The organism is Pedobacter sp. CAN_A7 (genome assembly GCF_015752175.1).
Lineage (GTDB): Bacteria > Bacteroidota > Bacteroidia > Sphingobacteriales > Sphingobacteriaceae > Pedobacter.
Genome location: NZ_JADOUW010000001.1, coordinates 1,153,432 through 1,268,774 on the forward strand (window position 1 = coordinate 1,153,432; position 115,343 = coordinate 1,268,774).

Sequence of the window (115,343 nt, forward strand, 5' to 3'; positions counted from 1 at the left end):
GCCATAACTTCGGTAAAATTCCGGCAAACAAACCTGCATCAGTAGAGTTTACGTTTACAAATATAGGTGATACACCTTTAATATTATCAAAAGTTGAAACTACCTGTGGCTGTACTGTTCCAGAATACACACAAACACCAATTAAAAAAGGCGAATCTGGGATCATCAAAGTAACCTACAGTGCTGCAGGTGCTCCGCTTCCATTTAGTAAAAGCATCACTGTTACCTCTAACGCCAAAACACCAACCAAAGTTTTGTATATTAAGGGAGAAACAGTCAAATAATAACATAACCTGTTTATTAAAGATATTTAATCAAAACCTCGTTATTAAACGGGGTTTTTTTATTTTTGCGCCATGCCAAACATATCCGAAAAAGGACTGCAGATGCCTGCATCGCCCATTAGAAAACTAACGCCATTTGCTGACCAGGCTAAAAAAGACGGTAAAAAAGTTTATCATCTGAACATCGGTCAGCCAGATATCGCTACACCAGAAGGCATGCTTAATGCCATCAAAAATATAGATTTTGACGTTTGGGCTTATACACCCTCTGAAGGCACCTTAAGCTACAGAACAAAACTGACTGAATATTACAACAAATTAGGTTATAACATTACTCCGGAAGATATTCTTGTTACGGTTGGTGGATCTGAAGCCATAACCATTGCAATGCAGACTTGCGTAAACGAAGGTGATGAGATCATTATTCCTGAACCATTTTACGCCAACTATAACGGTTTTGCCTGCATGAGTAATATAGTGGTTAAACCTATCCTTTCTTATATTGAGAATGGTTTTGCCCTACCTCCTATTGCTGAGTTTGAAAAGTTGATTACAGCTAAAACAAAGGCGATCATTATCTGCAATCCCAATAATCCAACTGGTTATTTATATTCCAGAGAAGAACTAGAGGCTTTAAAAACCTTATGTGTTAAACATGACCTATTCTTGTTTTCTGACGAAGCATACCGCGAGTTTTGCTACGATGGTAAGGAATTTATCTCCCCTATGCACTTAGCAGGATTGGATGAAAACGTTGTCGTATTAGATACCGTTTCGAAAAGATATAGTGCTTGTGGTGCAAGATTAGGCTGCCTGATTACCAAAAATAAGGAAGTGATTAAATCTGGATTAAAATTCGCACAGGCGAGATTAAGTCCTGGTATGGTGGAACAAATTGCAGGTACTGCAGCTGTTGACACGCCAGATAGTTACTTCGAAGAAGTGAACCGTGAATATACATTAAGAAGGGATACCTTGGTTAGTCGCTTAAACGCTATTGATGGTGTGTTTTGCCCAAACCCAGGTGGCGCATTCTATGTAGTGGCGCAGTTTCCAATTGACGATGCAGATTACTTCTGTCAGTGGATGTTGGAGAGTTTTGAGCACGATGGGCAAACTGTGATGATGGCACCTGCTACAGGTTTTTACTCCACACCTGGATCAGGTAAAAAAGAAGTAAGGATGGCTTACGTATTAAATATTGATGATCTAAATGCAGCGATGGATTGCCTTGAAGTAGCATTAAAAGTGTATCCAGGTAAAACATTGGCATAATTTTAGTACTTTTGTATTGCTGACGCTTACCGCGTTTCAAAACCTTTAATGGTTAAAGAAACATGGAGTAGTTAACCCGGGGGTAGTCAGCCGTATTTGGGGCCGTATGGATTTGACAGGGTGGAGCTAAGTATGTAAGCATGCAGTGCGTTGTACGGCGAGCACTTTAAAGAGAACGTTCACACTATAATTGGCGAAAATAACTACGCCTTAGCTGCCTAATTTAGAATTAGCTAGCTTTTGTTCCTCTGACTGCTGCGTTGTTAGGTCAGAATCCGGAGCATCGAAATAACGACGCTGGCAACTGCAGGGTGTGATGCAGATGCGAGATAAAGCACCTAAGGAGAAAGATAAGGTCGGTTTCCAGCCCGTCTGATCCCGACAATTGATTGGAAAATAAGCATGTAGAAGGCATAATTTATCACACAACTGGACAAGGGTTCGAAACCCTTCGGCTCCACAGAATGAAACAAAAGGAGGCAATCACGTCAAGTGATGCCTCCTTTTTGTTTTAAGGCTGTTTTAAAACAAACTGATAAATCTCTGCATGTGACATTGTGTTTATCACTTATAAATAAGCGTGTGACATATGAGTAAATTATCTGTACTTTAGATAATAGTAGACTGCCAATTGTTAGCCTCCTTATAGTTACAAACGACAAACAACCCAAACCATCACTACCTATGAAAATTTTAATTAGCATTATTTTAACAGCAATAAGTACGAGTCTCTACGCCCAAATAACAATGTTTGGAAAGGAATTCAAAAAAGGCGAGGTTGTAAAAAATGAACAGAAGGACAAATTTCAAGGAAAATATGTCTGGAAGAAGGGGACTGACAATTTTACGCTTATTTTGAAAAAGGATACAATGAAAAAGGATTCAGATAATCCATTCGAGCTATTAATTGGTACTTACGACTATACTAAGCAGGGAAAAGTTGTCTATTTGAACACCAACAATCCAATAAAACACGGTAACCTTGCAGGAGGGCTTGAAGTACTCGATGAAAGGTTAACCATTTATTTTAAAGATGGAACAACAGGTGCGAACGCTAAGGGTTATTTGGCTTTCAATAATGATGGTAAATTAATCTGGAAAATAGCACAACACGATGATCCAGGTATAAGATTTATAGGCCATAGAAAAGATCTTTCTGTGCCAACGGAAATGATTTTAGAAAAGATCCCTAATTAATCTGGGATAAATGGCTCAGACCTATTAACTTTTAATAAGGTGTATATAAATGGCTAAAAGATATGAACGTAAACGAGTTAAGAATAGGAAACTATGTATTTCCAAACCATGAAACTGATAGTGACAATCCCAGTCCTAGCCAAGTAACAGCAATTCTGCTAAATAATAGAGTAGCTTATAAAGCAAATGATAATGTCGTTCAAAATATAGAATGCAGTCATGATGAAATTAAACCTATCCCCATCACTTCAGACTGGCTAGTTAACAAATTAGGTTTTAAAGACAATGGAGGTGGCTACTTTCAGCACACTGATTTTAACTTCTTCTTATTTTATGTGGAAGAAGACGATTATTACGATTGTTATAAACAAGTATCAGCAAATGATGATACAGGTGATTTTAAGGGCTTACAACATATTCATAAATTACAAAATCTGTTTTTTGAACTATTTGACGAAGAACTAATCGAAAATGACTAACAGTCATCGTATTTCATTAGTGTCTTTTCATTTATCCTTTCTACACTTTATCAGGTAAAAAGGGTAATTCTCTATCACATCTGTTACCTCCAATAAACCTAAATCTCGAATTGTTCTTCTACAAAGTCTTTGTCATAGAAGAAAATTTTAACCCCACCAAACATTTCAAATCTGTCTTTGCTTACGTACGTTCCTTGTCCAGAAAGTACTCAAAAAAATTTCATCCTAAATGACTATCAGAAAGGAAAAAATTAAAATATTTCTTGCGCAAGTAAATACTTGCACTTACCTTTATAGTTACTTACCTGCGAATCATGAAGGCCAGAAGAGACGTATATCAAGCAATTGCCGATCCCACTCGAAGAGAAATCATTAACCTCATCGTTACTCAACCCTACAATGTTAACGCTATTGCAGAGAAATTTGACATGACCCGACAGGCGGTATCCCTGCATGTGAAAATCCTGGAAGACTGCGGATTAATTGTCATTAAACAAAGCGGAAGGGAACGATTTTGTGAATTACAGGCAGAACAACTTGACGAAGTAGCCACCTGGATTTCACAATCCAAAACGCTCTGGCTAAACAGATTTGAAAAAATAAATCAGTATTTAAACGAAGTAAAACCAAAAGCGATGGAAAATAACAAGAAAGACCTTTTGATCACCCATTTGTTTGATGCGCCAATTGAGCTCGTGTTCAACGCCTGGACAGATCCTGAACAATTAAAACACTGGTATGCACCAGACGGATGCAGCATAGAATTTAAAGCGATTGAAGTCAAAGTAGGCGGAGAATTCCACTCTTGTATTCATGACCCGGTACATGGCGACTGCTGGATAAAAGGTACCTACCAGGAAGTGACTAAAAACGAGAAACTAGTGTTCTCCATGGAACTTTCCAATGAACAGGGAATTGCTGTAAGCGCCAATGATGCCGGAAAGTCGGAAGACTGGCCCGAGGCGCTTATCACCACAGTGACCTTCAGCCCTGTTGGCGATCAAACCAAAATCACCTTACACCAAACGGTAGCAGAAACCGAAGCACGAAAAACAGGTGCTTACCAAAGCTGGTTCAGCATGTTCGACCGCCTTAGCACAATCTTAGTCAGTCAAACACCATAACGTTTCGAAGCCTAAAAAAGCAGCAAGCCTAAAAAGATTCAGGCTTGCTGCCTCCTACCCTTTAACTGTTATGATAAACCTTCGCAAAGTCCCGCGCAAAATCTTTGAACTTCACCTTACCCAATACCGGTTTATGATGGTAAAAATCTTCGAATAACAAGCCGCCTCGCTGACTGGCTTGCATTTCCATTAATCCTTTAGCGATCTTAGCATTCACGCCTGCCGCTAACATGCCTTCCAATAAAACTTCATCTGGAATAACCTGCCATTGCAAATCAGGTATTCCAATCGCCTCTCCCAGCATTTTAGCCATTTCATTGGGCGATACCTCATCACTTGCCAGGTAGCGCACTGTTATACCTTCAAAAGGCTTCTCCATTTCCTCAGCAATCGCCTGTGCTATATCTAGTGGCGAAACCCAAGGTTCTTTTTCATCACCTCCATAATTTGAAACGATGACTCCCTTGGTTTTTATCTGCTGCATAGACCTGAGCATATTGGTGTAAAAACCCACCGGCCGCATGAATTTAATGGAAATATTGCTGGGTAGCTGGTTTAAAATCTGCTCTACATCATGATGAACAGATAAAGTACCGTATCCTAATTTACTATGCGCTCCCACACTGCTTAAATGTATAACACGTTTCAAACCCGTTTGCTCTACAGCCTGTTTATAATTATATCCAATTTGGCGCATACCCGCTTCGAAGTCTACACTTTGATCAAGTAAACTTCCTATACCTTCCCATGTTTCCATCAGATAAACTACATCCGCAGTTTTAAAAACCTCCGTTAAAAAGGCTACATCCTGCATGGTGCCAATCGCTGCCTTTGCACCTAAAGCTTCAATGTCCTTTTGCCGTTCGTCCTTGCTAGTAATCACCGTAACGGCATGCCCTTTTTGAACCAGCTCTTGAGTGAGTGGCTTCCCGATGTTCCCTAAAGAACCTGTAAGTATAATATTCATATCACTGCTTTTTGTTGACCCAAAGATGGACAACGCGTTAAAGGCAGGTGTAGCCAAACCGCTTGTTCTTGTAGCTGAAATAAGGGTCGACTATTCAAGGTATGGCTACACTATATTTTATTTAAAGACATTAAACATCAGTGGAATGATGCTCTGAATTTCAAAGGGGTTAAGTTAGTTTTCAACTTAAAGAGTTTACTAAATGATTGCGAATGTTCGAATCCTAATTCATAGGCAATTTCACTAACAGAAAGCTCAGTGGTCGATAATTTTTCCTTTGCTTTTTCGATGAGCTTCTGGTGTATATGCTGCTGTGCATTTTGTCCGGTTAGCGATCGCAGCATATCGCTTAAATAACTTGGCGAAACCGACAAATGTTCTGCCAACGATTGGACGGTAGGCACCCCTTTCAGCAACGATTTCCTATCGTAGAAATAGTTATTTAAATATCCTTCCATGTTTTGCAGCAGGTCGTTATTTACGGCTTTTCGTGTAATAAACTGCCTTTTGTAAAATCGGTTACTGTAATTAAGCAACAACTCTAATTGCGAAATCATCACGTCATTACTGAAGTCGTCAATCCTGCTTTTCAGCTCCTCGTCAATGATTTTAAAGAGAGAAAAGATCGTTTCTTTTTCCGGTTCAGACAAATGCAAGGCTTCGTTAGCGGCATACGAGAAAAATCCATATTGATTAATCTTTGTTGCCAGGGGATACGACAGCAAAAAATCCGGGTGGATCAATACGATATATCCTGCACTCACCTGATCACCGGGCGTCTCAAATATTTGGTTTGGTGCAGAAAATATTAAACCGCCTTCACCAAAATCGTAAAAATGTTGCCCGTATTTCGCTTTCCCACAAACATCCTGCTTGTAGGCAACTTTGTAAAAGTCTAATATAAAGGAGCTGCCTATCTCTTCCCGCAGGACCTTAACTTCTTTTACATCGATAAAACTAACCAGCGGATGAAAAGGCTTGGGTAAACCAAATACGCGATGAAAGTCAGATAATGATTCGAATTTTCGAGGTGTATGCGCTCCCTTTTTCATTTGATGATTTTATTACAAGTGAGACAATACCTTACCATAGCGGTGCAGTGCCTTCGATTTTTTTAGGTGTCAGTATCCGCATCCGGTAACAATTCATGGCCGTTTCGCCCAATTGTGCAATCAGGTGGTAATTTGCAATTGCCCCTACCGCAGCGCCAATAACCGGAATCAATTGCGCCAGCTTGGCCAGGTCAATATAATCACGATACTCCTGCTGAAACGTACGCCAGTCAAACTCATCGGCACTTTCAGGTAACATTAAACTGTAACTTTCCCAATTGCGTAGCAGTTCATAGATTTCGTTGCGTCGTTGCTGACTGGAATAAGTCAGCTGGAAAATATACAGGATATACAACCTTTCCTTATAGTTTTTCACATCGAAACCATATAAAGCGGCAATGTTAAAAAGCAATTTCATTTTTATACCGATAAGAATCGGAAGTTCCGCCAAACCAAGCAAAATACCACCGGTACCTATGATAGCCCCTTCCACAGAGGCAGTTTTCTGGTAGAAGGTTACCTGTTGTTTGATGTAACTTTCCCTTAACAACAGCGAAGACTCCTCGGCCAGTCGCTCTGTGGTCGTGTATTTCGCACCAAAAAGCACAGCCTTCACCATTTTCTCAATGGTTACCGTAATGGCATGGTGTACCTTTTCGGGTATCACATTATTGATCCGGTTCTGTATGCCCTTCGCAAGCCTGTTGGTCAGCGATGGTTTCTTTTGCATCTTCAGCTGCCAGAATTGTAGCAACAAAAAAGCTTCTTTTTCGTATTCGGTCATGCCTTAAAAATTACTTTTATGTGAGCCAAAATAGCTGATTATCATTACACAACAAAAATGCCACCTTCCCTTTTCAAAAGAAACAAAGGTTACCATCCTTGTTCTAAAATTCTTCTGTTTTTAACATGCGAAACACTTGGTAAAAGCCAGGTAACAGGCTGGCAGCGGCATGATAACAGCCTTACAACAATCCTTAAAAGGAATCCTTCTAAACTGTTATCTAGATCTCTTCTTACCAGGCTTTGTTCTATTTTTGCCTAAAATTAAACACATGTCAAAAACGAAATTAACAATAAATAACAATGGTTCGGTAAGAATCGAAGGCGATTTCGAAATCGTAGATAAAAACGGTAACAATTACGGATTACAAGGTCGTGAAGTGCTTTCCATCTGCCGTTGCGGTCTTTCTAAAAACAAACCTTTTTGCGATGGTGCCCACAATGGTCATTTTGAGCATGAGGCTATTGCATTTGACCTTCCTCCAAAAAAAGTATAATCTTTAATTACGGTAGGTAATCCTGCCTTAAACAAAATCAACCTTTAGGCCCGTTATAAACCTGTGTCACCTCTTGTTGTCACAGGTTTTTTTGTGTGATTGATTTAGGTGCGTGGTTAGGCATGACTGGATTTTAAGCCGGACAAAGACTAGAAGTTAAAGTGACACAAGCTGACTGGTGTATCACCATCATTTTGGTGTCGCGTCCCCCTTGCCAGGGGGTTGCTACGTCTGTAGCCGAATGGAGGGCGACGCAAGGGCGAAGAGAGGGCGACGCAACCCCCTAGAGACACCTTCACAACGATGAGTTCATGATTGGCTGCAGGTAGCGTAGTCTTTTGGCTTTCCAATAAACGAGTTTTGATCATAATTCCCGCACAAACTTTACACCCTGCCACATTTCCTCTATTTTAATCACCGCCTGGCGTAACATTTCGATACAGATCTTATCAAAATCGCAACAACCAAACCTTATGATTCTGAAACACTATTTCGCCACTTTCATCGCTGTATTAGCACTGCCCATATTAAGCATTGCTCAACAAACTCAAAGCCAACAACAACCTAGCAATAGCATCGATGTATTCGTCAATCGATTAATGCAACAGCGACAAATCCCCGGTTTGCAGCTCACCGTGGTACGCGATGGTAAAATCATTAAAAACGCAAATTACGGCTCCGCAAACCTGGAGTATTCCATAAAAACCAAACCCGAAACCATATTCTCCATCAACTCCATCACCAAAGCTTTTGTGGGTGTAGCCATCATGCAGTTAGCGGAAGATGGTAAATTGAAGGTGACCGACCCGCTGTCGCTTCACCTGGATAGCTTACCTGCCGACTGGCAAAAAGTAACTTTAGCGCAGGTACTTAGCCATACTTCCGGTTTACCCGATATTCTCGATGCAGATGAACAGGTAATGGGACATGGTGTTGAACAAGTAGCACTGGATCAGGTGAAAAAGATGCCCATGGAATTCAAAACTGGGGATCGTTTTGGTTACAACCAAACGGGCTATGTCTTATTGGGGAAGATTATTACCAAATTAAGTGGCGTGCTTTTTACTAAATATATAGAAGATCGCCAATTTAAAGTAGCCGAAATGAAATTAACGCGGTTTGGTGATTCCTATGATGTGATACCAAATTATGCTGGTGCATATACCATGACCAGACAGGTTGGCCACAGTTTCGTACGAAACAGCAGCCCTGGCGTGGCTTACATGCAGTTCCCGGAGTTTTTCCGCACAGCGGCAGGTATACAATCTACCGCTACAGATATGGCTAACTGGATCATTGCCTTAACGTCAGGCAAATTGCTTAAACATCAAAACAGCCTCAGCACTTTGTGGACGCCAGCACAGTTAAATAATGGAAAAATTGGAGGCTTCAACCAGCTGACTAACGGTTATGCTTTGGGCTGGCCAACAGTAACCAGGGATGAACACCCGGCGGTTGCACCTGTTGGTGGTGGCAGATCGGCTTTTTTCATCTATCCTAAAGATAACCTTTCTATCGTTGTGCTCAGCAATTTAATGGGCGCCAATCCCGATAGATTCATTGACGAAATTGCAGGTTATTACATTCCCGATATGCGGGAGTCCAATGGCTTTGGGTTACCGCCTGTGGTAAAGAAATTAAGAGCCGGACTGTTAAAAGCGGGTTTCAATAATACATCACAGGTTATAGCAAACCTAAAAAAGGCAGACCCTACTATCGAATTTCATGAAAATGACCTCAATAATTGGGGCTACCAATTGTTAAAGCAGGAAAAAAATAAGGAGGCGTTAGCTATTTTTACACTGAATACAACCCTACATCCGCAAAGCGCAAATGCATACGACAGCCTGGGCGAAATGCAGGAGATCATGGGCAATAATAAAGAGGCAGTAATCAACTACAAAAAATCGTTAAGCTTAAACCCTGAAAATAAAAATGCTGGAGAAAGATTGAGCGCCTTATCGGCAAATTAAATCTTTTATCGCTAAAAGCCAATTACAACATGCGCAAGTCACAAATAACTGTAAATCATTTATTTAGTAGTATTATGTTGTATATTGCCAGTAATGACTAATACAACTCAACAACCCCAATCAGAGATTATCACCAAAAAACAGCAATTTGAAGAACAATTAGCGATCATCAATTTGAAATACAATAGATGGTTTGGTGAAAGAACACACCCTTTTACTGGTGAAACAGACACCATTAACAACTACTTCCGTTTCTTTGACAACACATCAGGCATTCCACAACTTCACCTTAAAGATGGTTTACCATTAGAAATAGGTAAAGATTGCAGGTTAGCTTTCGATGCAATTTTTAAAGTAGTTTAAAACCTTTTTACTGGATTAGCTGCCGCTATCATACCTATTTCAACACATTATCCTATAAAGCATCGGCTTCAGGAAAACTAAATAGTGTTTTTAAGCAACAGCAATCCAATTTTACCTCGGGAAATTATCCCTCAGCACTTATTCAAGGAACAACAGGGTAAAGGTAGCCACAGGCTAACCATATGGTTATAGACCACATATAACCAGTTTTTACCTCTGGGCATTATGCCCCCCCATACTGGTCATTTCAATTTATTAGGTTATCTCATCGAAAATAGGCATCAGTTTGACATTCCCGTATATTTTTAGTATCCTGTTCCTTTTAGCTTAGCTAACCTTTAAATACTATACACATTAATGAACAGAGCACACACTGTAAATAGCATTAGTCGTTTTACTTATGAACAATTAATAAAATGGGGCGTTTCTGAAGAACTAGCAGAGTATGTTAACCTGTTAGCCCTACTTTTTGTTGTCATTATACTCGTTTACGTAGTGCACTACGTAGTTCGCCGGGTATTACGCATTGCATTAATCAACATTTTTAAGCGTACTAAAATTGCCTTTTTTGGTAACCTACTGGAAAACCGTTTCGCACATTTCCTGGCCCTCTCCGCCCCACTGGTCATTGTAAGGGCTGCTATACCTATTGTACTGGCCGATTTCCCATATGTAATCGGGAATTTCAATAAACTGGCCGACATCTACATGATCCTTATCATTATCTGGATTATTGTTGCGGTAGTCAAAGCATGTGCTAACACCCTTCGTGAAAGTCCGGTTTTTAAAAGCAAACCAATCGACAGCTATATCCAGGTGGTTCGGATCATCTTATTTATCATTGGATTGGTCATGGTATTTTCTATCCTTACCGGTAAATCGCCTATCACCTTCTTTACCGCCATGGGTGCCATTTCGGCCATCCTTTTATTAATGTTTAAAGATACCATTATGGGCTTTGTGGCCAGCATTCAGGTTACAGCGAACGATATGGTGCGTATTGGCGATTGGATTACCATGACTAAATACGGAGCCGACGGCGATGTGATCGAAATCAACTTAACTACCGTTAAGGTACAAAACTTCGACAAAACCATTACCACCATACCTACCTATGCACTAATTTCAGATTCTTTTCAAAACTGGCGTGGTATGCAGCAATTTGGCGGAAGACGTATTAAAAGAGCCATCTATATTAAACAATCGCATATCAAATTCTTAACACCAGAAGAACTAGAGATATATAGAAAAATACAGTCTATACAAAGTTATATCGACCACCGCCAAAAAGATATTGATAAAAATAACGATCGCATGGGCGCTGATAAAAGCTTATTAATTAACGGACGCAACTTAACCAATGCAGGTTTATACAGAAAATACATTGATAGTTACCTGGCTAACCATACGGGTACCAATAAAAAAATGACCATGATGGTGAGGCAATTGGCACCAACCGTTAATGGTTTGCCACTAGAGATTTATGCTTTTGCCAACACCACTAAATGGGTGGAGTACGAGCACATTATGGCCGATATTTTTGATCACCTGCTTGCTTCGGCGCGCTATTTTGACCTTGATATATTTGAACTGGAAGGCTCTGGCGATGTTAAACCTTTACGCTTTACTGAACCAATAAACCACCAGTCATTAGGCTAAGGGCAACCACTGTCATTTGATTTGATCACATGATGACATTTAAACACCTAAAAGTCTATATATTTACATCCATTATTTAGCTGAATCATATGTACAAAAATATAGGGCTGTTTTTAGCCGCCGCACTGTTTACTTTAACCGCAAATGCACAATCGTCATTGCAAACCGGAAGTTGGAATGCCAACTTACACCGTGAAGATGGAAAGAAAATTGTTTTTAACCTGGCCATCGAAAAAGAAAATGGAAAAACCAGGTTATACGTGGTCAATGAGCCTGAAAAAATGCTGGTTGATGATGTGCGCCAGGTAAAGGATTCGTTGTTTATTAACATGCCTCTATTTGAATCATCTTTCAAATTAAAAATTATTTCTAAAGATAGTCTTGCAGGTACCTGGATTAAAAAAGGCAGTCTGAAAACGAATGAAATGCCTTTTACGGCATCATCACGCGTTCCCTATCGCTTTGCCCCTGTAAAAGGCGATGCACAAACACAGGTGGAAGGAAAATGGAAAGTAGATTTTCAAAGGGAAGGTAAAACGAGTCCGGCTATTGGCAACTTTAAACAAACAGGCAATAAGGTTAGTGGCTCCATATTAACCCCTTCTGGCGATTATCGTTTCTTATCTGGTATTGTGACTGGCGATCAGTTGTGGATATCCACGTTTGATGGTGTATATGCCATGGTATTTAATGCAACAGTAAGCAAGGATAGCCTGACCAACGGAAAATTATATAGCGGCAATTCGGCTGTACAAAGCTGGTCGGCTAAAAAAGATGAAAATGCTACGCTACAGGCCAACACCAGTTTAAGACTTAAAGACGGTGAAGATGGCACCCTTAATTTTAGTTTTAAGGACCTTAACGGCAATCAAGTATCCATACTCGATGAAAAGTATAAAAATAAAGTGGTGATTATACAGATTTTAGGCTCATGGTGCCCTAATTGTATTGACGAAACTGCTTACCTGACTGAATATTATGATAAAAACAAAGATCGTGGTGTAGAGGTCATTGGTTTGGCATATGAATATACTACAGACCCCGAACGTACCAATTACAGCTTAGGGAAGTTAGTGAAAAGATTTAAGGTGAAGTACCCGATACTGGTAGCGCCGGTTGCTTTATCTGACCCAAAAAAAACAGAAAAAACTTTACCACAACTTACGGAGATATCAGTGTTCCCAAGCACCATTATTCTGGATAAATCTGGTAAAGTAAGTTCCATTACCAGTGATTTTTATGGCCCTGGTACTGGAGAATATTATACTAAATACACCAATGAGTTTGAGCAAAAGATAAATAAACTACTGGAAGCCAAATAAATAACCATTAATTACAACACCATAAAAAACTTTCCAGCAACATTGTTGTTCCTAAGTAACAAAACTGGAAATATGAATAAGCCAATCACAAATGAAATATTTAACGCCATTAAGAATTTAAACCTTAATGGCGATGAGGCCCCGAACATTGATTCAGGCGAACGTGGCATCTCCCTGCTTGCCGGAACTTATTTGTTATTGAAGGGTCTGGGTAACATTCCAAAACACCCAGTCATGGGTCTATTAGGAACGGCAGCTGCTGGGATGTTATTATATCGCGGAGCAACGGGTGTTTGCCCGGTCTACAAAAAATTAGGGAAAGATACAACTGATCCCGAAGCGATCAATATTACAGAAACCATTGTGGTAAATGCACCTCGAACGGCCGTTTACGATTTTTGGAGAGACCTAAGTAACCTGCCTAAATTTATGGGTCATTTGAAATCTGTACAAACCATTAGTGATAATGAGTCACACTGGGCAGCCAATACCCCTGGCAACATCATCAGCCTAAGTTGGAATGCCGAAATTACGCGTGAAGAAGAAGGAAGTTATATTGGCTGGCAATCTTTACCTGGGTCGATGATTGACAATGCCGGAAAAGTAGAATTTAAAGATACTTTAAACGGTACTGGAACAGAAATTCTGGTGGAGATAAATTATTTTCCACCTGCGGGTAGTGTTGGGCGCGGATTAGCCTCTTTATTTAATGGTGTTTTTGAAGACATGATTCAGGAAGATATCCAGAATTTTAAGACCTATGCTGAACAAGCAGACTTTAAAAAATTCGCTGGATTAGCACTTTAATCAAACTTACTTAGTTAACAAAAACGCGGCTTGCATATATGCAGGCCGCGTTTTTTTTGAGCTAACAGAAGGAAATACCTCTTGAAATCACAACAGGAAATGAACCATCAAGCCAAATGTAAGAAGCTTTAAAAAGCTTGCCCGGACTTATTTTGTCGAAAAAACTTAATAATTATTTATTTATCGCTTTTTAATAAAAAATAAATAAATTTTATATATTAGACTCATGATATGTTAACTAAACAAAACTTGTTATGAAGAACTACGATAAGATTACTGAGTTAAAAGAACTTTATTCAACCGCCTACCACATCAATATTGGGATGCTGGAGTGTTTAAGTTTCATTAAGCACCTTAATGAGGTATATTCTAATGCATACTTGCATTTCAAATTAACCAATGATCATATATTTTCAGATGAAGTACAGTTATACGTTGAAGAAATTAATGAAACTGATAATGGAATCGATAACCTGATTGGCACACTTCAGGCAAACATTACACAAGCAAATGAAATGGAAAACTACCTTTTCAGTAAAAGAGGGGCGTTTGTAAATTAGGTGCGGCGTAAGAAAATCTTTATCTTGCTGCATAAACAAACACTTTTATGACTAGAAAGCCAGGTAAAAAGACCATTACCTTTATAGGCCTTATGCTTACGATAATTGTTATGGGCGCCTTTATCCCACAGAACGAACAACGGTACAAAAACCTAAAAGTACTGCCTAAAAATACGAGCAAGGAAGAACTAGATTTGGTGATGGATGGTTTTAAAACCGCCCTGGGGGTGAAATGTAATCACTGCCATGCCCCACAAAGCGACAATCCTAAACGCCTTGATTTTGTGAGTGATGCTAAACCAGAAAAAGAGATGGCGAGGAAAATGATGCGCATGACTGCTAAAATAAACAAGAAATATTTTCACGACAATAAGCTGCAAAATGGCAAGGCCCTACTTGCCGTAAGTTGCAATACTTGCCATAATGGAAACGAAAGGCCGAAATTGTGATACAAATCATTTTTTAGCTAAGCCCCTCAGTGTAATTTTGAATATTATTCTTAATCGGTGGATGTCGATACTCATAAAAAGGGGCGTTCCTGGAAGTTCAGCCCCTTTTTTAGTACATATTATCGACTTGAATTTTAAAGATCAGTCATTTTGCTTACCTTCATCCCAAAATTTACGACATGAATACAATCTGCGCATTAATGACTGACACTGAAATTGGAGTAGTATTAGGGGTAATGAGTTTAATTATTGCCATCGTTGCCATCTACCGCACCGCTGTAGCAAACAGAAAACAAGAAGATCACCACTAATTCAAATTAAATTTATCTGTTGGGAGTTTGACCACATTAGAGGCAAACACAATAGCTACAATTAAAATTCCTATAATGATAGCCAGGGCAATCTGAAGGCTGGAGTACAATTTTGAACCAGAGACTGCAAATTCAGAGTTTTTGATCAACTCCTGTCCTACCACAGTCTGAATATTGGTGAGCTCCGTTAATTTACGGATACTTGCCGTAAATGACGTTTTACCCTGGCTTTCAAAAAGTTCTCTTCCTGCAACTATAGAATGGCGGTCGCTATTCAGCAAGACCTTGCTTTCTATTTCTTTAGTTTCCCGTAATTGAGCTTTTAACTCATCCAGTTGTGTCCTTTCTAACTTGATCAGAAAAGTCTGTTCGTATTTAGCCACCAATGAATCGATGTTATCATTATGCGCCAACAATTGCTTTTTAAGGTAGCTATGATCAACCAATACGGAGTCATTATTATATAACGCTTCTTCCAGCAGGTAACGCTTAGAATATACACTTTGCGAAATATGAAATAAATCTGTTGCTGGAATCAGTCGGTCGTTATACATAGACACAAAGGCATTATTCATCTCCTTAATACTTCTGTCTTCCAGTACACGAATCAGAATAGTACAGGCCATAATACAAAAAAGCATTACCGCAATGGTCATTTTGTTTTTAATAGAATAGCCAAATTTCATAAGTCCTCCTCAGGTGTGGTAAATAAGTTCTGGGCAAAATTTACTAAAAATAATTCTCTTTTCGCACGGGTAACGCCAGTATATAACCAACGGAGGAAATCCATGTCTACCATTTCGTCAGTTAAATACCCCTGATCTACAAAAACAGCATCCCATTGGCCACCCTGGGCTTTATGGCAAGTTACTGCATAAGCGAACTTTATTTGCAGTGCATTGTAAAAAGGATCTTGTTTAATGGCCAGCAAACGTTCCTTTTTATTGGTGATGTGGGCATAATCTTCTGATAAACCTTCGTAAAGCTTTTTACTTTGTTCATAAGAAAGATTAGGTGTTTCTGCCTGCAGCGTGTCCAGCATCACTTTACAGGTAATGGAGCCCGCTTCCGGATAATCAAGGAACTCCATCTGCACTTCACTAAAACGGAAACCGTAACGTTCTTCTTCATTTCGTACCCGGATAATTTTGGCCATATCGCCATTGGCAATAAATGAAGTGGCCTCACTATCTGGCAACCAGAAATAGTTATTTCTGACCACCATAATCTGATCGCCTCCAGTTAATTCTTCTTCACGGTACAATAAACGCGCACGAATCTGCTGGTTATACACATTTGCTGATTTATTGGATCGGCATACCACCAGGCAATTTTCTATACCAAATTTACTATAGGCATATTCCAGTCCCTCCACCAATTTCAGGCCAGTCATCCTGAAAATATCCCGGTAGCCTTTAGTGATAAACTGTGGCAAGGTAACGTCCTCCGCATTAATCAACTGCCGCAGCATGGTGGCATTTGCCAGTATACCTGATTTTTGCTCTTGTCTAACCACTTCCCGCAGCTCTACTTCAGTTACTTTCAAATGGAAGTTATCGATCAGGTATTTTTTATTTAACGCAGGACTATCTAAACTCCCTACCGGAGGTAATTGTGCCGTATCTCCAACAAATAGCACAGCACAGTTTTTCTGGTTGTACACAAACTCCATCAGGTCTTTTAAAAATGACGAGCCATTTTGTGTATTCCATTCATCGGCAATCATAGAAGCCTCATCAATAATAAATAAGGTATTTTCGGCCAGGTTAGGTGCCAGCTGGAAAGACATGTCCATGGATACCGCTACGCGCTTACGATAAATCTTTTTATGAATGGTTAAGGCACCACGGCCCGAATAACTGCTCATTACTTTTGCCGCCCTACCCGTTGGGGCCAGCAATAAAGAGCGTAATTTAAATGCTGGCAATGCTTTAACCAGGGCAGCCACAGATGTGGTTTTTCCAGTTCCGGCATAACCTCTTAAAATAAAGCACTTTCCATCAAGTTCATCCTGCAAAAAATTCGCCATTTCCCCGCAAAACACCAGCTGTTCGGCTGTTGGTGTAAAAGGATAGGTTTGGGCGATCATCCTAGCTTTATCCATTTTACAAATATGCAATGGTGTGGTTATAGAAAAAAGAATTAATTTTGTTAAGATGAATACGAAGAACAGTTTGCTCCTCCTTGATCCTGAATTTGATCCGCAGACGGCACCGCAATGTAATTTATTATTGAAAATTACCAAAGACAGCTTCTCCTATGCAATTATAAATCAGGACGATAAAGCACTTAAAGCTGTTTTCGACGAGCAGGAATGCCATAATACTTTACAAACCTTAAAACGTTTGCTGAAAAATGATCCTTACCTCAGTTACCCGTTTGCAGACGTAAAAATTGCCGTAAACACCGATAATTGTGTAACGGTACCCAACAAATTGTTCTCTTCTGATTCCATAAACAGCTACACAAACTTTTTCTCTAACAGCGATTCCAGCAAATTACACATCAAGCCGAATTATCATTTCGACTTTACGTCGGTATTTAATTTGCAGCAAAATATGGAAAATGAACTCGACACTCATTTTGAAACAGCTAAAAAAGTGGACCACCAGGCACCTCTATTAAGCCTGGCTGCACGCATACAAAACGGATTGTTATTCGATTTCACTGCTTTGTCATTTAGCCTGTTGCAGGTAACGGAGGGTAAACTTTGTTTTAAAAACACCTTCGAAATTATCAATGCCGAAGAATTTAACTACTACTTGCTGCTGTTATTACAACAAATGGAACCGGCGATAAAAGATATGCCTGTTTACCTGATGGGTATTGTGAACAGTGATGATGAGAAACACCTGATTATTCAAAAATACTTTAAAGACATCCAGTTTACTCTGCCTCAAAACGACAAATTAGATTATACCATACTGGAAGATATGCCAGCCTATTATTACAGTAATTTATTAGCGATAGACCTATGCGTATAATTGGAGGAACTTTAAAAGGTATTCGACTGAATGCACCTGAAAGCTTGCCGGTACGACCTACTACAGACATGGCTAAGGAAGCTTTGTTCAACATCCTGTACAATGCTTATGATTTTGACAATTGTTCGGTACTGGACCTCTTTTGTGGCACAGGTAACATTAGCATTGAGTTCGCTTCGCGCGGTTTGAGTAACATAACGGCGGTCGACAAACACTCCGGCTGTATCTACTGGGTCAAATCGGTAATCAAAAATTACGACCTGCAAGGTATTGAACTTCACAAAGCTGATGTGTTTAAATTTTTAGAAACCCATAAAAAGTCTTACCAGATTATCTTTGCCGATCCACCTTATGATTTACCTACCATTCCTTTGATTTCAGAATTGGTGTTAAAAAACAACCTGTTAGCGGATAACGGTGTACTCATAGTAGAACATCCAACCAATTTACGATTAGAGGGGCAACCGGGTTACACACAAACGCGTAAATACGGCAACTCGTCCTTCACCTTCTTTGAAAAACCAAGTCAGCCATAACATGAAAATTGCATTATTCCCAGGTTCGTTTGACCCGATAACCATAGCCCACGTAGATATTGTTAAACGTGCATTGCCCCTGTTCGATAAAATTGTAGTGGGCATAGGCCTGAATAGTTCGAAGCAGAGTTTTCTGGCGGGTGCAAAACGTGAAGAAATTGTACGTGCTGTTTTTGCTGACATCCCAAAAATTGAGGTGAGACTTTACGAGGGGTTGACCATTGATTTTGCCAAAGAAATACATGCTCAGCACATTGTGAGAGGCATTAGGTCGGTTGCAGATTTTGAATACGAAAGGGCCATCGCTCAAATTAATCAAACGATGATGCCTGAAATGGAATCTATATTTATTTTGAGCAAGCCAGAATACTCGGCCATCAGTTCTACCATTGTGCGTGATATTTTACGCAACAAGGGCGACATTAGTAAATTTCTGCCTCAAGAAGCCTTAGCCTTTTTATAGGCTAAAGCAACATTATATTTACCTGCCAACAAACAGTTTTGCTGGTTAAAACGAGCAGTACTACTTACAGCAGTTTCCCTGCTTTTAGCACATCCGTAATCAATTGGTAGGTATTTGTTAACAATGGTTCCAGCGAATCTTTACCATACCAGTCGGCCTTGGTAATGCCTTCTTCCTTTTGAGGTACCAGCTTAGGTTGCCCTTTAACCGTCATGCTGTACCAATTGGTCTTCTTTAGCATTACTTTCCCACTCAGTTCATAAATGTGGTAGGTTTTACACAACTTTTCATCGTTGGTTAAAATTTTCACCCCACACTCCTCTTCCACTTCCCGCAAGGCGGCCTGTTTCATTTTCTCGCCTTTTTCGACCTTACCTTTGGGTAAATCCCACTTTTTATTTCTAAAAATAAACAAGTAGTTGCCCTTTTCGCTTTGCACCAATCCACCGGCAGCCTTAATTAATACACATTGTGCCTTTATCAATTTGAAGGTTGCTTTTGGATCTTCACATCGCAACAAATAGTGCATGCTGCCACCCTTTTCTAAATTCTTATAAAAAGTTGAAAAATCAAAAGACTGTACATCAATCAATTGCAAACCCAAATCTTCATCTGGAAAACTATCTGCAATAAACAAGGAACTATCATTAATATATATTCTGTAATTTCTGTATTTTTGGACCATGTATATTAAAAGTGAAATTGAATTAAAGGTAGCTGAATTTCTTTTACAAATTAAAGCAATAAAATTACAACCTACGAATCCTTTTACCTGGGCTTCTGGTTGGAAATCTCCAATATATTGCGATAATAGAATCACGCTCTCACATCCTTCAGTTAGAACATACATTAGACAGAAGCTTACGCAATTGGTTCAGGAAGAATTTGGCTCCGTAGATTTAATTGCTGGCGTGGCAACTGCAGGTATACCGCAAGGTGTTCTTGTTGCCCAGGAGCTTGGTTTGCCTTTCGCTTATGTACGTGCTAAAGCAAAAGAACATGGCACCGGTAGTTTGATTGAAGGTGAAATTGTAGAAGGACAACGTGTAGTAGTGGTAGAAGATTTAATTTCTACCGGTAAAAGCAGCATTCAGGCTATTGAAGCTTTAAGAGGTGCAGGACTTTCTGTTGCTGGTTTAGTATCCATCTTCACCTATGGTTTCGATCTGGCAGATGAGAACTTTAAACAAGCAAAATGCCGTCATTCCAGTTTATCTAATTACACCACCCTGATTGAATATGCTGCAGAGCATAGCTTTATCGGTGAAAACGATGTGGAGCTTCTAGCAAAATGGCGTAAAGACCCTGCCAACTGGGGGAAAGAACTTGAACAACTAAACTAACCATAATGACTGTTATTGAAAGCACCACAGAGATCAATCTCCCTGTAGAAAAAGTATACACCTTTCTTGCCGATTTAAATAATCACCAGCAATTGATGCCGGAGAATATTTATAACTGGTCTTCCACAGAAGATACGGCTAGTTTCACCATCCAGAATATGGCTAAATTAGCTATCGCCATTACCAGCCGCATCCCAAATGAAGAGTTGATTGCTACGCCAACGGAAAAAGCACCATTTGATTTGGAATTAAAATGGACAGTTGCCGATAATGGACAAGGTGGAACCACTGCCAAAAACATTATCTCTGCCGATTTAAATATGATGATGAAAATGATTGCTGCAGGCCCACTGCAAAAATTAGCTGACCATCAGACCAGCAAACTAAAAGAAGTTTTAGCATAAAAAATAGTAAAAGCCGGACCGATAATATATTGATCCGGCTTATTACATTCATCCGCTAAGCAATTCCCAGCTTAGCTCCAAACTCTCTTCACCATCTTTCTTATTTAAAGTACAATCATACTGATTAAGTAGCTAAAAGAACTTAAGCCCCATTCTTTATTTTAGAAGAACAGATAACCTGTAAAAAATTCAGATAAAATTAAACCCAGCGGCCATAATGTCGTATAGGTTAAATGTTTACAGACAATTTTTCCGCTCTTTGGAACAATTTCGGCATGGCATTTCTTTTGTGCAGCCCTTAACATGAACTTCAACAACTTTACAATCAAAGCCCAGGAAGCAGTCCAACAGGCTTCCGAAATAGCCCAAGGCAACCAGCAACAGGCTATTGAGACCGCACACCTGCTTAAAGGTTTGCTACATGTTGATGAAAACGTGGTATCGTATGTACTAAAAAAACTAAATGTTAATTTGAACCTGCTTAATCAGCACCTGGATGAGAAAATTTCCAGGTTCCCAAAGGTGAGCGGCAGTAACGTATACTTATCAACAGCCACCAATTTGGCTTTGCAAAAAGCTCAATCTTACCTGAAAGAATTCAAGGATGAATTTGTGTCGGTCGAACACTTGTTATTGGGGGTTTTAGCCGCAAATGACGATACATCCAAGATGTTGAAAGACCAGGGGGTTAACGAAAAAGACATGAAAAAGGCGGTAATTGCCTTGCGTGGCGATAACCGGGTAACGGATCAAAATGCGGAGACTACTTACAATGCCTTGAATAAATATGCACGAAATTTAAACGAATACGCTGAATCTGGTAAGCTTGATCCGGTTATTGGTCGTGATGAGGAGATTAGGCGGGTCATTCAGATCCTTTCGCGAAGAACAAAAAATAACCCTATTTTAATTGGTGAGCCTGGTGTGGGTAAAACCGCCATTGCCGAAGGTATTGCCTTTAGGATCATTAAAGGTGATGTACCAGAAAACTTAAAGTCTAAAACCGTTTATTCACTTGATATGGGATCGCTGATTGCTGGTGCCAAATATAAAGGTGAGTTTGAAGAACGTTTAAAAGCCGTGGTAAAAGAGGTAACACAAAGTGATGGAGACATCATTTTATTCATCGATGAGATTCATACTTTAGTAGGTGCCGGTGGTGGTGAAGGTGCTATGGATGCCGCGAATATATTGAAGCCAGCCTTAGCGCGCGGTGAATTAAGAGCCATTGGCGCAACGACCTTAGATGAATACCAGAAATACCTGGAAAAAGATAAAGCGTTGGAACGTCGTTTCCAGAAAGTGATGGTAGATGAACCTGATACACAGGATGCTATTTCTATCCTTAGGGGTTTAAAAGAACGGTATGAAACGCACCATAAAGTGCGTATTAAAGACGAAGCCATTATTGCCGCTGTAGAGATGTCTCAGCGTTATATTTCTGATCGTTTTCTTCCCGATAAGGCCATCGACTTAATGGATGAATCAGCTTCGAAACTGCGCATGGAAATGGATAGCGTACCTGAGCATGTAGACGAGCTGAACCGACGTATTATGCAGCTGGAAATTGAGCGAGAGGCCATTAAGCGGGAGAATGACGAGAAAAAAGTGCAAAGCCTTGGCGAAGAGATTGCGAACCTGGCGGCTGAACGTGATGAGCTGAAAGCCAAATGGCAAAGTGAGAAAGATGTGGTTGACGGAATAAACAATTACCTTGAACAGATTGAAAATTATAAACAGGAAGCCGAACAAGCGGAACGTGCAGGTGATTATGGCAAAGTAGCGGAGATCCGGTACGGAAAAATAAAAGAGGCACAAGACCATGTTGACAAGCTGAAAACAGAACTGGAGAGTCAGCAAATAGAAGGTCGTATGCTCAAAGAAGAGGTAACAGCCGACGACATTGCAGGCGTTGTAGCCCGCTGGACAGGAATTCCGGTCACAAAACTGGTGTCCAGCGAACGTGAGAAACTGTTGAACCTTGAAGATGAGCTGCACAAACGTGTGGCTGGTCAGGAAGAAGCCATTGAAGCGATATCTGACGCCATCCGCCGTTCCCGTGCAGGCTTACAGGATAAACGTAAACCTATTGGCTCTTTTATCTTCCTGGGAACTACAGGAGTAGGTAAAACTGAATTGGCGAAAGCCTTAGCGGAGTTTTTGTTTAACGACGAGAACGCACTAACCCGTATAGACATGAGTGAATACCAGGAACGCCATGCGGTATCGCGCTTAATTGGTGCCCCTCCGGGATATGTGGGATATGATGAAGGCGGACAGCTGACGGAAGCGGTGAGACGTAAACCTTATTCAGTCATCCTGCTGGATGAAATTGAAAAGGCGCACCCTGATGTGTTTAACATTTTGCTGCAAGTATTGGATGATGGCCGTTTAACGGATAATAAAGGCCGCTTAGTAAACTTTAAAAATACCATTATCATTATGACCTCGAATATTGGGTCGCACCTGATCATGGAAAATTTTAAAGGACTAGATGAGCTTAACCGCGATGAAGTGATTGCCAAGACAAAAAATGAATTGTTTGAATTGCTGAAACAAACCATCAGACCTGAGTTTTTAAACAGGATTGACGAGTTGATTATGTTTACGCCACTTGACCGCAGGGAAATACGTGCGATTGTAGAACTGCAATTTAAACATGTACAACAAACACTTCGCGAAATGGGGGTTGAAATTGAAGCCTCTGCTGAAGCTTTAGACTGGCTTGGTGAACTAGGTTACGACCCTCAATTTGGTGCACGCCCGTTGAAAAGGGTAATCCAAAAACGTATCCTTAACGAACTTTCTAAAGATATCCTTGCTGGTAAAATTAATAAAGAGAGTAAAATACGCTTAGATATGTTCGATCATAATTTTGTGTTTCTTAATACAGAGGCGGAAAAAGAAGTTTAAAATCACTATTTTAAATTGTTTTAAAAAAAGCAGACCACCGTGTCTGCTTTTTTTTGTCATAAAACCCCAATATTCCCATTTCTATACGTATAAACCGAACTTTTTTGCGGTAAAATTGTTAACCCTATAAAATCACTAAAGCTATAATCACCCAAACTAATGAAAATCGCCTACATATCGACTTATCCTCCCCGTGAATGTGGAATTGCCACATTTAATCACAATCTGTTACAAGCAATTGGCTACGACAAAAAGTCTGTTTCGGACAAAAGTTTTGTGGTTGCCATGACCGATGCGGATCAACTGAAGGAGTATAAATATCCAAAAGAGGTGGAGTTCATCATTCGTCAGGAAAACCAAAAAGATTACATCCGTGGCGCTGATTACATTAACACCAGTTTAGTTGATGCCGTGATTCTAGAGCATGAATTCGGAATATATGGTGGTAACGATGGTGTGTATGTGTTACCATTGATTGCACGTTTGCAAAAACCGTTAATCACTATTCTACATACCATTTTGAAAGACCCAAGTTTTATGCAGCTGACCATCATTAGGGAAATTGCAAAATATTCGTCCAAAATTGTGGTTATGAGCCATCGTGCCGTGGGCTTTTTGACTAGCATCTATGATATCCCATTGGATAAAATACAGTTGATTGAACATGGCGTACCTGATCTGGAGCCTAAAGAAGATAATCCGGTAACACTTTCTACAGCATTTAAGAACAAAAAGGTGCTCTTTACTTTCGGTTTAATTGGCCGAAACAAAGGTTTAGAAACTGTGATTTCGGCTTTACCAAAAATAGTAGAGAAAAACCCCGACGTGATGTATGTGATTTTAGGTACCACACATCCGGGAGTGATAAAAAGTTCAGGAGAAGAATACCGCGATAGCCTAAAAAAACTGGCCAGGAAACTTCATGTAGAAAACCATATTACCTTTATCAATAAATTTGTATCGGAACATGAATTACACGACTTTTTAACGGCCTGTCATTTTTATATTACCCCTTACCTTAATGAAGCACAGATAACAAGTGGTACATTGTCATATGCCGTTGGTGCAGGGGCTGCTGTAATTTCTACGCCTTACTGGCATGCACAGGAGTTACTGGCCGACAACCGGGGTAAACTTTTCGATTTTAAAGATCATAATGCCTTAGCTAATATTGTAAATGAGCTTTTCGACAATCCTGAAATGCTCGCTACGCTTAAGCGAAATGCTTTTGAGTATGGCAGGCACCTACGTTGGCCAGAAATAGGCAGTGTTTTTATTAAGACCATTAAAGACGCCATCTCTAAAGCTACCCTGGCAAGGGAAGAAAATAAACCCATCATTGACCCTGATTTGATGCCTGCCTTTAGTCTGGCACATATACAGCGGTTAACGGATGATACCGGAATTGTGCAACATGCTAAATATGGAATTCCGAACCTGAAAGAAGGTTACTGTCTTGATGATAATGCCCGGGCATTGATAGCAGTCATTTTAGCCTACCAGCAAAACAAGAGTAAAGTGGCTTTGCAGCTGTTACCTGTGTATTTAAGTTATATACAATACATGCAGTGTGATGACGGAAATTACAGGAATTTTTTAAGTTTCAAACGTGAATATTTAGACGAAGTAGGGTCAGAAGATTCCTTCGGCAGAACTATCTGGGCCTTAGGGTACCTGATTAAAAATGCACCAAACAACTCCTACCGCGAGTTTGCTACGGAATTGTTTATTAAGTCTATCCCCCAGTTTAGCAAGTTGGAACACCTGCGCGGCATTGCCAACACCATGATTGGTTTAAATTTTTATCTACAAGCTAACCCTGGTGATGAAGGTGTTGGCCGCGAAATGAACCAACTGGCTACCAGTTTAAAATCTGCTTACAAGGCCCACAAGGAAGATAACTGGCATTGGTATGAAGAAAAACTGACTTATGATAACGGCATTTTGCCACTGGCACTGCTTTCTCATTACGAATCCTGCCATGATCAGGAATCCTTAGCTATAGCAATGGAAAGTATGAATTTCCTAACCACACGCACACTAGATAAGGGTTACCTGAATCCGGTAGGGAATGATGGCTGGTTATACAGAAATGAGGACATGGCAATTTTTGATCAGCAGGCAATAGAAACCATGGCCATGGTGCTCATGTATTTTAAAGCTTACCAGATTACACACAATTTGGAATATATAAAGGATATGTACCTGTGTTACCAATGGTTTCTGGGCGAAAACACCCTGAGGCTACCGTTATACGACCATGAAACAAAAGGTTGCGGGGATGGCTTGCAAACTTATGGCGTAAATCGGAATCAAGGTGCAGAAAGCACACTGGCTTATTGGATATCACACCTTGTGGTGCTGAAAGCCCTGGAATATGAGTACGAGTTTAACCATGAACGGGAAAGCCTGGATATTCAGAAGATTTCTTAATAATAAGAACAAGTAAAAACTAATGATGGTTTCATTGAATTTTGAAACCATCATTAGTTTTAAGCAAACAAAGCGCTGATATTGCTTCATTTCCAATAAAAAATATATACTCCTTGAAGTGATGATCAGTTCAAAGCTACAAGTGCTGATGCTCGCTTCATTTCCAATAAAACAAACATAAACTCAATGAAAATAGCTGTTCTAGCACCTGTGGCCTGGCGTACGCCGCCCCGTCATTATGGCCCATGGGAACAAATGGCATCAAACCTTTGTGAAGGATTGGTCAAAGCAGGCGTAGAAATCACTTTATTTGCCACCGGAGATTCGCTGACCGCAGGGAAGCTGGATTATGTTATCGATAAAGGCTATGAAGAAGACCGAGATCAGGATGCTAAAGTACTCGAGTGCCTTCATATTAGTAACCTGATGGAAAAGGCAGGTTCATTTGACCTCATCCACAATCATTTCGACTTTCTACCCCTTACCTATTCCAGGCTGATCAGCACGCCAATGGTAACTACTATACATGGTTTTTCGTCGGAGAAGATTGTAAGGGTATATCAAAAGTACAACGATACCAGTCATTATGTATCCATCAGTGATGCCAATCGGCATCCCGACCTTAGTTATGCGGCCACGGTTTATAATGGCCTGGATAGCAAGAATTTTACCTTTAAGCAAGATGCTGAAGACTACCTTTTGTTTTTTGGTCGGCTACATCCCGACAAAGGGGTGTTAGAAGCTATAGAAATTGCGACAAGGAGTAACAGGAAGTTAAAAATTGCTGGCATAATTCAGGATGAACAATATTTTAAAACAGCTATAGAACCGCTATTAAATGAACAGATCACTTTTTTAGGTGCTGCCGGACCAGCGCAAAGAAATGAACTGCTTGGCCATGCTTATGCATTGTTGCATCCAATCAGTTTCGCTGAACCATTTGGCCTAAGCGTTGCTGAAGCCATGTTATGTGGCACGCCTGTGATTGCTTTTAACAAAGGATCTATGCCAGAGTTAATTAACCACGGCACAACAGGTTTTCTTGTCGATAATATAAAGGAAGCTGTCGATGCAGTAACCAAAATCCCAACCATTGATAGAGAGGATTGCAGGGATTGGGCACTAAGCAAGTTTACAACAGAAAAAATGGTAGAAGGTTATTTAACCCTCTACCATCAGCTATTAAACAGTTAATGTTTTTGTTTCACTAACCGACTGTTTCAGTTTTTCTAACAAACGCTCCAGGTTTACTGAGGCAAAAGAAGAACAATAATCAGACAAACCGTATGGGATAATCAGTTCGCCATTGTGTATAATGGAACCACATGAGTACAATACATTGGGAACATATCCCTCACGCTCATCATTGTTAGGGATAACCAGCGGCTCATGTAAGCGACCTATTTCAATGGACGGATCTTGTAAATCTAATAGGGAAGCTCCCAAACAGTACCTACGCATTGGGCCAACACCATGGGTAATAACTAACCAGCCATCTTCGGTTTCAATTGGTGAACCACAATTCCCAATCTGTACAAATTCCCAGGGGAATTCTGGTGTCTGTAATTTAATCGGGTCGTCCCATACCGTCAGTTTATCTGAATACATCAGGTAATTGTTCCAACCATCAATACGGGAAAGCATGGCATACCTACCGTTAATTTTACGTGGAAACAAGGCCAGATTTTTATTCTGTGCACCTTCGCCATGTAATGGACTTACCTTAAAATCATAAAAATCACTGGTTTCTAATAGTTTTGGCAGTATGATGCTCCCATCAAATGCGGTATAAGTTGCGTAATATTTAATAGTGCCATCATCTTTTACAAAACGTACAAAACGGGCATCTTCAATACCCTTACGTTCAAATTCTGAAATCGGAAAAATTACCCGGTCAGAAATATCCGTATCCCTGGAGAAACTCATTTCCTGGTAGGTATCAGAAAGCCATAATACTTTTTCGTATTCTAATTTAAGCACCTCATCAGGTTGTATTGCTTTAGACTCCAGGATCACCCTTCTTAATTCCGCGTATTCGAACTTATCCGATAACCTGGCGTCTAATTCACCTAAAATAGTTGCATCAATATTGGTGACATCTGCTTTCTTTAAAAACAATTTCTTGTTGTATACAGCATTACGGATCACCTCTGCTTCGTCAACATAGTTGCCCGCTGGTGAAATAGTAATATTGCCCTGTCGATCCAACAGTGCCCTTCTAAACACTACAGATGAAATATGCCCCTCACCCACTGCCCTAAAGCTGATGATAACGCGTTTTTCCCCTTCCACCAGATCTGATTGATTTGGATCGTCTACAATGGAAGGGTTAAAAAAGGCAGCTGACTCAATAGAATATTCATGGGTGAAATAAGAACCCATTAGTAATTTGCGGTAACCAGAAAGACCTTCATAATCGATACCTATCTGTTCTATGATTGGTTTAACTTTCTTGCAATGACGCGTTAATATTTTGGTAATGTTCCGGTGTCTTTTTGAGTATTCCTGTAGCAATGGGGAGATTAAACCGAATACCTCTTGCTCGGATAGTTTAAGTACATTTTTAATTACTTGTTTTGCGCGTTCATCGCCGTTAAAAAAATACCTGGCGATCACTCGTTTTGGATCAGGGTAAACTTTAATCTCTTTACGCTCTATTATTAGTCTCATGGCTTTACAACGTTTTAAACGATCAATATGATTTAAGAAAAATATAAAAATATATTGATATAACTGAGTTTGTTACTATTAATTATAAATAAACCTGAAATTAACTGCCATAATATGTACGGCTTAAACTGACAAAACAACAATAATAGTCAAAGTGACTGATTGAACAATTTACAAGTATTCAGTGTATATATGCGGGTTTGTCACAGCAAAATAATATATAATTAAGTCGAAATCAATTATCACTTTAAGAATGAAGCGTTTACCAAAAAGCGCCTTATTAGTTATTGACGTATGATTAACCTTTGGCACAGCCATTGACTATATGACATCAATAGTCAGTAGTTATAACACTGGGTATATTTATAAATTAAAACACAGAAGAAGATGAAAAAGTTATTATTATCCATGGTTGCAGTTGCTGCATTTGCTTTTACAACCCAGGCTCAAACAGAAAAAGGTAATGTATTATTAGGTGGAAATGTTGGTTTCAACACTTCAAAAGCAGGCGGTGCTGATAAAGCTGATGTGAACTTTAAAATTGTTCCAACTGTAGGTTATTTCGTAAGCGATAATTTTGCAATTGGTACAGGTGTAGGTTACAACTATAACAAACAAGTAAGCGATAATTATTTAAACCAGGCTTTCGAAGTATCACCATTTGGCCGTTACTACGTTGATTTGAACGAACAATTTAAATTTTTCGGCCAGTTAGCTGTTCCTATGGCCTTTGGTAACAATAAATATGTAGATGATCAAGGTAACGCTGGTGATAAATTGGCTACGACAACCAATATTGGTGTAAACCTTGCTCCTGGTTTAGCATTCTACCCAACTAAAAATGTTGGTATAGAAATCTCTCTTGACGGTTTTGGATACAACCACTATGCAGTTGAAAGTGAATTAACTGGAAATAAAGTAGAATCTAATTCATTTGGATTTAATGCGGATACTTTTACACCGAAATTAGGTGTGATGTTCCACTTCTAAATAACAAATAAACAAGCAGCGATTTGGGAAAATTATTGCAACAAAAAAGCCCTGGCCAATTGACCAGGGCTTTTTTGTGATTGTTATCTTTTACCGTTTTTTTCCAGTTCTCTGTCAATTTCGGTAATATCAACCTGATCAGGCTGGGTAAAATCGCCAATCAGGTATTTATTAAAGTGGTCGGCCAAGCGCCAGAAGGCATATTCTGTGAGCGGACCAAAGCTATGGCGTTGGCCAGGTAAAATCACAAACTCAAACCTTTTACCAGCTTCCATTAATGAATTAGCCAGTCTGATGGTATTTGCCGGGTGTACGTTATTATCAATATCACCCGTCATAATCATTAAATGACCTTTAAGGTTTTTCGCTAACGCTGGATTTTTGTCGATATCATATTTAAATGTGGTATCGCCTTTTGCCGTAACCATTTCTTTAACCCCATGGTGTTTTTCACTCCACCAACGGTTGTAAATGCTGTTATCATGGTTACCTGCTTTAGATACCGCAGCTTTGAAAAAATGTGGATAAACCAGCATGGCTGCAGTAGACATGAAACCACCACCAGAATGGCCGGTTATACCTACCCTATCAATATCGATAAAATCGTGACGTGCAGCCAATTGCTCAACAGCCGCTTTTTTATCTGCCAATCCATAATCTCTTAAGTTTCCATAACCGAAGGTATGGTACCATTTGGAGCGTGCCGGGTGCCCTCCTCTGTTACCTACGGAAACAACAATGTAACCTAACTGTGCCAGGCGATCGGTGTTATCCATGCTTTTAGTGAATGCTTTATTCACCGCTTCTGTTTGCGGACCAGGATAAACGTATTCAATAATCGGGTACTTTTTCTTCGGATTAAAGTCGAAAGGTTTGTACATCACGCCGTATATGTCGGTCACCCCATTATCTGCCTTTACCTTAAATGGCGTTGGAAACTGGTAACCTGCAGCCATTAACAACGATAAATCTGCAGTTTCTAAATCCATTAGCTTATTACCATTAGCATCAAGCAAGGCTGATTTCGGAACCGTATTAACCCTGGAGTAGTTATTGACTACATATTTAGCCTCGTCGTTCATGTTTGCATCATGGTCGAAATCGCCAGGATTTAAAAGCTTCATACCCGATCCGTCAAAGTTTATGCGGTATAAGTGCATGTAATATGGATCTTCTTTAGCTTCACGTCCATTTGCCGTAAAGTACAACACCCGGTTCTTATGGTCGATATTCACAATACTTTCGCAATGGAATGAACCTTTGGTAATTTGATTTTTCAATTTCCCTTGTCCGTCGAAAAGGTAAAAATGTGCCCAGCCATCTCTTTCAGACCAGTGGATAATTTCTTTACCGTCATTTACTAATCCCGGGCGGTTAACTTCTACATAGGTATTAAAACGCTCCTCAATTAGCGGGGTCACTTTCTCTGTATTAATGTCGACTGCACAGATATCAATTCTTTTTAAATCTCTGCTGGTGCGTGAAATAAAGATCTTGCTATCGTTACCTAACCAAATGGACGGCCTGAATTCATTGTCTCTATCTTTATTAAGTAAAGGTGCCGACCAAAAAGATACCGATTGATCTTTAAAGGCCGCCACATCTAATTTGCGATGTGTTTTAGCCTGAAAGTTAAAAAGTAAGATCTCATCAATGGGTGCTTCTTTTTCTCCTGGCATCTGGTATTTATAACTTTGCAGGGTAGGGCGGCCTTTGGCGGTATTGTCAATCACCCAAAGGTCTTTAACCTTACGGGAATCTCTTCTGTTCAGCACAAAATATTTAGAATTAGGTGACCAAAGCACGTAAGCACGGCGACGTTTTTTGTCGTTTTTTTCCAGTTCTTCATTATTCTCTCCATCACCATCACTACCATAGGCATAAAACTTAACGCCGTCTTTAGTTAACTGGTGTTCCACAATAGTGCTGTCTTCTTCATTTTTCACCGCTTTCTTGTAGTTTTCCTTATCCATCCAGAACAAGTTATAATCGCGGGAGAAGATAATAGCAGAAGAATCTGGTGCTACAGCTCCCCAATTGGGCTTTGCTTTTGGCTTGGAATAATCAGGGACTTCTGTAAGTTTTGCGCTTGCAATATCGTAGTTAAAGAAGAATACTTTTTTTTGCAAAGAATCTGCTGCTTTTTTGTCTTTGCGATCTTTCTTCACCTCGTCAATAGTACTCTTCATTTCGAAGGTAATGCTCTTTTCATCGTTAGAAAACTTAAACTCTTCTAAGGGTAAATGCTGTGCATCAAATGGATCACGGATTATCTGAGTAAGATCGGCAGCAAGTTTAGCCATATCAAAGATTGGCTTTTTGCTTCGGCTCGCCGGATCTACGATATACCATTGTTTTCCAGCTGGCGTTTCATACTCATACCAAAAGCGATTGCTGAGTTTTAGCCAATGCGGATCAACCGTAGTTGAATAGACCATTTTTTTAATCTTTGCCGGAGAAAACCTGGAAGCCAGCTGGTAATTTGCCTTAGGCGTTTCAATTTGATTTTCGGTTAGCGTTAACGTTTTGGTTTGCGCCTGCACATCAAAACCAGATGCAGCAGCCAGCAAAGCCAGGAAGTAGAGTTTCTTCATGTGTATATTTTATTTCAAAGGCCTAAAATATTGAAATATAAACTGCAACGCACCAGTGGCATTGTAATAAATAAGATATCTTTATAGTTTTGCACATAATCTACAACAATAAACTTTCAGGAGCTTTACCATCACTACGTATCCTGCTCCTGATTGCTTTAACAATAAAAAAACAACTCAAATACCAATGAAAAAAACATTTTTGTCCTTCTCTGCTGCTGCTCTTTGCTTTTCCATGGGCTGCCAAACAAAATCACAGACCAGCGAACAGGCTACCGCTAACACGGAAACCACTGTAACTACTGATTCACTTAGGGCCGACACCGCAAAAGCCATTGACATTTCTACCATTAAAGTTGCTGATGCTAAAACCATTTTAGGACGTAAACAAGTACCTGTACTTTGTTACCACCAGATCAGGGATTGGAAAGCAACAGATTCTAAAGCGGCTAAAGATTACATTATTCCTGTAGCCACCTTTAAAGCACATATGAAATTACTTGCTGATAGTGGTTATCACACCATTTTGCCTGATCAATACTATGATTACCTGAACAATGGAACGCCACTGCCTGGTAAGCCTATTATTATCACTTTTGATGATACTGAAAAAAACCAACATGGCATTGCAGCTCCTGAATTAAAGAAATATGGTTTTAAGGCTGCCTTTTTTATCATGACGGTATCCATTGGCCGCCCAAATTACATGACTAAAGCGCAAATTAAAGAATTATCTGATGATGGTCACCTCATTGGCTCTCATACCTGGGATCATCACAATGTTAAAAAATACCAGGGTGCAGATTGGGAACTCCAAATTGAAAAGCCCACTAAAACATTAGAGGAAATAACCGGTAAAAAAATTACCCACTTTGCCTATCCATTTGGACTTTGGAACCCTGAGGCGATTCCAGAATTAAAGAAAAGAGGCATGAAGTCGGCTTATATCCTGGCGACCAAAAGAGATGAAAACGATCCCTTGTTCACCATCAGGAGAATTATAGCCAGTGGCTATTGGAGTGCCAATACCCTGAATAATAGCATTAAAAATAGTTTTTAACGCCAATAAAAACAATAAAAAGGGGTTCTTGCATTAGCAAAAACCCCTTTTTATTGTTGTATACTGAACCAGGTTTAACACACTTCCAGGATTACATATTCTTTCTGGTTAAAACTTACCGAATCTTTTACGTGTTTGCCTAATAACAATTGGCCAATTGGCGACAATGCAGATATGGCAAAATACGGTTTCTGATCAACCATGAGATGCCCTGCGCTAATACTAATGTAAAAGGAACCCTCGGTGGTGCGAACAAGGCTCCCGTTTTTAACTGTTGTAGTTGGGATAAAATCCTGGATTGATTCCAATACCTGTAAATTCTGCCGTGCATCCATTAACAATCTTTTGTTTCTTGAAATATCCTGTTGCATCATTTCGCGTGTGGTCTCAAACTTATCACCCGCACTGCTTTTGGTGTCATCATTACTAGCTTCGCGGGCTTGTTCTAATGCCGTTTCTGCCGTATCTATTCTTTGTGCTATAAATTGCTGACAAAGTTTATATAACTCGGCTTTAATATTTTCCATTTCTTATTTTCTACTGGCTTATTCTTCTATCCACTTCACTTTGCCTTCAATGGGCGTTCTGTTCGCTTCACGCGGCTTTTCTTTGTGGTAACCTACATAGAATAATCCATAACATTTCTCCTGGTCATCCAATTCTAAAAAGTTATTTAAAAAAGGCAATATTCCAGGAGAACTCCAGTACGCACCAAGATGCAGTGCTTCTGCTGTCAATGCCATATTTTGCACCGCACAGCCTATGGCAGCAATTTCCTCCCATTCAGGCACCTGATCAGGGTGTAAACGCGCATTAATCGCAATGACCACACTAGCGCGTTTTACCTTTTCAGTTAAACTATCATGCTTTTTTTGAAGGAATTTAGCTGCAGGTGTAGTTTGTGTATAAATCTGCGCCAGTGCCTCCCCTAGCTTGTCTTTTCCAGCATGCCTATACACCCTAAACCTCCAGGGTTCTGTTAGCTTATGTGTTGGTGCATAATTAGCGCTTTCCAATAAATGGTTAATTATATTTACAGGGACTTCCTCCTCGGTATAACTCACAGGAAAAACACTTCTTCGTCGTTTGATGATATTGCTTATTATCTTGAAATCTTCTGTCATCATGGTTTACTTAAGTACCATAACAAAGGTAAGTTTCATTACCGAATTAAGCGACCACCGTCTTTAATATTGCTTTAAGATTCTATCCAACAAAGCTTTTGTTTTTCTGACGCCTTCTTCTTCAGATAATTTAGAACCTTCATATTCGATGCCCACAATTCCTGTCCAATTTGCTGCTTTAACAATATCAAACATCTTTTTGTAATCAATGTTCGTTTCATCACCCTGCTCATTAAAATCATGCGATTTTGCACTCACTCCTTTTGCAAAAGGCATCAGTTCTTTAACACCCAGGTATCGGTCATATTCCTGGTCTTTACTAATTCTGAAGTTGCCAAAATCAGGTAAGGTTCCACAAAAAGGATTATTCACTTGTTTCATCACATCAGATAACCATTTCCCATCGGAAGAATAACCGCCATGGTTTTCCACAATGATGTTAATCTTTTGTTGCTGCCCGTATTCGCTAAGCTTACCCAATCCATCTACTGCAGCAGTTTTTACTTCCTCAGCAGTTCCTTTTCCAGCCGCATTTACCCTAATGGTTTTACAACCCAGGTATTTTGCTGCATCCACCCATTTATAGTGATTTTTAACCGCAGTTAAGCGAGCCGCATCGTCCGTATCCCCCAAATTCCCTTCTGCATCTACCATGATCAGGTGGTTTTGAATGCCTTCATTTTTAGTACGCGTCAACAATTCTTTCATGTAGGCAGGGTCACTTTCCTGCTTTTTAAAAAATACACTCACATATTCTACAATATCAATTCCAAAGTCAGCTTTAGCTTTCAGTGGAAAATCTAAATGATTCATTTTTCCTGCAAATAATGCTTTGTGAAATGACCATTCCGCGAGGGATATTTTGAAGAAATCTTTTTTTGCCAAAGCAAATACATCAAATGGCATTAAGGTGGTTAATCCTGCAGCTGCAGTTAATAAACCAAGGTCTTTAATAAAATTTCTACGGTTGGTTGATTTTATCATGGTATGGAATAATTAGGGTTTAGAGATTCTAAAATATAAAATATTTTCATCATTACCCCAGAGATTTATTAAAAAAGGTAGGCATTGTTACTTACCCGTTTCCATATGGGGTGCATCAACGGGCTTAGACTCTGGAGAACCTTTTTGCCTAAGGTAGATGGTTAATAATACAATTGATAAAACGGAAAGAAATTCGCTTTGCCAATTTTGAAAGGTTTCAAACCAAAACCTTGGCTCGCCTAGATAAGAGCCTATGGTAAGCGTTGGTTTATTGGAAAGCATCTGAGAGACATTATAATCCTGCCAACTCCCAAAAAGATGCATACCCCAGCTGAAAAAGAATAGCGTAAAAAATGTGAGGCCAAGAGAATTACGGTATAATATGAGTATCCACCCACCCTTTCTAACAGGCCAGGGTGCATCTGGAGACGGGACAGGTTCTCTATCTACTTCTTCCTCTTCATCTAAAGATTTAGACTCCGCAGAACCGATTTGCCTCAGCTTAATGGTGAGCAAGACGTACAAAGCCATTTGTAGGAATTCGCTTTCAAAGTTCTCAAAAGTAGCAGATATGAAGTGACCACTTTGCAGGTAAACAGATAGTGCAATGGCTTGAGCGTTTTCGTCCAGTAACTCTTGATTGTGCGTTTTCCAGCCAGTAATTGTTTGTGCAATAAAAGTGATTAGAAAAATAAATAAGAACACTAACGACAAACTATTACGATATAAAAAGCTGTGGGATTTTAAGGGTTTTGCCATGTTATATAAACTATTTAATTATTAAACAACATGTCTTGCAAAAGGTTTAGTCATAGAGAATCACTCATTCACACGATTAAAAAAAAGAAGGTAAAAGTTAAACACCTTTACCTTCTGTAATTACGTTACCTGATGTCGCCACGAACTTTACTAGCTGTTCCACGACCAGGAAGATAGATTTGCAGCCCAAATGATAAGTTAAGGCTATTCTGGTAATTGGTACTCCCAAAACCAGCAAGACCATTATACTTCAGCAAGGCCTCCAAACCAATATTGGGGGTAACAAAGTATGCGAATCCGGGGCCCAGGCCAAAGTTGATGCCATTGGTATTACCTCCGCCATCACTCACGTTCTGACCGCCAAAACCAATATTTGCCTCACCAAAGATCCGTCCATGCCTTAGCACTTCCACATCAGCACCAGTATAATACCGTCCCAATGCGCCCACTCCATAATTTGTGGTCGTGGTAGAGTTTTTCGCAGTCTGTATACCAAATTCTACATACCCACCAAGGGCAATGTTGTCTTGAACAAACCAGGCTGCTTTAGGGGTTATTTGGGCGCTAAATACATTAGGCTCATCTAAACCTAAATTAATATTTGCCAGGTTACCACCAATTAAAACATTCCCCCGTTGCATTTGTGCATCGGCGGAAAGCCCCGCGCTTACCAATGCAGCTAACAAAAAATAAGATAATTTTTTCATAATTCCATAATTAGAGTCCTTGTTAAAATTGTACAACAGGCTGATTAAGAAATTGTTCAAAACCTTTCTGACTTTCAACAAGGGGAAAACAGGAATCTATTTATTGGAAAAATAATCATCGGCATAGCGAGAAAACAACCTTAATAAACAGGCAAATCTAGTTCCATTTCATTAATATAATTTAGTATTCCGCCTTCCATATTATACAAGTTTCCCATGCCATATTTATCTTCCAATAGCCTGATGGCTTTTGCACTGCGCACACCAGACTTACACATGATCACTACCCGCTTATTTTGGTCTATCTTGTTTGCATGTTCACCTATTATACCCAGTGGAATTAATTGGCTCCCAATATTTACCAATTCATATTCATGGGGTTCCCTTACATCTATCAGCTGGACGTCAACACCCTGATTTTGCCAGTTAACAAATTCTGCTGGTGTTACTTGTTTAACTACACGCTCCATGGCTTTTACGCCACAAAACTGCTCATAGTCGATAAGCTTTGTCTGCGTAGGATGTTCTCCATTTAATGGGTTCGCCGCATTCCTTTTAATATTAAATGTCCGTGATTGGAAAGTGAGTGCATCAAACAAATAAAGTCGGCCGTTGAGTGTCTCTCCAACGCCAGTTATGACTTTAATTACTTCCAGTGCCTGAAGACTTCCAATAATACCTGGCAATACCCCTAATACCCCAGCTTCCGAACAATTTGGAACTGCTCCCGGATCCGGTGGTTGAGGGAATAAATCCCGGTAATTCGGACCTCTTTCTCCCTGGGCATTAAGCTGATTAAATACCGTTACTTGTCCCTCAAATTGGAAGATTGATGCATAAACATTCACTTTACCCAATAAGACAGCGGTATCATTAACCAGATAACGGGTTGGAAAATTATCCGTACCATCGGCCAGCACATCATAGTCTTTAGCGATTTCTAAAGCATTTTGAGAAGTAAACTGTGTATGATGCAGCGTAATTTTGATATATGGATTTAAAGCTTGTAAGCGTTTTTTAGCCGCTTCAGTTTTTAGCACCCCGATTTCATCGACATTGAATAAGACTTGGCGCTGCAGGTTACTATCTTCAACCACATCACAATCAACAATACCGATATGCCCTACTCCTGCTGCTGCCAGGTACAATAATGCCGGACTACCTAAACCTCCTGCACCCACGACCAGCACACTCGATTTTTTCAATTTCTCCTGTGCCTCCATACCAAAATCAGGTATGATGATGTGGCGGTTATAGCGCTTAAGTTCTTCTTTTGAAAAATAGCTATTTTGATTCATGGTATTAATGTTTAAGGTTTCCGCCAGCAATGGCTGGAACAATGCTGATGGTTGAATTGGCGTTCACCATAGTATCCAGTTGACGCAAATTTCTGATGTCATCTTCGTCTACAAAAATATTAATAAACTGGCGTACACAACCACTGGAATCGAGTAAATGATTTTGAACTTCCGGATAATCAAGCACTAGATTATCAACTACTTCAGATACAATACTTCCAGACACCAGAACTTTCGATGAATTTTTGGTAAATCTTCTTAACGGGGTTGGTATTAATACAATGGGCATAAATTTAGATTAAAATTAGTTAATGATTCTGATTAATAGGTTGTTCTTGAAATTTTCTGAAATCATCCAATCGCCAGCTCCGGCTATCTGTTTGTCCTGCCGGGTTTACTGAAATAATAAGGTAAGAGAAATCAGGCAAAGCCACACGTGTATCCACACTTGATGGTATAGCAGGCTGGTTTGGATGAGAATGATACACACCCAACAATTGTAATTCATGTTGATCAGCATAGGCCTCCGCAGCTAGGTAATCTTTAGAATTAATCTTAAAATGGTATTTTTTATTAAGGATCGTCGCATTTTCAACTTGCCACGCAGCCTGCACGATAGTACCATCAGTGTCTGACTGACCGAAAAAAAAGCCACAACTTTCTTCTGGAAAAGCCTGAATGACACTTTTTTTCATAATAGACCATGGCTGAGGTTCAATGAGTAGATTTGTTATCATCGTGGATTAAAAGGTTGAAGCAACACAATAAGAAACGTTTAAATTATTCAGGCTATCCATTAACAAAGGAACGGTCGGACCATAATCTACCATGGTAGTTCCCTGACTAAAGAGATACTCTGGCTGAAGACCCCATTTTAATATGTTAAGCGTATCCTCCCGATTTACATGGACTAATGAAGCACGTACAAGATTTTTTAATGCAGACAGTAGACATTCCTTAGTTTGCAACTCACCTTCTACTTTTTCCAATTGGACAATCGCCTGGGCCAGCACATCAGTGTCGGTAGCCGATATATGCGAGATGATGATATCCCCATGCGCATTATGCGATAAAACCCTGCTTTCGTAAACGTTAATTAATAAATTAAGTTCTTGCGGTTGTGCCCAGTTTAACTGCCCTCTAAAGAATTTTTCGGTATAACCGATAGGATTACCTTTAAAAATGATCGGAATATCACGCTCAGCTTGTTTAATGTAATACAAGGCGACTTCCAGGCTCTCCACTGGCCATTCCAGGTTTCTGACAATGAGGAAATTACATTTGTTTTTTTCGGAATAGATCAGGGCATTCAACAAAAGATCTGCTGCTTCCATCACATTTTGTGCAGTAACATATTTACCAGGACTATGGATAGCCACAAAATTGGCGTTCCATAAGTTTCTCAATTCCATATCCATCAGGCTGTTATCTAGAATATGGGTAAATCTAACCATCGAATAGATTACGCTACTTTTTTTAGCATAAGTATCAAAGATATATTCACATATTTTCTTGGTTGCGGAGTAAACCTCATTCGTATAATATCTACTGGATTTTCCAGTGGAAGAGAATACGCATTGCTTAACAGAAGGAGATTTTTCGCAGGTCCTGACCACATTTAAAGTACCCAGAACATTGGTCGTTACGGTTTCGACTACGTTATGCTCTGCATAACCAGGATTTCGCTGTGCAGCAGTATGGAATACATAGGCAGGTTGGTAAGCTTCAAATACCGCTTCTAAGGTAGCCAGGTCGCGAACATCTGCTTCTATATACACAATTTTGTTCTGGTTAATGCTGGTGGTTCCAGTAAAAGGACGGTTATCAATAATGATGACCTGACCTACTTCTAATTCCAAGAGCTTATTTACTAAACAACTACCTACGCAGCCCAATCCTCCAGTTACTAAACAAGTTTCATTTTTTAACAAATGCTTAATTTCATTGTGTGGTAAACTGAGCTTCCTGCGGGTCGTTGGTGTGAAAGGATTTTCTTCTAATCGACCTTCATAATTATATAATTCTATAAGTTCTTTGGTTAAATGTTGTAACTGTAAATAGGCGCCAGGGTTATTAATTTCAGGGGAATATTCCCAAATTTTATTGTATATCGAATTTATCATAATATGAATTTGATAGTTAAAGGCAATTCATTAATTGATTATTATGTATGTAAATTAGATATATTATTCTATCTCTCAAAGAGAAAATAGACACAACTTAGTATACAATATATTCTCATAATTGTATACTAAATTTCAGCAATATAAGTTACAACTCCGGAACAAAAAGCTGATACTTTGATCATTTACGAAGTGCATTTTTCGACCCTTTATAAATTATGCCTACCTTTGCTACTTATTTTTTAAGCATTTATGATTTCAGTATCTAATTTATCTCTGCGTTACGGCAAGCGAACCTTATTTGAAGATGTTAACCTAAAATTCACTCACGGCAATTGCTATGGTGTTATAGGCGCAAACGGAGCGGGTAAATCAACTTTTCTAAAAATCCTTTCCGGTGAAGTGAACCAGACTTCAGGTCATGTATCTTTTACACCTGGCGAGAGAATGGCTGTTTTAAAACAAGATCACCATGAGTTTGATGATTATACGGTCATTGAAACGGTAATGATGGGCCATAAAGAGCTTTTTGACATTATGAAGGAAAAGGACGCCATTTATGCCAAAGAAGACTTTACCGATAAAGATGGTGAACGGGCAGGCGAACTGGAAAATAGATTTGCGGAAATGGATGGCTGGAACATGGAAAGCAACGCTGCAACCATGCTTAGCAATCTTGGCATTAAAGAAGACCAGCATTTTAAAACATTAAAAGAAATTGACGGTAAACAAAAGGTACGCGTACTTTTGGCGCAGGCCTTATTTGGTAACCCCGATATTCTATTATTAGATGAGCCAACCAACGATTTGGATATTGATACCATCGCCTGGTTAGAAAACTTCCTTGCCGACTATCAAAGTATTGTACTGGTAGTGTCCCATGATAGGCACTTTCTGGATGCAGTATGTACACATATTGTCGACATCGACTTCAGCAAAATGAATATTTACTCTGGTAACTATACGTTTTGGTATGAGTCAAGTCAGCTGGCCTTAAAACAACGTAGTGACCAAAACAAGAAATTAGAAGATAAAGTAAAAGAACTGCAGGAGTTTATTCAGCGTTTTAGTGCAAACGCATCGAAATCAAAACAAGCTACCTCCCGTAAAAAAGCGCTCGATAAAATTGACCTTACCGAGATCAAACCTTCTAGCCGTAAATACCCAGCCATTTTATTCAATAACTTAGGTCGGGAAGCTGGAGATCAGATATTGCAGGTAGAAAACCTGAGTAAAAGTGCGCATGGCGAAGTGTTATTCAAAAATGTAAACTTCATGGTCAATAAGGGCGATAAGATTGCCGTTATTTCGCAGAACAGTTTGGCAACAACTGCTTTCTATCAGGTATTGACCGGCCGTGATGCGGACTACACCGGCGATTTTAAATATGGTGTAACCATTAATGTAGCTGACATTCCAAACGATAACTCAGATTATTTCAATGGGAAGGACATGAATCTGGTAGACTGGTTAAGAGAATATTCCGATACCGATAAAGATGAGCAGTTTGTAAGAAGTTTCCTGGGCAGAATGCTTTTCTCAGGTGAAGAAGTATTAAAAAACTGTAAAGTGTTATCAGGTGGTGAGAAAATGCGCTGTATGTTCTCGCAGATGATGCTAAAACACCCCAACCTGCTGATGTTTGATGAACCAACGAATCACCTGGACTTAGAATCTATTACCGCCCTGAATAATGGTCTAAAAGACTTTAAGGGAACGGCTTTGTTTACATCACGAGATCATGCACTAACAGAATCGGTAGCGACACGTGTGATTGAACTGACCCCAAAAGGCAGCATTGACCGCATGATGAGTTATGATGATTATATCAATAGCGAAGAAATTGCTGCTTTACGTGCAGAAATGTACAAATAAGTAAAAACACTATCATACGGAGAGGCTGATCATTGGAAAAATAATCAGCCTCTTTTTAGTTTAAAGAAATTCGACAGTGATTCTGCATGAATATAGGTTGTAAACGAAATCAATATATAATGAATACGTGTTTTTCCAGAAAAACATATATTCATGTCGGATTCATGTCGTATTCATCTTGCTTTCAGGACGAGTTTGTGATTGGCCAAAACCATGCGGTTCAGACTGAAGCACATACCATGTCATTAATTAAGAATAAATGTAAATTTCGCTATTGTAATAACACTTCCTTAAATTAGAAAATCACAGGCACTAAGTACATCGCCAGGGGTGCGTTGTCTTTAAAAACAACGGGGTTGTATCATTTTATCAATGATACAACCCCGTAAGTAAATTTAAATATGAATTAGTGTGCTTCGTGACCGTCAGCACCGTGTGCATGACCGTGACTCAATTCCTCTTCAGTAGCTTCACGCTCAGAAAGAATTTTACCAGCAAAAATTAAGTTTTTTCCAGCCATTGGGTGGTTTAAATCCACAGAAATGGTTTCTTCCTGAATAGACGTTACACCTGCTCTGAAATGATTCCCCTGGTTGTCTTGCAATGGAATAACATCACCTACAGCTGGTAAATCAACTTCTTTAAACATATCTTTAGGCAAATCAGCATATGCTCCCGGATCAATTTCACCGTAACCATCAGCAGCAGATAGCTCAAAGCTATATTCATCACCAACATTTAAGCCAAGCAAATGCTCTTCAAATTTTGGCAACATCATACCTACACCATATAAAAAAACCAAAGCATTTTGCTCATCAGCTTTTTCTACAAAAACTTGTTGTCCTTCTCCATTCGTCGTATGCAATTCATACGTTAGGGAAACTACTGTATTAGGTTTAATACTCATTAGAATCTTTTTTAATTTATCAATTTTATTGCTTCCTCAACTGAACTCACAGGCAGCTGACATACTTTATTCCGGCAAATATAGATTTTTGTTTCAATGCTTTGCTTATCTTTTAACAAAGGAAGTGAAGAATTTGTTCCTGCTATTGTAATTTTGTTAGGAATGTAGTTATCGTTGATCGCTTCGACCATGGCCTGATGGTCTGCTCCGGTAATGGCAATTTCATTGAGGCCATGCACTTCATTTAACAGCTGGATGGCCCAGTTAGAATAAGCAGAACCATAGGTTTTAAGCTGAGGTTTAACCACAGCCAGCATGGCACTTGCCTTTTCAAGGTATATTCCCTCGTCAAATAATAAACCCAAAGTTTGTAAGTTTTGCGCCATTACAGAGTTAGATGCCGGAATTACATTATCCATGATTTCATGTTTACGGGCAATCAAGGTTTCATTACTGGAGCTGGTGTAAAATAACATAGGTGTATTTGTATCAACAAAGTCCCTCAACACGTAATCAGTTAACGTTTTAGCTTCATGTAGCCATTTTTCATCAAAATCAACTGCATATAAAGCCATTAAAGCTTCGATGAAAAAAGCATAATCATCTAAAAAGCCTGGGATACTGGCTTTACCAGATTTATAATTTCGATACAAACCCCCTTCTGGCGTTCTCATAGCGGAAAGGATAAAGTCTGCTGCTTTTTTAGCCATCGCCTCATATATAGGGTCTTTATAAACGATGGCGCTTTCTGCCAATGCTTTAATCGCCATGGCATTCCATGCAGTAAGGCATTTATCATCCAGTCCTGGTCTTACCCTTAAACTGCGATGTTGCAGTAACTTTTCTTTTGCGAGTCTTACTTTTAACTGTAAATCTTCCAGCGCAATGCCTTTGGCGGCAGCAAACTCTTCATCGGTTACACTTCTTAACAGAATATTGGTATGTTCTTCTTCCCAGTTACCTTCTTCGGTCACATGGAAATATTCGGCCAATAAGTTATGGTCGCCTTCCGTGATAACTTCGAACTCATCGGCCGACCATACATAAAACTTCCCTTCTACCCCTTCGCTATCAGCATCTAATGCGGCGTAAAATAAACCCTCCGGTGAAGTCATTTCCCGTTGCAGCCACTCGATACATTCTACTGCCACCTGTTTATATAGAGGCATTCGGGTGGATGCATAGGCCTCCGTATATAAGCTAATCAGCTGTCCGTTGTCATATAACATCTTTTCGAAGTGCGGAACATGCCAGCGATCGTCTACCGAATAACGGGCAAAACCACCCCCTATATGGTCGTAGATACCCCCTAAAGCCATTTTTTCGAGCGTGAATAAGGTAGCGATGCTTGACGACTGGTCTTCAGCCAAATGCCCATAACGCAATAAAAACAGCCAGTTATTAGGCAAAGGAAACTTAGGAGCACGGTTATATCCCCCTTCACTCATGTCGAAACTGCATTTCCAGGGTTCAACGATTTCTTTTAAATCATCCGCTGTATAGTCGGCAGTTTTAACGTTCGGAATAATTTTCTCCGCGTTGATAATACCATCCGTTAAGCGATCTGCATATTGTAGGGCTTTTTCAGGCTCCTGCGCCCATAGTTCAGCTACATTGGTTAATACATTAATCCAATCAGGTTTCTGGAAATAGGTTCCCCCGTAAACCGGCCGCTGGTCTGGCAAACAGATACAGTTTAAGGGCCAGCCCCCGCAGCCCGTCATCAGTTGTACCGCCAGCATATACACCTGATCGATATCCGGGCGCTCTTCCCGATCTACTTTAATACACACAAAATGCTCGTTCATTACTTCGGCCACCTCATGGTTTTCGAAACTTTCACGTTCCATGACATGGCACCAATGACAAGCGCTATAACCTATACTCACCAAAATGAGTTTATTTTCATTTTTCGCTTTTTGCAAGGCCGTTTCTCCCCATTCATACCAGTGGACAGGGTTATAAGCATGTTGCAATAAATAGGGCGAGGAGGCCTTAATTAGTTCATTAGGTTCCAAATTCATATGATAAAGGTAAAAAGATAAGTTGTACTTTTATTCCTCAAACATTACACCACTAAACCATGATGGGCATATACAACCCTAAATGGCAACGAATAAACTACCTATCATGAAAATCACACATACCGAAATTTACCGCTTTAGTATACCGATGGAACCATTTGTCATTGCGACCGGCACCATGCATTTCGCACAAAATGTGTTCATCAGGATACATACAGATCGTGGCATATACGGCGTGGGTGAATGTTCGGCATTCCCGATGATTGTGGGCGAAACTCAGGAAACCTGTATCGCCATGGCTAAAGATTTTGCTAAAATATGGATTGGAAAAGATCCTTTGGATATACCAGAACGGATGAATGACCTTTTAGGTTATGCAGATCATAATGGCACCATTAAAAGTGCCTTTGATATGGCCTTATTTGACCTCGCTGCAAAACACGCCGATTTACCATTATATAAATTTTTAGGCGGCACCAAAAGAACCATTGAAACCGATATGACCATTGGTATTGGCACACCAGAAGTGATGGCCACTGCTGCAGTAAACTACCAACAAAAAGGTTGTACGATATTAAAGCTTAAGCTGGGCAAGGGAGTTCATGAAGATATTAAAAGAGTAGCGGCTGTGAGGGAGGCTGTGGGCCCTGATATGGCCATCCGCCTTGATGCCAACCAGGGCTGGACTTTCGATGATGCTTTATTGGCCCTGGGCGAACTGGCACAATATAACATTGAATTCTGTGAGCAACCTATGCGTACCTGGTTTGACGACCGCCTTCCGGAGCTTAGTTTAAATTCGCCCATTAAAATTATGGCCGATGAAAGCGTATACCACCACCACGATGCCCGCCGACTGATTAACAGTAATTCCTGTGAATACTTGAATATTAAATTTGCAAAATCAGGTGGTATTCTGGAAGCACAAAAGATTCATGAAGAAGCGCTGAAAACGGGTGTTAAATGTATGATTGGCAGCATGCTGGAAAGCCGGATTGCATTAAGCGCCAACCTGCACTTTGCATTGGCGAGTCCGAATGTGGAGTTTTTTGACCTGGACACCTGTCTTTTGGGACACCTGGCAGACCCGGTAACGGGAGGTTTAACCTATAATGGGTATATGCTTGATGTTCCGGAAACGATTGGAATTGGCGCAGATGCTGATCCGGAGTTTTTGAAGACCTGCGAAAAATGGACGGTTTAGTACCTTGATTATTTGATTTTTAAGGCTTCGAACGTGGTACTGTCGCCATTAAAGGCATTAAAATCTACCACATGGTTAATGCCATTGATGCGTGCCCGATCAGAATGTTGCCAGAAGATCCATTTATCGGGATTTACTTTAAGCTGTGCCTCATGATAATGGGCTATCCACAATTTATAATCATCAAAATGGCCATCCAGGTAATCGTTATAAAAGGACAAACCTGAATAGATAATCGGTTTTACCCCTGTTTTTCGCTCTACATGAGAAAGGAAAGCTTTTAGTTCTTTACGCATGTCTGCTGGCGATACGCCATTTAACTCTTCAATATCAATCACGGGAGGCAAATCACCTTTTTCAAACTGAACGGTTTGCAAGAAAAAGCGAGCCTGCCACAAGCCTGACTTTTTGGGCCTGAAAAAATGATAAGCGCTACAAGCGATGCCTGTTTTAGCGGCTTCGCGCCAATTTCTTTGAAAATAGGGATCAACCAGGGCCACTCCTTCTGTGGCTTTAATGATGGCAAAATGTACCCTAACACTGTCTTCCTGCATGGCTTTAACCTGCGGCCAGTCTATTTTACCCTGGTAATAAGAAACATCGATGCCATGGATGCTGTGTTTTTTGGGGATTTTAATGTTAAAACTTTGGTAAGTGCGGTAATTTGGATCTTCACCTATGTCTTTAACCCAACTGATGGTTGAGGTAAACAATTTTAACACATAGGCATAATATAAAGGCGATAGCAGCACCAGCAGGAATAAAGCGATGATAAATTTCCAGTGCAAGGCCATGCCTTTCGCCTTCTTTTTAGAAGACCTCCTCTTCACAGGTTTACGCGCTACTGGCTTTTTGGCCGTTGCAGCTTGAGTCCTGGCTAACGCTTTGTCGAGCGAAGTAATCGGTTTTTTCTTGGGAAGAGGAGGCACAGCTTATTTACTTAATTCAGCATAATATTTATGAAATAAAGGCAGTGTTTCTATTCCTTTATAATAGTTGAAGATATCGAACTTCTCATTTGGCGAGTGCAAGGCATCACTGTCTAAGCCAAAACCAAACAATACCGATTTGATGCCCAATACCTCTTCAAATAAGGCTACGATGGGAATACTTCCACCACCACGTGTAGGGATAGGTTTTTTACCGAAGGAATCAACAATAGCTTTCTCTGCGGCACGGTAAGCTACACTATCGGTTGGCGTAACCACTGGTTCGCCACCATGATGTGCCGTTACCTTCACCTTTACATACTTAGGGGCAATGCTTTCAAAATGTTTGGCAAAGATTTCAGAAATCTCCTCAGAACTTTGATGAGGCACTAAACGCATGGATATTTTGGCGTTTGCTTTTGACGGCAATACTGTTTTTGCGCCTTCGCCAATGTAACCACCCCAAATGCCGTTTACTTCTAATGTTGGGCGGGTTCCGGTACGTTCTAAAGTAGAATAACCTGCCTCTCCCCATTCTGACTGAATATCCAGGTCTTTTTTATAGTCTTCCAAATCAAAAGGTGCCTCATTTAAAGCTTTCTTCTCTTCATTGGTCAATTCAAACACTTTATCATAAAAAGCAGGAATGGTGATGTGGTTGTTTTCGTCATGCAAAGAAGCAATCATTTTACACAAGATGGTAATAGGATTGGCAACTGCACCACCGTATACACCAGAGTGTAAATCACGGTTCGGTCCTACTACTTCCACTTCCATATAAGCTAAACCACGTAAACCCGTTTCGATAGAAGGGTTTTCCATGCTGATCATCGAAGTATCAGAGATTAATACCACATCGGCTTTTAAGCGTTCTGTATTGGCTTTCACAAAAAGACCAAGGTTTGCAGAACCTACTTCTTCTTCCCCTTCAATCATGAATTTCATGTTGCAGGCCATGGTGTTGGTTTTCATCATCAGTTCAAATGCTTTCACATGCATATAAAACTGGCCTTTATCATCACAGGCACCACGGGCATATATTTTTCCGTCACGTACTGTAGGTTCAAATGGAGGTGTTTTCCACAGCTCCAAAGGATCAGCAGGCTGCACATCATAATGACCGTAAACCAAGACCGTCGGTAAGCTAGGATCGATAATTTTCTCGCCGTAAACAATCGGATAACCTGCTGTTTCACAAATCTCCACTTGATCGGCACCAGCTTCTTTTAACTTTTCGGCTACAAATGCAGCAGTTTTTAACACATCACCTTTATACTTAGGATCAGCACTTACTGAGGGGAAACGTAATAACTCAAACAACTCTTCTAAAAAGCGTTCTTTGTTTTCTTCAACATATTTTTTGATCTCTTGCATGTCAACTATTTTGAACAAAGATAGAGTTTTTGAAACTTTTCATATTAAACTACTTATTTGTATATTTGGAGCTGATTAGATCAGGGGCTTGATGTTCATCCACAAAAGAACAGTCAACCACACAAACCTATATTTATACAGCGGCGTTATTATTATACCTCGCAATTAAAATATTTAGCTCATTTTGGATTATTTAGCAGGATTAAACCCACAGCAACGTGCGGCAGTAGAAAATACCGACGGACCCGCCATGATTGTGGCTGGTGCCGGATCTGGTAAAACCAGGGTAATTACCTACCGCGTTGCGCATTTAATTGAGAAAGGTGTAGATCCTTTTAACATTTTAGTACTCACATTTACGAACAAGGCTTCAAAAGATATGCGTGAGCGTATCATGAAGGTGGTTGGTAATGAAGCTAAAAATATATGGATGGGTACTTTCCACTCTGTATTTGCTAAAATATTAAGGGTGGAAGCAGAAAAGATCGGCTATCCGTCAAACTTCACCATCTATGACACTGATGATAGCAAAAGCTTAGTGCGGGCCATCCTTAGGGAAATGCAGCTTGACGACAAGCTCTATAACGCAAACTTTGTGTTTAACCGCATTTCTTCAGCCAAAAACAACCTGATTTCGCATGGGGAGTACCTGAACAATGCGGAAATACAGGCCGAAGATATGAGCAATAAACGCCCCTTAATTGGCGTTATCTACGAAACTTATACCAAACGGTGTTTCAAAGCCGGAGCCATGGACTTTGACGACTTGCTGTTTAAAACAAATGTGTTATTGAAAAACCATGCCGACGTTTTAAACAAATACCAGCAGAAATTTAAATTCCTGATGGTAGATGAGTACCAGGATACTAACTTTTCGCAATATACCATTGTTAAAAAACTAGCTGCAGCTTACCAGAACCTATGTGTAGTGGGTGATGATGCACAAAGTATTTATGGTTTCAGGGGGGCTAATATTCAAAACATCCTCAACTTTGAAAAAGATTATCCGGACCTTAAAGTATATAAACTGGAACAAAACTACCGGTCTACACAAAATATTGTAGAAGTAGCCAACAGCATTATTGCTAATAATAAAAACCAGCTGGAGAAAAATGTTTTCTCTGCCAATGAAACCGGCGACCGTATTAAGGTACAGCGTGCTTTTACCGACAATGAAGAAGGAAAACTGGTAGCAGAGGCTATTGTGCAGGATCGCAGTTCAAAAGGCCTTAATCATAGTGATTTTGCCATTTTGTACCGTACCAATGCGCAGTCAAGAGCCATGGAGGAAGCGTTACGAAAACTTAACGTACCCTACAAGATCTATGGTGGCCTGTCGTTCTATCAACGTAAGGAAATTAAGGATTTAATCGCCTATTTCCGCCTCACTTTTAACCCTAGTGATGAGGAAGCCATAAAGAGGGTAATCAATTATCCTAAAAGAGGCTTGGGAGATACCACAGTTGATAAGATTATTGTAGCGGCCGACAAACATAACATTACCATGTTTGAGGTCATTTGTAATCCTCAGCAATATATTGAGGGCAGAATTGCCAACCAGCTGAACGACTTTGCCATGATGATACAAAGTTTCGCTGCGGAGTCTAAAAAACTGGATGCTTACGAAACCGCTTTATTTATTGCACAACACTCTGGTATTTTAAAAGAGCTGCATACCGACGACAGCATTGAAGGCAGAAGCCGTTATGAAAACATTCAGGAGCTTCTTAATGGTATTAAAGAGTTCGCTGAACGTGAAGATATTGAAGACCGTAGTCTGGCGATATTTATGCAGGATATTGCTTTATTGACTAATGACGACAGGCAGGACGATAAAGATAGAGATACCGTTTCGTTGATGACTATACACTCGGCAAAGGGTTTAGAGTTTAAAAATGTATTTGTGGTAGGACTGGAAGAAAATCTGTTTCCTTCGCAAATGTCGTTGAACTCACGTACGGACCTTGAAGAAGAACGTCGCTTATTTTATGTGGCCATTACCAGGGCAGAGAAAAAACTTACCCTTACTTATGCCACTTCGCGTTACCGCTGGGGCACATTAACCAGCTGTGAGCCGAGTCGTTTTATCAACGAAATCAGTGCTAAATACTTAGAACTGGAGGTTGTAAAACCAGCGAAGAGTACGTTGGGAGATGATAGTTTCGACAATGAACGCCGGAGCTGGTCGCAACAAAGGGAATCCTTCAGCAAGCCTAAACCCACTGCAACGAGTGTAATGCCGAAAACAACCTCTATATTGCCAAAGGCGCATGTGCCCACTCCGGGATTTGCTCCCGACGCTGCCAGTGCTTTTCAAATGGGCATGGATGTTGAACATGAGAAATTTGGATTTGGAAAAATCATTAACCTCGAAGGCAATTTACCTGATGTAAAAGCTACCGTTTTCTTCCAGGGTTTAGGAAATAAACAATTATTACTAAAATTTGCTAAATTGCGAATTGTTAAATAAATTATACCTTATTATAACACATACACAGGCAGTTGATTCCAATCAGCATCGATCATGCCTCTAGAAAAATAAAAATGAATTTTGATTATAATACCACTCGTAACCAGTTGATTTTAGCCGAGTATGGTCGCAATGTGCAAAACATGGTGAAATACATCTGCGAACTTCCGGATCTTCAGGAACGCAATAGATATGCACAGGCCGTCATTGACCTGATGGGTTTTTTAAATCCACACCTGCGCGATGTGGCTGATTTCAAACATAAGTTATGGGATCATTTGCACATCATTTCAGGTTATAAGATTGATGTGGACTGCCCTTATCCTAAACCTACACCGGAGCAAGCTGCTGTGAAACCAAAACATATCGGTTATCCACAACAGAAAATCAGGTTTAAACACTATGGTAAAACGGTAGAAACGCTGATTGAAAGAGCGAAAAACACTGAAGAACCTGAACGTAGAGCAGCCATGGTACAGGGAATTGCTAACTTCATGAAAATGGCTTACGTAACCTGGAACAAAGACAACGTAGCTGATGAAACCATCTTAAAAAATCTTGCCGAACTATCGGGTGGCGAGTTACAACTCCAGGAAAACATTAACCTGAATAAGATAGAATTTAAGCCAATGGTGAGCCGCCCGGCAAACAATAATAACAACCGCGGCAGAAACAACAACAGCAATACCAACAACGGAAAAGGCCGCGTAAACAACAATAACCGCCCTCAACGCAGTAACAACGGAAAACCAAGACACTAATTACCAGCTAAAGAGAGAAAAGAAACATGAATGCATTTGAAATAATAGGTGGTAAAAAATTAAAAGGAGAAATTCACCCTCAGGGAGCTAAAAACGAAGCCTTACAAATCCTGGCCGCTGTTTTACTTACAGAAGAGAAAATAACCATCAGCAATATCCCTGATATTAAAGACGTCAATAAACTGATTGAATTATTAGGCGATTTAGGGGTAACTGTGGAGCGCTTATCAAAAGACACTTACACTTTTGAAGCTAAAAACATTAACCTTGATTACTTCACCTCGGATACTTTTAAAGCCAAAGGTGGTGGATTAAGAGGATCAATTATGATTGTAGGTCCGCTGTTAGGCCGTTTCGGTAAAGCAGCCATCCCTAAACCAGGTGGTGATAAAATTGGAAGAAGAAGACTGGATACTCACTTTCTGGGATTTGAGAAATTAGGTGCAAAGTTCGTTTACGACAATAAAAAAGAATTCTTTAATGTGGATGCCACCAACTTAAAAGGTGCTTACGTATTATTGGACGAAGCCTCTGTAACCGGCACCGCAAACATTGTGATGACTGCTGTGTTGGCAAAAGGAACAACCACCATCTATAATGCAGCTTGCGAACCTTATTTACAGCAATTATGTAAAATGCTTAACCGCATGGGGGCTAAGATTTCTGGAATAGGTTCTAACTTATTAACGATTGAAGGCGTAACCAAATTAGGTGGAACAGAACACCGCATGTTACCTGATATGATTGAAATTGGCTCTTTTATTGGTCTTGCAGCCATGACGGAATCAGAAATCACCATCAAAAATGTGTGTTATCAGGAACTTGGTATTATTCCAGAGGTTTTTAGAAAGCTGGGTATTAAATTCGAATTAAGGGGTGATGATATCTATATTCCTTCTCAAAAACATTATGTGATTGAATCATTTATCGATGGCTCTATGTTAACTGTGGCTGATTCACCATGGCCAGGTTTTACACCAGACCTATTGAGTATTATCCTTGTTGTTGCTACGCAAGCTAAAGGAAATGTGTTGATCCATCAGAAAATGTTTGAAAGCAGGCTGTTTTTCGTCGATAAGTTAATCGAAATGGGTGCACAGATCATCCTTTGTGATCCACACCGTGCAACGGTAAATGGTATCGATAAAGCTTACAAACTTCGTGGTATCAGCATGACTTCGCCAGATATTCGTGCAGGTGTTTCGCTATTGATCGCTGCTTTATCCGCAGAGGGAACATCTACTATTTATAACATTGAGCAAATTGAACGTGGTTACCAGGATATTGACATCCGTTTACGTGCCTTAGGTGCACAAATCAGACGGGTTGAAGGTACAGGCCCAGGTCACTAACATGGAATATAAGACATAAAAAAAGCCCTTAAAAGGGCTTTTTTTATGTCTTATAATTTTATTGCTTATTAAGCAGAAATTGCATTAATGATGTCGTATTGAGTAATAATATCAATTTTACCATCTTCAAACTCTACCAATACCGCACTATTTTCTTTGTTAATCAAAGACGATATTCTATCAATCGATGTATTCATATCAACAAAAGGAAAAGTTGCGGTCATAATTTCCTGTACCGGAGCAGATTTTAAAGAAGGATTTTCCATTAAAGCCCTTAAGATATCACTTTCAGCTAATTTACCAACCACCATGCCTTGCTGTGTTACCGGGATTTGAGAAATATTCAACGTATTCATGTTATTAATGGCTTCCAGAATCGTCTTTTGGCAATCAATGGTAATGATCTCCTGTTGTTCTTTTTTTGCAAGAATACCACCTGCAGTCAATTTCTCATCCTGCAAAAAGCCACGCTCACGTAACCAGTCTTCATTAAACATTTTACCCATGTAACGACTACCATGATCATGGAAAATAGTCACTACAACATCTTCAGGTTTCAATTTATCTTTTAATTGTAGCAAACCTGCAATCACAGAACCTGACGAATTACCTGCAAAAATACCTTCCTTACGGGCAATATCCCTGGTCATTAAAGCTGCATCTTTATCCGTTACTTTTTCAAAAAGGTCAATCACATCAAAATCAACATTCTGAGGCAAAAAGTCTTCTCCAATACCTTCGGTGATGTAAGGATAGATCTCATCTTTATCTAAAATACCAGTTTCTTTATATTTCTTAAATACAGAACCATAAGTATCAATACCCCACACCTGGATTTTTGGATTTTTCTCTTTTAAGTATTTACCAATACCTGATGCCGTACCACCGGTACCTACACCAACCACTAAGTGGGTGATTTTACCTTCTGTCTGTTCCCAAATCTCAGGGCCAGTTTGTTCGTAATGCGCCTGGGTATTCGATAAGTTGTCGTATTGATTCGGTTTCCAGGAATTAGGCGTTTCCTTTTCTAAACGGGAAGACACAGAATAGTAAGAACGTGGATCTTCAGGATCAACGTTAGTGGGACATACCACCACTTCCGCACCAAAAGCACGTAAAGCATCTACTTTTTCTTTCGATTGTTTATCTGTAGTCGTAAATATACACTTGTATCCTTTGATAATGGCGGCCATGGCCAGTCCCATTCCGGTGTTACCAGAAGTACCTTCAATGATGGTTCCACCAGGTTTAAGTTTACCGCTTTTTTCCGCATCTTCAATCATTTTAACCGCCATGCGATCTTTGATGGAGTTTCCGGGGTTAGTAGCCTCTATCTTAGCAAGTACCGTTGCCTGGATTTCTTTTGTAACGCTATTCAATTTAACCAGCGGTGTGTTACCGATTGTTTCTAAAATATTATTATACCACATGTTACAAAAATACGAAATGCCCTTTAGAATTCTATTTACAAAAAGAAATTAAGAATTAAATTCGTATTATATGACATTGCACAAATAATATTTTAATCTACTTAACCAATAGAGTTATTTACATTCATATTTATAGGTATATCAAAATATTTTAATGGAGTTTATATTGTTTTCCGGGCATGGAAAGGAGTAAACCCTGCATTTCCAGGTTTAATAAATGGATGGCCAGCTTACCTTGGGGGATATCGGCCTTCAACGCCAGCTCATCAATAAGCAGTGGTGCAGCCTTTAAGATGTCCATGACACGCGCTTCTTCGGGCGACAAACCAAAAGGCAATTGCCGCTGTAACGCCTCCGGTTGGGGTTTTACATCATCCCACCCCATGTAGTACAACAGGTCTTTTGGGGCGTTGATCAATGCCGCCCGGTTAGTTTTAATCATGAAGTTGCAACCTTGTGAATAAGGATCGTTTACCCTGCCAGGAAAGGCATACACATCGCGGTGGTAGGAATTGGCAAGCTCTGCCGTAATCAGCGCACCGCCTTTAATGGTAGCTTCCACCACCAGTGTGGCATCCGTTAAACCCGCAATAATGCGGTTACGCTTAGGGAAATTCTCACGGTCGGGCATGGTATTTATGGGGAATTCGGATAGCAGACCTCCCTTTTCCAGCATCTCCTGGGCTATTTGTTTGTGGTGGTAAGGGTATATGCGATCCAGGCCGTGGCCAAGCACGCCTACAGTTGGAATATTTTGCCGGAGACTTTCGCGATGGGCAGCAATATCAATCCCGTAAGCCAGGCCACTCACCACCAGTATGCCATAAGGTTTAAGGGTTTCTGCGAGCTCCATACACAGCTGTTTACCATAGGCAGTAGCCATGCGGGTACCCACCACACTTAGCATACGTGTATGGTTGAGGTCGGCATTTCCTTTGTAATAAAGTAAAACCGGTGCATCACCACATTCTTTAAGTCGTTGAGGATAATTAGCCGCTGTATAAAACAGCACCTTAATGTCGTGTTTCTCGATGTAACGACTTTCTGCTTCTGCCTGATGGAAAACCTGGCCGCTGACAATATGATTGGCAATGGCCACGCCTACCCCCTGTACGTTTAGTAATTCGGATACAGTGGCTTCAAAAACTGCTTCGGCAGAGCCAAAATATGTTAAAAGGTGTTTAGCGGTGGCCTGGCCTACACCAGGAATTAACGTTAGTCCGATTTGATGCACAATACTCATCAGCTAACGTAATATTATATCCTATAAATATCACCATGCAAATGCTAAAAAAAAGGAAATTATTGAGGAATGTACACCACGTATTTAGTGTCAAAGAATTCCTCTTCAAAGTAATCTTTAAGTGGATAAAGCTCTGCTTTCAACCTAGATTCTTCAATCTCCTCGGCCAGTTCGCCACCTTTTAAATAAAGGATCCCATTAGGAATGGCATTGTTGGAGGTTTTATTAAACTTGCCCTGAACCCATGGATAGAAGTCAATTAAACGGGTAACTGCACGGGAAACAACGAAATCATACTTATCAGTAACCTGTTCAGCACGCAGATGACTGGCTTTAACATTGGTCAGGCCAAGCGCAGCGGCTACCTCGGTGACCACTTTAATTTTTTTACCAATAGAATCAACCAGGTGAAACTGCGTGTCGGGAAATAAAATAGCCAATGGAATACCCGGAAAACCACCTCCAGTACCTACATCAAGCACTTTTTCACCTTTTTTGAAACTGATAAACTTAGCAATACCCAAAGAATGCAGGATATGGCGTTCATATAACTCGTCGATATCTTTTCTGGATATTACATTGATCTGCGCGTTCCAGAAGCTGTAAAGGCTATAAAGCTGATCAAATTGGTTGATCTGCTGTTCAGAGAGGTCCTTAAAGTATTTTTGTATGATTGTTGATTTTATTTCCACTGCACTTTTTTAACAAATATAGACAGAATGCCGTTAAACACTAGAAAAATGAATAATAGTATGTCCAGCAGCGGAAACCACCAGACTAAACCAGCATAATTTAAACGTTTTAATAATTTGGGGTAAACAAAACACCTCACCAAGATGCTGAAGATGAAAACACCGAGCGCCGGAAACCACAGTGCTTTGATAAAACAAGCAGCAATCAGGGCCATATAAAACAGAAACTGCACAATAATCTGGGTAGAAAGAATAAACTTATGTGTGTCTTTATAAAACTTTCCAGCACCAAAGTGACGCTTTTTCTGCTTCAGGTAATCGCCAAAACTCGTCTTTGGTTCACTCCATATGTGGGTTTCGGGATGTATACGAATGCTGGTATTGTGGCGATTGGCGTGCGCATTCACAAACAAATCATCATCACCTGAAGGGATATGCATGTGTGCAGCGAAACCTTTATTCTTGAAAAACAACGATTTTCTATAGGCCATGTTACGGCCAACACCCATGTAAGGCATGCCTTTTAAAGCAAAAGCAAGGTAGTTAACCGCGGTAAAAAAGGTTTCAAAACGGATCAGCGCGTTTAAGAGACCACGCTTTTTAAGATATGGAGAGTAACCTAATACAATTTCCTGTGCTGCATTTGCGGGCGGTTGCATGCCCAGCAACCATTTGTCAGAACTTGGAAAGCAGTCGGCATCCGTAAAAACCAGCCATTCGTTAGCCGCCGCTTTGATGCCCATGGTGACGGCAAACTTTTTTCCGGCAAAAAACCTGGTGCCTTCGGCCACGGTAACCACTTTCAGGTGGGTATATTTATCAGTAAATACTTTTAACACATCTTTGGTGTCATCCCAGGAGCGGTCATTTACTACAATTACCTCAAATTCAGGGTAATCCTGCTCCAGGATTGCTGGAAGGAACTGCTCCAGGTTCCTGGCTTCATTGCGGGCACAAATAATAACGCTTAAAGGTTCGGTCGCATCCGCCGGGATGTCTTCCACCTTCACCAGGCCTAATTTCAAATGGACAAAGAGGGTAAAACTAAGTTGTACAAGTAAACATAAAACTAAAATGCCCAGCAGGCTGATCTCAATAAGCGTCAATTCCACAATATATTTCTAAAAGGTGCCAAATTTCTGATTTTTAATCTGTAATGTTAGTGATGTTGATAAAATAATTAACCTATTAATCGGCCGTTTTTTCCTATTTTTGGCAGATTTTAGTGAAGAGCATTCAGATATATGAAATTTACCCTAGAGGCGAAAGATACACATTCCAAAGCAAGAGCCGGCACCATTACCACCGCACACGGTGAGATCCAAACACCAATATTTATGCCTGTAGGTACTGCAGGAACGGTTAAAGCGGTACACCAGCGAGAATTGAAAAATGATATTGACGCCAAAATAATATTAGGAAATACCTACCATTTATACCTGCGACCAGGATTGGACGTGATTGAAAAAGCGGGTGGCTTACACCAGTTTATTGGCTGGGACAGGCCTATTTTAACTGATAGCGGTGGCTATCAAGTGTACTCTTTAAGTAAAGTTCGTAAAATTAAGGAGGAAGGGGTAACCTTCCGTTCACATATTGATGGCTCAAAACATTTGTTTACGCCGGAATATGCCATGGACATTCAGCGCACCATCGGGGCCGACATTATTATGGCATTTGATGAATGCACACCTTACCCATGCGACTATAAATATGCAGCGAACTCTATCAACATGACACACCGTTGGTTAAAACGCTGCTGCACCCGGTTTGATACTACTGAACCAAAATATGGTTTCGACCAAACCCTTTTTCCTATTGTTCAGGGTTCAGTATACAAGGACTTAAGAAAGAAATCGGCAGAATTTATCGCTTCCATGGACCGTGAAGGTAATGCCATTGGTGGTTTATCTGTTGGAGAGCCCGCAGAAGAGATGTATGCCATGACAGAAGTGGTCTGCGATATATTACCTTACGAAAAACCACGTTATTTAATGGGTGTAGGTACACCTATAAATGTTTTAGAGAATATTGCCCTGGGTATTGACATGTTTGACTGTGTGATGCCTACGCGTAATGCCCGTAATGGCATGCTATTTACAAAAAACGGTATTATTAATATTGGCAACAAAAAGTGGGCAGATGATTTCTCGCCAATTGAGGCAGACAGCGATCTTTTTGCAGATCAGGTTTATTCTAAAGCTTATTTAAGGCACTTAATGCACTCTAAAGAGATTTTAGGTGCGCAAATTGCTACCCTGCATAATTTGCACTTCTACCTGTGGCTGGTTAAAACAGCCCGTGAGAAAATCATTGCAGGTGAGTTTTATGCATGGAAGAATAAAATGGTCACTATATTAGGTAATAAATTATAAATGAAGTTTTTCCGCAGCAGGTTCAAGATCATTGACTGGTACATTATGAGTAAGTATCTGGGTACGTTTATCTATACCCTTACGATATTTGTGGTGATCATTGTGATCTTTGATTTATCGGAAAAACTAGATGATTTTCTGGGCAATAACCTCAGCATGTGGCAGGTTTTCACCTTGTATTATGCAGGTTCCATCCCATTTTATGTAAACATGCTCTCCCCCCTGATCAACTTCATTGCCGTGATCTTTTTTACGGCAAAAATGGCCGATCAAACGGAGATTGTACCTATATTAAGTGGTGGAGTAAGCTTTAACCGCTTCCTCCGCCCCTACTTCTTTTCTGCCTTTATCATCTTTGCTGCTAACCTGTTCAGTAACCTCTATATCCTGCCCTATACCAATCAAATCAAGAACAACTTTGAGAACGTATACATGAAGAAAATGGACTCTGCCAGCAAGCAGAACATTCACATGAAGCTAGACGACAATACCTATATCTATATAGAAAGCTTTGATAACCGAACCAAATCTGGTTTTCGCTTTATGCTGGATAATTTCAAAGGCGATGTGATGACCAAGAAACTGGTGGCTGATGAGATCAAATGGGACTCGCTAAAGCGCTCCTGGAAGCTTACTAATTACACCATCAGGCATATTGACGGCCTTAAGGAGACTTTTATTAGTGGTGGTACAAAACAAAAGGACACTATTCTGGACATGCGTCCGGATGATTTCTCCGTGTACGATAATATTTTCGAGAACCTGAGCAACAAAGAGTTATCAGAAAAAATTAGAAAAGAGACCACCCGTGGCTCAGGTATCATGAACGACCTACTATTTGAGCAGTATAAGCGCTATTTACAGCCTTTATCGGCCTTTGTTCTCACCTTAATTGGTGTGGCATTGTCGTCCAGAAAGGTACGTGGAGGTGTTGGTATTTCTCTTGGTATCGGTATATTTCTGAGCTTCGCCTTTATTGTAGTGGACCGTTTTGCCAAAATGTTTTCCATCAAGGGCGGCATCCCACCCCTGTTAGCGGTACTGTTACCGACCATCTTTTTCGGCTTGCTTGGCCTTTATTTACTTCGAAAAGCACCTAAATAATCATGTCCCAATCTGTTGTTAAATCATCCAACAAAAACCTTTATATCCTGCATGCTACCGTAGTGATCTGGGGTTTTACCGGTATCCTTGGTGCCCTTATTTCTATTGATGCTGTGCAAATGGTATGGTACCGTGTGTTAATCGCTACGGCTTCCTTATTTCTCTATTTTATATTCACGAAAACCAGTTTAAAAGTCACTAGAAAACAGTTTCTGCAATACTTTTTTACCGGCAGTATTGTGGCCTTACACTGGGTACTTTTCTTCCATGCCATCAAGGTTTCCACCGTTTCTGTCACCCTTGTATGCCTCTCTTCTTTCACACTTTTTACTGCCATACTAGAGCCGTTAATCAAGAAACAAGCCGTGGAGAAAGCCGATGTTTTCATCGGAATGGTGATCATTCTGGGCATATACCTGATCTTTAAATTCGAAAGTCAGTACACCCTGGGCATCATTTTTGGCCTCTCTGCAGCCCTTGCATCCAGCTTATTTTCTATCATTAATTCGACCTTTATTCAAAAAAGCGAGGCCATAATCATAGGCTTTTATGAGATGGCTGGTGCATTTTTCTGGGTGACTTTATACCGTATATTCGACCAGTCGTTGGCTACAGAGCGCTTTAATTTAAGCCTGATGGACTGGGTATGCCTCATCATTCTAGGTACGGTTTGTACGGCCTTAGCCTATGTTGCCGGGGTGTCTGTAATGCGTACCCTGTCGGCATTTCGCGTGGCATTAATCACTAACCTGGAGCCTGTATATGGCATCATACTGGCCTTCCTTTTCTTCGGAAAACAAGAAGCCATGACCTTTGGATTTTACATGGGAGCAGTCCTTATTTTAGGTTCTGTGTTCTTATATCCGGTCTACAAAAAGTGTAAATTGAAACAGCTTTAAAGACCAACAATTCTCCCTTATACTTCGATTTTGGGCGCGGTTTAACAGCTGCGCACTGAGATAAATGAAGCCAGAGTTTACATGCTATTCCTGCCAAAGACTGGTGTTAATTCAACAGTGAAGCAAGCTAAAATAATCATTAATTTCTGAAAGAAAATCTTAAGTATTTTCCGCGCAGGTCAGCTAAAAAGCAGCCTGCTGGAGAACGAAAATAAACATGTAATTGCTTACAAATTCAACCTGTATTACTTATTAATTCAAGCTCATGAGTCCTTTAATTTAGCTAAACAGCCACCCCTTGGCAAGGTAAAACATCGGCTAATCTTTCCTTTTATACAGTGATGGGTAGGTTAAAATCAGCTAAAATCACACCTACTATTGAAGTAAAATCTACCGTCAGATCCTCCGTAAACCTACCCATTATACTTAGCTAAAGTAGCCGATAACGTGTCACTACTGAAGCACACTCCCCTTAATTTTGGGCCTTTCGTAAGCCATTTGACGAGCTGTAAATTGCCTGAAAACGTCGGCGCAGCTAGCAAAAACGGATGTCATTAAGCGTAAGATTTAGCTAAAACGGAGCGCAAATCAATTGCCCATATTCGAATATTCCTATACATTTTCAGGTCATTTAATGTCGCATCAATCGAGAAATCGACGGTCAATCAGCAGCACCGAAACCAAATAATTCGCCGTATTTCAAAGCTGCTTCGTGCTGCATCTAACGAAATTCCCAAGACCAATCAGTAGCGCTGAAGCCAAATAACCCGCTGCATTTCCTGTCCATTTCATGCTGCATTGCGCCAAGATACGACGGCAAATGAGTAGCGTCAAAGCCAAGCAATCCGCCAATTTCCAGGCCATTTCATGCTGCGTAAAACCAAAAAAACACGTAAATCAAAACACCAAACTAAGCGCTGAACAAGCAAATTTCGTTAATCAATAGAGTAGTATAACTACAATTTTCACATACAAAGCACGCAATTTTAGTGACACGTTACCCGCTGTTATTCATCACTTAAGGCTTGGCTAAAGACTAAAAAGACCACCAGAATATGTTAACTTTTTACCTATATTACATCAGAATTATTGACCACAAATTCACAGTAATAGTGTATCATTTTCAATAATCTACTACAAAGCTACCTCATGAGCTTACACATGTAAATATTGAAGTAACAGCTTTATAAAACGCATACACTCCATTGAAAACTGATAATTTTAAAATTACAAATTAGACAGAATACCAACAAGTTATAAATATCATCTTAAATAAAACATCAGGTTAAATCAAATCCTTTAGAATAAAATAACTAAAATATTTAGCATGTCGAATATATGCCAATCAAAATAACTCACAAATCATTGTTTTTCAGCCTTTTAACTGTAACTATTTCAATCTCAATTTCACATCACACATTTGCACAGGTCTTCGGGGGTGAACAGAACCCCCTTCGTGTAGATTGGCGACAAATCAACCACCGTGGATTTCAAATCATTTACCCTACCGAACTCGAAAAAGAAGCACAACGAATGGCCAACACTATCGGTCACATTTACCCTATCGAAGCAGCCAGTTTAGGCCTGCGAAAAACTACCCTACCTATCCTCTTTCAGAACCGGGGTGTTGTCGCTAACGGCTTCGTTGCCCTTGCTCCAAAACGCTCGGAGTTCAATGCCACCCCTCCACAAAATTTCGACAGTCAGGACTGGCTCAACAACCTCGCTGTTCATGAACTTCGGCATGCCGCACAGTACGACAAGCTCACTAACAAAACCGCCATCCCCCTGGTCGAAGAAATCTACTTTGCCTGGATGGGTGCCAGCATCCCGCTCTGGTTTTTTGAAGGCGATGCCGTTACTACCGAAACGGCCCTCACTAAAAGTGGCCGCGGCCGTCAGCCTTCCTGGATCATGCCTTATCGAACCTTACTGCTCGAAGGAAAAAATCCTTCCTATAGCAAATCCAACTTCGGCTCCAACAATGACATCGCTCCTGGCTATTATCAACTTGGCTACCTGATGACCGCCAACATCCGAAAATCATTCGGCGCAGCTGTGTTCGACAGCCTGCTCACCGACATCCGCAAGCGGCCACTCCGCCTCTACCCATTTTCCGGTAGCCTGAAAAAATTGACCGGCAACACTTCCAAAGAATGGTTCGAAAAAACTCAGGCAGATTTGAAAACACAATGGCAACAACAGGCGCACGAAACGCCATGGGCCGACTACCCATTGCTGCATAAAATTGCGACCTATGCTACCGATTATTTTTTGCCACAGCGATTGCCCGATGGCAGCATTCTCGCGTTGAAACAAAGCATGGCAGAGACCGCACATTTCGTTACCATTGACAGCAATCAAAAAGAGAAAAGATTATTTGGAATCGGCTACCAGGAACAGGCCTGGTACAGCTACGCCAACGGCAAAATAGTATGGGATGAAATCCGGTACGACCCGCGCTTCAGGCAGCGGAGTTACAGCGTCATTTGTGTCTACGATTTCCGTACTGGCAAGAGCCGCAAACTCCAGCCGCGTAGCCGCCTCTTCTCCCCTGCCCTATCTGCCGATGGAACTAAAGTGATTGCTGTACAAATCGACCTTAGCAACCAGGCAGCGCTGGTAGAGCTTGATGTAGCCAGTGGCGACATTATTCACACTTATCCCAATCCGCAAAACCTGATGCTGCAAAGTCCGTCGTTCCACGCCGATGGAAATCGCATCACCTACATAGGTTTGAGCGAAAAAGGGAAGTCGATCTGGACCGCCGCGAAAAATCTGCCAGCTACCCAAGTTTTAACCGAAACGAGGCAACAAATCAACAGGCCACAATTTACACACGATGGAATCGCATTTAACGCCCATTACAGCGGACTTGATAACATTTACTACTTAGACCTCACCTCGGGGGAGATAAGCGCCCTTAGCGAAGCAAAATACGGCGCATTTAACACCTCTTTCTCTAAAAATTCAGATGAATTGCTTTTTAACAATTACGGTCTTCAAGGCCATACCATCGCAAGCACGCCCTACCTTCCTAAAAAAATTGCAGATAACAACTTTGTCTTTTTCGGCGAAGCCGCCGTTACCCAGGAAAACAACCCTGATATTTTTGCCACCGTTCCCGACAGCATCTTTGTATCCAGGCCTTACAAAAAATTCGGCAACTTGTTACAGTTTCACAGCATATCACCTGTGATCGAAAATGAGTACGTTGGCGGACTCCAGTTAAAATCGAATAACCTGTTGAATACGGTCGATATTTACACCGGTGCCAATTACCACCGCGACCTTAGCCGCTTCGAATACCAGGCGGGCATCAGCCTTAAAAGTTTTTATCCCATCATCAACCTGAGTTATGAGAACCGGCCGGTCAGAACTTTTTACACCAGCAATAAAGTGAGGACACAAGGCGACTGGCGTGAGAACCAGGTGAAGCTAAATGCACAGGTTCCACTTAACCTGCAATCGCGCGACGACTTTTACAATTTTGCATTCACCATAGGCACCAGTTTAAACAAACGCTATATGCCCGAAAACCTGCCCGCAAATTTTACGCGTTCGTTAAATTTCCCCATGGAGTATCGTTTTACCTTTTCTCATGGAAAAAGACAAGCCACCAGAGATGTGGCGCCAAAGTGGTCGCAAATTTTCAGGGTAAAATATTTTAACCAGCCCTTTGACCAGAAATTAGCCGGAGAACTTTTCTCGATCGAGAATTTCTTTTATACACCGGGTGTGGCTAAAAACCATTCTTTCCTTGTCAATTTCAATTACCAGCAAGTAACCGGTGTGCATCGTTTCTCTACCGCCATCAACCGGGTGTACGGTTACAATAATATTTTGGCTAGAACTGCATTAAAAAATACACTGCTGTTTAACTACCGCTTTCCCATTGCTTTCCCCGATGCAGAACTTGGTCCGCTGGCCTACCTCAAAGACCTGCGGGCAACGTTATTCTGTCATTATGAAAACTTTGGGATAGAAAACAATGTTTATGAACCGAAGACTTACGGTTTCGAACTGCGCAGCAACACGAACCTGCTGCGTTACGACGTCAATGTGGACTTTGGGGGAAGAATGGTGTTTGTGAATAAATTATACCGCCAAAACCCTATCTTAGAACTTATATTTAACTATAGCTTTTAAATTATGCGAAGCAAAACCATTTTCATCATCATTTTCACTGCGCTCCTCACCATTTTTTTAATGATGAATACCGATGCTGTTGAGTTCAACCTCATCTTTGTGAAAGCAGACATTTCTAAGTTAATCGTTGTAGGCGTATTTACCCTGCTAGGATTTATTTTAGGCTATTGGGTAGCCAAACCAAAAACGGTCATCAGCAGTTACGATGATCAGCAAGTAGCGCCACCTGCCGACCATAAAAACACCCTAAGTGATGAAGACCGTGATTACATCAGCTAAAGCTAAGAAGCAGCCTGGTGTAACGCATAGGTAAAAGTAATGGTGGCAGAACGACCTAAGATGTTTGACACGGAGCAATATTTTTCAAAGGTTAAGGCCAAAGCCCTTTCTACCTTTTTTTCGTTCAGGTCACCATAAAGATCAAAGTGAATCGTAATGGCATCAAAAATCGGAGGCATCTTTTCTGTTTTTCGGGTAGCCTTAATGTTGATCTTTACGTCGGCTAAGGGCTCCTTTTGTTTGGTCAGCACATTAACCATGTCAATGCCACTGCAGCCTCCTAAACCCACCAGTAACATTTCCATCGGGCGGAAACCCCTGCCTGTACCACCGATCTCAGGTTTAGCATCCAGTTCTACCGACTGCCCAGCCGGGTTAGTTGCTTCAAAATTGAATTTATCGTTTTTACGAATTAAGTTGATTTCCATGTTCCTATTAAACGTTATAATATAGTTGATTGTCTTTTTCTAATTCCGGCAAACGCAGTTCTTTTTCGAACAGCGCATACACCACTGACCCACTACCACTCATCAGCGCAAAAGTTGCACCCGCAAGATATAGCGAATTTTTCAACTCCGCTACCTCTGGAAATACTTCGCCAACTGAATCTTCAAAATCATTAAACACGCTGCTCCTCCATTCGCTTACCGGCAAATGGATCAAATCCTTTAAAGCCACTTCAGGTTTAGTGGGTTTAACCTGCGCATAGGCAGCTGCTGTCGAAATAAAAACAGGGGGTTTTACCAATACTTTGTAATAAGCCGAAAGGTCCAGCGCTATGGGCGCCAGCTCATCGCCTTTACCAATTGCAAGCGCTGCTTGATTCTCCACAAAAAAAGCACAGTCTGCACCCAGCCTGCTGGCATAACGTTGCAAATCCACCACCGTTAATCCCAGGCCAAATTTATCATTTAACAGTTTCAACGTAAAAGCCCCATCAGCAGAACCGCCACCCAAACCAGCACCGATAGGAATATTCTTTAACAAACAAATCTGCTGAGGGGGCAAATCGAACTCCTCTGCCAGCATGTAGTACGCTTTTAAACACAGGTTATCCTTTTCTGCACCCGGCACCGTTAACCCTTTGATCACACAATGTGTAGTTGCGGCATCAATTATTTCAACCACATCATATAATTTTACCGGATAAAAAATCGTTTCTAGGTTGTGGTATCCATCTTCCCGTTTTTCAGTAATATGTAGACCGATGTTAATTTTGGCATTTGCAAATGCAAGCATGTGTTAATTTTTGCTGTGTTGTACAAACTTATTCCGATTCTGATAATAATACAATATATATGGTATTTTTATTCCGAATCAGGATATTAAAAAAACATATGTTGTCTTTCTATACACATTCTGCATAAAACATAACATATATGGTTTTTTTTGATTGAATTAGGTAGATCACCATTTTAAATAATAGTTTTGTAGTTAGCTAGGCAGATTGCCCAGGTTTACAAAAATAAAATACAAATCTCTATCAGGGGGATCATACAATAGCATGAAACAATATTTAGATTTAATGCAACTGGTACTGGAGCAGGGCGCTGAAAAGCACGACCGCACCGGTACTGGCACGGTAAGCATTTTTGGCCACCAGATGCGCTTTAACCTGCAGGAGGGTTTCCCATTGGTGACCACTAAAAAACTTCACTTAAAATCTATCATTCACGAACTGATCTGGTTTTTAAGCGGCGACACCAACATCAAGTACTTAAAAGATAACAACGTTAAGATCTGGGATGAATGGGCCGATGATAACGGCGACCTCGGTCCGGTGTACGGGTCGCAATGGCGATCATGGCCTACGCCAAACGGCGGGTACATCGATCAGATTGCAAAAATTATCCACACCCTTAAAACCAACCCTGATTCACGCCGCATTATTGTATCGGCCTGGAATGTTGCCGAGATCGACAACATGGCCCTACCACCCTGCCACGCTTTTTTCCAGTTTTATGTAGCCGATGGCAAATTAAGCTGTCAGCTGTACCAGCGCAGTGCTGATATTTTTCTGGGAGTGCCCTTTAACATTGCGTCTTATGCCCTGCTCACCATGATGGTGGCCCAGGTCTGTGATTTACAAGCCGGCGATTTTATCCACACCCTTGGCGATGCACATTTATACAACAACCACATAGACCAGGCAAAACTGCAATTAAGCAGAACGCCAAAGCAACTACCGCTAATGAAAATAAACCCGAATGTGAAAGATATTTTCAATTTCTCCATTGATGATTTCACATTAGAGAACTATGATCCACACCCACACATTAAAGGAGCTGTAGCCGTATGATCCTTTCCATCGTGGTCGCCATCAGTGAAAACAATGCCATTGGTAAAGACAATAAATTACTGTGGCATCTTCCTGCCGACCTCAAACACTTCAAGGAAATTACCTCCGGCCATACCATCGTCATGGGCCGTAAAACTTACGATTCCATTGGCAAACCACTTCCCAACCGAAGAAACATAGTGGTCTCGCGAAATGCCGACCTGAACCTGGATGGCGTAGAAACTTACCTTGGCCTGGAACAGGCTTTGGCAGCTTGCAGAAACGAAGCAGAAGTGTTTTTAATTGGAGGCGCAGAAATCTACAGGCAGGCCCTGAAATACACTAACAAAATCTACCTGACACGGATACATGAAACGTACGAGGCAGATACATTTTTCCCCGAACTTGAGCCTGAAATATGGACGGAAACTCAGGTGGAACACCATCAGCCAGAGGCTAAAAACCCGGTTGCCTACACTTTTTCCATACTACAACGCAAATAGTGTATCAACTCTGATAAAAACTTTGATAAGCCGGCCTATTAATTAAAAAATTAATTAGATTTGCCGACTTGTTAAAAAAATATATAGCATATAGACAAATAATTACGAACAAAAATGCAAGGTAAAGGTTTTATTAAATTTCTGGCAATACTATTAGGTATCGTCTGTGCGTACTCTCTATCGTTTAACCTGGTTACATCGAACGTAGAAAAAAACGCTAAAGCGTATGCCAAAGGAGACCCGCTAAAAGAGCAGGCTTTTTTGGATTCCATGGCAACTGAACCGGTTTATCCGATCTTTGGCTTTGACTATCAATTCTGCAAATCGAAAGAAATCAATCTTGGATTAGACTTAAAAGGTGGCATGAACGTAACGATGGAAATATCGTTAGGTGAATTAGTTAAATCTTTAGCGGGCAACCCGGATGATGCGAACTTCAATACCGCACTTTCAAATGCACAAACGAAGTTAAACGCAGGTGGCAAGGATTTCATCAACTTATTTGTCAATGAATATGAAAGTTTAAATCCAAATGGAAAACTTGCAGACTTCTTTGCCAATCAGGATAATGCGAAAGACCTTAAAGCAAACGCAACCAATAATGAAGTAAAAACGTATTTGTCTGCACAGGCAACCAGCGCCATTGACCGTTCCTTTACCATTATCAGAAGTCGTATTGACGGTTTTGGTGTGGTAAGTCCAAACATGCAGAAACAAGAAGGTACGAACCGTATCCTGATTGAGATGCCAGGTGTTCAGGATAAAGAAAGGGTTCATAAATTACTTCAGGGATCTGCAGAATTGCAGTTCTGGCAAGTATACCAGAATGAAGAAGTTTATTCTGTGATGGAAAACATTAATACCACCCTTGCAGCAACCTTAAAAGATACTGATGCTCCTGTAGCAACAGCAGATACCACCAAACAAGAAAGTAAATTAGCAGGCTTAGCAAAAACACCTGCTGCTGGTAAAGATTCTTTGGCTGCGCAGCAAGAGCTTACCAAAACCAATCCTTTGTTCTCGGTATTAAATATTCCTACTTATCAAGGTGAAAACGGACAACCAGCTTTACGTCCGGGACCAGTTGTAGGTTGGGTAGCTCAAAAAGATACCGCTAAAGTAAATGCTTACTTTGCAAGACCAGAAATTGCTTCTATTATTCCACAGACCTTCAAATTTATGTGGAGTGTTAAACCGATGGAAGCCACTAAAGTTTTTGAATTATATGCTATTAAAGTAACCTCGCCTGACGGGAAACCAGATTTAGGTGGTGAAGCCATTAGCGATGCCCGTCATGATTACGATCAGCAAGGCCGCCCGGAAGTAACCATGTACATGACAGGTGAAGGTGCAGCAAAATGGAAAAAAATTACTGCTGAAGCTGCTTCAGACGCAAATAACAAAAAAGCAATTGCCATTGTATTAGATAACATGGTTTATTCTGCACCAACCGTACAGAATGAAATTCCAAATGGTATCTCTTCTATTACCGGTAGCTTTACTGTTAATGATACACAGGATTTAGCTAACATTTTAAAAGCGGGTAAATTACCTGCACCAGCAAAAATTGTTGGTGAGTTTGTTGTTGGACCATCATTAGGTGAAACGGCCATCAACAATGGTTTGTTATCATTCGTCTTAGCTTTCATCGTGATTTTAGTCTTCATGGCTTTATATTACAACAAAGCAGGCTGGGTAGCTAACTTAGCCCTTGTCATCAACTTATTCTTTATCATGGGTATCCTGGTATCCCTTGGCGCGGTATTAACCTTGCCAGGTATTGCAGGTATCATTTTGGTTATTGGTTTATCGGTCGATGCCAACATCCTGATCTTTGAAAGGGTAAGAGAAGAATTATTGCTAGGTAAAGGCACCGCACTTTCTGTTAAAGAAGGTTTCAAACATGCCATGCCTTCTATCATTGACTCCAACGTTACGGTATTAATTTTAGGGGTAATCCTTTACATTTTCGGTAGCGGACCGGTTCAAGGCTTTGCAACAACGCTATGTATCGGTATCTTATCATCACTATTCTGTGCGGTATTAATATCACGTATTGTTTTCGATAGTTTATTGGCTAAAAATGCCAACATTACTTTTGGCAACAAATACACCTTGCATGCCTTTAAAGACATTGCGTTTGACTTTGTTGGACATAGAAAAGTTTACTACATCATCTCTGCAGTAATTATTACTTTAGGTGCCATTATGTATGTTAAAAACGATGGATTAAAGTTAGGTATTGACTTTAAAGGTGGTCGTTCTTACATTGTTCATTTCGACAAACCAATGGACACTGAAGATGTGAAAGCTAAATTAGCGCCACATTTTGAAGGTGAAGCCCCGGAAGTGAAAACTGCTGGTGAGGATACAGAATTAAAAATCACTACTACTTTCCACATCACTGATCAATTGGCCAATGCTGATAAATTAGTAGAAGATGCTTTAAAAACTGGTTTAAATGAAACCAACACTAAATATACCATTGAAAGTAACCAGAAGGTAGGTCCTATTATCGCGAGCGATTTGGTGTACAGTGCTTATGGTGCCATCTTGTTCTCTTGTTTACTGATGTTTATCTACATCATTGTAAGGTTTAAGAAAGTAAACTATGGTTTAGGTGCTGTAATTGCCTTGTTCCATGATGTGCTACTGGTATTATCATTCTACACGATCTTAGATGGTGTACTTCCGTTCTCATTAGAAATCGGACAAGATTTTATCGCGGCTATTTTAACGGTAATGTCGTATACCATGACAGAAACAGTAGTTGTGTTTGACCGTATCCGTGAGAAACTAGCGGAGACAAACAAACCAGATATCCATGGTGAAGAACGTAACAGTGTGATCAACTTCGCGTTGAACAGTACTTTAAGTCGTACCATTCTAACCTCTTTAACGGTGTTCTTCGTGTTATTGGTGATCTTCATCTTTGGCGGCGACAGCATCAGAGGATTTATATTTGCTTTATTAATTGGCCGTGTTATCGGTACTTACTCCTCCCTATGTATCTCTACGCCTATCGTAGTCGATTTAGGTAAGAGCAAATAAGCAATTACAACAATCATTTCAAAAGGTATCCGGTTTGTCCGGATACCTTTTTTTGTTTATGGAAATTAACAGAATAGCTAATTTTCTTTTTGCAAGCACATCCGTGTTCCCTTAAACCCTGTTCAGGCGCTAATCGGCCTATCCTAAATCCTAAGCAAATTCCTTATCTTTACAGGAATGAACAATAAAATTAAACTGGTCGAATGCCCAAGGGATGCCATGCAAGGCATCCATCAATTTATTGACACTAAAACCAAAGCGGCCTACCTGAACCTGTTGTTACAAACAGGATTTGACACGCTGGATTTTGGTAGTTTTGTTTCTGAAAGGGCCATTCCACAACTTCGCGACACGCGGGAGGTGCTGGAACAGCTCGACTTGAGCACGAGGACTAAATTACTGGCTATTGTAGCCAATTTAAGAGGCGTAGAAGAAGCCATTGTTCATCAGGCGATCACTTACCTCGGCTTTCCCTTCTCCATCTCTGAGACCTTCCAGCAGCGCAATACCAATTCCGGAATTGAGCAATCGCTACACACCATAGATCAATTGCTTGAACATTGCGACCGCAGCGGAAAAACAGCAGTAGTTTACCTGTCCATGGGATTTGGAAATCCCTATGGCGATGAATGGAATATCGAGATTGTAGAACAGCGGGCCGAGCAGCTGATTACACGTGGAGTAAAAATTTTGTCGATAGCTGATACAACAGGGATATCAACGCCACAAAAAATTAAAGAGATTCTACCCGGACTGATCAGTCGTTTCCCAGCTACGGAAATTGGAGTCCACTTGCATAGCAGTCCTTCCACACGACTGGAGAAGATAGCAGCCGCTTACGAAAGCGGATGCCGGCGTTTTGATAGTGCCCTTAAGGGCTACGGTGGCTGCCCCATGGCTAGCGACGACCTGACGGGCAACCTGGCTACAGAAGACCTGATTGGCTACCTGGAGGAAAAAGGTATTGACTTACACCTGAACAAAGAAAAATGGCAGGAAGCCATACTTTTCTCAGACAGTGTATTTTTCTAATCAGGATTTCACCATTTTATAATGCTGAATACCCGCTTCTTCAAATTGCTCGCCTTCGGACTTAAAGCCAAATTTAGCATATAAAGACATGGCATCTAGTTGTGCATTGAGGTAAATATAATCGGCATCATGTGGTAAGTTTTCCAGCACACTAGCCACCAGGGCCTTGCCTACTCCTTTTCCACGGTGCTCCTTTAAAACCGCAAAACGCTCTAATTTATACCCTGATTCAGTTTTACGCCATCGGCAGGCACCACAAGGTACATTGTCTAACATGGCTAAAAAATGGGTGGACTCCTCTTCATTTTCCCATTCCAGTTCCGGCGGACAGTTTTGTTCTTCTACAAAAACAATTTTCCGAATCGCAAATACTTTGGCCAGCTCATCGGCATGGCTTACTTTTTTAACTTCCAGGATTTCCATCATTTTTTCCATAAAAAAGCGCCACAAGTTTATCTTGTGGCGCCCAACATTTAATGATTATAATTTATCACTTGCGTTTCTGCAGTTCAGGTCTTCGAAAGCTTGTGTTAAACGTTTAACAAAAGTTTCTTCGCCTTTACGCAACCAAACACGTGGATCGTAGTATTTTTTATTTGGTTTGTCATCGCCATCCGGATTACCAATCTGTGCTTGTAAGTAAGCCTCATTAGCTACATAGTAGTCATGAATACCTTCCCAGAATGCCCATTGCATGTCGGTATCAATGTTCATCTTAATGGCACCATATGAAATTGCTTCTCTGATTTCTTCTTGTGAAGAACCTGATCCACCATGGAAAACAAAGTTAATTGGTTTTTCTGCAGTTAAACCAAATTTCTCTTTCAAGAACTCCTGAGAGTTTTTCAAGATTACTGGTTGTAATTTAACGTTACCTGGTTTGTAAACACCATGTACGTTTCCGAAAGCCGCAGCAACAGTAAATTTATCACTTACAGCACTCAATATTTCATAAGCATAAGCAACTTCCGAAGGTTGAGTGTATAATTTTGAACTGTCTACATCTGTGTTATCCACACCATCTTCCTCTCCACCGGTCACACCCAGTTCGATTTCAATGGTCATGCCCATTTTAGCCATACGGGCTAAATATTTAGCAGAGATTTCCATGTTCTCTTCAATCGACTCTTCCGAAAGGTCAAGCATGTGTGAAGAAAACAAAGGTTTTCCAGTTTCTGCAAAGAATTGCTCACCGTGGTCTAATAAACCATCAATCCATGGAAGTAATTTTTTAGCCGCATGATCCGTGTGTAATACCACTGCAACGCCATAATGTTCAGCTAATAAGTGAACATGTTTAGCTGCAGAAACTGCACCTAAAATACAAGCCTGCAGGTTATCATTATTTAGTGTTTTGCCAGCATAAAACTGCGCACCGCCATTTGATAATTGTATCATCACCGGCGAATTTACAGCCTTAGCCGTTTCCATTACCGCATTAATGGTATTGGTACCAGTAACGTTTACTGCAGGTAGTGCAAACTGATGTTTTTTAGCCTGCTCAAACAATTCCTGAACGGCATCTCCGTAAATTACGCCTTTGTAGCCTTTTAAACTCATTTTTCTTAAATTTTGTATATGCCGAAGTTAGGAAAAATAAAAGTATGGGCAAATCTATGCCCATATTATTTTAGTGTCAAACTTACACTTACTACAAAAGCACTTTTATTATCATCCAGATTACTTCTTTTCGTTTCAAGTATGTTAATGTATATTAGTGCATCCGATACACTTTGCTTCATCACATTAGTAAACCATCTATGATCATAAAACCTGTATTAACGACACTGATGATACTCGGCAGCAGCAGCTCGATCATGTTGCAAGCCCAGACAACTGATGCCTTTAAAAAAGAAGTAACTACCCTTCAATCTAAAGTGGCTGCCTTAACCAGTCAGAACAACAGTTTAACCAAAGAAAACGCATATTACAAAAAGGTATTTCGCATCAACACCCCAATCATGAAGGGTGTTGCGCAAGGTGTTACCTACACCATAACCCAGGTGACTGGCGATAAAAACAGCAGAACCATCACTGTCAATTTCCTGGCAGAATCACCGGTGGCGGTAAAGAAAATTCAGATCGATGAAGGTACGGGAATAGATGCTGAAGGAAATACCCTGAATGCTTCAAATTATGGTTATGGCCCCAGATTCTTAATGGCCGAATTATTTGAGCAGGTGCCGGTAAAGGGAGTGGTGATATTTAAAAATGTGGACAAGGAAATACCGCTACTGAAGATATTTAAGCTGAGCCACTATGCAAGAGGAACAGAAAGGGATAACCGTGCGGTTATTTTCAAAGATTTGCCGGTAAAATGGCAATAACGGATCAACCTGAAACTAGCGCACGCTGTTAAGATTTTTTTTTGTTTCTTTGTACTCGCATTTTTCAACAAATAACATGGCTTGGTTTAAGAGAGAAAATAAAGGTATCAGTACACGTACAGAAGAAAAGAAGGAAGCTCCTGACGGTTTATGGAACAAATGTCCTAATTGTAAAAAGGCATTACATAGCGCAGACCTTATTGAACATAAATATGTATGCCACTATTGTGATTATCACTTAAGGGTAGGTTCTAAAGAGTATTTTCAGGTTTTATTTGACGACAACCAGTTCACAGAACTTTTTGCAGGCTTAAAATCAACAGATCCCTTAAATTTTACTGACAGCAAACCATATTCAGAAAGATTGGTAGAAAGCATGCAGAAAACCGGTTTAAATGATGCCATTCGTGCGGCACATGGCACCATAGAAGGGGAAGAAATTGTGATTGCCTGTATGGATTTTAACTTTATCGGGGGTTCTATGGGTTCGGTAGTTGGTGAAAAAATTGCCCGTTCCATTGATTACAGCATAAAACACAAGATTCCATTTTTAATGATCTCTAAATCTGGTGGTGCCCGGATGATGGAAGCAGCATTTTCTTTAATGCAAATGGCTAAAACATCGGCTAAACTGGCGCTTTTAAGCCAGGCTAAGGTACCTTACATCTCTTTGTTAACTGATCCTACAACTGGCGGTGTTACGGCATCCTATGCCATGTTAGGCGACTTAAATATTGCTGAGCCAGGCGCGCTTATTGGGTTCGCAGGTCCGAGGGTCATTAAAGAAACCATCAAAAAAGACTTACCTAAAGGTTTCCAAACCTCTGAATTTGTATTAGAGCATGGATTTTTGGATTTTATTGTAGATAGAAGAGCGATGAAAGCGAAACTGGCTACGTTCCTGAAGATGATGAATAACTAAATAGATAGACATAAAAAAAAGCTTGCCTTCCGGCAAGCTTTTTTTTATTTATACCGTTCCTGGTTCGTGACCGGAGCCTAATGGATTGTGTTTACGTTCTGGTTTACGAACAAAATCAGTACGACCAATGTCAGCTACAGAAGAAGAGTCACCCTGATCTTTTTCCTCTCCATCATCCTGAGTTTCTTTATAGATAGTTTTTCTCTTTTCTTCGTTTTCTTGGTTATAGTTTTCTTCGTTATGGTTTTCTGGAGTAATCATAAGGATAGGTTTTAGTAAAAAAATACAATTGATTACTATAGTAACATTTATGGCGTCTTTTTGTTTATATAAAATACACTGTTGAATGAATTTCCGGGATAAGCTTCGCTATGTCCGCTTCACTTTCTGCACCGGTTTGCAGGAGATACATGGGGAAAGAAAGGCCTTTTTCGACATAAGAAGGCTGCCTATACTCAACATTGACTAGCGTAAACCCTGCCCTTTCATAAAAAGTGATTCTTCGGTCTGCGTCATGCGTTCCTGGGGGTTCAACTTCCAGCAGGACTTTTCCGCGCGATTTTTCCACATAATACTTCACGACTTCCGAACCGTAACCTGCGCCCCTTACCCGCTTGGAGATGGCAAAGTGCTCGATGAAGCACCAATCCTTTAACTTCCACCAGATTAAGAAACCAAGAACCTGTTCGGCATCAAGTACCGCATCAACATGCATGCGGGGATCTGTGAGCAGCGCTTTGAAGGATGCCCAGTCGCGCCGCTCCTGTTCAGGAAAAGCACTTTCATACAATTCCTTAATCAAAGCAAGCGCAGGATCGTCCTGGTGCTGAATCTGACGGTAATTTAGTGGCATATTTAAAGGTATAAAAAAAGCCCTGGCGATTTGCCAAAGCTTTTTAATAGGTATAAGTACAAGTTAAACGTTTACGTTTTGCTCAACAATATGTTTTACTTTTCCAACTACAAAGTCCAGTTCTTCTTTGGTATTTAATTTACTGAAAGAAAAACGTACCGAAGGCCTGCCTGGTTCTGCACCAATAGCCGTTAACACATGGGAGCCAATATTAGAACCAGATGAACATGCACTGCCACCAGAAGCGGAAATGCCATTGATATCAAGGTTAAACAACAGCATGTCGCCCATATCCATCTCCGGGAAAGATACGTTCAACACCGTATATAAGCTGGTTTCAGGGTCGTTCTCCCCATTAAAAGAAATACCAGGTACTTCTGCTGTCAGTTGTTCTTTTAGGTAGGTTTTTAATCCTTGAATATGCACCTGGTGCTCTTCCATCGAAGCATAAGCCATCTCCAATGCTTTGGCTAAACCTACAATGCCATAAACATTCTCCGTTCCGCCGCGCATGTTCCTTTCCTGTGCACCACCAAAAATCATCGGACTGATTTTAATGTTGTGGTTCACATACAAGAAACCTACACCTTTAGGGCCATGTAATTTATGTGCAGCACAAACAATAAAATGTGCTTTAAGCGCTCTCACATCATGTACATAATGTCCCATGGTTTGCACGGTATCACAATGGTAAATGGCATCATACAATTCGCAGATCTCCCCTACACGCACAATATCGGTTAAGGTTCCCAACTCGTTGTTGGCATGCATCAGGGATACAAATGAACGATCGTTTTCTTTTAACAGTTGCTCCAGGTGGTCATAGCAAATGTTACCCTTAGTGTCTGTATTTACATAACTAATTTTATCGATCACACCTGTCTTTAACAAGCTATCTAAGGTGTGTTCTACCGCATGATGCTCCAATTTAGAGGTAATGGCATGTTTAAGTCCAAAAGCGGCAATACCGCACCTAATGGCCGTGTTGTCGGCCTCTGTACCACCAGAGGTAAAGAATATTTCTGCAGGAACAGCATTTAATAAACCGGCTACCGTTTTACGCGCCTTCTCAATTAATGTTCTCACTTCGCGCCCCTGGGCATGAATTGACGATGGATTACCATAGTAGTTTTCCATCACATTAACCATTTCAGCAAGCACTTCTTTGTCAAGAGGTGTGGTAGCCGCGTTATCTAAATAGATTCTGTTCATGATTAGTTCAATTTTAATATTTCTTTGATGTCCGTGATGATTTTAGTCGCTAAAGCCTCAGCAATATTTTCATTTTCTGCTTCACTATAAATTCTGATGATCGGCTCGGTATTTGACCGTCGCAAATGTACCCATTGGCTGTCAAATTCTATTTTCAACCCATCAATGGTACTGTGTGGCTGCGCTTTATATTTCTCCTGCACCTTTAACAATAACGCATCAATGTCCATTTCTGGCGTCAGTGTAATCTTATTTTTAGAGATATGGTAATTTGGGTAACTGCTGCGTAATAAAGAGATCGATTTGCCAAATTTAGCCAAATGGGTTAAAAACAAACCGATACCTACCAGTGCATCCCTGCCATAATGTGATTCCGGATAAATGATACCACCATTACCTTCGCCGCCAATAATAGCATTGGTTTCCTTCATTTTGTTCACTACATTCACCTCTCCCACAGCAGCAGCATGGTATTCACCACCAGCTTTTTCGGTCACGTCTCTTAGCGCACGGGTGGATGACAGATTAGACACCGTATTTCCTGGGGTGTTTTTAATCACATAGTCGGCCACAGCCACCAGGGTATACTCTTCGCCAAACATGCTTCCATCTTCACACACAAAAGCCAAACGATCTACATCTGGATCTACAACAATACCAAGGTCGGCATTTTTCTGCTGCACCACTTTTGCAATTTCTGTCAGGTTTTCTGGTAATGGTTCTGGGTTATGTGGGAAGTTACCATCAGGTGTGCAATACAATTCGTGAACGGTTTCTACACCTAAAGCTTTTAAAAGCGCTGGGACAAAAATTCCACCTGTTGAGTTTACACAGTCGATAACAATTTTAAAGTTAGCCGCTTTTATAGCTGCTACATCCACTAAAGGCAGGGCCAGTACAGCGTCAATGTGTTTTTGAAGGTAGGTATCATTTAAAACTACCCTACCCAAATTATTCACTTCAGCAAAGGCGAAACTAGCGCTTTCTGCCAGGTCAAGTAATTCCTTTCCTTCGGCATCACTAATAAATTCGCCCTTATGGTTCAATAACTTTAATGCATTCCATTGTTTTGGGTTGTGACTGGCCGTCAAAATAATTCCGCCGCCAGCTTTTTCCATCGGAACGGCAATTTCAACGGTAGGGGTGGTAGAAAGGCCCAGATCAATCACTTCTATCCCAAGTCCCTGTAAGGTTCCTATGACCAGGTTATTGACCATTTCGCCTGATATACGGGCATCTCGACCTAAAACAATTTTCCTGATGTTGGTTTTGGTCAATACCCAGGAGCCGTAAGCGGCAGTAAATTTTACAATATCAATTGGGGTTAAGCCGTTTCCGGCGATGCCGCCGATGGTTCCCCGGATTCCGGAAATAGATTTTATGAGTGTCAAAGTAAGATGTTTAAGATCGTTCCAAAAATAGCAAAAATTTAGAGGCCATCATAATTAATCCCTTTGCATGCTATTCAAAATACTATCTTTGCTTTTTATTAAAATATAAATACAAAGCGCAATGCAGCGAAAATGGTTTCAATATTGGTTTAATTCGCCTTATTATCATATCCTTTATAGTCAACGTAATGATGAAGAAGCAGAATTTTTAATAGACAACCTTTCTGCATACCTGAAACCATCTGCCAGTTCCAATATCCTGGATATTGCTTGCGGCAGGGGCCGTCACGCCATTTACCTGAATAAAAAAGGATATGATGTAACCGGCATAGACCTCTCTGAGCAAAGCATTAAATACGCGCAACAATTTGAGCAAAAACACTTGCGCTTTTTTGTGCATGACATGCGCAAACTACTTTACATCAATTATTTTGATCTTGCCTTAAACTTATTTACCAGTTTTGGGTATTTCGAAACCGAAAAAGATCATGTTGATGCTTTAAAATCTTTTAGAAAAGGTATTAAAGATGACGGTACAGTAGTTATTGATTATTTCAACACCCTAAAAATACTGAGAAACCTGACCCATCAGGAAATAAAAACTGTGGATGGCATTGAGTTTCAGATCAAGAAGTTTGTATCTGATGGCAAAATCATTAAACACATCAATTTTGAACACCGGGGAAAGGACTTTGCCTTCGAAGAACGGGTGAAAGCATTTACCTTAGCAGATTTTGAAAGGATGCTTGCTTCTAGTGGTTTGAAACTTGTGGAAAGTTTCGGTGACTATGCCTTAAATGCGTTTGACGAGAACAAATCGGACCGGTTAATTCTCATTTGTAAAAAAGCATGATAGCGAGTTTACTGGAATTCGACACGGACCTGTTTTTATCGATTCACAGGGGGCTGGCCAACAACTTTTTTGACTGGATCATGCCCTTGTTACGCAACCGCTTTTTTTGGGCGCCCGTATACCTGTTTATCATTATTTTTTGTATCAGAGAGTATAAAAAACAAGGCCTTTATATGGTCGGTTTCCTCTTATTAACTTTTGCCATCGGCGATCTGGTGGCATCCCGGTTAATTAAACCAAATGTAGGTAGGATAAGGCCATGTAATGACCTGAGCCTGGCAGAAGACATTATCCACCGTGTGGGTTGTGGTAGCGGCTATAGCTTTCCTTCTGCTCATGCAACCAATCACTTTGCCATAGCCGTATTCCTGATTGTTGTTTTTTACGACCGCTGGAAACCCATTCTGCCTATCGGTATTTTCTGGGCCTTCATCATCAGTTTTGCGCAGATCTATGTTGGTGTTCATTACCCTGTTGATGTGTTGTTCGGCACAGCCCTGGGAACGACCATCGGTTTATTTACGTCTACCCTTTACAAGAAAACACAACAACGCTTATAATGGAAATCTGGAAATTGCTTGTTTTATTCTTTTGTGCCTTTTTCGGCGGATCTGCGATCTTCCTGGTGAAAAGTGACAAATCAGAATTACTAAAACTTATCCTTTCATTTAGCGGTGCCTATCTTTTTGCCATCACCGTTTTACACTTAATCCCTGATGCCTATAGCGGATCAGACGCCCATGAGATCGGTATATTTATCCTCATCGGTTTCCTTTTACAAGTGTTTCTGGAAAAGTTTTCGGAAGGTGTAGAACATGGACATATCCATAAACACGACCACAGTCACGCCTTTCCTTACGGCATCATGATTAGTTTATGTTTACACGCCTTTTTGGAGGGTATGCCCCTGGCTAAAGACCAGCATAATGAATTAATTTTTGGTATTGCGCTGCACCATATTCCTGCAGCTTTTGCACTGGCAAGTATTTTAATGCAAAGCCATTTTAAACCGGCCGGTATCTTATTTTACATTGCTGTTTTCGCCATTATGGCCCCATTAGGCTTTTATGTGAGTACAGGTTTGAGCAACGGTACCATAGGTGGTGTAGAAGCTTACTTTAATAAAATGATGGGTGTAGTGATCGGGATATTCCTGCACATCTCCACAACCATTTTATTTGAATCCAGTGTAGACCATAAAATCAATAATAAGAAAATGATTGCGGTATTGCTTGGAACGGCGATTGCCTTAATAGGTTTCTTCGCTCCCGGACATTAAGACCGCAGCTTTTCCAGCAGCAGGTTCAATTGTTCTGCCTCCGTTTCAGTCAGCCTTTGGGCAAGAAACTGCTCATTAATCGGCAGTTTTGCTACCTGTAAAAGTAATTTCTGACCGGCAGGACTAAGGTGAATATCTGTAGCACGGCGATCGCTCAGGTTATTAGATTTTAATACTAACCCTTTTTGTATCAGCCTTTCCACAATTCTGGAAGCATCACTCATTTTATCGAGCATCTTGATCTTAATCAGGTTGATGGTGGCCGGTCTGGGGTACTGTTGGTGCAGAATGCGCAATACTTGATATTGTTGCACAGTAAGGTCAAATGGCGACAATTTATCGCGCATCAGGTTATTATACCAATGATGCGTAGTGGTGATGTTCATGGCGGCTTGCTGAAAAATATTTTCATATTTTACAGTGTTCATATCTTCTTGTAATTGCATAGGGCTTTACCTTATCGCTTCTTCTGGTTATCCTTTTGTTTTCGTCCGTAGTTCCATGGGCAATGCAAACATTTGTTCTTACAGCATTTCCCACGTTTGAGGTGGTAAATTTCAGTGAATACCATTAAACCGGCATCATTAAAATAAAAGTCTACTCCTTCTATCATCCGTTAAGCAATTTCACGACCAAACTTTCTCCAAAATGTGTAATTAAGTGTGAACCGCTGCCATGAGTGGTCCAAACCTGCGCTGGTTGTACCTGAGCAATGGTATGAATAATGTCGTTCCAATCGGCATGATCAGACACATAAAGTTGAATTTGATTGTTGCGCTGCAGGTCTTTCCAGCCGCTGGCGAAGACCTTAACCACGTTAAATGTTTTGATATTGCTATGGTAAACCATAGGTGGTACAACATACACAAGGTTGTTGTTGTTTTTAAGCAGCCGCTTGTCGAAAAGCTCATACTTACCCACAACCATACCTTGTTGTTCATAAATCCTCAGGAAAGGAACAAGGCTGTGGTGCACCAGAATCCTTTTTTCCAGACAATATTTGTTGATGAGCTGTATTAAACGCTGACTTTTCCCAAGAACATAGGCACCAAGCATAATATTGGAGGTGGTGGTGTTCAATTTTAACATTTCTGTTTCCGGGTTGGGATGCTGCGTATCCGGATGTGCGAAAGTGGTTTCGGTAATCAACACATCAGCAGGAACAAATACAAAAGGCTCACAGGTCGGATCGGCCTGCAGCTTATAATCGCCGGTATACAAGTAACGGATGCCTTTATAGGTCATTAAAACCTGTGCGGAGCCTAAAATATGGCCTGCAGGGACAAAACTAAGCTCCACTTCTTTAAGCTGGAAATGCTGCTGGTAATCTTTGACTAAAAAATGCTGTGCGGCATTTTCCCGGTAGCGGTGTTTCATAAACAGGGAAGTGGATTGTGTGCAATACACATTTGCATTTCCCGGATAAGCATGATCGCCATGAGCATGAGAAATTACAGCTTCTTTAACGGGTTCTTTGGGGTCTAAATAGAAATCACCATACACACAGTACAAACCTGTTTTTGTTTGCACTAAAAAATCATCTAATATCATGTATTCTATTTTATAAACTGCTCATGCAGGGCGAGTACCTGCAAGATGATAGAGGCTGATTCCTCGTTGTGAATTAAAAAATCGGCCATTTTAATTTTGTGTTCATCGCTGAATTGTTTGTCCATCCGCGCCTGAACCTGTGCTTCGGTCACCTGGTCGCGCAGCATCACCCGCGACTTCTTTAAAGAAAAGGGTGCCACCACCACGATGGTTTTATCGCACATTTTATAGGAATCACTTTCAAAAAGCAAGGCAGCTTCTTTTAAAATATAGGGGCTGTTTGCAGGAACCTGCTCCACCCATTGATCAAAAGCACGGAATACCGCCGGATGCACCAATGCATTTAATTTGGCCAATTCAGTTTCGTTGTTAAATACAATTTGTGCGATATGTGCCTTATTTAACACCTGGTGTTCCAGGTAACTTGCTTCACCAAAGGCTTGTTTTACCCCTGCGATGAGTAGAGGATCGCTAACCATAATATCTTTGGCCACTACATCAGCGTAAAAAACGGGTATGCCCAAAGTTTCAAAAACCCGGCAAACCGTGGTTTTGCCACTTCCTATGCCACCGGTAATTCCTATTTTTAACATGTTTATTTCTCTATAATAAAGTCAACCTTCGAAGGCTCAATCTTGATCAGCTTGCAGTACTCCGGAAACCGGGTAAGGGTAACCACCAGCTGGGTGTGATGGAGTTGTTTCCATTCGTTCAAATCAACCACGGCTTCAATAAAATCTTCGTTAACTTGTTTGTAACTGGATAAAGCCACAAGAAAGGTAAGTTTCACCTTCTTAGGGTAGAGCTTCACGTTATGGTAGGCTTTGTTATTAATGATTTTTAAAGGTACTTCCAGCGTTTTCTCGGTAAACTCATCAACAGGGATTCTTACCTCCACACTGGCTGGAAAGATGTTGATGTTTTTCAAGTCACTATGTTCCATGGATACCCTTGTTTTTACGGCATGCTGAATATTTTTCAGCTTGAGGGTGTCTGTTTGCCAGGAGGTAATTTTTTCCAGCTCCTGCAAAGGTCCTGATACGGTAACATGACTGGGGTTGATGTCTATCGTAGAAGAAACGCCATACTGTTTGGTATATTCAATATCGGATATAAATTCTACAGGCACCTTTTTAACGGTACGCTGTGAAAAGTCAAAATACAGCGTATCTGGCCTTACTGATATGATCTTTTGCGATGTTTCTAATTGGTCATTAACACTGTACAACTGTTCAGAAAAAAGGATAAAATTGCGGTTATTGAGTCTCTCGAGGCTAATGGCAATGGACTGGGGTTTGATTCTTAACCGGGCAAAGAGCAACTGCCAACCGGAACCTTCCACCTGTAAATCTACCGTGTCCGACTGCAAAGGATGGAATGCCTTTTTCTGTGGGAAATTTTTATAAACCAATACTGTTTTCGCCGTGTAAATGTATTTATTGTTTAGGGCAAGGAAGAGCCACCCTCCAATAGCTAGCAGCAGGCAGACAATTAAGGCAAGAAAACGTTTCCGCTCTATGTTCGTTAATTTGATAATCGGCATAATGTAATGTAAACAAATTTAATAAAAAAAGCCGCCCCAGTAACTGGAGCGGCTCAATTCTATCGACTCATATTATGCTTTAGGTGCAGCAGCTTTTGTAGCATCTAATGAAATGGCTGTTTTATCAAATCTAATTTTCGTTCCACCTTCAACTTCAATAAGGAAAGTAGTTTCGTTCATATCAACAATTCTACCGTGAATACCTGCGGTAGTCACAATTTTATCGCCTTTTTGTAATTCAGTGATTAATTTTTTATGATCTTTTGCTTTTTTTACCTGAGGTCTGATCATGAAAAAATAAAACACGACCATGATTAATACCATAGGAACTAGGGTTCCTAACATACCACCGGTTCCTCCTGCTTGTAAAATTACTACTGATGTCATCATTTGTTCTGTTTATTATAAAGTTAATTTATGGTTGAGTTATTTCGCCTAATAAATGAACTTCATTTATCGCGGGATTGCCATTTGAGGTAACGGTAATGATCTTGTCTTGCACGCCAATTTTCCCATCACTGTTAAAAACCACATTGATGGTTCCTTCTGCACCTGGCAAGATTGGATCTTTTGGCGGCTCAGGAACGGTACAGCCACAAGTAGCAGTAGCATTCGTAATGATTAATGGTGTTTTACCTGTATTCTTAAACTTAAAGGCGTATTGAATGCTCTCCCCTTGTTTAATTTTACCAAAATCATAACTATCCTTTTCAAATACCATCACAGGAGCATCTGCAGCTGGTGTTACCGAAGCCGTCGTCTCTGTAGAAACAACTGTTGTAGTTTCTTTTGCTGTATTTTGCTGACACGAAGTGAAAAGCACCCCTGCCAACCCTAAAATAAAATAATATTTCATGTTGTTATTCTTCAATTAAACCTCTACCGATCTTTTTAATACTATCTGTACGTTTTAAATCTCCTAAAATTTTATCCAATATACCGTTAATAAAAGAATTACTTTTCGGTGTACTGTAATCTTTTGAAAGATCAAGGTATTCATTGATCGTTACTTTAACCGGAATAGAAGGGAAATTTAACAATTCACAAATCGCCATTTTCATTAAAATGGTATCCATCAATGCGATACGCTCAGATTCCCAGTTTTTAGTTCGTTCAGCAATTAATTCCTGGTATTTGTTGTTATTCTTTAAGGTATGCACAAACAAATCCTGTACAAATTTACTATCCTCTGCCCAATCCGGACTAATAGGCGTTAATTTATTAGCAAAGGGATCTTCAGAAGTGAAGTTTTTGATCGTTTTAGCCACCATCCCCTGCATCACTTCCTTATCAACCGACCAGTTAATGAATTTATCTTCAAATGCCTGGATAACGTTTTGATTTTTAAGGATAATTTTTCTGAAAATGAATTTGATGATCTCTTTAGATTCTTCCAAACCCTCGTTGTTGTCTGCTGCTAAATAAGCGGCATACTCTGGGGTAGTTTTAAGCTTGTTGTAAATAGCTTTTACGAATTCAGGATCTGCATGCCAATTGATCTGGTATTTGTTAACAGCAGCCTGGAATGCTGGATTCTGTTGTAACAAGACAATAAACTTGTTGCGAAGCAGCTTTTCATTCGGATTAAGATCCTCTTCAGTTGGAAAGTGCTTATTCGCCCTTTCAATGGTGTCGACAGCCGTATATTCGGTGATCTCTGACAGGAGTGCCAGCATGCGGGCATACATTTCGTATACGTCGTCAATGCTTTTCATCAAAGCTTTTTTCGATGATTCCAGATCTTTTTTATCTGTCATTTGCCAAGCAAAAATATTCTGCAAAGCTTTAATTCTTAAGTGCCTTCTATTTAACATGAATGTAAGAACGAGTGGTAAATTTACCTGATTATTTATTGATTATTAATATGATGATTTAATTTTTTTTATATCCGCAATTCTTTGTTCTGCAATGCGGTTAGCGGCTAATATGGTAGAGATATTTTCTTTCTTTGACAACTGTATCACATTCCTTGTGGCCTCATAGATGTTTTCAGTAAGTTGCATGGTGCGTTTTTTACCATAACCCGTTAATTCAGAATAACAGTTAATGACACCGCCAGCATTAATTAAATAATCTGGTGCGAATAAGATACCTTTCTCCATCAGCATCTGTCCATGTCTCTGTTCATCAGCCAATGGATTGTTTGCCGAACCTGCGATAATGGCAAACTTCATGTTAGGAATGGTCCGGTCATTTACGGTAGCTCCTAATGCGCAGGGCGCATAGATATCGGCATCGATGGTAAAAATTTTATCTGCATCTACCGGTTTGGCTTTATATTTACTAGCCACATATTGCAAACGTTCTGCATCGATATCACTGATAAAAACTTCTACATTTTCATGGCGTAAGAGTTCAACCAAATGTTCACCTACGCTTCCAATGCCCTGTACCAACACTGATTTACCCGCAAGCATATCTGCACCAAACACTTCTTTAACGCAGGCTTTAATCCCTAAATAAACACCTTTAGCCGTATATATAGAAGGGTCGCCTGCCCCACCAATAGATTCTGGAACACCGGTAACATGTTTGGTTTCCATACGGATAAACTCCATATCTCTGGTTGTTGTACCTACATCTTCGGCGGTAATGAATTCCCCGTTCAGGTTTTGAATAAAACGTCCATAACTGCGCATCATGGCTTCTGACTTTCCTTTGCGGGAATCGCCGATGATTACTGCTTTACCACCACCAACGTTTAAACCAGTGATGGCCGCTTTGTAAGTCATGGTTCTGGATAAGCGTAAAACATCTTCAAGGGCTTCCGCTTCTGAGCTGTAATTCCACATTCTTGTTCCTCCTAAAGCGGGACCAAGTGTGGTATCGTGCACCGCAATTATAGCCTTTAAGCCGGTATCAGGGTCATTACAGAAGACTACTTTTTTATGACCTAACGCAGTTAATTGATCTAAAATTGAAGTTACAACAGGGCTCTTACCAGACATAGAATTAGAATTATCAGATACGTCGCAAAACTAGCATAAAAAAACGTTATTTTACTTCTTTACACTAAAGTGTATAAAATAATCAGGCCTATTTGTATAACTTTACCTCCACATGAAGCACCTTCGTTTTTTAAATAAATACTTTTATAAATACAAATGGTGGATAATTCCAGGCATTTTCTTTGTCATTATCTCTAATATCTTTGCCGTTATCCCAGCGCAGGTCATCGGTCATGCCTTTAACCTCATTACGGAAAACATACAGATCTACAGGCTATTTTCAGGATTTGAAAGACAAGCCATTATTTACGATATTTTTAGCTATAGTTTGTTCTATTTTGGTGGATTGGTCATTCTGCTGTACCTCATTCGCGGACTCTTCCTGTTTTTCATGCGCCAGACTATTATTCTCATGTCCAGGCATATTGAATTTGACATGAAGAATGAGATTTATGCACATTACCAGGACCTGAGCTTAGGCTTTTACCGAAAAAACAATACCGGCGACCTGATGAACCGTGCAACAGAAGATGTTAACCGGGTGCGAATGTATGTTGGTCCGGCCATCATGTATACCATCAATACCGTAGTGCTTTTTTTACTAATCATCTCTTACATGTATTCGGTCAATGCTACATTGGCCACGTTTTGCCTGCTGCCTCTTCCTATCCTTGTCGTGATCATCTATTTTGTCAATACGCTTATTAATAAAAAAAGCGAAAGGATCCAGGAACAGCTATCTACCCTATCTAGTTTTGTACAGGAACGGTTTTCAGGCATAAGGGTCATCAAATCTTATGTTCGGGAAGAGCATACCAAGAAAATATTTGCACAGGAAAGCGAAACCTATAAACTCAACTCCATGAGCCTGGTTAAAGTGCAGGCCTTTTTCTACCCTACCATGTTGTTATTAATTGGATTGAGTACCATTCTGACGGTTTTTATTGGTGGAAAACAAGTGATCAGCGGATCCATTACCGCAGGTAATATTGCCGAATTCATCGTCTATGTCAACCAACTAACTTTCCCGGTAACCATGTTAGGCTGGGTAACCACGCTCATTCAGCGAGCCGCTGCTTCTCAAAAAAGAATTAATGAGTTTCTGAACCTCAAGACAGATATCTCCACGGGCACGGTTAAACTAGCGGATCTGCAAGGAAACATTAATTTTAAAAATGTAAGTTTTACTTATCCTGATACCGGCATACAGGCCATACAAAACGTAAGTTTTGAAATCAAAAAAGGACAACTTGCTGCCATTATCGGCCGCACAGGTTCTGGTAAATCAACTTTAGCCAACCTGATCATGCGCATGTATGATGTAGATAAAGGGGAGATTTTGGTAGATCAACAAAACCTAAAAAATCTTGACCTGAGTGTTTACCGTAACCAGCTAGGTTTTGTTCCACAAGAAGTTTTCCTTTTTTCTGACAGCATTAAAAACAATATCGCCTTTGGTTTAGACCAGGCCATAGACGAAGAAGTGGCTAATGCAGCAAAAAATGCAGCGGTTTACCATAACATCATGGACTTTGAACTGAAGTTTGAAACCATGCTAGGAGAAAGGGGCATCACCTTGTCTGGCGGCCAAAAACAAAGGGTATCCATAGCCCGTGCCATGATTAAAGATCCGAAACTGCTCATCTTTGACGATTGCCTCTCTGCGGTTGATACCAAAACGGAAGAAGAAATTCTGAGGAATTTGGGTAAAACCAGGAGCGGTAAAACTACGATACTCATAGCACACCGCATTTCTACGATCAAAAATGCCGATGTGATTATTGTATTAGAAAATGGAAAAATTGCTGAACAAGGAACCCACCAGGAGTTACTCGAACACAATGGAATCTACAAAGAGATGTACCAACATCAATTACTGGAAGAGGAAAACAATTCTGTGTAATTCTATTTTGAACTTTGAAAATTATTGCTTTATATTTACCCGAACCAAAACTAAGATCAATACCAACCATGGGAGAATTTGACAACAAAGAGAGAGAAGAGGTGTTTTCTAAAAAAGTAAGGGCAGGTAAAAGAACTTATTTTTTCGATGTAAAAGCAACGCGGTCAGGCGACTATTACTTAACCTTAACGGAGAGTAAAAAAAGATTGGAAGACGGACAATTTGTAAAGCATAAAATATTTTTATACAAAGAAGATTTTGAAAAATTTACTGAAGGTTTAAACGAATCTGTTGACTACATCAAGAACCACCAGGATGTGGTAGAGAAACGTTACGAATATGCAGAGCATTCAGAACCTCAGGCTAACAAACCAAACGATGATTTCTCTTTCTAATCGCCATTAACATTCTTTAAGCTCCATGATGGGGCTTTTTTTTACGTCAATTGCGCCAGGGCCGATGCATCCTCATTTAAAGTGACGATCAGGCCATGCAGCAGTTGTGCATTTTTATCTTCCGTAGGCAGGTTGTTATCTAAAACATCCAGAAAGTCAAAATAAAAATTCTCTAATACATCATCAGGCAGATCGATATCTTTAAGCCTCAGCTGGAAAGCCGTGTGAAAAATCAGGTGCATTAAGGAGAAGTAAAGGTCAAGGGCTTCTAATAGAAGTGATTCGTAATCTTCTCCTACCCCTTCGTCAATATAGTAGTGGAAGTTGTTTGACGCATGCTGGTGGCAAACCTCGTCTGCCATCACTTCATACTCATCCAAACCATTAATAATTAAGTGTATTTGAATATGGTCAACCACTTTATTAACAGATCCCAGCAATAATTGAACGGCAGGATCCTTGATATCAGCGAGCAACTCCATATCTTTTTCAAAGATAGAGTCCGCTTTCACCAGACCTTTTAAATCGGAAAGCTCTTTTTCAAAAGCAAGCAGGAAACTATATTTACATAGTTCACCAATTGTAAAACTCAGCACATGAGAAACTACCCCGAGTAATACTTCTTCATTATTCCTATCGTCACTCATATATTTTTTTAAAGCTAGGGAATTGTTTCCTAATTAAAAACAATGCTTTATGTCTATAGAATATTTGGCTAGTCGCAAAAAAAAGCGGGGATACAGCTATTAATAACCGAGTCCCCGCCATCTAATTAACGCTCTATTATAAAGACGTTATTTTACAGTGTTTATTGCTTTGTCGATAGGATTGTTTCATGAATTAAAAATGCAACATGGTCAACTGCCTGCATCACAATATTTGTAGGTGGTCCTTCAAAAACCACGCGGTCTTTGATTTCTATATCACCATATAACCCGTGAATAAAAATAGTACCTACCGGCTTCACTTCACTCTCACTCCCTCCTTCACTATTTAGTCCTGTAATAGATAAGTATATATCCGCAGGAACAAGGTTCATTAAGCCCAAGGTCATGGCTTCTGTAACCTCGGCAGACTCCGGACTAAAATCGTCAATCATCGATCTTTTAACATTTAGGTTGTCTTGTTTCAACCCTGCGTCATAGGTAACTAAACTGCCTTTTAAAAATTTACCGGCATTCTCCAACAAAGAAAATTCCGCGCACAGTCTACCCGCAGTGACACTTTCAGCAAACACTACGGTTAAGTTATTATCCAATAGTTCTTTACCGCATTTAATTAAGATATTTGATGGCATTTAAAAGTAATTTTATATTATTTTAAGTAAAACGTTCATCTTTTTTGATAAGGTGACTCCTTTTTTAAAAATACCTCACAAGAGCACTAAATTAAAGAAAGTACTCCATGAACGAGTATATAACGAAGACTTAAGCCATTTCATATGCCAACATGTGGTAAATACAGCTTACAAATTCTTGTTATTAGGAAAATGTACGTGTACATCACTCTGAGGGAAAGGTAGGGATATACCCTCCTTGTAAAATACCGTATAAACCGCAGACAATACACTACTCTTTAGTGTCGTCCAATTGTCAATATCATCCACCCAAAAGGTAATTTTGAAGTCAACAGAACTTTGACTCAGGTTATGCACCAACACTAAGGGAGTCGGGGTTTGCATGATGTCCTCCTTTTCGGTAACAATTTTTTTGAGAAGAACCATGACCACATCCAGGTCACTACCATAGGCCACGCCAATTACCAATTCCACCTGGCGGTGTTTATTACTTAAGGTCCAGTTTGTAAGATGCTCTGAAAGTAAGTCGCCATTAGGAACAATGATTTCAGAGCCATGCCCAGTGGCAATCTTCGTGGCCCGAATCCCCATTTCTTTCACCACACCCGTTTTACCACCAACTTCTATGGTATCACCTATCCCTACGGGTTTTTCTACAGCCAGGATAACTCCCGAAACCAGATTATTCACAATCGTCTGCAAACCAAAACCAATACCCACACTCAGCGCCCCCAGAATAATGGTAATTTTTTCTAAGGGGATGCCCGAGGCGGAAATTGCAAATAGAAAGCCAATGGAAAAAATGGCCAGTTTAATCAGCAAAATCGAAGAGCTTAACTTATTTTTCCGTCGTGCGGAAGCTGCATGGTAGTCAGAAAATTCAAAGAAATACGTAACCCCTTTGCTGATTGCCGTGGTTACCCACACCACCAGAATAAAAACAACGATACTGCCAAATGTGATCTCTATACCGCCAAGCTTATGGGTTTTTGTTAATAACTCGAGTCCATTCTCGTAAAAAGCATCCAGGATATTTAAATTACCGGCAAATAATATAAACCATAATAAGATGGCAATGATGTTCAATGCATGTTTAAACCTTTGCTGTAAACGCTCAAAGTCAAAATAAGTTGGAACTCCGGTATTTTCTTTATTCGCTTCCAATTGAAGAAACAGCGCTTCTATTAATATCCTGACGAAAATAACCAGCGTCATGGCCTGCCAAATACCGAATACCGAGGTAACTAAAAGAATTTTAGCTAAACTAAATCGCCCCATAACATTGCAAATCACTGCGATTACCTGCACCGCAATAAAAATGATCAGGAATAGACGGGTTTTTTCTGGATAGAATTCTTTGGCGTTCTTGATATTCTTCAGAAAGCGCCATCCACCATAGGCACCGGCTATACATAGTACAAATACGGCAATACGGTCTGCATACGATACCTGGATAAATAAATTACTGATGCCTGCCAAAAAGGCTAAACAGAATAAAAATAACCAATACCTGAAGAGCATTTTTGGCCAGATATCTCGTACGATGATTCCGGTAACGACCATTAAGATCAGCATCACAAACTCCATAAAAATCACCGGAGGATGATCATATATAAAAAAGGTAATAATACAGATGATGATCACCGACGACAGCCAGGGCTTCTTCACAATATAATGTACTTGTGCCCATATTTTTTCAGGCTCCGTTCGTAAACGCCGCACTTTTGCGGCGTTGTATAAAATCCAGGTGTAAAACAAGCCAAATAAAAACAGTCCGAAAAGATGTATATTCCAATTATAGGTAACAGAATAATTAAATAGCTGACGACTAAAAGTAATGGTTTTATCTGTCGCCGATTTGAAGTTCTTTACGTAATCACTTTTACTTGACTGCCATAAGTAAGGGTACTCCTTGGAAAAAGCACGGGTTAAGAAATTACGCAACTCCATGTTTATGCTGTCTTTATAAGCAGTTAAAGTAATGAAGTTATCAACAACCCTACTTTGCATTAAGCCTATGCGTTGCGCGGCCTGTTTATTAACAGAATCAACTTGGTTCCATTTATAGTTTAACACCAATAACTGATCACTGTATTCTTTTTTTAATACACTATCAGCTGGCACATATTTTAATGACGCATCATTTTTGACCTGCGATAGGCCGTCTTGTATCTGCACCAGACTTTCATTATAATTCCCAAGGGTTTTTTGCCATTCGTCCAGTTTATCTTCCTGCCTGGTTAAAATATCTCTGATGGTGTATAAAGCCCGCAAGGTGTTTGACCGGTCTGTAATCGGCGTACCTTTTTTAATGTAATCAATGATCCGTTGAATTTTCGGCAGTTCCTGATGAATTGCCGCCGTATCAAAACCTTTTGATAAAGTCTCATTCATTTGATTGAAAGAGTTTGTATAAAACTCCACCTTATCTATAAAAGTGTTTATCGAGGTATCAGTTTTCTCAACTTTCACAGAATCTTTGGAAGTCTCAGGCTTAACTGGTGTCTGTGCATAAAGATTTCCAGCTAACAACAGGAAAAAGCAACAGATGACGGAAAAAGGAATAATTTTGTACATTTTATTTCAGGCAGCTAACTAACAAAAAGAAGTCCAGTATTCGTTTTGTGAGATTTTCGGCCGAACAAAGCTAAGCTGTTTTTGTTGTGATAGTCTAAAATACACAATACTTAAACAGTTATCGCATGAAAGCTATTAAATCATATGCTGCTCAAAGTGCAGACAAACCACTGGCGCCCTATCAATTAGACCGCCGGGAACCACTTGCTGATGATGTAGAGATCAAAATATTATATTGCGGCGTTTGTCATTCAGACATACACACGGCAAGAAATGAATGGGGTGGCACCATGTATCCCATCGTTCCAGGCCATGAAATTGTCGGTACTGTTACCCGTGTAGGCGAAAAGGTTACTCGTTTCCAGGTAGGCGATACGGTAGGTGTAGGCTGTTTCGTCGACTCCTGTGGCCATTGTTACAATTGTAAGGATGATCAGGAACAGTATTGTGAAAACGGGCATTCACAAACTTATAATTCCCTGCTACAGGACAAAAAAACCATCACTTATGGTGGTTATTCCAGTCATATTGTGGTCACCGAGAAATTTGTATTAAGTATATCCGATAAACTACCGCTAGAAAAAGTAGCGCCATTGCTTTGCGCGGGAATTACCACCTACTCTCCTTTGAAATATTGGAACGTAAAAGCTGGTGATAAACTAGCCGTAGTAGGCTTAGGCGGCTTAGGACATATGGCAGTTAAACTTGCATCATCCATGGGTGCTGAAGTTACCGTATTAAGTCGTTCCCATTCCAAACAGAAAGATGCCACATCATTAGGTGCGCATCATTTTGAAATAACGACAGACAAGGACACCATGCATAAACTGGCCAACAATTTTGACTTTATTATCGATACGGTTTCTGCCAAACATGACTACAATGATTACTTGCCCCTTTTACGTACCAATGGAGTTATGATTGTGGTGGGTGTTCCTCCTGAACCTTCCACCGTACAAGCCTTTCATTTAATCGGCGGTCGCCGCAGCCTGGTAGGATCACTGGTTGGTGGAATAAAAGAAACACAGGAGATGCTCGACTACTGTGCCGAACATGGCATTACCTCCGATGTGGAGATGATCTCCATCGATCAGGTTAATGAAGCCTATGAGCGTACCCTGGCAGGTGATGTACATTACCGTTTTGTAATTGACATGGCTACGTTAACCTAATCTTATGCCCGAAGGACCATCGATTGTTATCTTAAAAGAACTCCTGGAACCTCTAAAGCTGGAAGGCCAAAAGGTGATCCAGGCAACGGGCAATACTTCCATTGAAAAAGAACGTATGGATGGGCAGCCAGTTACGGCCATCAAAAGCTGGGGCAAGCATTTATTGATTTGTTTCCCTGATTTTAGCCTTCGTGTGCACTTTCTGCTGTTTGGTACCTATCGGATTAATGAACGAAAGGAAACACCCGTACGCCTGGCTTTGACCTTTGAAAGCGCGGAACTTAATCTTTATGGCTGCTCCCTAAAATTTATAGAGGGCAACCCCGATTTGGTGTATGATTGGTCTGCAGACGTATTATCACCTACCTGGGATGAAAATGCCGCCATCATTAAACTAAAAAAACAACCTAAAACATTAGTGTGCGATACCCTGCTGGATCAGGAGGTCTTTGCCGGCGTAGGCAATATCATTAAAAATGAAGTCCTCTACCGTATCCGGGTACATCCTGCCAGCCAGGTAGGTGCCCTGCCTCCTGAGCAATTAGTAGACATGGTAAAGGAAGCTCGAATCTACAGTTTCGACTTCCTGCGCTGGAAAAAAGAATACACCCTTAAAAAACATTGGCTGGCCCACACCAAGCGAACCTGCTTAAGGTGTAACTTACCCATGATCAAGGAGTACCTCGGTAAAACTAACCGCCGTACTTTTTTCTGCACCAACTGCCAGCAGCTTTATATAAACAAGTGATCGTTGTCACATTTTAGCAAAAGCCTTATCATTTTAACATAGCCCGGTAGGTTACAATTTTGTAACATACCGTTTAGCTATGTCAAACACCAATACCATCTCTGTAGATACGCATTGTTATCACTGCGGCGAAGACTTACCATCAAGCCCTTACACTTTAGACGACAGACGATTTTGTTGTTTAGGATGCAAAGGTGTTTACCAGATTTTATCGAGCCATAATTTATGTAATTACTATGCATATAATGATGTCCCGGGGCAAACACAACAGCAACCTAAGCAGCATTTCGATTACCTTGATGAACCAACCATTGCCGCTGACCTTGTTGATTATTGCGATGATCAGGTAACGGTAGTTACTTTTTATATTCCCACTATACATTGTAGTTCTTGTATCTGGCTACTGGAAAACCTTTACAAAATCAATCCTGCAATTACACAGTCGAGAATTGATTTCTTAAAAAAACAAGTCGTCATTACCTTCAGGAACGAGAAGTCTTCCTTGAAAGCCGTGGTAGAAACCCTGACTAACATAGGCTATGAACCCCTGATCAGCCTGCAGGACGTGGTTAAGGAGCAACAAAATCATGATTCCGACCGAACGCTGATCACCAAAATCGCTGTGGCTGGTTTTTGCTTTGGCAACACCATGTTACTTAGCTTCCCCGAATATTTCGGTTTATCTGAACTGGAAACAGCATTTAAAAACTTTTTTGGCTGGCTTAACATCGCTTTTGCCCTTCCGATAGTGCTTTATAGTGCAACAGATTATTTCAAATCGGCCTGGATTAATTTAAAAAACGGGGTGCTTAACCTCGACTTCCCCCTTGCCCTGGGCATTGCCGTCATGTTTATCCGTTCCCTTGTTGAAATAGCCACTTATACCGGGGCAGGTTTCATTGACACCCTATGTGGGCTGGTGTTTTTCCTGCTGGTTGGCAAATGGATGCAACAGCATACCTATCACCACCTTTCCTTCGAAAGAGACTACCGTTCTTACTTTCCCGTTGCCGTAACTGTAATTGAAAACGGAAAAGATAAACCCCTGCCTTTAGGTGATTTAAAAAAGGGTCACCGCATCCTGATTCGCAGCAATGAAATTATTCCTGCAGATGCCATTTTACTTCATGGCACAGCTAAACTTGATTTCAGCTTTGTAACGGGCGAATCTAAATCCGTAGAAAAGGTATTGGGTGAAGTGGTGTATGCCGGGGGCCGCCAGTTAGGTGGAGCCATTGAATTGGAAGTGATCAAACCTGTTTCACAAAGTTACCTCACTCGCCTTTGGAACAATGAAACCTTTACGGCCGATAAAGACCGCATTAAAACTTTTAGCGGAACGGCCAGTAAGTATTTTAGTATTGTATTAGTCTTGGTAGCCTTTTCAGCTGCAGTATTCTGGCTATTTTCAGACCCTCCTAAAGCCTGGGCCTCCTTTACGGCAGTGCTCATTATCGCCTGCCCTTGTGCCCTGGCCCTGAGTTCTCCTTTTACCTTAGCCGCTGTATTAAGTGTATTCGATAAAAATAAGTTCTATTTAAAAAACACCGCCGTTATCGAAGAACTGGCTAGAATTGATACGTTCATCTTTGATAAAACAGGAACCATCACCAACCCAAAGGCTTCAGGTTTCACCTTTAAAGGCGATTTAAATACCGAAGAAAAACAAGCCATCAGTGATTTAGCACGAAACTCCGGACATCCTTTAAGTCGCGAATTGGTAAAGTGGATCGATTTACCCACGCAGTACCAGGTATCAGATTACCGGGAAAAGGTAGGCCGTGGTGTTATGGGCGCCGTAAACGGACTGGACATCAAACTGGGTAGTGCAACTTTCCTAGGTCTTACGTTACAAGACTTACCTCAGGGCAGCCATGTTCATGTGGTGATTAACACTATTTATAAAGGGTATTTCCTTTCCGGACAGCAATGGCGTACCGGCTTTAAAGATTTAATTACCAGCCTGGGTAAACGTGCCGATCTGCACTTATTGTCGGGCGACCAAGACCATGACCGCATTAACCTTAGTCCCTTTTTCCCTAGTCTCCAGCAGATGCACTTCCGGCAGTCGCCACAAAACAAACTTGACTATGTACTAAACCTGCAGCAAAAAAACAGAAAAGTATTGATGTTTGGCGATGGTTTGAATGATGCGGGTGCGCTGAAACAAAGTGACCTTGGTGTAGCCGTTACCGACGACATCAATAACTTTACACCGGGTTGTGATGCTATTTTAGATGGTGCAAACTTCAACAAAATTCCTCAATTCATCCAACAGGCTAAAGATGGGGTAAAAGTGATCCACATGAGCTTTGCCATCTCCCTTACCTATAACTTTATTGGTCTATACTTCGCTGTACAGGGCGTCATGTCACCCCTTTTTGCTGCTATACTCATGCCCATCAGCACAGTAACCATCATTTTATTCACCAGCATCGCCGCCAGGTTATATGCCAGAAAAAACCGTTTATTATGAACATGATCTATATGTTAATCGGAATCAGCATCCTGCTGGCATTGATTTTCCTGGCCGCCTTCTTCTGGGCTTCAAAATCCGGCCAAAACGACGACACTTATACACCTGCCATCAGAATGTTATTCGACGACGAGGTGACCGAACAGCCCAGTGAAAAAAGTGACGAGGATCACACTTCACGTTAACAACCATCATTCCCCCAAAAACAATAGCCTTGTAATTTTACCACATCAAAACCATCCACTATTTAAGTATGACTGAGAAATTCTACTACGACAACAAGATCGTCAGAAACTTTGCCATTGCGACCATCGTCTGGGGCATCGTTGGCATGTCAGTTGGCCTCCTCATTGCCATGCAGCTATTTGAACCTGCGTTGAACATGGGAAGTCAATACACCACTTTTGGCCGGGTAAGGCCACTACACACCAATGCCGTTATTTTTGCCTTTGTAGGAAATGCCATCTTCATGGGCGTTTATTACTCCATTCAGCGTTTGCTAAAAGCAAGAATGTACAGCGATACCCTAAGTAAAATACATTTCTGGGGTTGGCAGCTTGTCATCGTTGCCACAGCCATTACACTACCTTTAGGGTTTACCACTTCGCATGAATATGCAGAAATGGAATGGCCTATAGATATTGCCATTACGGTAATCTGGGTGGTATTTGGAATCAACATGTTTGGAACAATATTCAAACGCCGTGAAAAGCACATGTACGTAGCCATCTGGTTTTACATTGCTACCTTTGTTACGGTTGCTGTTTTACACATTGTTAACTCTTTTCAATTACCAATATCGGCTTTTAAAAGCTATTACCTGTTTGCAGGGGTACAAGATGCACTCGTACAATGGTGGTATGGCCACAATGCAGTTGCATTCTTTTTAACTACACCTTATTTAGGGATGATGTATTATTTCCTTCCTAAAATGGCGCAGCGCCCAATTTATTCTTACAAACTAAGTATTCTTCACTTTTGGTCCTTAATCTTTATTTACATCTGGGCAGGTCCTCACCATTTATTGTATACCTCGCTACCAGGCTGGGCGCAATCCTTAGGTGTTGCTTTCTCTATCATGTTAATTGCACCAAGCTGGGGCGGTATGATCAACGGTTTACTAACATTGCGTGGTGCCTGGGATAAAGTACGTGAAGATCCAAAACTGAAGTTTATGGTCGTTGCATTAACGGCTTACGGTATGGCTACTTTCGAAGGCCCCATGTTGGCTTTCAAACAGATTAATGCCATAGCACACTATACCGATTGGATTGTTGCACACGTACACGTTGGCGCTTTAGGCTGGAACGGATTTTTAACCTTCGGTATTTTATACTGGTTAATTCCGAGAATCTATGCTACTCCTTTATACTCTAAAAAATTAGCCTCCTTCCACTTCTGGATCGGCACACTAGGTATTATATTTTATGCTGTTCCCTTATACTTTGCCGGTTTTACCCAAGGTTTAATGTGGAAAGAATTTACTGAAGAAGGCGTATTAAGATACCCTAACTTCTTAGAAACCATCATTCAGATTCTCCCAATGTATGTGTTGAGAGCTATTGGTGGTGCCTTATACTTAACAGGTGTCATCGTGATGACTTACAACCTGATCAAAACAGCACTTGCAGGTAAATTAGTTGCCGATGAAGCTGCAGAATCACTTCCGCTGGCTGCTACATATGTGCCTGTAGGTTCTGATAAAAAGCTTCACCGCGTAATTGAACGTAAACCAATGGTATTCCTGGTTCTTTCGCTTATCGTGATTCTGATTGGTGGTATGGTAGAAATGATGCCAACCTTTACCATTAAGTCTAACATTCCAACCATTACCAGTGTAAAACCTTACACACCGCTGGAGTTACATGGTAGAGATGTGTACATCAAAGAAGGCTGTGTAAACTGCCACTCGCAAATGATCCGCCCTTTCCGTTCAGAAACCGAACGTTACGGCGAATACAGTAAAGCTGGCGAATTTGTGTACGACCACCCGCACTTATGGGGATCTAAACGTACCGGACCAGATTTACAACGTGTGGGTCAGAAATATACCAACGTATGGCATTTCAACCACATGCTGGATCCTCAAACCATGTCGCCGGGAAGTATCATGCCCCCTTATGAATGGCTAACTACACAGGTACTTGACACCACGACCACCATTGCTAAAATCAACGCCATGCGAACCCTTGGAGTTCCTTATGCAGAGGGTTATGAACATCAGGCTAATAAAGACCTGGATATTCAGGCCAAAGCCATTGCTGTTGATTTAAAGCAAAACAACGTGAAGGTAAAAAGTGATAAAGAGATTATTGCTCTTATTGCTTACCTGCAACGATTAGGAACAGATATTAAAGCAAAATAACCTTTAAAATATAAAATTATGTTTAGGCAATTTTTAAACCAGGTAGACGACAAACAAGTGTATTTACTGATCTCATTGGGCATATTCTTTTTCTTTTTCATCATGGTGGGCGTTATGCTCCTCCTGATGAAAAAAGAGGAAGTAAATCACATGAGCCAACTGCCATTAAACGACGAAGACTAGACTATGAGTTACGCAGAAATTCTGGTGATTGCCTTGGGCATCACCGCCGTTATGATCCTTGGGGTGTCGATTCTCCTGCTTAAAGTAATTAAATTTTATGTTAAGGAGAGCGCAAACCCTACCCCATTTGCTACGCCAGCAGAACGAGCTTTAAGGTTGCAGGCCATTGAGGCTGCAAAAGCAACACAGAAAACTGGCCCTACCTTGCTTGAAAAATTGATGGGCCTCCGCCCATTGGCAGAAGAAAAAGACCAGGTAATGGAGCATAAATTTGATGGTATTACCGAGTTAGATAACCCTACTCCAGGTTGGTTTATGGTATTATTCTATGGCTCCATCATTTTCGCCGTCATCTATATGTTTAACTATGAGGTTTTTGGTTATGGACCTAACCAGGAAGAGGAATACCTTACCGAACTGGCACAGGCAGAAACAGACAAAGTTGCCTTTTTATCCAAACCAGGTAATTCAAAAAATGCCGTTAATGAAAACAACATCGTGCAAAGCACAGATGCTGCAGTGATTAACAGTGGCCTTGCATTATACACTACCCGTTGCACTCCTTGTCATGGTGAAAAAGGCGAAGGTTCCGTAGGCCCTAACTTAACCGATGAGTTCTGGCTTCACGGTGGAAAAATCAGCGATGTGTTCAAAACTATTAAATATGGGGTACCAGAAAAAGGAATGGTGGCCTGGGAAAAATCGCTGAGTGCATCACAGCTTTCCGACCTCACCAATTTTGTGATGTCCCTGAAAGGTTCAAACCCTCCAGGTGCTAAAGCGCCACAAGGCGATAAACAACCATAAACATGTCAGCAAGCCCAAGCAGTTCATCAGGAAGAACGTGGATCTATCCGCGCATCATCAAAGGAAAACTCTACCAGTACCGTTCTGCCGTTAGTTACTTTTTTCTGGCGCTGCTTTTTGCAGCACCATTCCTTAAATTAAACGGCGAACAGCTGATCTTACTGAACGTACTGGAGCGAAAATTTGTGTTCTTCGGAATTATCTTCTGGCCACAGGATTTCTACCTCTTTGTATTGGGCTTGCTCACTTTCATCGTATTTATTGTACTCTTTACCGTCGTCTTTGGAAGAGTATTTTGTGGATGGGCTTGTCCGCAAACCATATTCCTGGAAATGGTATTCCGTAAAATCGAAAACTGGATCGAAGGCGATTACCTGAAACAGAAAAAACTGGATGAATCTCCCCTCACCTGGGATAAGCTGTATAAAAAAACACTTAAACACTTTATATTTTTCTTCATCTCCTTTTTTATCGCTAACATCTTTCTGGCCTATATTATAGGTACAGCAGCCTTAATCACCATCATTACCGAACCGGTTAGCCTGCACCTGTCGGGATTTATTTCCATCAGTATTTTTACCATCCTTTTTTACCTGGTCTTTTCCAGAATGCGCGAGCTGGTGTGTACTGTTGCCTGTCCATATGGTCGCTTACAAGGCGTCTTGCTCGATAACAAAAGTATCATTGTCGCTTATGATTATGTGCGCGGTGAGCCTCGTGGCAAAAGGGTAAAAGACGAAGAAAACAAGGTAGGCGATTGTATTGACTGCAAGTTATGTGTACATGTTTGCCCTACCGGAATAGACATCAGAAACGGCACCCAGATGGAATGTGTAAACTGTACCGCCTGTATTGATGCCTGCGACATGGTGATGGAAAAAATTAATCGTCCTTTACGTTTAATCGGATTTAAATCTGAAGACGAAATTAAAAACAGCCAGCCTTTCAAATTAAGCAACAGAATTTATGGTTACAGTGCCGTTTTGCTGGTGCTCATGACCGTGTTAACCTACTTGATGCTTAGCCGCAGCGACGTTAAAACTACGGTGCTCCGGGCAAGTGGAACCCTTTATCAGCTACGCGATAAAGAGAAAACGGTGACCAACCTCTACAATGCAGAGTTAATTAACAAAACCAGTGGCGACCTTAAATTTGAAATTGTACCGGATGATCAACTTGCGAAAATCCAATACATCCAGAAAGAAGATCAGCTTAGTTATGGCGGACAAGCGAAACTTACCTTTTTCGTGATCATGCCACAGCAAAATATCAAAAAATATAAAACGGAGATCAGCTTTAAACTGATGTCGGGCGGCAAAGTAATAGACCGCTTCAGCACCACTTTTATTGCACCACCAAACGAATAAAAACATGAATTGGGGATATAAAATAGCATTGGGATTAGGCGTATTCATGACTTTTATCATGGTACTTGCCTATTTAATGATGACCAGTAAAAATGACGACCTGGTTGATGCCGACTATTACGAAAAAGGCATCAATTACAATGTGGAGTATCAGAAAAAAGCAGCTGTGTTACGCGATGGAACAACACCTAGTGTAGTTATTGCAGACCAGCAGCTCACCCTTACCTTCAGTCAGCAGGCTACAGGAAGCATCAGATTGATTAGAACAGCAGATAAAACCCTGGATAGAACCATGGTCCTGAAAACAGATAGCCTGAACCAATTTAGCATCCCTATAGAAGGGGTAGCCCCTGGACTTTGGAAACTACAGGTTAATTGGATCAGTGAAGGTGAGAATTATTTATACGAAAAGGAGGTGATGTTATAATGAGCGATCAATACCTGGCTTTCATGATTGGCCTGTTGGGAAGTGTACATTGTATTGGCATGTGCGGCCCACTGGCTTTTGCAGTGCCTTCTTTAAAACCTGGCCTTGGGCATGTAGTGCTAGACAAAGTGATGTACCAGGCTGGCCGTATCATATCGTATTGCGTTTTAGGAGTAATAATCGGTTTAATAGGCCGCCAAATATGGATGTCGGGCCTGCAACAAGGGATTAGCATTTTCACAGGTGTATTAATCATTGCTGCTGCTTGTTCCAGAATTTTTAAGTTTTCGGTTTCCGGTGGCGGCTCTTTCCTGCTTCAGCCATTTAACAAACTGTTTGGGTATGCCTTAAAAAATAAAGCCAATCACTTAATTATTGGAATGATCAATGGACTTTTGCCTTGTGGCTTTGTGTACCTGGCCCTGGCTGGCGCATTAAATACAGGCAATGTACAACTTGCGGTAGGTTATATGTTTTGGTTCGGCGTAGGTACCGCACCCCTTATGCTGTTGGCTACCATCGGTATGGGATTTACCGGAACCCTGGTTCGTCAGCGCATCAATAAGGTTATTCCCTTTATGATGCTCTTTCTGGGTTGCTGGTTTTTATTACGGGGTATGAATTTAGATATCCCTTATGTAAGTCCGGCTAAACAAACCACTAGTGTGGCCGAATGTGGATAACCCACATTTAATCGGCCATACTAAATAACGGTGTAGTGGGTTGGTTGCGCCATAAACGGGCATCCAGGGTCATACATATATTTCTTAAAAAACGCTTTCCTTTTTCTGTAACCTTCAAACTGCTTGCTTCTATCGCTACTAATCCATCAAGCGCCAATAATTCCATTCGCTCTAGTCCTTCATAAAAATCAGGATGTTGTTCGGTTGGCAATTCCCATGATGTTTCGCCTTTACACATGATGTTCAGGATATGCTGACGTAATATTAAATCGGTTTCATCTAAGATATGGCCTTTAAATACAGGGATCTCTCCCGCATTCACCAATGCAGTGTATTCCTCCACCTTTTTAACGTTCTGCGCAAAACCAGTCCAGGTATCACTTATGGATGATACGCCTAAACCAATCATCAGGCGACTATATTGGTGGGTATAACCCATAAAGTTACGGTGTAAACTCCCTTCTTCTGCAGCTGTATACAAGGTATCGCTGGTTAGCGTAAAGTGATCCATACCTACTTCGGTGTAACCACCAGCTTTCAATAGCTCCCGCCCTGTTTCATAAAGCTGTTGCTTTAAAGCTGCCGACGGCAAGTCTTTTTCGGTATACCTTCTTTGTCCGGGTTTAACCCAGGGCACATGTGCATAACTGTAATAGGCAATACGGTCTGGTTTCAGTTGTATGACCGATGCGATGGTTTCCTGCAGACCTTCCAGGGTTTGCAGGGGCAAACCATAAATAAGGTCGTAGTTTACTGAAGTATAACCGGCGGCTCTGGCCAGCTGGGTAGCAATTTCCACTTCACCATAACTTTGAATGCGGTTAATAATCAACTGCACCCTGGGGTCAAAATCCTGTATTCCCAGGCTCAGTCGTTTAAAACCTAAATCATATAAAGTATCCAGGTGGTCTTTACGGGTATTGCCAGGATGGCCTTCAAAACTAAATTCGGCATCGGGATGGCGATCTGCCAGGGCAAAAATGCCGTCGATTAACAGCCTAAGGTTATCTGCACTAAAAAATGTCGGCGTACCACCGCCCAGGTGCAATTCTTTAATGAGTGGCCTGTCTTTAAACAAAGCAACGTAATGCGACCATTCTTTTAAAACAGTAGCAATATAGGGTTCTTCAACTTTATGATTTACGGTAATTCTGGTGTTGCAGCCACAATAGGTACACAAGCTTTCACAAAATGGAAGGTGGATGTATACACTAATGCCATCACTGGCATTGCTCTGGTTAAAAGTGCTAACCACTGCATTTGCCCAGTTTTCCCGATTAAATGTTGCCTCATCCCAATATGGAACTGTTGGATAACTGGTGTAGCGGGGTGCCGCCACATTATATTTCTGTATTAATGATTTAGTGTTCATGATCTGTATTTAATGGTCCACAACAACTTGCCGAACAGATACATGCCGAACCTAAACAACGATTTCCCTGCCATTTATCCAGGTTGTTGATGGTTTCTGCAGCTAATGCGGTTAACAAAGGTTCGTTAGAAAGTTGGTCTATACAAGCCGCTGGCACATAGGCCAGCTTGATCTGCCTTTTTTCGGCAGCCTGCTCATCAATATGATGGGTAGAAGTAGATCGGGTAGTAATGTATTTAATACCTAGGTCAGCAAGCATGTTAATCACCCTGGCATTAACCACATCGCCATCGTAAACAATGACGGCCTCTTTTCCCTGCGCATAAATAGCAGTAGCCTCACTCAAAGCATTAGAAATTAAAGTGATTTCATGCTTTTTTCGGTTGGCGATGGCCAGTGGCTCTTTTTCAGAAGATTTTATACTATAGGCTACTACTCTCATGCTTGATCTTTTAATGATCAAAAATAAAGAGACCGCCTCAAAAAGGGAATGCGTTACATCAATAAGAAATATGATGCTGATCAGTTTTTCATTTGCTGCAACCGCTTAAAGTCCATAATCTGAATCTGGCTTCCTTTTCTTTCAATGATACTCTCCTCTTTAAAGTCGCTCAATATGCGACTCACGGTTTCTGTAGCCATGCCTGCAAGGGCAGCCAGGTTATCGCGCGAAACCTTCAAGACCACTGGTTCACCTGATTTTTCTTGTTTTGCCAAACGAATTAAAACTTCTGATAATCGTTTCCTCACCGAATGATAGGCCAGCTGCATCAATTGCTCCTCTTTATCGAGCAGGTGGTTGGAAAGTATTTTAATAAACTTACGGCCCAGGTCTGGATACTGATTTAACAGTTCTTCCATCATCTCTTTAGGCAATAAACAAATGGTGGTATCTTCCAAGGCCTCTGCCGTTTCTGCATAGGGCTCCTGAAGCAATAAACTGGTAATTCCAAAATATTCTTCCTCGCCATAGATTCCAGTCATTAATTGGCGCCCGTCCTCATTGAGCTTCACGGTTTTTACCTTTCCCTGGATCACCAGAAAAATGCCCGTCACATGATCACCTTCGTAATATATAACTTGTTTCTTTTTAATCTGGCGTACCTTACGTTCGGCCACTAACTTTTGAAGGGCATTTAAACCGGTGGTATTTCCAATCAGTCCGCTCAATTGCTCCAAAGATTTACTATAAAAAGCTTTTTGTTTGTCTTTTTTAACCAACCTGCTTTCTATGGCATTCAGCAATTCCACATCATCGAATGGTTTGGTCAGGTAATCATCTGCGCCCATTTCCATCCCTTTGCGCATATCAATACGCTCGGCTTTGGCTGTCAGGAAAATAAAAGGTGTCGATGAAGTCTGCGGGTTTTTATTAAGTAGGTACAACACCCCGTAGCCATCCAATTCGGGCATCATGATGTCGCAGAGAATAAGATCAGGCAAATGGGTAGTAGCCAGTTCTACCCCTATCTTCCCATTTTTAGCTTCCATCACTTCGTAGTCTGCCAGCATCAGAATTTCTGCCGTACTTTCTCTGATGTCGTTGTTATCCTCTATAATCAGTATTTTTATTTTACTCATCTATATTTGAAAAGAAAGTATAAAAGTTGTTCCTTTATTAATAGTGCTTTCAAAATGAACTTTTCCATTCATCAGGGTAGCATAGCGCAGCACAATGTTTAATCCAAGTCCCGTACCTGGAATATTACCGGTATTATTGGCCCTAAAAAACGGCTCGAATAAATAAACCTGTTCCGTTTCTGGTATCCCGATACCATTATCTTTAACCGTAATCAAATACTGGCTGTCGGTAATTTCGGTATTAAATTCTATAAATGTGTTTTCTCCCGAATATTTTATGGCATTGCTGATCAGGTTAATCATGCAGTTTCGCAACAAGTTCTGGTCCAACTTGACGATGCTTTGAATGCCCGTATGCTGGTAAATAATATTTTGATCCTGCTTGGCAATCATTTGCATTTCTTCGGTCACTTCCTCCGAAAATGTAACCACATCAAAATTGCCAAAGGTAGGTTCTACATTGCCCGCTTCCAGGCGTTCTAAGGATAAAAAATCATTTAAAATGGTAGTCAGGTTTCCTACTGCATTTTTTATCTTGCCAACATGTTTTGTAATATTAGGGTTTTGAAAGGGTTGGGCATATTTTTCAATGAGCGAAGCAGAAAGTTGCACTGAACTTAAGGGGGTGCGAAATTCATGTGAAGCCATAGACACGAAGCGGCTTTTCATTTGGTTAAGTTCTTTTTCTTTGACCAGCGACAAACTTACTTCTTCTTTTGCTTCTTTTAGGGCGACCACTGTTTTCTTTAACGAACGGGTACGCTCTTCTACCAACTCTTCCAGTTCAGCGGCATATTCGCGTAAACGCTCTTCTGCTTCTTTTTCTTTCGATAAATCGTGAATAAAACCGGTATAGATAATTCGATCTAAGTATTGAACTTCGCTTACCGCCAGCCGGAAAGGAAATGTTGAACCATTTTTTCTCAGGCCCCGCACCTCACGCCCAATACCGATAATGCGTTTTTCGCCTGTGTGCTGGTAGCGATGCAGGTAACCATCATGTGCACTTTTATCGGGCTCAGGCATTAATACACTGATGTTCCTGCCAATCACCTCCTCCTCATCATAACCAAAAAGCTTCAAAGCTGCAGGATTGATGCTTTCGATGACACCTCTGGTATCAATCGTAAGTATCCCATCAATGGCATTATCGATAATTGCCTTTAAAAGCTTCCCTTTTTCCATACTTCGATTTTTACAAATATAAAGTATTTATTGGGCTTAATTTCGGTTGACAACAGTGCTTCTACATCCTCATTTTCAATATGCCCCTTCAGAAATAGGCATGAGACTAGCAAAGTGATACCTGTAGACTTACAAACTTCAGAGAAGAATATAATGCATTTTACCTAAACAATAATTAAATTCATCCAACGGCTTTGGTTTTAATGCAAAAATCGTAAAATTCACTTGGCACCCTGACACATTAGGGGTACATTATGCATACAGAAAGTCGATATTGAACCCTAATGAATACGGATTCACCATATAAGCAACCTAAATTTATTCAGAGCCACTGTCGAATCCCTATAAAATTTCTTTATAATTAAACCTCACATAATAAACAGATTCAAACCGGTAACACACCCGCGTTTAGCCTCAAAACCGCTTAGCCTCACTGTAGCGAAGGACATAAAATGATGTGACGCTGGTCATGTTTTTACGTCATTTTTGTATGCTACTTTGTGGTCATTAATGATTATTTTCAACATGACACATACTTTTCACATCCCCGTTCTCGGTTTAGGTTATTCTATTGACACCCCTTTAAAGGTTGCTAAATATGGCATTTCTTCTGTCGTTTCTATTGTTGATGACGAGCTAACAGAACGGATGCGGAAATTCCATGCAGAACAAAATCATATCCCCTACATCCCAATCTCTATAAAGGAAGAGGACAGTCGTGCAAAAAGGATCACTGCCTACCTTAATTTATTACAGCAAGTAGTGAACAATCAAATTGCCGACATCAAAGCGCAGGACTTTAGGGCGGATAGCGAATTGACAAAATACTTTCAATTGTTGCCAGAAACGGCTGCATTGAAAAAACGTTATCAGGAGGCATTGCTTTTACCAGATACTGAACGTGAAGCCCTGCTTGAGGTGCTAAAAACCCAAGTCACTGCTGGTTCCATCGATGTGAACATCATGTCGAAAGTTGACAAGAACAATGTGAACAGCCAAAACGAACCTTTAGGTGACGACTATTCAGATGCGCTTGCCGCTATGCGTGGTTTTACAGATAGTAACCTGGAGGCCTCCATCATCATATCTGCAGGGCTTAATCCTCGTTTGTTTGCTTATATGGAGCGCTGCCCGGCATTTTTCCCGCAAGATGGGGTGCCTGTAAAAAAGATTATATTAAAAGTGAGTGATTATCGCTCTGCTTATATTCAGGCAAAAATGTTGGCAAAACGAGGTTTATGGATCGCTGAATTCAGGGTAGAATCAGGTTTAAACTGCGGAGGGCATGCTTTTGCAACCGATGGTTTTCTGATGGGTCCAATATTAGAAGAATTTAAACAAAAAAGATCTGCGCTTGCCGAAGAGCTATGGTCAATTTATACGCAGGCATTAGAAAGTAAAGGATTAACAACGGCTACACGCCCTATACAACAGATTACTGTGCAAGGCGGCATAGGTACAGCCGAAGAGCATGATTTTTTGCTTAAGCATTACCAGTTAGATGCTGCAGGCTGGGGAAGTCCGTTTTTACTGGTTCCTGAAGCCACAAATGTCGATGAACAAACTTTAGATGCCTTAATTACGGCCGAAGAAAAAGACTTTTACCTAAGCAACTCTTCACCGTTGGGCGTATTATTCAACAATTTCTCCAAGAGCAGTGCCGAAACCCTGCGCCTGGAGCGCATTGCTAAAGGCCGGCCAGGAAGTCCTTGTAAAAAGAAGTTTTTGGTGAGCAATACTGAATTCACCAGCGAGCCGATTTGTACCGCCTCCAGGAAATACCAGCACCTAAAAACTGAGCAATTAAAGACCCTGGATCTTGCAGAAGCGGAATACCAGCGCCAATATGATGCCGTATTAGAAAAAGTGTGTTTATGCGAAGGTTTATGTGCTTCTACCTATTTAAAGAACCATATGCTTAAGCCGAAAGAAAGTACTGCGGTAAGCATTTGCCCGGGGCCAAATCTTGCGTATTTCTCCGGAAAATATACGTTACCAGAAATGATTAACCACATTTACGGTCGCGTAAACCTGCTGGCCGAAGTAAATAGGCCAAACCTGTTTATTAATGAACTGCACCTATATCTTGACTATCTGAAAAAAGACATGGCCTTACATATGGACAACCTAAATGACAAAAAAGCCAAATATTTTAACAAGTTTAGTCAGCAATTACAAGAAGGCATCAACTATTATAAGAACCTGGTGCCGGAATTAAAGCTACAAACACAACAAGCGGTACAGGAAATACAACAACAACTGGCACAAGCAGAACTTGCCTTAAGCAAATTAGCTACGCGCTAAGGTCGCTCCAACTCATTAAATCCATCACCCGCTTAAATTCATCCTGAAGCGGAGCATGGAGCTGGATTTTCTCGCCAGTTACCGGGTGCAGAAACTCCAGTTCCGATGCATGGAGCAACATGGTGGTCATTTCCCATTGCTCTTTAAAAAACCTGTTTTGTTTATTACAGCCATGCTTGCGGTCGCCTATAATAGGATAAAATATATGCGCAAAGTGTTTTCTCAACTGGTGCATACGGCCTGTAGTTGGCGCAGCTTCTACAAAAGAATAACGGCTGGTTTCATGTTTACCGAATGCCACGTTAAGCTCAGCGCGGGCAAGGGTTTTAAAAGAGGTAAATGATTCCTGCACTACCCCATTATCATTGGTTAAAGGATAGTCGATATCCAGGCTGTCGGGCGCATACCCCCTCAACACGGCCTTATAGCGTTTCTGTACCAGGCCTTCCTGAAATTGTTTGTGCATGGCAATTTCTACATCTTTTTCAAAAGCAAACAGCAGTAAACCTCCTGTTTTCCGATCTAAACGATGTACCGGACTTACCCGACGGTTGATTTGATCCCTTAATAGCTGCAAAGCAAACTCCTTTGCATCGTTAGCGATTACCGAGCGGTGCACCAATAAGCCGTGTGGTTTATTGATAGCAATTAAATGTTCGTCCTGGTAAACAATTTCAAGCATATATTTTTTTGCCGAAGATAACATTTGTAAACTTAACCTATATTTACAAGAGCATTAAAAACCGCGAATCTTGATCATTACTGTACAGACCACCTTGCTTAAAGAAAATGCCGACAACCAATTCATCTTTAAAATCCTCAACCAGAAGTTATTGGAAAAAGCCGCGGAGCTCCAGCATTTTAGTCTGCGCCATTTGGAATATATAGACCCTATTTATGACGATGTGGTCATTTATATTACCTATAACGAGAAAAACCAGTTACGCTGGTACATTGCCAATGACGTGACAGCCGACATCACAACGCTCATCAACAAGGAAATGAATAAATTAGGCTTGCAGCTGCTGACTTAACCTATTCGCCGACCGCAAATCAACACTGAACTGTTCGTACAAAGTAACTGTTGGATCATCTTTTACAGCATGCGCCATGGTGTAATATTCGCAGGTCAAAACAAATGATTGTTCCGTTTTCTCTAGGATAATTTTTAAAAACCCATGCTGACTCAAACTGTAGTTCAGCAGTTCTACGCCATCAAAAAGCGGTAGGTCTGCTGTAAAATTGCGATCGGCTACAGTAGCCAGGGTATGTAACTCATCAAATCCACCAGCCCCGGCCACAACGAAAGGAATGCTCCTATTGTTGGGATACGTTTTTAAAAAATGCTGGTAATTATGTACATGGCCGCTAAATACAATATCTGGCCAAACACCTGCTTCTTCAAAAGCACCTTCTAAAAAGGTAATCATAGCTACACTGGAACCATGGTTAGTATCGGCTGAGTAAGGCGAATGGTGTAAACAAACAATCACTGCTTTCTCTTCATTCATTTCTCCGGCACGGATTAATTCTTTGATAAACCAATCTCTTTGTTCTGTACTGATGTAACCAAATTTTGGCACATTACTATACAGGCCAATAATCGTTGCCAATTCGGTATTTAGTGTCCAGTAGATGTTAGGCTGGTGTTGGTTTTTACGTTGTACGTTCCCTGAAAAATAATGATCACCTTCGCGTTTTTCACAAAAAACGGACGTAAAAGCATCCAGGCTTTGATAAGGAATGGGGTTATTGGGATTTATATCAGCATCATGGTTACCTGCAATAGCATAAATTGGTGCAGGATAACTTTTATAAGGCTCAAAAAATTGCAGTTCATACTGTTCCTTTTCTCCAAAGTGATAAACAATATCGCCCAGGTGGTACAAAAACTGACTTGCAGGGTCGCCTTCGGTCACTTGTTTACCCATTTGTTCGGCGATTTGCTTTTGGAATGCTGGCGACTTGATGCCACCGGTATCGCCCACCATATTAAACACCAGGCGATTGCTGTTCTGGTCGGCATTGGGCGTAGGCAGGTTCAGGTGATAAGGATAGTTCCCTACTGGAGCTGGCAAGGGTAGAATCTTAAAATTATCGTCTGGAACGCCTTTTTTTAAAACCGGTTTAGGGCTGAAGTTTTTAACTGTTAACATATTAATTCAAATTTAATCAACACAATTCAATCTAAAACCATATCCATGTTAAATTTGCATATTGTTTAACTGAAAGACAGCAAAAGCAGGCACCCTCCGATAGGCTATTCTTTATTCACCACCAGTAATATAGGTAGGTAATACCGTAATCTGTATAGGTATAAATCACTGCATATTTTGGACTTTTGTTGACAGAAATTCGTTGGCAAACAGGCCAGCTGTAATTTTTAATCTGCCCCTAATCATAAATACCATGGAAAAGAACAATAGAAGAGATTTCTTAAAAAGCGGAGCCGTATTAGGTTCTGCCTTGCTCACTACCTCAGCATTTAGTGCTATGGGATGCAACGGTACCCCAAATACGGAAAGCAAGAACTCATTAACGATAGCTAAAACCAGGAAACTAGGCTCCGGAGCGCACAGTTTAGAAGTGTCTGCCCTTGGCCTGGGCTGTATGGGAATGAGCTATCACAGAAGTTTTATTCCCGACAAAAAAGCAATGATCGCATTGATTAGAAAAGCGCCTGATCTAGGTGTCAATTTTTTTGATACTGCCGAAGCTTATGGGCCACTCCTCAATGAAGAATTAGTAGGTGAAGCATTGGAACCATTTAGAAAGGATATTATTGTGGCGACCAAGTTCGGATTTATTGAAGGCAAACCAAGCCTTGGCCTGGACAGCAGTCCGAAAAGGATAAGAAAGGTGGTTGAACATTCCTTAAAGAGTTTACGTACAGATTATATTGATTTATTATACCAACACCGGGTTGACCCAAACATACCTATAGAAGATGTAGCGGGAACTGTAAGCGACCTCATCAAAGAAGGGAAGGTAAAGCATTTTGGTATGAGTGAAGCAAGTGCTGAGCATATCCGTAAGGCGCATGCAGTGCAGCCGGTAACCGCTTTGCAGAGCGAATATTCGCTTATGACCAGAGGTCCGGAGAACGATGTCATTAAAGTATGCGAAGAATTGGGCATTGGCTTTGTTCCCTATAGTCCATTGAGCCGTGGCCTACTTACCGGATACATCAATGAACGCACTAAATACCAAGCAAATAATGATAACAGAGGCACTTTACCACGGTATCAGCCAGGGGCAATCATCGCCAATTGGCCGTTAATAGATATTTTAAAAGAGTTCGGAGATCATCGTGGCCTCAGCGTAGCACAAGTAGCCCTGGCCTGGCTGTTAGCGCAAAAACCCTTTATAGTTCCTATTCCCGGCACGACCAAGTTAGCACATTTACAAGAAAATATGTGGGCAGCAAACTATGAATTCAATGAAAACGAGTTGAAAAAATTGACCACTGATCTTTCAAAGATTCAAATTGTTGGCAAACGATACGTTGGACAATCGGCAGAACAGACTAAAAAATAATAAGCTTAATGATTTTCATTTTTAACCGTCGCCTGTTAAAGCATAAACGCTTTTAATGCCGGTTTTGCGTAATCACCCCAGCTTTTCAAGGCATCGGTAAGGTAGGTATTAAAACCTTTCAAATCCATGGCTTTTCCTTTAGCAGGTGCAACAAGCGTGTTCGCTGGCACCGCAGCATCTGTAACTTTTGTTGCAAACCAGGTCATATTTTCATGCGGCAGTGCTACGCCAAGAATCATTCCTGGCAACCCTGAAAAGGATTCAGGACCACCAGATACAGGGATCTGATCAGTGTAAAAGGCGACAACATAAATGGAATCCAGCATGATGGCATTGGCCCTCCGGCAGTTATAACCTGCTATTTCGCGCATTTCATCGGTGATTTTCCAGGTAATTTTCCTTGTCGAATCTTTAACCAGGAAGGTGTCTTCGTACACTAATTTCTGACTGGTGGTTAGACCTGTGGATAGATCAGTATAAACGGTGTTATTCTGATTGGCAGCCGGTTCATTGCCGAAAAATCCGCCAGATGCCGTTTCCTTGGTGGCCAAGGGCATAAAAAGCGTTTTGTCGGCACCGAACTTCATAGTGCTTTTCAGTGCCTTAAATTGTGGCTGCGACTTTTTATAAGCTTCAAATGCCTGTTGATAAAAACTATTATTCATGCTTGAAATATTCCTTTTAATCAGGGCATGCATGTTTACCGTTTTAGTGTATTCAATGACACCTTCGGTAGGAAAACGAACATTTTGCGAGAAAGCAGTGTTCACCGCGATGATCAACAAAAAAGTGCTAAGGGTATATCTAAAGTTCATCATGATTATTTTTGTGTTGGCGCTCCGCCCATTTTGTTAAAATCCCAAACCAGCGAAAGCATAAAGTATCTTTTGATGGTGGTGTTATTTGTTTCTGTAAACCTGTTTTCATAAGCAAAACGGCTAAATCCTTTGTTCTGGTTAAGCAGGTCTTTCCCGGATAGGGATAAGCGCAGGTTATCAGTTTTCAAGAACTTCTTGGTCAAAGAAGCATTCCAGATGAATCTTTTAAATTCATCATCAAAAGACGCTGTTGCGGCGGTATACTGGTATTCGCCATCTGTGCTTATCTCCACTTTTCCTGGCAAAAACACTTGGAAATGCCCGCTGGCATTGTATCCCCAGCCATTATTATTCAGGCTATTTTGGAGAGAGGATTCCGTCATCTGATAGTTTGGACTCCAGCGAAGGTACATGCTATATTTTTTGGCTTTATACTTATTGATGTATATCCCGCCATTGTAACTATAAGTCTTGGTTTCATTCAATTGCGTGTTCACATAATTATAATAGGTGTTGCCATTAATACTGCCATTAAAGCCAAGAAACATATCCAGAGGTTTAATTTTAAAGCCGTAATCCATGTATAAACTCAGGTTAGCAGTTTGCTTTTCGCTTAAATTTATGGATTGATAGGTGTTGATACCTGCTGAATCTGTTAGCGTATTACTAACGATAGGGTTACTGGTTAGGCTATAGGTAGCACTTAACCACAAATTACGCTGGCTTAACACCTTATAAGAATTAAAGGAGGCACTTATGCGGTTGTTAAAGGAAGGTTTAAGATTTGGATTGCCCAGGAAAACGTTCAGAGGATCTGTATTTACCCTCACCGGTTGGATTTGGTCGATG

111 protein-coding genes and 1 other RNA gene (2 of these 112 only partly in view) are annotated in these 115,343 nt (G+C 40.6%); 59 read left to right on the plus strand and 53 right to left on the minus strand.

Annotation, left to right across the window (positions count from 1 at the left end):
• The 6 genes from IWX76_RS05120 to IWX76_RS18055 all read left to right on the plus strand — a co-directional run.
• Positions 1-284: the 3' portion of a DUF1573 domain-containing protein gene (locus tag IWX76_RS05120; RefSeq protein WP_196858781.1), read on the plus strand. Its footprint begins 97 nt before the window's first position; 284 of the gene's 381 nt are visible here — the last part of the coding sequence; the start codon falls outside the window, past its left edge; it ends in the stop codon at positions 282-284.
• A gap of 72 nt (positions 285-356) precedes the next feature.
• Positions 357-1,559 (plus strand): pyridoxal phosphate-dependent aminotransferase, encoded by a 1,203-nt coding sequence (locus IWX76_RS05125; protein WP_196858782.1) that lies wholly within the window; start codon positions 357-359, stop codon positions 1,557-1,559.
• 98 nt (positions 1,560-1,657) lie between these two features.
• Positions 1,658-2,022: a transfer-messenger RNA gene (gene ssrA, locus IWX76_RS05130) on the plus strand.
• Positions 2,023-2,243: 221 nt separating this feature from the next.
• Positions 2,244-2,756 carry a DUF6705 family protein gene (locus IWX76_RS05135; RefSeq protein WP_196858783.1) on the plus strand — a complete coding sequence of 171 codons (513 nt, stop codon included), beginning with the start codon at positions 2,244-2,246 and terminating at the stop codon, positions 2,754-2,756.
• A 62-nt stretch (positions 2,757-2,818) separates the two neighbouring features.
• Positions 2,819-3,235: a hypothetical protein gene (locus tag IWX76_RS05140; RefSeq protein ID WP_196858784.1), complete on the plus strand. Its 417-nt coding sequence runs from the start codon at positions 2,819-2,821 to the stop codon at positions 3,233-3,235.
• Between the two features lie 314 nt (positions 3,236-3,549).
• Positions 3,550-4,359, plus strand: coding sequence for a metalloregulator ArsR/SmtB family transcription factor (locus tag IWX76_RS18055; RefSeq protein WP_334641257.1), 810 nt, complete (start codon positions 3,550-3,552; stop codon positions 4,357-4,359).
• Positions 4,360-4,420: 61 nt separating this feature from the next.
• Here the strand turns inward: IWX76_RS18055 and IWX76_RS05155 are convergent, their stop codons facing one another.
• The 3 genes from IWX76_RS05155 to IWX76_RS05165 all read right to left on the minus strand — a co-directional run bounded on the left by IWX76_RS05155 (position 4,421) and on the right by IWX76_RS05165 (position 7,162).
• Entirely contained in the window at positions 4,421-5,326 is a 906-nt protein-coding gene (locus tag IWX76_RS05155) for an NmrA family NAD(P)-binding protein (RefSeq protein ID WP_196858785.1), read from the minus strand.
• Positions 5,327-5,463: 137 nt separating this feature from the next.
• Positions 5,464-6,378 carry a helix-turn-helix domain-containing protein gene (locus IWX76_RS05160; protein WP_196858786.1) on the minus strand — a complete coding sequence of 305 codons (915 nt, stop codon included), beginning with the start codon at positions 6,376-6,378 and terminating at the stop codon, positions 5,464-5,466.
• A 31-nt stretch (positions 6,379-6,409) separates the two neighbouring features.
• Positions 6,410-7,162: an EcsC family protein gene (locus IWX76_RS05165; protein ID WP_196858787.1), complete on the minus strand. Its 753-nt coding sequence runs from the start codon at positions 7,160-7,162 to the stop codon at positions 6,410-6,412.
• A gap of 271 nt (positions 7,163-7,433) precedes the next feature.
• Between IWX76_RS05165 and IWX76_RS05170 the strand changes: the two genes are divergently transcribed.
• The 9 genes from IWX76_RS05170 (at position 7,434) to IWX76_RS18060 (ending at position 15,102) form a co-directional block, all read left to right on the plus strand.
• Positions 7,434-7,658 carry a CDGSH iron-sulfur domain-containing protein gene (locus IWX76_RS05170; protein WP_196858788.1) on the plus strand — a complete coding sequence of 75 codons (225 nt, stop codon included), beginning with the start codon at positions 7,434-7,436 and terminating at the stop codon, positions 7,656-7,658.
• A 473-nt stretch (positions 7,659-8,131) separates the two neighbouring features.
• A complete protein-coding gene (locus IWX76_RS05175; RefSeq protein WP_196858789.1) occupies positions 8,132-9,631 on the plus strand; it encodes a serine hydrolase in 1,500 nt (499 codons plus the stop codon).
• 93 nt (positions 9,632-9,724) lie between these two features.
• Positions 9,725-9,994 (plus strand): hypothetical protein, encoded by a 270-nt coding sequence (locus tag IWX76_RS05180; protein WP_196858790.1) that lies wholly within the window; start codon positions 9,725-9,727, stop codon positions 9,992-9,994.
• Between the two features lie 357 nt (positions 9,995-10,351).
• On the plus strand, positions 10,352-11,653 hold the full coding sequence (locus tag IWX76_RS05185; RefSeq protein ID WP_196858791.1) for a mechanosensitive ion channel family protein: 1,302 nt from the start codon (positions 10,352-10,354) through the stop codon (positions 11,651-11,653).
• Between the two features lie 89 nt (positions 11,654-11,742).
• A complete protein-coding gene (locus IWX76_RS05190) occupies positions 11,743-12,975 on the plus strand; it encodes a peroxiredoxin family protein (RefSeq protein ID WP_196858792.1) in 1,233 nt (410 codons plus the stop codon).
• A gap of 72 nt (positions 12,976-13,047) precedes the next feature.
• On the plus strand, positions 13,048-13,782 hold the full coding sequence (locus IWX76_RS05195; protein WP_196858793.1) for an SRPBCC family protein: 735 nt from the start codon (positions 13,048-13,050) through the stop codon (positions 13,780-13,782).
• Positions 13,783-14,036: 254 nt separating this feature from the next.
• Positions 14,037-14,342: a hypothetical protein gene (locus IWX76_RS05200; RefSeq protein ID WP_196858794.1), complete on the plus strand. Its 306-nt coding sequence runs from the start codon at positions 14,037-14,039 to the stop codon at positions 14,340-14,342.
• A 47-nt stretch (positions 14,343-14,389) separates the two neighbouring features.
• Entirely contained in the window at positions 14,390-14,791 is a 402-nt protein-coding gene (locus IWX76_RS05205) for a c-type cytochrome (RefSeq protein WP_196858795.1), read from the plus strand.
• A 179-nt stretch (positions 14,792-14,970) separates the two neighbouring features.
• Complete coding sequence (locus IWX76_RS18060) at positions 14,971-15,102, plus strand: hypothetical protein (RefSeq protein ID WP_334641261.1); 132 nt, start codon at positions 14,971-14,973, stop codon at positions 15,100-15,102.
• Here the strand turns inward: IWX76_RS18060 and IWX76_RS05210 are convergent.
• A complete protein-coding gene (locus tag IWX76_RS05210; protein WP_196858796.1) occupies positions 15,099-15,788 on the minus strand; it encodes an MCP four helix bundle domain-containing protein in 690 nt (229 codons plus the stop codon). The genes IWX76_RS18060 and IWX76_RS05210 overlap by 4 nt on opposite strands.
• Complete coding sequence (locus IWX76_RS05215) at positions 15,785-17,206, minus strand: ATP-dependent DNA helicase (protein WP_196858797.1); 1,422 nt, start codon at positions 17,204-17,206, stop codon at positions 15,785-15,787. The genes IWX76_RS05210 and IWX76_RS05215 overlap by 4 nt, the downstream gene beginning before the upstream one ends.
• A 52-nt stretch (positions 17,207-17,258) precedes the next feature.
• On the opposite strand from IWX76_RS05215, the gene IWX76_RS05220 reads away from it, so the two are divergent.
• From IWX76_RS05220 to coaD, 3 genes are read left to right on the plus strand one after another with little or no spacing between them, the layout of a single operon-like run.
• A complete protein-coding gene (locus IWX76_RS05220) occupies positions 17,259-18,086 on the plus strand; it encodes a DUF3822 family protein (RefSeq protein ID WP_196858798.1) in 828 nt (275 codons plus the stop codon).
• A complete protein-coding gene (locus tag IWX76_RS05225) occupies positions 18,077-18,622 on the plus strand; it encodes an RsmD family RNA methyltransferase (RefSeq protein ID WP_196858799.1) in 546 nt (181 codons plus the stop codon). The genes IWX76_RS05220 and IWX76_RS05225 overlap by 10 nt, the downstream gene beginning before the upstream one ends.
• Position 18,623: 1 nt before the next feature.
• Positions 18,624-19,085 (plus strand): pantetheine-phosphate adenylyltransferase, encoded by a 462-nt coding sequence (gene coaD / locus IWX76_RS05230; RefSeq protein ID WP_196858800.1) that lies wholly within the window; start codon positions 18,624-18,626, stop codon positions 19,083-19,085.
• Between the two features lie 64 nt (positions 19,086-19,149).
• Here coaD and IWX76_RS05235 read toward each other — a convergent pair whose 3' ends face one another.
• Positions 19,150-19,770 carry an NUDIX hydrolase gene (locus IWX76_RS05235; protein WP_196858801.1) on the minus strand — a complete coding sequence of 207 codons (621 nt, stop codon included), beginning with the start codon at positions 19,768-19,770 and terminating at the stop codon, positions 19,150-19,152.
• On the opposite strand from IWX76_RS05235, the gene pyrE reads away from it, so the two are divergent.
• From pyrE to IWX76_RS05260, 5 genes are all read left to right on the plus strand, one after another.
• The gene (pyrE, locus tag IWX76_RS05240; protein WP_334641264.1) at positions 19,769-20,428 is read left to right on the plus strand and encodes an orotate phosphoribosyltransferase; all 660 of its coding nucleotides are present in this window, start codon (positions 19,769-19,771) and stop codon (positions 20,426-20,428) included. The two genes, IWX76_RS05235 and pyrE, sit on opposite strands and share 2 nt — an antisense overlap.
• Positions 20,429-20,433: 5 nt before the next feature.
• Positions 20,434-20,832 carry an SRPBCC family protein gene (locus IWX76_RS05245; protein ID WP_196858802.1) on the plus strand — a complete coding sequence of 133 codons (399 nt, stop codon included), beginning with the start codon at positions 20,434-20,436 and terminating at the stop codon, positions 20,830-20,832.
• Positions 20,833-21,135: 303 nt separating this feature from the next.
• Positions 21,136-23,745 (plus strand): ATP-dependent chaperone ClpB, encoded by a 2,610-nt coding sequence (gene clpB / locus IWX76_RS05250; RefSeq protein ID WP_196858803.1) that lies wholly within the window; start codon positions 21,136-21,138, stop codon positions 23,743-23,745.
• Between the two features lie 159 nt (positions 23,746-23,904).
• Positions 23,905-26,178: a glycosyltransferase family 4 protein gene (locus IWX76_RS05255; RefSeq protein ID WP_196858804.1), complete on the plus strand. Its 2,274-nt coding sequence runs from the start codon at positions 23,905-23,907 to the stop codon at positions 26,176-26,178.
• A gap of 186 nt (positions 26,179-26,364) precedes the next feature.
• On the plus strand, positions 26,365-27,372 hold the full coding sequence (locus IWX76_RS05260) for a glycosyltransferase family 4 protein (protein ID WP_196858805.1): 1,008 nt from the start codon (positions 26,365-26,367) through the stop codon (positions 27,370-27,372).
• Here IWX76_RS05260 and IWX76_RS05265 read toward each other — a convergent pair.
• On the minus strand, positions 27,361-28,848 hold the full coding sequence (locus IWX76_RS05265) for a glycoside hydrolase family 130 protein (protein ID WP_196858806.1): 1,488 nt from the start codon (positions 28,846-28,848) through the stop codon (positions 27,361-27,363). The genes IWX76_RS05260 and IWX76_RS05265 overlap by 12 nt on opposite strands.
• A gap of 387 nt (positions 28,849-29,235) precedes the next feature.
• Between IWX76_RS05265 and IWX76_RS05270 the strand changes: the two genes are divergently transcribed.
• Positions 29,236-29,838, plus strand: coding sequence for an outer membrane beta-barrel protein (locus IWX76_RS05270; protein WP_196858807.1), 603 nt, complete (start codon positions 29,236-29,238; stop codon positions 29,836-29,838).
• Positions 29,839-29,921: 83 nt separating this feature from the next.
• Here the strand turns inward: IWX76_RS05270 and IWX76_RS05275 are convergent, their stop codons facing one another.
• Positions 29,922-32,432 carry a S9 family peptidase gene (locus IWX76_RS05275; RefSeq protein WP_196858808.1) on the minus strand — a complete coding sequence of 837 codons (2,511 nt, stop codon included), beginning with the start codon at positions 32,430-32,432 and terminating at the stop codon, positions 29,922-29,924.
• Positions 32,433-32,619: 187 nt separating this feature from the next.
• Here IWX76_RS05275 and IWX76_RS05280 point away from each other — a divergent pair, with 187 nt between their 5' ends.
• On the plus strand, positions 32,620-33,492 hold the full coding sequence (locus IWX76_RS05280; protein WP_196858809.1) for a polysaccharide deacetylase family protein: 873 nt from the start codon (positions 32,620-32,622) through the stop codon (positions 33,490-33,492).
• 74 nt (positions 33,493-33,566) lie between these two features.
• Here the strand turns inward: IWX76_RS05280 and IWX76_RS05285 are convergent, their stop codons facing one another.
• The 9 genes from IWX76_RS05285 to IWX76_RS05325 form a co-directional block, all read right to left on the minus strand.
• Positions 33,567-34,019 (minus strand): 3-oxoacyl-ACP synthase, encoded by a 453-nt coding sequence (locus IWX76_RS05285; RefSeq protein WP_196858810.1) that lies wholly within the window; start codon positions 34,017-34,019, stop codon positions 33,567-33,569.
• Positions 34,020-34,037: 18 nt separating this feature from the next.
• On the minus strand, positions 34,038-34,619 hold the full coding sequence (locus IWX76_RS05290) for a nitroreductase family protein (RefSeq protein WP_334641268.1): 582 nt from the start codon (positions 34,617-34,619) through the stop codon (positions 34,038-34,040).
• Positions 34,620-34,679: 60 nt separating this feature from the next.
• Complete coding sequence (locus IWX76_RS05295) at positions 34,680-35,600, minus strand: TIM barrel protein (RefSeq protein ID WP_196858811.1); 921 nt, start codon at positions 35,598-35,600, stop codon at positions 34,680-34,682.
• Positions 35,601-35,687: 87 nt separating this feature from the next.
• A complete protein-coding gene (locus IWX76_RS05300) occupies positions 35,688-36,359 on the minus strand; it encodes a DUF6766 family protein (protein WP_196858812.1) in 672 nt (223 codons plus the stop codon).
• 125 nt (positions 36,360-36,484) lie between these two features.
• Positions 36,485-37,066, minus strand: a complete 582-nt coding sequence (locus tag IWX76_RS05305) for a hypothetical protein (protein WP_196858813.1) — start codon at positions 37,064-37,066, stop codon at positions 36,485-36,487.
• Between the two features lie 140 nt (positions 37,067-37,206).
• Entirely contained in the window at positions 37,207-38,364 is a 1,158-nt protein-coding gene (gene moeB / locus IWX76_RS05310; protein WP_196858814.1) for a molybdopterin-synthase adenylyltransferase MoeB, read from the minus strand.
• A gap of 4 nt (positions 38,365-38,368) precedes the next feature.
• Positions 38,369-38,653 (minus strand): MoaD/ThiS family protein, encoded by a 285-nt coding sequence (locus IWX76_RS05315; protein ID WP_196858815.1) that lies wholly within the window; start codon positions 38,651-38,653, stop codon positions 38,369-38,371.
• Between the two features lie 19 nt (positions 38,654-38,672).
• Positions 38,673-39,059: a M67 family metallopeptidase gene (locus IWX76_RS05320; RefSeq protein WP_196858816.1), complete on the minus strand. Its 387-nt coding sequence runs from the start codon at positions 39,057-39,059 to the stop codon at positions 38,673-38,675.
• Between the two features lie 48 nt (positions 39,060-39,107).
• On the minus strand, positions 39,108-40,487 hold the full coding sequence (locus tag IWX76_RS05325; protein WP_196858817.1) for a polysaccharide biosynthesis protein: 1,380 nt from the start codon (positions 40,485-40,487) through the stop codon (positions 39,108-39,110).
• Positions 40,488-40,739: 252 nt separating this feature from the next.
• On the opposite strand from IWX76_RS05325, the gene IWX76_RS05330 reads away from it, so the two are divergent.
• Positions 40,740-42,362: an ABC-F family ATP-binding cassette domain-containing protein gene (locus IWX76_RS05330; protein ID WP_196858818.1), complete on the plus strand. Its 1,623-nt coding sequence runs from the start codon at positions 40,740-40,742 to the stop codon at positions 42,360-42,362.
• A 406-nt stretch (positions 42,363-42,768) separates the two neighbouring features.
• Here IWX76_RS05330 and IWX76_RS05335 read toward each other — a convergent pair whose 3' ends face one another.
• Positions 42,769-43,269 (minus strand): FKBP-type peptidyl-prolyl cis-trans isomerase, encoded by a 501-nt coding sequence (locus IWX76_RS05335; RefSeq protein WP_196858819.1) that lies wholly within the window; start codon positions 43,267-43,269, stop codon positions 42,769-42,771.
• 11 nt (positions 43,270-43,280) lie between these two features.
• Complete coding sequence (locus tag IWX76_RS05340; protein ID WP_196858820.1) at positions 43,281-45,293, minus strand: thioredoxin domain-containing protein; 2,013 nt, start codon at positions 45,291-45,293, stop codon at positions 43,281-43,283.
• Positions 45,294-45,399: 106 nt separating this feature from the next.
• Here IWX76_RS05340 and IWX76_RS05345 point away from each other — a divergent pair, with 106 nt between their 5' ends.
• Positions 45,400-46,497: a mandelate racemase/muconate lactonizing enzyme family protein gene (locus tag IWX76_RS05345; protein WP_196858821.1), complete on the plus strand. Its 1,098-nt coding sequence runs from the start codon at positions 45,400-45,402 to the stop codon at positions 46,495-46,497.
• Between the two features lie 8 nt (positions 46,498-46,505).
• On the opposite strand, the gene IWX76_RS05350 is transcribed toward IWX76_RS05345, so the two are convergent.
• Together IWX76_RS05350 and IWX76_RS05355 are read right to left on the minus strand one after the other, a co-directional pair.
• Positions 46,506-47,426, minus strand: a complete 921-nt coding sequence (locus IWX76_RS05350; protein ID WP_334641271.1) for a glycoside hydrolase family 25 protein — start codon at positions 47,424-47,426, stop codon at positions 46,506-46,508.
• Between the two features lie 3 nt (positions 47,427-47,429).
• Positions 47,430-48,800: a dipeptidase gene (locus IWX76_RS05355; RefSeq protein ID WP_196858822.1), complete on the minus strand. Its 1,371-nt coding sequence runs from the start codon at positions 48,798-48,800 to the stop codon at positions 47,430-47,432.
• Between the two features lie 184 nt (positions 48,801-48,984).
• Here IWX76_RS05355 and IWX76_RS05360 point away from each other — a divergent pair, with 184 nt between their 5' ends.
• The 3 genes from IWX76_RS05360 to murA all read left to right on the plus strand — a co-directional run bounded on the left by IWX76_RS05360 (position 48,985) and on the right by murA (position 53,383).
• Positions 48,985-51,270, plus strand: coding sequence for an ATP-dependent helicase (locus IWX76_RS05360; RefSeq protein ID WP_196858823.1), 2,286 nt, complete (start codon positions 48,985-48,987; stop codon positions 51,268-51,270).
• A 74-nt stretch (positions 51,271-51,344) separates the two neighbouring features.
• Positions 51,345-52,031 carry a DUF4290 domain-containing protein gene (locus IWX76_RS05365; protein WP_196858824.1) on the plus strand — a complete coding sequence of 229 codons (687 nt, stop codon included), beginning with the start codon at positions 51,345-51,347 and terminating at the stop codon, positions 52,029-52,031.
• Positions 52,032-52,057: 26 nt separating this feature from the next.
• Positions 52,058-53,383 (plus strand): UDP-N-acetylglucosamine 1-carboxyvinyltransferase, encoded by a 1,326-nt coding sequence (gene murA, locus IWX76_RS05370; RefSeq protein WP_196858825.1) that lies wholly within the window; start codon positions 52,058-52,060, stop codon positions 53,381-53,383.
• A 68-nt stretch (positions 53,384-53,451) separates the two neighbouring features.
• Here murA and IWX76_RS05375 read toward each other — a convergent pair whose 3' ends face one another.
• The 4 genes from IWX76_RS05375 to IWX76_RS05390 form a co-directional block, all read right to left on the minus strand.
• Complete coding sequence (locus IWX76_RS05375; RefSeq protein WP_196858826.1) at positions 53,452-54,813, minus strand: pyridoxal-phosphate dependent enzyme; 1,362 nt, start codon at positions 54,811-54,813, stop codon at positions 53,452-53,454.
• Between the two features lie 151 nt (positions 54,814-54,964).
• The gene (gene dprA, locus IWX76_RS05380; RefSeq protein WP_196858827.1) at positions 54,965-56,056 is read right to left on the minus strand and encodes a DNA-processing protein DprA; all 1,092 of its coding nucleotides are present in this window, start codon (positions 56,054-56,056) and stop codon (positions 54,965-54,967) included.
• 59 nt (positions 56,057-56,115) lie between these two features.
• Entirely contained in the window at positions 56,116-56,748 is a 633-nt protein-coding gene (gene rsmG, locus IWX76_RS05385; protein ID WP_334641275.1) for a 16S rRNA (guanine(527)-N(7))-methyltransferase RsmG, read from the minus strand.
• Positions 56,739-57,860, minus strand: coding sequence for a glycosyltransferase (locus tag IWX76_RS05390; protein ID WP_196858828.1), 1,122 nt, complete (start codon positions 57,858-57,860; stop codon positions 56,739-56,741). Before IWX76_RS05390 ends, rsmG begins: the two co-directional genes overlap by 10 nt.
• Positions 57,861-57,992: 132 nt before the next feature.
• On the opposite strand from IWX76_RS05390, the gene tgt reads away from it, so the two are divergent.
• The 5 genes from tgt to IWX76_RS05415 all read left to right on the plus strand — a co-directional run bounded on the left by tgt (position 57,993) and on the right by IWX76_RS05415 (position 65,554).
• Positions 57,993-59,123 carry a tRNA guanosine(34) transglycosylase Tgt gene (gene tgt / locus IWX76_RS05395; RefSeq protein ID WP_196858829.1) on the plus strand — a complete coding sequence of 377 codons (1,131 nt, stop codon included), beginning with the start codon at positions 57,993-57,995 and terminating at the stop codon, positions 59,121-59,123.
• Positions 59,124-60,227 (plus strand): LptF/LptG family permease, encoded by a 1,104-nt coding sequence (locus tag IWX76_RS05400; protein WP_196858830.1) that lies wholly within the window; start codon positions 59,124-59,126, stop codon positions 60,225-60,227. It begins immediately after the preceding gene.
• A gap of 2 nt (positions 60,228-60,229) precedes the next feature.
• Entirely contained in the window at positions 60,230-61,126 is an 897-nt protein-coding gene (locus IWX76_RS05405; protein WP_196858831.1) for a DMT family transporter, read from the plus strand.
• 1,338 nt (positions 61,127-62,464) lie between these two features.
• On the plus strand, positions 62,465-65,275 hold the full coding sequence (locus tag IWX76_RS05410; protein WP_196858832.1) for a TolB family protein: 2,811 nt from the start codon (positions 62,465-62,467) through the stop codon (positions 65,273-65,275).
• Positions 65,276-65,278: 3 nt separating this feature from the next.
• Positions 65,279-65,554 carry a hypothetical protein gene (locus IWX76_RS05415; RefSeq protein WP_196858833.1) on the plus strand — a complete coding sequence of 92 codons (276 nt, stop codon included), beginning with the start codon at positions 65,279-65,281 and terminating at the stop codon, positions 65,552-65,554.
• A 2-nt stretch (positions 65,555-65,556) separates the two neighbouring features.
• Here the strand turns inward: IWX76_RS05415 and IWX76_RS05420 are convergent, their stop codons facing one another.
• Together IWX76_RS05420 and ispE are read right to left on the minus strand one after the other, a co-directional pair.
• Positions 65,557-65,982: an OsmC family protein gene (locus tag IWX76_RS05420; RefSeq protein WP_196858834.1), complete on the minus strand. Its 426-nt coding sequence runs from the start codon at positions 65,980-65,982 to the stop codon at positions 65,557-65,559.
• A gap of 7 nt (positions 65,983-65,989) precedes the next feature.
• Positions 65,990-66,793 (minus strand): 4-(cytidine 5'-diphospho)-2-C-methyl-D-erythritol kinase, encoded by an 804-nt coding sequence (gene ispE, locus IWX76_RS05425; RefSeq protein ID WP_196858835.1) that lies wholly within the window; start codon positions 66,791-66,793, stop codon positions 65,990-65,992.
• 265 nt (positions 66,794-67,058) lie between these two features.
• Here ispE and IWX76_RS05430 point away from each other — a divergent pair, with 265 nt between their 5' ends.
• The 4 genes from IWX76_RS05430 to IWX76_RS05445 all read left to right on the plus strand — a co-directional run bounded on the left by IWX76_RS05430 (position 67,059) and on the right by IWX76_RS05445 (position 72,418).
• The gene (locus IWX76_RS05430; RefSeq protein ID WP_196858836.1) at positions 67,059-67,853 is read left to right on the plus strand and encodes a thymidylate synthase; all 795 of its coding nucleotides are present in this window, start codon (positions 67,059-67,061) and stop codon (positions 67,851-67,853) included.
• Complete coding sequence (locus tag IWX76_RS05435) at positions 67,850-68,335, plus strand: dihydrofolate reductase (protein WP_196858837.1); 486 nt, start codon at positions 67,850-67,852, stop codon at positions 68,333-68,335. The genes IWX76_RS05430 and IWX76_RS05435 overlap by 4 nt, the downstream gene beginning before the upstream one ends.
• A gap of 114 nt (positions 68,336-68,449) precedes the next feature.
• Positions 68,450-71,386: a protein translocase subunit SecDF gene (gene secDF / locus IWX76_RS05440; protein ID WP_196858838.1), complete on the plus strand. Its 2,937-nt coding sequence runs from the start codon at positions 68,450-68,452 to the stop codon at positions 71,384-71,386.
• Between the two features lie 177 nt (positions 71,387-71,563).
• Positions 71,564-72,418, plus strand: a complete 855-nt coding sequence (locus tag IWX76_RS05445; protein WP_196858839.1) for a hydroxymethylglutaryl-CoA lyase — start codon at positions 71,564-71,566, stop codon at positions 72,416-72,418.
• Here IWX76_RS05445 and IWX76_RS05450 read toward each other — a convergent pair whose 3' ends face one another.
• Both IWX76_RS05450 and fbaA read right to left on the minus strand, forming a co-directional pair.
• On the minus strand, positions 72,419-72,853 hold the full coding sequence (locus tag IWX76_RS05450; RefSeq protein WP_334641277.1) for a GNAT family N-acetyltransferase: 435 nt from the start codon (positions 72,851-72,853) through the stop codon (positions 72,419-72,421).
• Between the two features lie 45 nt (positions 72,854-72,898).
• Positions 72,899-73,978, minus strand: coding sequence for a class II fructose-bisphosphate aldolase (gene fbaA, locus IWX76_RS05455; protein WP_196858840.1), 1,080 nt, complete (start codon positions 73,976-73,978; stop codon positions 72,899-72,901).
• A 200-nt stretch (positions 73,979-74,178) separates the two neighbouring features.
• Between fbaA and IWX76_RS05460 the strand changes: the two genes are divergently transcribed.
• Positions 74,179-74,745, plus strand: a complete 567-nt coding sequence (locus IWX76_RS05460; RefSeq protein ID WP_196858841.1) for a hypothetical protein — start codon at positions 74,179-74,181, stop codon at positions 74,743-74,745.
• A gap of 76 nt (positions 74,746-74,821) precedes the next feature.
• Entirely contained in the window at positions 74,822-75,667 is an 846-nt protein-coding gene (gene accD / locus IWX76_RS05465; protein ID WP_196858842.1) for an acetyl-CoA carboxylase, carboxyltransferase subunit beta, read from the plus strand.
• 48 nt (positions 75,668-75,715) lie between these two features.
• Here accD and IWX76_RS05470 read toward each other — a convergent pair whose 3' ends face one another.
• The 4 genes from IWX76_RS05470 to glmM all read right to left on the minus strand — a co-directional run bounded on the left by IWX76_RS05470 (position 75,716) and on the right by glmM (position 79,123).
• A complete protein-coding gene (locus IWX76_RS05470) occupies positions 75,716-75,928 on the minus strand; it encodes a hypothetical protein (RefSeq protein ID WP_196858843.1) in 213 nt (70 codons plus the stop codon).
• A gap of 64 nt (positions 75,929-75,992) precedes the next feature.
• Positions 75,993-76,520 carry a GNAT family N-acetyltransferase gene (locus IWX76_RS05475; RefSeq protein WP_196858844.1) on the minus strand — a complete coding sequence of 176 codons (528 nt, stop codon included), beginning with the start codon at positions 76,518-76,520 and terminating at the stop codon, positions 75,993-75,995.
• 63 nt (positions 76,521-76,583) lie between these two features.
• Positions 76,584-77,732 carry a cysteine desulfurase family protein gene (locus IWX76_RS05480; RefSeq protein WP_196858845.1) on the minus strand — a complete coding sequence of 383 codons (1,149 nt, stop codon included), beginning with the start codon at positions 77,730-77,732 and terminating at the stop codon, positions 76,584-76,586.
• A gap of 2 nt (positions 77,733-77,734) precedes the next feature.
• Positions 77,735-79,123 (minus strand): phosphoglucosamine mutase, encoded by a 1,389-nt coding sequence (gene glmM / locus IWX76_RS05485; RefSeq protein ID WP_196858846.1) that lies wholly within the window; start codon positions 79,121-79,123, stop codon positions 77,735-77,737.
• 121 nt (positions 79,124-79,244) lie between these two features.
• Between glmM and IWX76_RS05490 the strand changes: the two genes are divergently transcribed.
• The 3 genes from IWX76_RS05490 to IWX76_RS05500 all read left to right on the plus strand — a co-directional run bounded on the left by IWX76_RS05490 (position 79,245) and on the right by IWX76_RS05500 (position 81,255).
• Complete coding sequence (locus tag IWX76_RS05490) at positions 79,245-79,976, plus strand: class I SAM-dependent methyltransferase (protein WP_196858847.1); 732 nt, start codon at positions 79,245-79,247, stop codon at positions 79,974-79,976.
• A gap of 230 nt (positions 79,977-80,206) precedes the next feature.
• Positions 80,207-80,536 (plus strand): phosphatase PAP2 family protein, encoded by a 330-nt coding sequence (locus IWX76_RS18165; protein ID WP_442952251.1) that lies wholly within the window; start codon positions 80,207-80,209, stop codon positions 80,534-80,536.
• Positions 80,536-81,255 carry a ZIP family metal transporter gene (locus tag IWX76_RS05500; RefSeq protein WP_196858849.1) on the plus strand — a complete coding sequence of 240 codons (720 nt, stop codon included), beginning with the start codon at positions 80,536-80,538 and terminating at the stop codon, positions 81,253-81,255. Before IWX76_RS18165 ends, IWX76_RS05500 begins: the two co-directional genes overlap by 1 nt.
• Here IWX76_RS05500 and IWX76_RS05505 read toward each other — a convergent pair.
• The 9 genes from IWX76_RS05505 to IWX76_RS05545 form a co-directional block, all read right to left on the minus strand.
• Positions 81,252-81,701 carry a MarR family winged helix-turn-helix transcriptional regulator gene (locus IWX76_RS05505; protein ID WP_196858850.1) on the minus strand — a complete coding sequence of 150 codons (450 nt, stop codon included), beginning with the start codon at positions 81,699-81,701 and terminating at the stop codon, positions 81,252-81,254. The two genes, IWX76_RS05500 and IWX76_RS05505, sit on opposite strands and share 4 nt — an antisense overlap.
• Positions 81,702-81,712: 11 nt before the next feature.
• Positions 81,713-81,868 (minus strand): DUF5522 domain-containing protein, encoded by a 156-nt coding sequence (locus IWX76_RS05510; RefSeq protein WP_196858851.1) that lies wholly within the window; start codon positions 81,866-81,868, stop codon positions 81,713-81,715.
• Positions 81,865-82,806 carry an exonuclease gene (locus tag IWX76_RS05515; protein WP_196858852.1) on the minus strand — a complete coding sequence of 314 codons (942 nt, stop codon included), beginning with the start codon at positions 82,804-82,806 and terminating at the stop codon, positions 81,865-81,867. Before IWX76_RS05515 ends, IWX76_RS05510 begins: the two co-directional genes overlap by 4 nt.
• A gap of 5 nt (positions 82,807-82,811) precedes the next feature.
• Positions 82,812-83,399 carry a dephospho-CoA kinase gene (gene coaE / locus IWX76_RS05520; protein WP_196858853.1) on the minus strand — a complete coding sequence of 196 codons (588 nt, stop codon included), beginning with the start codon at positions 83,397-83,399 and terminating at the stop codon, positions 82,812-82,814.
• A 2-nt stretch (positions 83,400-83,401) separates the two neighbouring features.
• Positions 83,402-84,349, minus strand: coding sequence for a CdaR family protein (locus IWX76_RS05525; protein ID WP_196858854.1), 948 nt, complete (start codon positions 84,347-84,349; stop codon positions 83,402-83,404).
• A 72-nt stretch (positions 84,350-84,421) separates the two neighbouring features.
• Positions 84,422-84,736 carry a preprotein translocase subunit YajC gene (gene yajC, locus IWX76_RS05530; protein ID WP_196859055.1) on the minus strand — a complete coding sequence of 105 codons (315 nt, stop codon included), beginning with the start codon at positions 84,734-84,736 and terminating at the stop codon, positions 84,422-84,424.
• A 28-nt stretch (positions 84,737-84,764) separates the two neighbouring features.
• Positions 84,765-85,205, minus strand: a complete 441-nt coding sequence (locus IWX76_RS05535; protein WP_196858855.1) for a DUF1573 domain-containing protein — start codon at positions 85,203-85,205, stop codon at positions 84,765-84,767.
• 4 nt (positions 85,206-85,209) lie between these two features.
• Positions 85,210-86,106, minus strand: coding sequence for a transcription antitermination factor NusB (gene nusB / locus IWX76_RS05540; RefSeq protein ID WP_334641283.1), 897 nt, complete (start codon positions 86,104-86,106; stop codon positions 85,210-85,212).
• A gap of 102 nt (positions 86,107-86,208) precedes the next feature.
• Positions 86,209-87,297 (minus strand): Glu/Leu/Phe/Val family dehydrogenase, encoded by a 1,089-nt coding sequence (locus IWX76_RS05545; protein ID WP_196858857.1) that lies wholly within the window; start codon positions 87,295-87,297, stop codon positions 86,209-86,211.
• 112 nt (positions 87,298-87,409) lie between these two features.
• Between IWX76_RS05545 and IWX76_RS05550 the strand changes: the two genes are divergently transcribed.
• Both IWX76_RS05550 and IWX76_RS05555 read left to right on the plus strand, forming a co-directional pair.
• On the plus strand, positions 87,410-89,200 hold the full coding sequence (locus IWX76_RS05550) for an ABC transporter ATP-binding protein (RefSeq protein WP_196858858.1): 1,791 nt from the start codon (positions 87,410-87,412) through the stop codon (positions 89,198-89,200).
• Positions 89,201-89,268: 68 nt separating this feature from the next.
• Positions 89,269-89,595, plus strand: a complete 327-nt coding sequence (locus tag IWX76_RS05555) for a DUF3276 family protein (protein WP_196858859.1) — start codon at positions 89,269-89,271, stop codon at positions 89,593-89,595.
• A 41-nt stretch (positions 89,596-89,636) separates the two neighbouring features.
• Here the strand turns inward: IWX76_RS05555 and IWX76_RS05560 are convergent, their stop codons facing one another.
• The 3 genes from IWX76_RS05560 to IWX76_RS05570 all read right to left on the minus strand — a co-directional run bounded on the left by IWX76_RS05560 (position 89,637) and on the right by IWX76_RS05570 (position 93,469).
• Positions 89,637-90,242, minus strand: coding sequence for a hypothetical protein (locus IWX76_RS05560; protein ID WP_196858860.1), 606 nt, complete (start codon positions 90,240-90,242; stop codon positions 89,637-89,639).
• A gap of 161 nt (positions 90,243-90,403) precedes the next feature.
• A complete protein-coding gene (locus IWX76_RS05565) occupies positions 90,404-90,892 on the minus strand; it encodes a CinA family protein (RefSeq protein ID WP_196858861.1) in 489 nt (162 codons plus the stop codon).
• A gap of 168 nt (positions 90,893-91,060) precedes the next feature.
• Entirely contained in the window at positions 91,061-93,469 is a 2,409-nt protein-coding gene (locus IWX76_RS05570; RefSeq protein WP_196858862.1) for a mechanosensitive ion channel family protein, read from the minus strand.
• Positions 93,470-93,594: 125 nt separating this feature from the next.
• Here IWX76_RS05570 and IWX76_RS05575 point away from each other — a divergent pair, with 125 nt between their 5' ends.
• The 10 genes from IWX76_RS05575 to IWX76_RS05620 all read left to right on the plus strand — a co-directional run bounded on the left by IWX76_RS05575 (position 93,595) and on the right by IWX76_RS05620 (position 103,697).
• Complete coding sequence (locus tag IWX76_RS05575; RefSeq protein WP_196858863.1) at positions 93,595-94,641, plus strand: NAD(P)-dependent alcohol dehydrogenase; 1,047 nt, start codon at positions 93,595-93,597, stop codon at positions 94,639-94,641.
• 4 nt (positions 94,642-94,645) lie between these two features.
• Positions 94,646-95,389, plus strand: coding sequence for a DNA-formamidopyrimidine glycosylase family protein (locus IWX76_RS05580; RefSeq protein WP_196858864.1), 744 nt, complete (start codon positions 94,646-94,648; stop codon positions 95,387-95,389).
• Between the two features lie 79 nt (positions 95,390-95,468).
• Positions 95,469-97,865, plus strand: coding sequence for a heavy metal translocating P-type ATPase (locus tag IWX76_RS05585; protein WP_196858865.1), 2,397 nt, complete (start codon positions 95,469-95,471; stop codon positions 97,863-97,865).
• Entirely contained in the window at positions 97,862-98,050 is a 189-nt protein-coding gene (gene ccoS / locus IWX76_RS05590; RefSeq protein ID WP_196858866.1) for a cbb3-type cytochrome oxidase assembly protein CcoS, read from the plus strand. Before IWX76_RS05585 ends, ccoS begins: the two co-directional genes overlap by 4 nt.
• A 68-nt stretch (positions 98,051-98,118) precedes the next feature.
• Positions 98,119-100,230 carry a cytochrome-c oxidase, cbb3-type subunit I gene (gene ccoN / locus IWX76_RS05595; protein WP_196858867.1) on the plus strand — a complete coding sequence of 704 codons (2,112 nt, stop codon included), beginning with the start codon at positions 98,119-98,121 and terminating at the stop codon, positions 100,228-100,230.
• Positions 100,231-100,248: 18 nt separating this feature from the next.
• Positions 100,249-100,413, plus strand: coding sequence for a hypothetical protein (locus IWX76_RS05600; RefSeq protein WP_196858868.1), 165 nt, complete (start codon positions 100,249-100,251; stop codon positions 100,411-100,413).
• Between the two features lie 3 nt (positions 100,414-100,416).
• A complete protein-coding gene (locus tag IWX76_RS05605; RefSeq protein WP_196858869.1) occupies positions 100,417-101,220 on the plus strand; it encodes a cbb3-type cytochrome c oxidase N-terminal domain-containing protein in 804 nt (267 codons plus the stop codon).
• A gap of 2 nt (positions 101,221-101,222) precedes the next feature.
• The gene (gene ccoG / locus IWX76_RS05610) at positions 101,223-102,587 is read left to right on the plus strand and encodes a cytochrome c oxidase accessory protein CcoG (RefSeq protein ID WP_196858870.1); all 1,365 of its coding nucleotides are present in this window, start codon (positions 101,223-101,225) and stop codon (positions 102,585-102,587) included.
• A 4-nt stretch (positions 102,588-102,591) separates the two neighbouring features.
• Positions 102,592-103,014, plus strand: a complete 423-nt coding sequence (locus IWX76_RS05615; RefSeq protein ID WP_196858871.1) for a FixH family protein — start codon at positions 102,592-102,594, stop codon at positions 103,012-103,014.
• Positions 103,014-103,697, plus strand: coding sequence for a sulfite exporter TauE/SafE family protein (locus tag IWX76_RS05620; RefSeq protein ID WP_196858872.1), 684 nt, complete (start codon positions 103,014-103,016; stop codon positions 103,695-103,697). Before IWX76_RS05615 ends, IWX76_RS05620 begins: the two co-directional genes overlap by 1 nt.
• A 7-nt stretch (positions 103,698-103,704) precedes the next feature.
• Here IWX76_RS05620 and hemN read toward each other — a convergent pair whose 3' ends face one another.
• From hemN to IWX76_RS05640, 4 genes are all read right to left on the minus strand, one after another.
• Entirely contained in the window at positions 103,705-105,069 is a 1,365-nt protein-coding gene (gene hemN / locus IWX76_RS05625) for an oxygen-independent coproporphyrinogen III oxidase (RefSeq protein ID WP_196858873.1), read from the minus strand.
• Positions 105,059-105,511, minus strand: coding sequence for a lactate dehydrogenase (locus IWX76_RS05630; RefSeq protein WP_196858874.1), 453 nt, complete (start codon positions 105,509-105,511; stop codon positions 105,059-105,061). The genes hemN and IWX76_RS05630 overlap by 11 nt, the downstream gene beginning before the upstream one ends.
• 80 nt (positions 105,512-105,591) lie before the next feature.
• Positions 105,592-106,650, minus strand: a complete 1,059-nt coding sequence (locus IWX76_RS05635; protein ID WP_196858875.1) for a response regulator — start codon at positions 106,648-106,650, stop codon at positions 105,592-105,594.
• Positions 106,651-107,835, minus strand: coding sequence for a PAS domain-containing sensor histidine kinase (locus tag IWX76_RS05640; protein WP_196858876.1), 1,185 nt, complete (start codon positions 107,833-107,835; stop codon positions 106,651-106,653). It abuts the gene before it with no gap.
• 525 nt (positions 107,836-108,360) lie between these two features.
• Here IWX76_RS05640 and IWX76_RS05645 point away from each other — a divergent pair.
• A complete protein-coding gene (locus tag IWX76_RS05645; protein ID WP_196858877.1) occupies positions 108,361-110,139 on the plus strand; it encodes a hypothetical protein in 1,779 nt (592 codons plus the stop codon).
• Here IWX76_RS05645 and IWX76_RS05650 read toward each other — a convergent pair.
• Positions 110,129-110,821 carry a pseudouridine synthase gene (locus IWX76_RS05650; RefSeq protein ID WP_196858878.1) on the minus strand — a complete coding sequence of 231 codons (693 nt, stop codon included), beginning with the start codon at positions 110,819-110,821 and terminating at the stop codon, positions 110,129-110,131. The two genes, IWX76_RS05645 and IWX76_RS05650, sit on opposite strands and share 11 nt — an antisense overlap.
• Before the next feature lie 70 nt (positions 110,822-110,891).
• Between IWX76_RS05650 and IWX76_RS05655 the strand changes: the two genes are divergently transcribed.
• Positions 110,892-111,173, plus strand: coding sequence for a hypothetical protein (locus tag IWX76_RS05655; protein ID WP_196858879.1), 282 nt, complete (start codon positions 110,892-110,894; stop codon positions 111,171-111,173).
• On the opposite strand, the gene IWX76_RS05660 is transcribed toward IWX76_RS05655, so the two are convergent.
• Positions 111,150-112,295 carry a metallophosphoesterase family protein gene (locus IWX76_RS05660; protein ID WP_196858880.1) on the minus strand — a complete coding sequence of 382 codons (1,146 nt, stop codon included), beginning with the start codon at positions 112,293-112,295 and terminating at the stop codon, positions 111,150-111,152. The two genes, IWX76_RS05655 and IWX76_RS05660, sit on opposite strands and share 24 nt — an antisense overlap.
• A gap of 253 nt (positions 112,296-112,548) precedes the next feature.
• On the opposite strand from IWX76_RS05660, the gene IWX76_RS05665 reads away from it, so the two are divergent.
• Positions 112,549-113,676 (plus strand): aldo/keto reductase, encoded by a 1,128-nt coding sequence (locus tag IWX76_RS05665; protein ID WP_196858881.1) that lies wholly within the window; start codon positions 112,549-112,551, stop codon positions 113,674-113,676.
• A gap of 35 nt (positions 113,677-113,711) precedes the next feature.
• Here the strand turns inward: IWX76_RS05665 and IWX76_RS05670 are convergent, their stop codons facing one another.
• On the minus strand, positions 113,712-114,494 hold the full coding sequence (locus IWX76_RS05670; RefSeq protein WP_196858882.1) for a GLPGLI family protein: 783 nt from the start codon (positions 114,492-114,494) through the stop codon (positions 113,712-113,714).
• 2 nt (positions 114,495-114,496) lie between these two features.
• Positions 114,497-115,343, minus strand: the 3' portion of a protein-coding gene (locus tag IWX76_RS05675) for an outer membrane beta-barrel family protein (RefSeq protein ID WP_196858883.1). Its footprint extends 1,943 nt past the window's final position; 847 of the gene's 2,790 nt are visible here — the last part of the coding sequence; its start codon lies beyond the right edge, outside the window — the gene reads right to left on this strand; it ends in the stop codon at positions 114,497-114,499.

What these genes read in the sequence shown, in the direction of transcription:
- IWX76_RS05125 (WP_196858782.1), top strand. Translation starts at nt 357, where the DNA reads ATGCCAAACATATCCGAAAAAGGACTGCAGATGCCTGCATCGCCCATT.
- IWX76_RS05135 (WP_196858783.1), top strand. Translation starts at nt 2,244, where the DNA reads ATGAAAATTTTAATTAGCATTATTTTAACAGCAATAAGTACGAGTCTC.
- IWX76_RS05140 (WP_196858784.1), top strand. Translation starts at nt 2,819, where the DNA reads ATGAACGTAAACGAGTTAAGAATAGGAAACTATGTATTTCCAAACCAT.
- IWX76_RS18055 (WP_334641257.1), top strand. Translation starts at nt 3,550, where the DNA reads ATGAAGGCCAGAAGAGACGTATATCAAGCAATTGCCGATCCCACTCGA.
- IWX76_RS05155 (WP_196858785.1), bottom strand. Translation starts at nt 5,326, where the DNA reads ATGAATATTATACTTACAGGTTCTTTAGGGAACATCGGGAAGCCACTC.
- IWX76_RS05160 (WP_196858786.1), bottom strand. Translation starts at nt 6,378, where the DNA reads ATGAAAAAGGGAGCGCATACACCTCGAAAATTCGAATCATTATCTGAC.
- IWX76_RS05165 (WP_196858787.1), bottom strand. Translation starts at nt 7,162, where the DNA reads ATGACCGAATACGAAAAAGAAGCTTTTTTGTTGCTACAATTCTGGCAG.
- IWX76_RS05170 (WP_196858788.1), top strand. Translation starts at nt 7,434, where the DNA reads ATGTCAAAAACGAAATTAACAATAAATAACAATGGTTCGGTAAGAATC.
- IWX76_RS05175 (WP_196858789.1), top strand. Translation starts at nt 8,132, where the DNA reads ATGATTCTGAAACACTATTTCGCCACTTTCATCGCTGTATTAGCACTG.
- IWX76_RS05180 (WP_196858790.1), top strand. Translation starts at nt 9,725, where the DNA reads ATGACTAATACAACTCAACAACCCCAATCAGAGATTATCACCAAAAAA.
- IWX76_RS05185 (WP_196858791.1), top strand. Translation starts at nt 10,352, where the DNA reads ATGAACAGAGCACACACTGTAAATAGCATTAGTCGTTTTACTTATGAA.
- IWX76_RS05190 (WP_196858792.1), top strand. Translation starts at nt 11,743, where the DNA reads ATGTACAAAAATATAGGGCTGTTTTTAGCCGCCGCACTGTTTACTTTA.
- IWX76_RS05195 (WP_196858793.1), top strand. Translation starts at nt 13,048, where the DNA reads ATGAATAAGCCAATCACAAATGAAATATTTAACGCCATTAAGAATTTA.
- IWX76_RS05200 (WP_196858794.1), top strand. Translation starts at nt 14,037, where the DNA reads ATGAAGAACTACGATAAGATTACTGAGTTAAAAGAACTTTATTCAACC.
- IWX76_RS05205 (WP_196858795.1), top strand. Translation starts at nt 14,390, where the DNA reads ATGACTAGAAAGCCAGGTAAAAAGACCATTACCTTTATAGGCCTTATG.
- IWX76_RS18060 (WP_334641261.1), top strand. Translation starts at nt 14,971, where the DNA reads ATGAATACAATCTGCGCATTAATGACTGACACTGAAATTGGAGTAGTA.
- IWX76_RS05210 (WP_196858796.1), bottom strand. Translation starts at nt 15,788, where the DNA reads ATGAAATTTGGCTATTCTATTAAAAACAAAATGACCATTGCGGTAATG.
- IWX76_RS05215 (WP_196858797.1), bottom strand. Translation starts at nt 17,206, where the DNA reads ATGGATAAAGCTAGGATGATCGCCCAAACCTATCCTTTTACACCAACA.
- IWX76_RS05220 (WP_196858798.1), top strand. Translation starts at nt 17,259, where the DNA reads ATGAATACGAAGAACAGTTTGCTCCTCCTTGATCCTGAATTTGATCCG.
- IWX76_RS05225 (WP_196858799.1), top strand. Translation starts at nt 18,077, where the DNA reads ATGCGTATAATTGGAGGAACTTTAAAAGGTATTCGACTGAATGCACCT.
- coaD (WP_196858800.1), top strand. Translation starts at nt 18,624, where the DNA reads ATGAAAATTGCATTATTCCCAGGTTCGTTTGACCCGATAACCATAGCC.
- pyrE (WP_334641264.1), top strand. Translation starts at nt 19,769, where the DNA reads ATGTATATTAAAAGTGAAATTGAATTAAAGGTAGCTGAATTTCTTTTA.
- IWX76_RS05235 (WP_196858801.1), bottom strand. Translation starts at nt 19,770, where the DNA reads ATGGTCCAAAAATACAGAAATTACAGAATATATATTAATGATAGTTCC.
- IWX76_RS05245 (WP_196858802.1), top strand. Translation starts at nt 20,434, where the DNA reads ATGACTGTTATTGAAAGCACCACAGAGATCAATCTCCCTGTAGAAAAA.
- clpB (WP_196858803.1), top strand. Translation starts at nt 21,136, where the DNA reads ATGAACTTCAACAACTTTACAATCAAAGCCCAGGAAGCAGTCCAACAG.
- IWX76_RS05255 (WP_196858804.1), top strand. Translation starts at nt 23,905, where the DNA reads ATGAAAATCGCCTACATATCGACTTATCCTCCCCGTGAATGTGGAATT.
- IWX76_RS05260 (WP_196858805.1), top strand. Translation starts at nt 26,365, where the DNA reads ATGAAAATAGCTGTTCTAGCACCTGTGGCCTGGCGTACGCCGCCCCGT.
- IWX76_RS05265 (WP_196858806.1), bottom strand. Translation starts at nt 28,848, where the DNA reads ATGAGACTAATAATAGAGCGTAAAGAGATTAAAGTTTACCCTGATCCA.
- IWX76_RS05270 (WP_196858807.1), top strand. Translation starts at nt 29,236, where the DNA reads ATGAAAAAGTTATTATTATCCATGGTTGCAGTTGCTGCATTTGCTTTT.
- IWX76_RS05275 (WP_196858808.1), bottom strand. Translation starts at nt 32,432, where the DNA reads ATGAAGAAACTCTACTTCCTGGCTTTGCTGGCTGCTGCATCTGGTTTT.
- IWX76_RS05280 (WP_196858809.1), top strand. Translation starts at nt 32,620, where the DNA reads ATGAAAAAAACATTTTTGTCCTTCTCTGCTGCTGCTCTTTGCTTTTCC.
- IWX76_RS05285 (WP_196858810.1), bottom strand. Translation starts at nt 34,019, where the DNA reads ATGGAAAATATTAAAGCCGAGTTATATAAACTTTGTCAGCAATTTATA.
- IWX76_RS05290 (WP_334641268.1), bottom strand. Translation starts at nt 34,619, where the DNA reads ATGATGACAGAAGATTTCAAGATAATAAGCAATATCATCAAACGACGA.
- IWX76_RS05295 (WP_196858811.1), bottom strand. Translation starts at nt 35,600, where the DNA reads ATGATAAAATCAACCAACCGTAGAAATTTTATTAAAGACCTTGGTTTA.
- IWX76_RS05300 (WP_196858812.1), bottom strand. Translation starts at nt 36,359, where the DNA reads ATGGCAAAACCCTTAAAATCCCACAGCTTTTTATATCGTAATAGTTTG.
- IWX76_RS05305 (WP_196858813.1), bottom strand. Translation starts at nt 37,066, where the DNA reads ATGAAAAAATTATCTTATTTTTTGTTAGCTGCATTGGTAAGCGCGGGG.
- moeB (WP_196858814.1), bottom strand. Translation starts at nt 38,364, where the DNA reads ATGAATCAAAATAGCTATTTTTCAAAAGAAGAACTTAAGCGCTATAAC.
- IWX76_RS05315 (WP_196858815.1), bottom strand. Translation starts at nt 38,653, where the DNA reads ATGCCCATTGTATTAATACCAACCCCGTTAAGAAGATTTACCAAAAAT.
- IWX76_RS05320 (WP_196858816.1), bottom strand. Translation starts at nt 39,059, where the DNA reads ATGAAAAAAAGTGTCATTCAGGCTTTTCCAGAAGAAAGTTGTGGCTTT.
- IWX76_RS05325 (WP_196858817.1), bottom strand. Translation starts at nt 40,487, where the DNA reads ATGATAAATTCGATATACAATAAAATTTGGGAATATTCCCCTGAAATT.
- IWX76_RS05330 (WP_196858818.1), top strand. Translation starts at nt 40,740, where the DNA reads ATGATTTCAGTATCTAATTTATCTCTGCGTTACGGCAAGCGAACCTTA.
- IWX76_RS05335 (WP_196858819.1), bottom strand. Translation starts at nt 43,269, where the DNA reads ATGAGTATTAAACCTAATACAGTAGTTTCCCTAACGTATGAATTGCAT.
- IWX76_RS05340 (WP_196858820.1), bottom strand. Translation starts at nt 45,293, where the DNA reads ATGAATTTGGAACCTAATGAACTAATTAAGGCCTCCTCGCCCTATTTA.
- IWX76_RS05345 (WP_196858821.1), top strand. Translation starts at nt 45,400, where the DNA reads ATGAAAATCACACATACCGAAATTTACCGCTTTAGTATACCGATGGAA.
- IWX76_RS05355 (WP_196858822.1), bottom strand. Translation starts at nt 48,800, where the DNA reads ATGCAAGAGATCAAAAAATATGTTGAAGAAAACAAAGAACGCTTTTTA.
- IWX76_RS05365 (WP_196858824.1), top strand. Translation starts at nt 51,345, where the DNA reads ATGAATTTTGATTATAATACCACTCGTAACCAGTTGATTTTAGCCGAG.
- murA (WP_196858825.1), top strand. Translation starts at nt 52,058, where the DNA reads ATGAATGCATTTGAAATAATAGGTGGTAAAAAATTAAAAGGAGAAATT.
- IWX76_RS05375 (WP_196858826.1), bottom strand. Translation starts at nt 54,813, where the DNA reads ATGTGGTATAATAATATTTTAGAAACAATCGGTAACACACCGCTGGTT.
- dprA (WP_196858827.1), bottom strand. Translation starts at nt 56,056, where the DNA reads ATGAGTATTGTGCATCAAATCGGACTAACGTTAATTCCTGGTGTAGGC.
- tgt (WP_196858829.1), top strand. Translation starts at nt 57,993, where the DNA reads ATGAAATTTACCCTAGAGGCGAAAGATACACATTCCAAAGCAAGAGCC.
- IWX76_RS05400 (WP_196858830.1), top strand. Translation starts at nt 59,124, where the DNA reads ATGAAGTTTTTCCGCAGCAGGTTCAAGATCATTGACTGGTACATTATG.
- IWX76_RS05405 (WP_196858831.1), top strand. Translation starts at nt 60,230, where the DNA reads ATGTCCCAATCTGTTGTTAAATCATCCAACAAAAACCTTTATATCCTG.
- IWX76_RS05410 (WP_196858832.1), top strand. Translation starts at nt 62,465, where the DNA reads ATGCCAATCAAAATAACTCACAAATCATTGTTTTTCAGCCTTTTAACT.
- IWX76_RS05415 (WP_196858833.1), top strand. Translation starts at nt 65,279, where the DNA reads ATGCGAAGCAAAACCATTTTCATCATCATTTTCACTGCGCTCCTCACC.
- IWX76_RS05420 (WP_196858834.1), bottom strand. Translation starts at nt 65,982, where the DNA reads ATGGAAATCAACTTAATTCGTAAAAACGATAAATTCAATTTTGAAGCA.
- ispE (WP_196858835.1), bottom strand. Translation starts at nt 66,793, where the DNA reads ATGCTTGCATTTGCAAATGCCAAAATTAACATCGGTCTACATATTACT.
- IWX76_RS05430 (WP_196858836.1), top strand. Translation starts at nt 67,059, where the DNA reads ATGAAACAATATTTAGATTTAATGCAACTGGTACTGGAGCAGGGCGCT.
- IWX76_RS05435 (WP_196858837.1), top strand. Translation starts at nt 67,850, where the DNA reads ATGATCCTTTCCATCGTGGTCGCCATCAGTGAAAACAATGCCATTGGT.
- secDF (WP_196858838.1), top strand. Translation starts at nt 68,450, where the DNA reads ATGCAAGGTAAAGGTTTTATTAAATTTCTGGCAATACTATTAGGTATC.
- IWX76_RS05445 (WP_196858839.1), top strand. Translation starts at nt 71,564, where the DNA reads ATGAACAATAAAATTAAACTGGTCGAATGCCCAAGGGATGCCATGCAA.
- IWX76_RS05450 (WP_334641277.1), bottom strand. Translation starts at nt 72,853, where the DNA reads ATGGAAAAAATGATGGAAATCCTGGAAGTTAAAAAAGTAAGCCATGCC.
- fbaA (WP_196858840.1), bottom strand. Translation starts at nt 73,978, where the DNA reads ATGAGTTTAAAAGGCTACAAAGGCGTAATTTACGGAGATGCCGTTCAG.
- IWX76_RS05460 (WP_196858841.1), top strand. Translation starts at nt 74,179, where the DNA reads ATGATCATAAAACCTGTATTAACGACACTGATGATACTCGGCAGCAGC.
- accD (WP_196858842.1), top strand. Translation starts at nt 74,822, where the DNA reads ATGGCTTGGTTTAAGAGAGAAAATAAAGGTATCAGTACACGTACAGAA.
- IWX76_RS05470 (WP_196858843.1), bottom strand. Translation starts at nt 75,928, where the DNA reads ATGATTACTCCAGAAAACCATAACGAAGAAAACTATAACCAAGAAAAC.
- IWX76_RS05475 (WP_196858844.1), bottom strand. Translation starts at nt 76,520, where the DNA reads ATGCCACTAAATTACCGTCAGATTCAGCACCAGGACGATCCTGCGCTT.
- IWX76_RS05480 (WP_196858845.1), bottom strand. Translation starts at nt 77,732, where the DNA reads ATGAACAGAATCTATTTAGATAACGCGGCTACCACACCTCTTGACAAA.
- IWX76_RS05490 (WP_196858847.1), top strand. Translation starts at nt 79,245, where the DNA reads ATGCAGCGAAAATGGTTTCAATATTGGTTTAATTCGCCTTATTATCAT.
- IWX76_RS05500 (WP_196858849.1), top strand. Translation starts at nt 80,536, where the DNA reads ATGGAAATCTGGAAATTGCTTGTTTTATTCTTTTGTGCCTTTTTCGGC.
- IWX76_RS05505 (WP_196858850.1), bottom strand. Translation starts at nt 81,701, where the DNA reads ATGCAATTACAAGAAGATATGAACACTGTAAAATATGAAAATATTTTT.
- IWX76_RS05510 (WP_196858851.1), bottom strand. Translation starts at nt 81,868, where the DNA reads ATGATAGAAGGAGTAGACTTTTATTTTAATGATGCCGGTTTAATGGTA.
- IWX76_RS05515 (WP_196858852.1), bottom strand. Translation starts at nt 82,806, where the DNA reads ATGATATTAGATGATTTTTTAGTGCAAACAAAAACAGGTTTGTACTGT.
- coaE (WP_196858853.1), bottom strand. Translation starts at nt 83,399, where the DNA reads ATGTTAAAAATAGGAATTACCGGTGGCATAGGAAGTGGCAAAACCACG.
- IWX76_RS05525 (WP_196858854.1), bottom strand. Translation starts at nt 84,349, where the DNA reads ATGCCGATTATCAAATTAACGAACATAGAGCGGAAACGTTTTCTTGCC.
- yajC (WP_196859055.1), bottom strand. Translation starts at nt 84,736, where the DNA reads ATGACATCAGTAGTAATTTTACAAGCAGGAGGAACCGGTGGTATGTTA.
- IWX76_RS05535 (WP_196858855.1), bottom strand. Translation starts at nt 85,205, where the DNA reads ATGAAATATTATTTTATTTTAGGGTTGGCAGGGGTGCTTTTCACTTCG.
- nusB (WP_334641283.1), bottom strand. Translation starts at nt 86,106, where the DNA reads ATGACAGATAAAAAAGATCTGGAATCATCGAAAAAAGCTTTGATGAAA.
- IWX76_RS05545 (WP_196858857.1), bottom strand. Translation starts at nt 87,297, where the DNA reads ATGTCTGGTAAGAGCCCTGTTGTAACTTCAATTTTAGATCAATTAACT.
- IWX76_RS05550 (WP_196858858.1), top strand. Translation starts at nt 87,410, where the DNA reads ATGAAGCACCTTCGTTTTTTAAATAAATACTTTTATAAATACAAATGG.
- IWX76_RS05555 (WP_196858859.1), top strand. Translation starts at nt 89,269, where the DNA reads ATGGGAGAATTTGACAACAAAGAGAGAGAAGAGGTGTTTTCTAAAAAA.
- IWX76_RS05560 (WP_196858860.1), bottom strand. Translation starts at nt 90,242, where the DNA reads ATGAGTGACGATAGGAATAATGAAGAAGTATTACTCGGGGTAGTTTCT.
- IWX76_RS05565 (WP_196858861.1), bottom strand. Translation starts at nt 90,892, where the DNA reads ATGCCATCAAATATCTTAATTAAATGCGGTAAAGAACTATTGGATAAT.
- IWX76_RS05570 (WP_196858862.1), bottom strand. Translation starts at nt 93,469, where the DNA reads ATGTACAAAATTATTCCTTTTTCCGTCATCTGTTGCTTTTTCCTGTTG.
- IWX76_RS05575 (WP_196858863.1), top strand. Translation starts at nt 93,595, where the DNA reads ATGAAAGCTATTAAATCATATGCTGCTCAAAGTGCAGACAAACCACTG.
- IWX76_RS05580 (WP_196858864.1), top strand. Translation starts at nt 94,646, where the DNA reads ATGCCCGAAGGACCATCGATTGTTATCTTAAAAGAACTCCTGGAACCT.
- IWX76_RS05585 (WP_196858865.1), top strand. Translation starts at nt 95,469, where the DNA reads ATGTCAAACACCAATACCATCTCTGTAGATACGCATTGTTATCACTGC.
- ccoS (WP_196858866.1), top strand. Translation starts at nt 97,862, where the DNA reads ATGAACATGATCTATATGTTAATCGGAATCAGCATCCTGCTGGCATTG.
- ccoN (WP_196858867.1), top strand. Translation starts at nt 98,119, where the DNA reads ATGACTGAGAAATTCTACTACGACAACAAGATCGTCAGAAACTTTGCC.
- IWX76_RS05600 (WP_196858868.1), top strand. Translation starts at nt 100,249, where the DNA reads ATGTTTAGGCAATTTTTAAACCAGGTAGACGACAAACAAGTGTATTTA.
- IWX76_RS05605 (WP_196858869.1), top strand. Translation starts at nt 100,417, where the DNA reads ATGAGTTACGCAGAAATTCTGGTGATTGCCTTGGGCATCACCGCCGTT.
- ccoG (WP_196858870.1), top strand. Translation starts at nt 101,223, where the DNA reads ATGTCAGCAAGCCCAAGCAGTTCATCAGGAAGAACGTGGATCTATCCG.
- IWX76_RS05615 (WP_196858871.1), top strand. Translation starts at nt 102,592, where the DNA reads ATGAATTGGGGATATAAAATAGCATTGGGATTAGGCGTATTCATGACT.
- IWX76_RS05620 (WP_196858872.1), top strand. Translation starts at nt 103,014, where the DNA reads ATGAGCGATCAATACCTGGCTTTCATGATTGGCCTGTTGGGAAGTGTA.
- hemN (WP_196858873.1), bottom strand. Translation starts at nt 105,069, where the DNA reads ATGAACACTAAATCATTAATACAGAAATATAATGTGGCGGCACCCCGC.
- IWX76_RS05630 (WP_196858874.1), bottom strand. Translation starts at nt 105,511, where the DNA reads ATGAGAGTAGTAGCCTATAGTATAAAATCTTCTGAAAAAGAGCCACTG.
- IWX76_RS05635 (WP_196858875.1), bottom strand. Translation starts at nt 106,650, where the DNA reads ATGAGTAAAATAAAAATACTGATTATAGAGGATAACAACGACATCAGA.
- IWX76_RS05640 (WP_196858876.1), bottom strand. Translation starts at nt 107,835, where the DNA reads ATGGAAAAAGGGAAGCTTTTAAAGGCAATTATCGATAATGCCATTGAT.
- IWX76_RS05645 (WP_196858877.1), top strand. Translation starts at nt 108,361, where the DNA reads ATGACACATACTTTTCACATCCCCGTTCTCGGTTTAGGTTATTCTATT.
- IWX76_RS05650 (WP_196858878.1), bottom strand. Translation starts at nt 110,821, where the DNA reads ATGCTTGAAATTGTTTACCAGGACGAACATTTAATTGCTATCAATAAA.
- IWX76_RS05660 (WP_196858880.1), bottom strand. Translation starts at nt 112,295, where the DNA reads ATGTTAACAGTTAAAAACTTCAGCCCTAAACCGGTTTTAAAAAAAGGC.
- IWX76_RS05665 (WP_196858881.1), top strand. Translation starts at nt 112,549, where the DNA reads ATGGAAAAGAACAATAGAAGAGATTTCTTAAAAAGCGGAGCCGTATTA.
- IWX76_RS05670 (WP_196858882.1), bottom strand. Translation starts at nt 114,494, where the DNA reads ATGATGAACTTTAGATATACCCTTAGCACTTTTTTGTTGATCATCGCG.